This is a genomic window from Flavobacterium sp. FG139 (assembly GCF_057809695.1).
On record NZ_JBMDKL010000002.1, the window covers coordinates 173,015 to 288,357 of the forward strand.

Below are 115,343 nucleotides of genomic sequence, written 5' to 3' on the forward strand. Positions count from 1 at the left end.
CTCTAATAACCCTTCATTATTTGCAAAACATAAAAACTGATCTTTATCTTGAGAAATCATCCAATTCTGATTTCCTGCTCCATAAGTGGTAGAAGTATACTTAACTATTGGCGGCAACTCTTGACCCATACACCAATAGGAAATCATACAGAATAAAAAAGAAAAAAAACAAGTAGAATAACGCTGTTGCATTTTTGGTAAAGAGTTTATAATCTATAGATGGGTATAAAATAAAAAACCACCATTGATTCAAATGGTGGCTTCAAATTTAAGATTTTAATTTATTCAATTATAACTTTTGAGGTTATAGTATGATCTCCATAGTAAATTTTTACAAAATAAACTCCTTTATAGACTGTAGAAGTGTCTATAACACACAACGTACTACCTTGTAAAATTTTATCACTCTTAACCACTTGACCTATTTCATTGATTAATTCAACATTAAAATCACTGTGAGCCATTGTGGTTTGAATAGCAATAAAATCCTGAGCCGGATTGGGTGCTACAACAATATTGAATTTTGTAGTCTCAAAATCAACCGAAGTCAATGCCGGGTTATACGTTGTAGTTCCTGCTGGAACTGTGGTAACAGTTGTTGCTGTTTTATTTCCATAAAATGTTGGTCCCACTACATACGGATAGGCCGAGTTGTGATTGGCATCTACAGTAGCAAAATAACAATAAATTCCATTAGGATATTCTGGTGTTACACAAAAACGACCGTTGTGCTCGTCTAAATAACTCGCATCTGTTGGGTGTGCAACAAACTCGTAATCTTCTCTAAAATACCCTAAAGGATACGTAGTACTCACTGCTGGACCATCTAGAACATCTGTTCCATCTGCCCAAACCGTTCTGGTAGTAATATTGCGGTATTGATATCCCGATTTCATTCTAACAATTCCTCCTGTTCCGTTAGTATTAGCATAGGCATAGGCTCCATAAATTGGAAATCCATCGTAAGCATAACCTAATAATGGAGAATGCTGATTTGGATCAATCGTATACAAACCATCGGATGGATAAGTACTACAAATGGTTGAAATTACATTAATATCGAGATTAAAAGCACTAGGATTTTGATGATGGTGGTAATTTCCCATGGCTGGATGTGCTTTAGAACAATCAAAACCCAATCGTTCGCCTACTACAGCGTCTCTATTCCATTTTCCATCTCCTGTGCAGCCTACAATTGGACCTCCACAAATTTGACTGGTTGAGTTCTTCCAAGAAACCCCATCTCTATAATCAAATAAAGCAACTCCATTTTTAAAAATACCGATATTACCACCTGTTGTAGCCGTTAATGTTCCTGTATTTTGTGTCGGATTTAGAGGAATTTTGAAAATCTTATTCTGTGCCGTAGCCAATGAAGGATTTCCATCTAAAAACGGACCCGTAATGTATGCCGGAATTCCAGTTGCCGATACATAAGCCCAATTGGCATCGTATTGAACCGTTTGAACATTTGCTTGAACTGCATCATTTATGGGTGTTGAATTCCCTGATACATAATGACGTCCTGTAATTCCTGTGGTATTGCGTAGCCAACTTGTAATCGCTGGATTAGTCTGCGCCAGTAATCCCGAAAACGAGAAAACTAAAAATAATTGTAAAACTTTTTTCATCTAAATAGGTTGGTATTGGTTTGTGATTACATTCTTGGCGGCGGTGGCGGACCATCACCAGGCATTGGTCTACCTTCTCTTTCTCTAGGTCTAGGTGCCATCATTCTAGCTGCTTCATTTATAATTTCATCAAATTTTTGCTGCTGCGAAGTATTACAAATGGCTCTTACTTTTTGAAAGTGATAAAACAAAGCCAATTCTTCTTGTTCTTTGATTTTCAAAATTGCTGCTGCTGCTTTCTTTACTGTAGCCGAATCAACTTTTGGATTTTTCAACAACTCAAAATAGGCATCGTGCATTTCTTTATTATCAGCTCGTAAAGCTTCGACTTGACTTCGATGTTGTTGCTTCAAAAGTTCAAATTGTTCTTTTTGTTGGGTTGTAAACTGTAATTCTTTATTAAAAAAATCACCAACAGCATCATTTTTAGGTGGTTTATGCAACCACATAAATGTTAGTGTACTAATATTAATAACTAATAAAAGTAAAATAACAATTTTTAAAAATTTAGAATTGTTCATTGTAGTTTGTTTTAATAATCACTAGAGAAATATTCTTTATAAACAGCGCTTTTACCATCGTTAAAAGTCAATTTCTCGGACTTCTTAGCATATTGATTCATCGAAATCAAATTGATACCCAATAGCACAATCACACTAGCTGCAATCATCCATTTTTGGGCTACACTCAATCTATTTTCTTTTCTTTTGGATGAATTCAATAAAGAATATTTCAAAGACAAAGGCACTTCAACACGCTGGATATCATCCAAGGCATTCAGGGTATCTTCAATCCAATTTTCTTTTGTATTCATAATTCTATAGATGTTATATTTTTTTAAAACTTGCGCTTATTTCTCATTTTCTTCATAATATGTTGCCAAATGCTTCTTTAAGTTTTGTTTGGCCCTGAAAAGTAATGACTCTACAGCTGATAACGATAATTGCATTATTTCAGCTATTTCATTATAACTCACTTGTTCTATTTTGTGTAAAATGTAGGCCGTTCGCTGTTGCTCGGGCAATAAATCAATGGCTTTAAAAAGTATTTTAGCACGCTCTTGGTTTTCCAATTGAATTCCGGGATGACTAAAATCAGAATGGTTTTCAATGGCTTTTTCACCATCCGATGAAAAAATAGATTTGAATATTCCCGAACGTTTCTTTCGGTGTTTCTTTCGGATAAACTCCAAACATTTATTTATTGAAATTCTATAAATCCAAGTAGAAAGCGATGATTCTTCTTTAAATTGTTGAATGTTTATATGAATTGTAATAAAGATTTCTTGTGTGACATCTTGGGCATCTTCAGTATTTTGAAGCATTCCGATACATGAATTGTACACCTTTTTGGAAAACAAATCCACCAAGACTTGGAACGCTTTTTCGTCGTTCTTCTTCAATCGTGAAATCATTTCTTTTTCTTCCAAAAAGCAAATTTTTTATATTTTGATGCCACTTTAACCGTAAACTTGTGTGAATATAGGAATATCTTTTTTAACTACATAAAAATGACATTTGTGATTTGTTCAATACCCATTCTCATTCGAGAAATGATTATCTTTGCGAAAATTCATTTTTTGCTATGATTCCAAAAGATATTACTACGTTAGAGCCAAAGAAAAACATCCTAATAAAAGGTGCTGCCATCCACAATTTAAAAAATTTGGATGTTGCCATTCCTCGAAACAAACTCGTAGTAATTACAGGGCTTTCAGGTTCTGGAAAATCGTCATTAGCTTTCGATACTTTGTATGCGGAAGGACAACGCCGCTATGTAGAAAGTTTATCGTCGTATGCGCGTCAGTTTTTAGGACGATTGGACAAACCCAAAGTAGAATACATCAAAGGAATCGCTCCGGCCATAGCCATTGAACAAAAAGTAAATACAACCAATGCGCGTTCCACCGTTGGAACCTCAACCGAAATATACGATTACTTAAAATTACTCTTCGCTCGAATTGGAAAAACAGTTTCACCAGTATCAGGTAACGAAGTGCGAAAAGATACCGTAACCGATGTCATCAATACAGTAAAAACTTTTGAACTCGACAGCCGTTGGTTGCTCCTTGCTCCTATTCATCTCGAAGAAGGTAGAAAATTAGAAGACAAACTCAAAGTACTCTTGCAACAAGGTTTTGCACGTATTTTAGTCAATAACGAAATGGTGCGTTTGGATGACATTGACCAGCATTCGTTTGATAACAAAGACATCTTACTAATCATCGATAGAATCATTGTTAAAGACGAAGAAGAATTCTTTAACCGATTATCTGATGCGGTACAAACGGCTTTTTTTGAAGGAAAAGGCGTATGTTATTTGCAAAATTTGAAAGACAATTCGCGTTTGGAATTCAGTGCTAATTTTGAGTTGGATGGCATGACGTTTTTGGAACCGAATGTACATTTATTTAGCTTTAACAATCCGTATGGAGCTTGTCCAACTTGCGAAGGTTATGGTAACGTGATTGGCATCGACCATGAATTAGTGATTCCTAATACCGCACTTTCTGTTTTTGAAAATGCCATTTATCCGTGGCGTGGTGAAAGTATGGGTTGGTACCGTGACGAATTGGTAAACAAAGCTTATAAATTTGATTTCCCTATTCACAAACCGTATTTCGAATTATCGCAAGAACAAAAAGATTTAGTTTGGAATGGCAACCAGTACTTTCAAGGATTAAATGACTTCTTTAAAGAACTAGAAGAAAAAAATTATAAAATACAAAACCGTGTGATGTTATCGCGTTATCGTGGCAAAACCAAATGCAACGTTTGTAAAGGGAAACGCCTTCGTGTGGAAGCCAATTACATTCAAGTCGGTGGCAAAACCATTTCTGATTTGGTAGATTTACCAATTCGTCGTTTAATTCCGTTTTTCAAAGAATTACAATTATCCGAATACGACACTACGGTTTCCAAACGATTATTAATTGAAATCAACAGTCGTTTAGCATTTTTAAGCAATGTTGGCTTGGATTATTTAACATTGAATCGAAATTCAGCTACACTTTCAGGCGGCGAATCGCAACGTATTAACTTGGCGACTTCGTTAGGAAGTAGTTTGGTAGGTTCGATGTATATTTTAGACGAACCGAGTATTGGTTTGCATCCTAAAGACACTGAATTATTGATTGAAGTACTGAAAAACCTACGTGATTTAGGCAACACGGTTATCGTAGTAGAACACGACGAAGACATTATGAAACAAGCCGATATGATTATTGATATTGGCCCTGAAGCTGGTACTCATGGTGGCGAATTGGTGGCACAAGGCACGTTTGATGAAATCCTTCAATCGGATTCGTTAACCGCTAAATACTTGAATGGTTCCTTAGAAATTAAAGTCCCACGAACTCGTAGAAAATGGAATACCTACATTGATATTTTGGGAGCACGTGAGAACAATTTGCAAAACCTAGACGTTCGCTTTCCGTTAGAATGTTTAACCGTAATTACAGGGGTTTCAGGTAGTGGTAAAAGTACGTTAGTAAAGAAAATTCTGTTTCCTGCCATACAAAAGAAACTGGAAGGTGTTGGAGAAAAAGCAGGTCAGTTTACCGACATGCAAGGACATTACCACCGCATTCATCATATAGAATATGTCGATCAAAATCCTATCGGAAGAAGCTCGCGTTCCAATCCAGTCACCTACATTAAAGCCTACGATGACATTCGCGATCTGTTTGCCAAATCAAAATTATCCAAAATTCGAGGCTATCAACCCAAACATTTTTCGTTTAATGTAGATGGTGGTCGATGTGAAACTTGTAAAGGAGACGGTTCTATTAATGTAGAAATGGTGTTTATGGCCGACGTCGAATTGCCTTGCGAAACTTGCGGCGGTAAACGTTTCAAAAAAGAAATATTAGAAGTAACCGTTGAAGGCAAAAACATTGATGATATTCTAACGATGACAATAGACGATGCCATTGCGTTTTTTAGTGAACACAAACATACTAAAATCATGCAAAAACTACAACCGTTGCAAGATGTTGGTTTGGGCTATGTGCAATTAGGACAATCGTCTTCTACCCTTTCGGGCGGTGAAGCACAACGTATCAAACTAGCGTCGTTTTTGGTTAAAGGAAATACCAAAGAGAAAGCACTTTTTGTATTTGACGAACCTACTACGGGTTTACATTTTCACGACATTCAAAAACTGTTGACTTCGTTTGATGCCTTGATTGATAAAGGACACTCGATTTTGGTCGTAGAACACAACCTCGACCTGATTAAGTGTGCCGATTGGATTATTGATTTAGGACCCGAAGGTGGTGAAAACGGAGGGCAACTCTTAGCTGAAGGCACTCCAGAAGATGTCGTTAAAAACAAAGAATCAATTACTGGGAAGTATTTGAAGGATAAGTTATAAAAAAAGAAACTTTCGATTATTTATATCTAGTTGAAGTACTACGACAACTTCCCGAAAGCTCCAAGAGACTATTGTAGTTATATAAACTACTTTATCTTTTTATATTCTTTTAAAAAACTGCGATCTTCCAATTGAAGAATAGAATCGTTTAGGGTTACTATAGTCCAAGACACTTGTTCAAAACGAGAAAAAGCACCTACCAAAAAGGTTTTACCTTTGTCAAAATTTATTTTATATACATAGGTTTTGGTATCTTTAAAACACCATACCTTTTTTCCATAAAAAGTAGTATATGCCACACTTTTCATAATCGAATCTTTAAATTCTAAAGTCGATTTTTTCTCGCAATTGCTATATTTTTCAAGATCAACAGCTTCTTTAATGTTATTTTTTTTTACATACAAAGCATTCAATTGCCATTTTCCTTTCAATTTACGACTATCAATTCCTGTGTGAACGCTTATCAATATTACTACACTTAATAAACTGAATAAAAGTTTCTGCATTAAACAAAGTGTTTGATTTAAAAAACGAGATTATTCCAACATTAGTATAACAAAAAAAGCCGAACCAAATAAGTCCGACTTTACTATGTAGAAATACTTTATTAGTATTATTCAATTACAATTTTCTTGGTTATGCGCTTCTCACCTGCTTGCATAACTCCTAGATACAACCCTTTTGCTAGGCCCGAAACAGGAATTGATTCAATTAATTTCGCATTAGAAATTGGCATGTTTAATACCGTTTTGCCATTGATATCAATTAATAAAAAAGTATAATTTGTCTCGGTCAACGAACCCAAACTAACATTTAGGGTATCTTTAGTTGGATTTGGGAAGAAACTCACGTTATAATCAGACACTTCTTGATTGGTTAAACTACTAGTGCTAGCCTGTGCAAAGTGTAAGGTTGCCCCAATAGTTGCTTTAGCTACATTATAATTGTATACAGGATCCATATAAATCAACAAATCGGTATTGGTGTGCTTGTGTGTGGTTTCGTTTTTTTCAAACAAACCTGTAATGATTTCGTTATTACTTTGAAACGACATATAATCTGAAGCATAGGCATACGATAAAAACGTTTGCAACGGCGAATACAACGTCACACAATTCATCAACTGTGTGGTCATTGTAGACGACTGTGCGTTATTGGTTGAAGGTGAATTATTCGTATCGCGTTCACAAGTAATCGTATTGTTAGTCATTCCTGCCACACCACCAACTTCGTCCAAATTCAGTACCAAACGAATGTTCATTTTTGGGGTGGTTCCATTCACAATAGAAGTCACATAATGCTGACTTCCATACAATCCGTCTTCTTCTCCGCTAAAGTTTATAAATTTTATGGAATAATCGGTGGGAATATTTTGTAACAAACGAGCAGTTTCTAAAATACAAGCTACTCCACTACCATTATCGTTAGTTCCTGTTCCTCCAATCGAATCGTAATGACCACAAACAATAACATACGTATTAGGATACAAAGTTCCTATCTTAGTCACTACAAGATTCTTACAAGCAGCTGTAGAACCCGTGTACGTATACGAATCTTCCACTATTTGAGTAGCGGTATACCCATAACTCAAATATTTGTTTTTCAACCAATCCAAGGTGTTTTGAAGTGGAGCAGTTCCTCTGCGCTTCAATCCTAGTGCTTCAAATTCAGTTAAATCATTGGTTACATTGGTTTGCGAACATTGATTGACTACATTGGCATAAGCCTGTATAAAAGTTTGACTGAAAGAAGTACTCACTGTAAATACAGTGAATAGTAAAAATACTAGGTTCTTTTTTGTGAAATTCATAATGTGAATTGTCTTTTGTTTGGATATTGGCACCAAAAATAATAAATTTTCATTCACTTCATAAACTATTTGGCTTAAATATTAATTAATAATCGCATGCTATTCAATAGGTTAAAAATCATTAACAAATCGTTCACAAAAACAGCCATTCGTTTGGCACACATCTTGGAATACTCGAAACATCAGAACGATTTCTGATCGAAGAAGCCGAAAATCGAACGAGTAAGCAACAATTGAAAATTCTATTGATTATGAAAAAAATTACCCTTTTAGTAGCAAGTGTTTTACTGGTAGGAAACGTTGCGAAAGCATCAGAAATAATCAAAATTGCTGATGAGAAAATGATAACCCGATTTAGCTTTGACGAGCCAATCTCATTCACCGAAAGAGGCATTGAGTTTTTCGTCTTTCCAAATGGCGACTTCGATTTTAATACTCGTGCCGATGATTCTCAAGGTGGATACCATTTCAAACAAGCTGGTAAACGAACTTCTGAAGCTGATAGAAATGGTCAAGAACCAGTAAATTATGGAGTCTTAATTGAGCACGATAGTTTTGGTAGAATTCGTAGAGTGGGAAATACATTCATCAACTACGATAGCCGCGATCGAGTGAGCCGAATTGGTACCGTATTTATGAGATACAACAGATTTGCTCTAACACAAATTGGCGGTATGCAAATTATATACAACAGACGTGGTGACATTGTAGACATGATTGGACAAGTAAAAGGTTTCAGAAATACTGGATATACCTACAACTATTACGGAACCAATGGTCATACCAATTACAACGATAACAATTATGACACTAATTATCACGCTACAAACTACAACAGCAATGAGTACTACTATTACAAAGCAGATGGTACTCGTGCCAAAATAGAAGACGATAAAAACGAAGACAAGAAATAAAAAAATTGGTTGGTTAATTTGTGAAAAGTCCTGCAGATTCTGGGAAGATGAAGCAGGATTTTTTTTTTGAAGCTAATCCAGCTATTCGCCTTTATCTTTGTTCGTGCCTCACAAAGGATATCGGCTGCTATCTGGGCTAAAGCAATCGCGCTTTCTTCAAGAACGTCTTAATCACATTGTTAAACTCCTCAGAAATTTCCAATTTATAATTCACAAACAAATAGAACACCGCAATCAAAATCGATTTTAAAGCAATATTAATGATTGTGTAAAAAGGAAAATCCCAAAAATAAAACAAACCAAAACAAGCTACTAAAATACCTAACGAATAAAGTGTTTTTAGGGTAAACGGAAACAAATTCATTTTCTTAACCACATAAATAAACTTAATGGTGTTGTAAATGGCAACGGTTAGTAAAGTAGCAAAAGCAGAACCTTCAATGCCATACAACGGAATAAAAATCATGTTCAAAACAATCATCAATACGACTGTAAAAATTCCAAACAACAGCACCGTTCTGTAGTATTTGGTGTTGACAATTATCGAGTTGTTGTTTCCCAAAAGTACGTCGTAAAACTTAGACAATCCGATCATAAACACCACCCAAATGCCGCCGCTGTAATCTTTAGGAATCAAATGATACAATTCTTTAATATTCAAGAAAATTAACATCATGATAAATCCGCCAATAACTTGCAAATTGATGGCGCTTTTCTTGTACAAATCATTAAGTTCGTCGTGCTTTCCTTCTACCATCAATTTAGCGGTAATAGGCGCCACAATTTGGGTCATCGCCCTACTCGGAACTGCAATAACGGTTGATATAAATATCGCTACGCCATACAAGGCGTTCAAACTTACATCTTTGTATTTCGGAATCATGACCTTATCAAAATCAATCAACATGGTTGCCACACCACCCGAAACTATAATAAACAAAGAATAGTGTAAAATCTCTTTAAAATTATCGGGAATAACCAATCGTAAAACAGGCTTTTTAACCGAAAAAGCATACCATTTCATCCCTATCAATTGGGCTAAATACGATAGGGCAATGCCATAAACACAGGTATCTTTAGTAATCCAATCAAAATGAACGGCTATCAATAAAATCATGATCACAAAGCGGTATAACACTTCGCTAATTAGGTTTCCAACCACCGATTTCATATGCACTTTTACCCAAGCATAAAACACCTCAAAATAAGCCATAAATAATCCAACTATCGGAATTAACCAAAAAAATGGTTTTAATGACGGATTTTCTATTACCCAACCGCTTGAAATGGTCTCATAAAAAAAATAAAAGACAAGACCAATAGGAACAATTAACACCAATGGAAAGAACAGCATAAAAGTTAAAAATTCTTCACGCTTTTGTTCGGTTTTATAATGGGAAAAAAAACGAATCAATGTGTTTTGAGCTCCAAACGCCATTAAAGGCATCATGATATTGGCTCCCGAAAGAATCGTTGTTACAATTCCGTAATGCAATTTACCTAAGAAATTGGTATAAAAAAACAACGCATTAACAGCACCAATCCCAAATCCGAAGAACGTGATGATGGTGTTTTTAATGGATTGTGATTGCACGATTCCCATGAATAAATTATGAGTTATGAGTTATGAGTTTGGCCAATTGTTCGGTTAAACTTTTTCTTGAATACTGTTGCAAGCCCACCGGAAATACTTGCAATTTCTTTTCTAAAAACAAATTGAAATAAGAAAGAATCGTTTTTTTCAAACGCTCTTTTTCATCATACGTAAAGAAAACTCCGGTGTTGGTTGTGGTAATAATTTCGGCAAAATCGGAGTCTTTCGGACCAATAGCCAGAATTGGTCGTTCTGAAACCATATATTCAAATAATTTACCCGGAATGATGCTCTTGGTTTCTTCCGAATCGATTTCAATCAACAACAAAACTTGTGATTTACGTTGGTGTTGAATGGCTTCAGTATGGGAAACATACCCTAAATTATGGCAATGATTATCCAATTGATGTGCGAAAATACTATCTAGAATTTCTTGACTGACTTTGCCCATCAATTTGAGTTCAAATGTATCGGCAAACAAATCGTTTTCTTGAATCAACTCATGCAACACTTCCCACAATGCTTTCGGATTTCTATCGGATAAAAACGAACCAATATGCGCCATCGTAAACTTTTCATCCAAAGGTTGTTTGGCTACATTTTCTACATCATAACCGTTGGTGATCACTTCAATTGGTTTAGAAGTTAGAGCCTGAAATTCTGTCTTTGTAGTTTTACTGGTAACTATAATGGTATCAGCCGAATTAAGCACTTTACGTTCCAATTGCTTGTGTTTTTTTTCAGCATACGATGACAATTTTAAGGCTTTGTGATATCCAATAGTCGTCCAAGGATCACGAAAATCGGCCAACCAAGTTACTCCCAAATCTTCCTTTAATTTCAGTCCGATTAAATGCAACGAATGAGGTGGTCCCGAAGTTACAATAGTATCAATATGGTTCTCTTGAATGTATTTTTTAAGGTATTTAACAGAAGGATTTACCCAATATTTTCGAGCATCAGGAATGAATAAATTTCCACGAACCCATAGCATCATTTTCTCTATAAAAGTTTGCTTTTTGGCAGCTGGGATTATTCCGGAGCTAATTTTTTTAGTTTCTTTTTTAGATAAAAAACCAGCCAATTGATAGGGTTCAAAAATGGTATTTTTAAGAATTATCGCTTTATCGGAAACATCCTTTACTAAGCCTTCGTCCACTATCGGATACGTTGGGTTTTCAGGAACATAAACAATAGGTTGGATTCCGAAATCAGGTAAATATTTCACAAACTTCAACCATCGTTGCACACCCGGACCGCCAGCTGGTGGCCAGTAATACGTTATGATTAAAAGTTTTTTTGCTTCAGTTTTCAAATTATATTTTTGTGATAAATTTACTACTTATCCAACCTCTTAATTTTTGATTTTTGAATTCAAAGTCAACTGGATTACATTTGGAATTAAGATCAGAACCTTCAATTTCTACAAACAACCAAGTTCGGTCATTCTGAATCAATTCGGATAAAACTTTGATTTTAGAATTCAAATTTATTTTTGCAATAATATTAGTTCCTACTTCACAACCATAAGTGAATAATTCTATCTCTCTTTTCTCTAATGTTTCTACTGAAGGCGTAGAACGAATATTATAATCTGTAACTGTGTTTCTAACAAAATAAGGCTCCAACAAACTATACTCAGGTACTATTATCTTATTATTTAGTATATACTTCTCATTAATTTTCACATAATTTTCTTTAAGGATAGCACTTTTCCCATTGAATTCAAATGAGCGAATGGATTCGTATGGACTTTCACCGCAACAATGAAACAAATTCAATTTCAAAGCTAATTTGCCATCAGTAATTTTATACAAATCATAATTTGAACATTGTTCATATAACACTGATTGATATGAACCACTTATATTTAGGAATACATTTACACAAAGAGGTTCGCCACAAGAATATAAATAAATAACATCAGATTGAGTGTCGTTATTCAAATCAACTACATGCTTTTGAAATGTTTGCAAATCACCCAACTCTTTTTTTAAGTTCGATTCAAATGCTTCTAAATTATTCTTTTGAGCATAATTTAAAAAAGGTAAAAATAAGACCAAACAACAGATTGATTTTATCATAAAATTAAGTTATTTGCGTATCAAACCGTTTTTATAGTTTCTTTCTTTCAAAATAAACTCCACCAACCAAAAGCAACAACATTCCAAGTGAACTAATCAAAGTGATTGTACTTCCTGTTTTGACTACTTGTGGTTCAAACTTAAATTCTATGTTGTGATTTCCTGCTGGAATATTGATGCCACGTAAAGCAAAATCGACTCTGATAATGGGCACTTGTTTTCCGTCAACAGTAGCCTTCCAACCGTCTTTATAATACATTTCTGAAAACACTGCGAAACCTGCATTTTTGTTATTCGAAACGTATTTCAAATGATTCGGTTTGTTAAAGGTCAACTTAATAGAAGCTGTTGAATCTTTTTCAAAGGCATATTTGGTTACATAATCAGGAAAATCACTACTGTCAAAAGTAGCCACATTTTTAGTGTCCAATTTATCTAAAGCTTTCATTTCAGCATCATTAGAAGCTACTTTTTTAAGTTCTTTTACAAACCATGCATTTCCGTTGATTCCTGGGTTGACACTTGCCACTTCTTCTCCTCTATCGTTGGTTTGAATGATGTATTTAACATTCAACATATCCAAAATTTCTTTGTTATTTTTAGAAATTTGATAATCAAAAAGCTCTTGCATTCTTCGTGGTCGAACCGCCGAATACCCTCCAATTGATTTGTGGAAATAAGAGGCTTTGGCATTCAGATAGCCTTCTACATCTAGCACACGGTAATTGGTTGTGTCTTGCATAATCTGCATATCGGTAGTACTTGGTTGAAAAGGCATGTCCACTTCTCTGGCTGTTTTAAATTGTTCTGGTGTATTACTAACGTAGTTTTTATCCACAAAGAACAAATCGAAAACCATAACCAATCCAACAAAAATAACAGCTGTGTTTTGAGCAATTTTGTTTTTAGTATACAGCCAAAGTGCACCAGCAGCCAAAACAATAAAGAATCCAGTTCGCAACAAATCGGCTTGATACATTGTTCTTCGATCTTCTTTCAAAGCATCTATGAAACCAACGCCAAACATTTTGTCTTGCGATTGACTTAACATTTGACGAATTTGAGCGTCCATTACACCAACATAATCAAACCATCCTTTGCATAAGAACAATACAACCAATAAACCTAATGAAGTTGCCGCAGCTTTCCACAAACTATCCCATTGTTTTTCTTTGTTAGTGGTAAAAAACGAATGAAATCCGATGATTGACATAACCGGTAAACACAATTCTAAAACTACTTGAATCGATGAAACCGCTCTAAACTTATCGTATAACGGAATGTAATCAATAAAGAAATCGGTTAAAACAGAGAAGTTTTTACCCCAAGACAACACCAATGAAATGATGGCGCCAACAAGAAATACATACTTTATCTTCCGTTTATCATGATACAAACCAAGAACACACAAAAAGAAAACTACAGCGCCAATATAAGCTGGAGCCGCTACAATAGGCTGATCGCCCCAATAGGTTGGCGCATACGATTCGGCAAATTGTAATGCTTGCTCTTCAGAAGCTCCATTTTTCAACATATAATCATATACTGAGGAATCTTTTCCTAATTTTTCGGAATTCCCACCACCAAAAAGTCGTGGCGCAATGAGATTCAAACTTTCTCCCACACCATAACTGTACTCGGTAATATAGCTTCTATCTAAAGTCGAACCGTCAGTTTTTTTAGAACCATCCGGATTAAAAGTCAAATCGCTTTTTCCTCTAATACTGTAATCGGTAAATTCTTTAGTGGCAAGTAAACTGGTAGCATTCGCACCTACCGCAAAAATTAAGGCTACAAAAAAAGTTCCCACTACAAATCCAAGTTCTTTGAATTCTTTGTTTTTAATGAATTTTACAACGTAATAAATTCCCATCACCAACAATAAAAACAACAAATAGTAAGTCATTTGAAAGTGATTGGCATTGATTTCTAAAGCTACTGCGAGCATTGTTAATAATCCTCCAAGAATATATTTTTTTCTAAAAACCAACAACACTCCTGCCACAACCAGTGGCATATATGCAATAGCATGAGCTTTGGCGTTGTGTCCGACCCCTAAAATGACAATCAAATAGGTTGAAAATCCGAAAGCCAAGGCTCCGAAAAATGCCTTGAGTGGATCTATTTTTAACACCAATAGCAAACTATAAAATCCTAAAAAGTATAAAAATAAATAGTCGGCTGGTCTTGGTAAAAACCGTAAGGCGTCATCCAATTTTCCTATATAATCATGCGGATATTGTGCACCCATTTGATACGTTGGCATACCACCAAAAGCAGCATTAGTCCAATATGGTTCGGCATTTTCTGAGACTCTAAAATCGTTTTGCTCTTTAGCCATTGCGGTATACTGTACAATATCCGATTGGTAAATTTTCTTTCGCTGTAGAACTGGATAAAAATAAAGTAAGGCAATAATGATAAAACCAAAAATGGCTGCTAAATGAGGATATAACTTTTGAAGTTGCTTCATGTGGTCTTTTTATATTTTTAATATTAGATTTTAGATGTGGTAAAACCTTTAAACAATTTTATTTTTAATCAATTTCTTCATAATCAATATATTCTCCAACTTTTTTAGTTTCTCGCGGCTTATCGCTTTTGGATGGCTGTGTTGGTTCGGTAGTATTTTGATATTGATTTTGCTGTTGTTGGAATTGCTCACTGGCTTTTTCAACCACTTTTTTTGCCAAAAGTGGTAAAAATAAACGCATTAAGAACTTGATTACATAATATATGATAAAGAAAATAATGATATCTTCAATCAAACCTTGAAAAGATGCCTCTTGCATAACATAAAAAATTTTGTCAAAAATACTAAATTCCTACATTCAAATTGAGGATTACCTCTTAAATAAATAATAAAATATAGTACATTTGGATTTCCAAAATTGAATGTAAAAATCATGAAAGTAAAAAACTATCTCCTACTAATCGTTTTACTCACAAGCAAATATGCCTCGGCACAATATACCGATGTCATCAATTCTAATAGACCTGGGAATTCAATGTCGGCTTTTTCTGTTGGAAAAACAGTCATTCAAGTTGAAAGTGGCCTGAATTACATCAATGAAAAACACAATCTTCTGGATTATAAAATAAAAGGATACACCGGTGATTTAACAGCGCGTTATGGCTTTTTTAAAGAAGAATTAGAAGGAATTATGAGTGTCAATTATCAGAATGACCGGTACTCTTCAGATTACTTTGACGTTCATAGAAAAGCCCTAAAAACTATAACATTGGGGGCAAAATATCTATTTTACGATCCTGAAAAAAATTACGAAAAACCAGTAAACATGTACAGTTGGAAAGCCAATCATAAATACAGTTGGCACCAATTGATTCCGGCAATATCGGGTTTTGCAGGGTTTAATTACAACACAAGCATCAGCTCTTTTTTTAGAGGCGATGAACCTGTAAAAAGACTTACACCAAAGGTAATGTTAATTACTCAAAATCAATTTCCAGGCGCTTGGGTTTTTGTGACCAATATCTATTCTGATCAAATCTTTTCACCGTATCAATCCTATGGTTATGTGGTTACTTTAACCAAAGGATTTAATGATAAAGTATCGGGGTTTTTAGAAAACAGAGGATTCAAAGGTGATTATTACTCTGACGGAATTTTTACCGTTGGAGCAGCTTACTTATTCGGCAGTAACATTCAAGTAGATGCTTCCATAAGTCGAAATTACAAAGATACTCCAAAGCTCTTGTATGCTGGAATAGGATTTTCTTGGAGGTATGACGAAAATTACGATCAAGTATTATTAAGGGCTCCCAAACAAGACAAGAAGAAAGACAAAAGCAAAAAAGAAAAGGCCAAGGATAAAGAAAAAGAAAAAACCAAAAAACGCCTTGACGAAGTTCAGTTAAAACCCTAATTGCCATGATTACAATTAAAGAAGCTACGACTCCTGCCTTATTGAAAGAATATGTAAAATTTCCTTTTTCATTATATAAAAACCATCCGTATTGGGTTCCACCATTGATTCAAGATGAATTGGAAACCTTTGATAAAACCAAAAACCCAGCATTTAAAAGTGCAGAAGCTTATTTTTACCTTGCCTATAAAGACCATAAAATTGTGGGAAGAATTGCGGCTATTATCAATTGGGATGAAGTGAATAAGCAACAAAAAAAGAAAGTTCGTTTTGGTTGGTGGGATGTGATTGATGACCTAGAAGTGACCAAAGCGCTTCTTGAAAAAGTGTATGAATTAGGACGTAAAAATGACCTTGAATTTGTAGAAGGTCCTATGGGATTTTCAAACTTAGACAAAGTGGGTGTGCTAACCGAGGGTTATGACGAATTAGGTTCGATGATTACTTGGTATAATTATCCGTATTATAAAGACCATTTAGAGCAATTAGGTTATGTAAAAGAAAAAGAATATTTAGAAAATAAATTTCCATTCTCTAACGTAAAAACCGATTCTTTTGAAAAAATTGTACCTTTAATTAAAAAGCGTTATCAACTCAAAGAATTGAATTTCACAGACAATAAATCGATTATGCCTTATGTAGATAAAATGTTCGATTTATTCAATGCTTCGTATGCTAATTTATCGTCTTTTGTGGCCATTACAGATGTCCAAAAAGAATATTTCAAAAAGAAATACATCAGTTTTATCAATCCAGAATACATCAAGTTTGTGATGGATAAAGACGACAATATGGTAGCGTTTAGTATTGTAATGCCTAGTTTTTCAAGAGCTTTACAAAAAGCTAATGGTAGATTATTCCCTTTTGGTTTTTATCATTTATTGAAAGCAAAAAAAGAAAGTAAAGAAGTACTGTTTTACTTAATAGGAGTTGATCCCGAATATCAAAGTAAAGGAGTTACAGCAATTATATTTGATGAATACTATAAAACTTTTAAAGAAAAAGGGATTCAAGATTGCATTAGAACGCCCGAATTAGAAGACAACATTGCTATTCACCAATTGTGGAAGCATTTTGACCCAGTAACTTTTAGAAGAAGGAGAACGTATAAAAAAGACTTATAAATAAAAAATCCATTCATTAACCTGAATGGATTTTTTTTACATTTCTTAAAACAAAAACTATTCTACATTTTGCACACTAGCTTCTGCAATTTTAGCATAAGTCCCATTCACTAATTTTTCGCGAATGGCTTCGAATGCGGCTAAAGTTTCATTAATATCTTCAATTGTGTGAGAAGCTGTTGGTATCATACGTAACAAAATAATACCTTTTGGAATCACTGGATACACTACAATCGACAAGAAAATACCATAATTTTCTCTTAAATCATTCACCATAATCATCGCCTCTGGAATAGAACCTTCTAGATATACTGGAGTCACACAAGTGTTGGTATCACCAATATTAAATCCTTTAGCTTTCAATCCACCTTGAAGAGCGTTTACATTTTCCCAAAGTTTGTCTTTCAATTCAGATGATTTGCGCAATAACTCCAAACGTTTTAGAGCTCCAACAGTTTGAATCATTGGTAATGCTTTTGCAAACATTTGTGAACGTAAATTATATTTCAAATAATCAATAATATCTTTATCTGCAGCTAAAAAAGCCCCAATACTTGCCATTGATTTGGCAAATGTTGAAAAATACACATCAATTCCGTCTTGACAGCCTTGCTCTTCTCCAGCTCCAGCTCCAGTAGCACCTAGAGTACCAAAACCATGAGCATCATCAACCAATAAACGGAAATTGTATTTCTTTTTCATTGCTACAATTTCTTTCAACTTACCTTGTTGACCGCGCATTCCGAAAACTCCTTCGGTAATGAATAGAATTCCGCCACCAGTTTCTTCAGCTAATTTAGTCGCGCGTTGCAGGTTTTTCTCCATGCTTTCGATGTCATTATGACGGTAAGTAAATCGTTTTCCCATGTGTAAACGAACACCATCAATAATACATGCATGAGCATCAACATCATACACAATAACATCATTTTTAGTTACTAAAGCATCAATACAAGACATGATTCCTTGGTAACCAAAATTCAATAAATAAGCCGATTCTTTCATAACGAAAGCTGCTAATTCATTTTCTAATTGTTCGTGAGCATTAGTATGACCACTCATCATTCGAGCTCCCATTGGATACGCTGCACCATAGGCAATTGCGGCATCGGCATCGGCTTTACGAACTTCAGGATGATTGGCAAGACCCAAATAGTCATTCAAACTCCAGTTCAAAATATCTTTTCCTTGGAATTTCATTCTCGGACCCAATTCGCCTTCCAATTTTGGAAAAACAAAGTATCCCTCTGCTTGTGAAGCCCATTTTCCTAAAGGTCCTTTATTGTTTTGTATTCTTTCAAATAAATCTTTTACCATGATAAATAAGTTGTTAAAAAACGTTGCAAAAGTAGGAATAAAAAATAGTTTTTCTAAATTATTTTACTCACAAACAAATGACATTCTGTTAAAATCACGAATTAAGCAATAATTAAGTTCCAAACTTGTAAAATAGTAGTAATTTTGTCGGTTGCCTTTTTAAAAAACTAAACATAATGAAACTTTCTATTACTAAAATTGTTCTTACTGTATTCATCTTATCCAATACCTTTGCAAATGCTCAAAACAAGATTCTTTTTGATGCTACCAAAGCCGAAATGGCTGGGAATGCCGATTGGATTATAGATGCCGATGCACATAACATTTATTTTAATAGTACCACTCATTTACCTTACGCAAGTACTGGCACTACTGGTGCTTCTAATGCACAACGATACCCTACTCCGGCACAATCAGGAATCACCGCTTCGACTACAGAAGATTACTGGCAAGGCGCTATTTCCTACTGGGCAGTAGATTGTGCGAAAAAAGGCTACACCGTAGAAACATTGCCTTTCAACGGATTGATAACTTATGGCAATTCAACCAATCCGCAAGATTTAAGTAATTACAAGGCTTTTATAGTAACTGAACCCAACATGTTGTTTTCTGCTACTGAAAAAACTGCTATAATTAATTTTGTTGCCAATGGTGGTGGTTTATTTATGATTGCCGATCACGATATATCAGATAGAAATAATGATGGATATGATTCACCACACATTTGGAATGATTTAATGGGAAACAACTCGGTTGTACAAGACCCATTCGGAATTTCATTTGATTATGTTGATATTTCTGGAACCTACACTAATGTGGCTAATTTGCCAACCGACCCAATTTTACATGGTGTGGCTGGAAATGTAACTAAAGTACAATGGAGCGGCGGTACCACTATGACATTAAATACCACAAGCAATCCCTCTGTAAAGGGAGTTGCCTACAAAACTGGAGCGTCAACAACTGGCTTTTTGAATGTGCTTTGTGCCTATGCCACTTATGGCTCTGGAAAAGTGGCCGCTGTTGGAGATAGCTCTATTGCAGATGATGGTACTGGAGATACTGGCGATACACTATATGATGGCTATATTACAGATGCCGCTGGAAATCATCAAAAGCTTTTAATGAACATTACTATTTGGTTGATGTCATCCAATTTATCGCTACCTGAAATGGAAGCAGACACTACAAATTTTGTAGTGGCACCAAATCCAACCAATTCAAAACAAATTCAGGTTTCTTTCTCATTGGATGATGTTCAAAATACCTCAATCATTTTATATGATTATATCGGAAGAAAAGTAAAAGAAGTAAACTTAGACGAAGTAAACGCTGGCATTAACTACAAAACTATTGATGCTTCCGATTTAGAATCTGGATTGTATATCTGCACACTTTCCAATGCAACAAGCGCTAAAAGTTTGCAAATAATTTTACATTAATTAGCAAGCAATCTCTAAAATTGTGTTGTACAGTTTGCTCTTATCTACTGGTTTAGAAAGGTAATAATCCATACCTATTTCTTTAACACGATCTTTTGTGGTTTCCATAACATCAGCAGTTACAGCAATAATTGGAATGTTTTTGTCGTTAATTCCTGAGTTTCCTTTGCGAATTTCAATTGTAGCTTCATACCCATCCATAACAGGCATTTGAAGATCCATTAATATCACGTCAAACTTGATTGTTTTCATTATTTCTAAAGCTTCTTCACCATTATTAGCGAAATCAACTTCGGTATTGAGCCATTTTTTCATAATCATTTTCAATACCATCTGATTCATGGCATTGTCTTCTACCACCAAAATGCGTTTTCCGTTCAAATCGAATTCGGCAGTTACTTCTTGAACCACTGTCTTAACTTCTGCTTTTTCAACTCTAAGATTGACTTCACAAACAGTACCTTGATTTAAAATACTTTGCAATTCAATACTTCCTTTGTGTAAGTTAACTAAAGCTTTAACAATATATAACCCTAATCCTAGCCCACCATATTTTCGTTTATTGTTGATGGATTGCTGAGAAAATGAGTCGTAAATACTGTTCAATTTTTCCTTTGAAATTCCGACACCTGTATCCGAAATTATAAATTTCAAATCCACAGAATCACCTTTAACTTCTGACTCAATGGTGAATTTAACGAATCCTTTTTCGGTAAATTTCAATGCATTGAGCAATAAATTCATCAAAATTTGACGAATTCTTTCGCCATCGCCTTTCACCATTTCAGGTAAATCATTGGGTTTTGAAAATATGAAATCCAACCCTTGTTCTTTAGCTCTACCAGCAATATTAGCTCGTATATCTTCCAATAGGTTATGGGCGTTAAATTCCGTAAACTCAAGACGAATTTCATCTTTTTCAATTTTAGAGAAATCTAAAATATCATTTACAGAACTCAATAAACTACTCGATGAACCTTTAATTATCTCTGATTTTTCTTTAATCGATTTGCTATCCGTTTCACCTTCTATAGATTCAATAAAATTCATGATAGCATTTAGTGGCGTTCTTAATTCGTGACTAATATTAGATAAGAAATACGACTTCATTTCGTTCATTTCCTCCGACTTTTGGAGTGCTACTTCTTGTAATTTCTCACGATCTTCTTTCAATTTTTTAATAAGATTTGCCATCGAAAGTGATAAGAAAATCACCTCTACTCCAGTTCCTAATTTTGAACTATTCTCCGTAATAAAATTATACGGTAACAAACTGAAATTTTTAAGAATGAACAATACAAAACCAGTTATTAACGAAATAACACCCAAAGTAAAAAATTCATAAACTCGTTTTGTTTTATAGTAAAGAACTACTAAAGAACTAATTATCAATAGCAATAAAAATAAGCCTAAGCCATTCATTGCTGGATAACAATAAGGAAACCAACTCGGAATTAAAATAATTACTGAAAACAAAATCCCGAATAATACATATAAAGTATTATACATTAGGTTTAAATACTTACTAATCAGTCCTACTTGAAGATAATTCTGTGCATACTTCCCTAAAAAAGAACCCGATATCACAGCAAACAATAATACCGATCTATTAGAAAGCCAACCCGATCCTGGCGTGATGAATTGATAAAAATAGCCGTCGAGTGAAAATTGTAATAATCCTATAAAAACTACGTACAAAGAATAATATAAAAATACTCTTTCTTTCATGGCAAAATAAAAGAAGAAATACAGTATCGACGCTATGGCTAATATCCCATAAAAAAAACCGAAGACAATTTGTTCAAATGAAGTTTCGGTAATCAAATCTTCCGAAGTTCGCATGATAACAGGAGCATTAATTACTTCACCATCACTTTTTAAATGAATGTAATAATTTCCTATTTCATTGGGTTTTAACTCAATTTTAAAGATAGTTTTTCGATGCTGAAAACTGCGCTTTTCAAAAGGAATACCGTCACCGCTAACTTGCTTATGTATGGTACCATCTTTGTCAATTTGGTAAAATTCAGCAAAATCTACAATTGGTCGAGAAGTTTCGATATAATATTGCACATCATCCTTCATTTCATTTTTTATTTGAAAATGCAGCCAATAGTTATCCGATGTGAATCCTAAATCGGTATTCTCATTCTTTAATTTTTGAAATTGATTTATTGGAATTGCAATTACTTCATTGATGGACAATTCTTTTTGTTTTGAATTATAAAGAGAAGTATTGTTATGCAATGATTGATGTTTGAAATGCTTATTTCCATCAATGATAAATTGCGAATGGCAGGTTGTGATACAAAACAAAAGCAACACAAAAAGGCAAGCAATGCCTAGTTTACTTATTTTCATTAGATTAAGTTATTAAGTTGGGTAATTCATTTACGACAAAAAAAAACTTTTGGTTTTATGTATGTTAAAATTAAATCTTAAAAATTGATTAATTCTTACAAAAAACCAATAAAATAAGGACTTTCCAAAATAAAAAAAAAAATAAGATTTTTACTAGAAACTGAATAATTGTAACTTAGCACCTTAAACTTTTTTCTAAATATGAAACTTGTATTTGCATCAAACAACCATAATAAAATAAAAGAAATCCAACAATTAGTTCCTTCAACGATCCAAATTGTAAGCTTACAAGATATTGGTTGCACCGAAGATATCCCAGAAACTGCTGATACTATTGAAGGAAATGCCATACTAAAAGCCAATTATATCACCGAAAAATATGGTTGCGATTGTTTTGCTGATGATTCGGGTTTGGAAGTTGATGCTCTAAATGGCGCACCAGGAGTTTACTCTGCTAGATATGCAGGCGAACCAAAAAACGACAACAATAACATGAACAAATTGTTATTAAATCTTAAAGGTAAAACCAACAAAAAAGCCAATTTCAAGACTGTTATTTGTCTTAATTATAAAGGCAAACAGCACCTTTTTACTGGAATTATAAACGGAAAAATCATTGATGAAAAAATTGGAGATAACGGCTTTGGTTATGATCCGATCTTCGTTGCAGATGGCTTTTCGAAAACATTTGCTGAATTAACAATGGTCGAAAAATCAAGTATCAGCCATAGAGGACAAGCAGTTAAACAATTGGTAGATTTTTGCAAAAATTTAGATGACTAATTGTAGTAATCAGAACATTTCAAACCAACAACAATCTACCAAAAACAGACAACTAACTGATTATCAAAAAACAACAAATTAGTTTATATCGTTTTTAAAACTTACCTTTGCACCCAATTTTAAAATACAATATGAATAAATTTGAACAATTAGGTCTGAATGAGTCGTTACTGCTGGCGATCAAAGATCTAGGATTTGAGAATCCGTCAGAAGTGCAAGAAAAAGCCATTCCAGTCTTATTGGAAAAAAACACAGACTTAGTAGCTTTAGCACAAACAGGAACAGGGAAAACAGCAGCATTTGGTTTTCCGCTTATCCAAAAAATTGATGCTGAAGACCGAAGTACACAAGCGTTAATTTTATCCCCAACGCGTGAGCTATGCTTACAAATCACCAACGAGATTAAACAATACTCAAAATATGTAAAAGGATTACATACAGTGGCAGTTTATGGTGGTGCAAGCATTACAGAACAAGCCCGAGAAATTAAACGTGGAGCACAAATTATTGTGGCAACTCCAGGTAGAATGCAAGACATGATCAATCGTGGTCTTGTAAACATCAAAAACATCAATTTTTGTATTCTTGACGAAGCCGATGAGATGTTGAATATGGGTTTTTATGAAGACATTGTATCCATTTTATCGGATACTCCAGATGAGAAAAACACTTGGTTATTCTCTGCAACAATGCCTGCAGAAGTAGCACGAATTGCAAAGAAATTTATGCACGACCCAGCAGAAGTTACTGTGGGTAGCAAAAATTCAGGTTCGGCGACTGTTTCTCACGAATTTTATTGTGTAAACGCTCGTGACCGTTATGAAGCTTTAAAACGTTTAGCAGATGCCAATCCAGATATTTTTTCTGTAGTTTTTTGTAGAACAAAACGCGATACTCAAGCGGTTGCAGAAAAATTAATTGAAGATGGTTACAGTGCTGCTGCATTGCACGGAGATTTATCTCAAGCGCAACGTGATGGCGTAATGAAATCGTTTAGAGGTCGTCAAATTCAAATGTTGGTTGCAACAGACGTTGCGGCACGTGGAATTGACGTTGATAACATTACTCACGTAGTAAACTATCAATTGCCAGACGAAATTGAAACCTATAACCACCGTTCAGGTCGAACTGGTCGTGCTGGTAAATTAGGAACCTCAATCGTAATCATTACTAAAAGTGAGATTCGTAAAATTTCGTCTATCGAAAGAATTATCCAACAAAAATTTCAAGAAAAAACAATTCCATCCGGAATTGAAATCTGCGAAATTCAATTGTTGCACTTAGCAAACAAAATTAAAGATACCGAAGTTGACCACGAAATAGACAACTATTTACCAGCTATCAACGAAGTTCTTGATGGTTTGACTAAAGAAGAATTAATCAAAAAAATGGTTTCGGTTGAATTCAACAGATTCATCAACTACTACAAAAAGAAACGTGATTTATCAGGTGAAAAAGGTAGTGACAGAAGCGAAAGAAGTTCAGAACCAAGAGAAATTAGAGCTGGTGATCCTGTGCGTTATTTCGTAAATATTGGAGCTAGAGACGATTTCGATTGGATGCAACTGAAAGATTTCTTAAAAGAAACACTAGACTTAGGTCGTGACGACGTATTCAAAGTAGATGTAAAAGAAGGTTTCTCTTTCTTTAATACTGATGGTGAACATACTGATAAAGTGATGTCTGTTCTTAACGGATTTGACCTTAACGGTAGAAGAATCAACGTTGAAATTTCTAAAAACGATGGCGGAAGCCGTGAAAGACGTGACCACAACGGAAGAAGTGGCGGCGGATTTGGTGGTGGAAGAAGCTCAGGCGGATTCAGAGGAGATAGAAATTCTGGCGGCGAAAGAAGAAGCTCTGGAAGTTTTGGTCCAAGAAGTGGTGGCGACAGAAGTTCCGCTCCAAGACGTGATGGCGGATTTAGAAGCGAAAGAAGCTCATCAGCTCCAAGAAGAGAGCCCGGTGCTGCTCAAAGAGAAGGCAACGCGCCAAGACGTTCTGAAAGTTCTGACAGACCAGCAAGTCGTTCTTTTGACGATGCTAAAGTTAGAAGACCTAGAAGAAGTTAATTTTACCATAAAATAAATTTTAAGATTCCAAATTCCAATACTATTGGAGTTTGGAATTTCTTTTTTAAGGAAATTTCACCACTTTGTTAATTTTCTGATAATAATTTCAATAAAGCGATACATTATCTTTGAGAGTTTTATACTTTTAAACCTTCAAATAAATATATGAGATATTTTGTAGCCTTTTTATTTCTGCTATTTTCAATTTCAGGGTTTTCACAAGAAACTACCACTGAAAAAAAAGTATACGGAACCATCGTGAATGGCACCACTACATTTCCGCTAGCAAATGTGAACATCATCAACATCAATAAAGTTAAAGGAACAGTTACTAACGCGCGCGGTGCTTTCGAATTGGATGCCGAAGTAAATGATACACTTCACATCTCTATGATTGGTTTTCAATCGCTCAGAGTTAGGGTCACGAACGATTGGCTTAAAAATAAAAACGCTAAAATTGAACTTACCGAAAAAGCCATTGCTCTTGAAGAAGTGGTGATTAGAAAATACAAACTTACAGGCTATCTTGAAGTTGACAGTAAGTTAATTCCAGAAAAAGAAAATTATCGCTACAGTATTTCGGGCTTACCACAAGGTTATGAAGGTGGTGAATATTCTCCCAAAGCATTCTCACGCGTGATGAATTCGATTTTCAATCCAGCCGATATGCTCTACAATTTCTTTGGTAAAAAGCCCAAAGAACTCCGAAAGCTAAAGGAAATGAAAAAAGACAATACCGTAAAATCGCTGCTCGAAACCAAATTTGATCGAGAAATGATAGCCGTTCTTTTGGGTATTGATAAAAAAGATATTGCCGAGATTCTACAACATTGCAACTACTCTGAAGCTTTTATTGAAACGGCAAACGATTTGCAAATTTTAGATGCTATTAGTCAATGTTACGAACAGTATAAAGTATTGAAAAAGTAACCCATTTAGGGCAATACAAAATCCTCAATTATTAAACTAATTGAGGATTTTTTTTATATTTGAAAATCGATACAAATTGAAGCATTCTATGAAAAAGACAATACTATTTTTGATAATTTCATTTACTTTATATGCCCAAAAACCAGCCAGTTCAGAAGTTTTAATACCCTTCCGAGTAAAAAAACTTTGGGGATTATCTGATACACTTGGAAACCTGAAAATAAATCCAATCTATAAAGAAATCAAATCCTTTTTTATAGAAAAACAAAATGATAAATACGTTTCCAGATATGTTGTAAAAACTAATAAATCCTATTTTGTTATTAATGAAGATCGAAAAGTATTTTTGCCCGAAACAAATACCTATGATTCTATTCATATCAGCAAGTATTATCCTAACTGTTTTTGGGTATTTAAAAAAGGGAAAACCGGACTATTTCTCAAGAATAAAGAAATTATTCCTTGCCTTTATGATGATATATTGCCCACACAAAATGGAAGTTTTAGAGTTCAAAAGGGCGATTTAGTAGGATTGATCAATGCTTCAGGAAAACTCATAATTCCGATTGAATATATTTACATATCAACTTACAGAGAAGAAGAAACTGACGAAGTTGAAGAAAAAGACGAAAAAGCAACGGTAGATAAATTTGTTTGGATTGCTGGAACTTCCAAAAGTGAAAAAAAATACTACGACACTAAAGTTCCTGAAAACAATATAGTATATGCTACAATTTATGAAAAAAGACTAGGCAGCGAAACCATTTCAGGCGATTCAAAGGATTACGATTTAATGGCCTCAGAATTAATGAAAACTTATGATAAGGTTCAGATCAATCAATCATTAGAAATTGCCTATGTCACTAAAAACAATCTGAAAGGAGTCATTGATTTAGTGTCAAATACCGAAATTATCAACCTTATTTATGATGAAGTTATCTATGATGGTATAAATAAAGATGTTAAAGTATTCAAAACCAAACGCAACGGAAAATACGGTTTGATCCAATCGGGTAACAAAGCAATCCTAAATTGTGAGTTTGACGATATCAATGAAGACCACATTTTAACCAAAGACAACCGAAAAGGAGTATTTGTTTTCAACACGATTTATCCCTACATCAAACCAAAATATACAGCCATCAAAAGCGTAGAACCCATTTCGATTTCCGATTTTTGGCAATTCGGTCTTTTCGAAGTAACCACCGAAAAAGGCAAAGGCTATGTGGGTGAAAATGGCGTTGAATTTTTTAAAGATTAGTTTGATAATACCGCTCTTCAATGCGCTTAATATCTTTAATCGAATTCTTTGCCCAAAGCAAGCGTTTTTCTAATAGTTCTTCCTCGGTCAACTGCCAATTCACATCCGATTGACGCAATCTGTTGGTCAAATCCTGAATGATAATCGCGGCCGAAACCGATATATTCAAACTCTCCGTAAAACCAACCATAGGAATCTTTAAATAACCGTCTGCTTTTTGCAACACTTCTTCCGATAAGCCTTCCTTTTCCGTTCCAAAAAACAAAGCACTTTTTTGAGTTACATCAAAATCATGCAACAAACACGAATCGTTGTGTGGCGTAGTCGCAATAATCTGATACCCTTTGGTTCGCAAATCATCAATACAATTTCCAATGGTATCAAACTTGTTAATGTCTACCCATTTTTGAGCACCCATCGCAATCTCTTTATCGATATCTTTTCCGAACCTTTGCTCTACAATATTAAGCTCTTGTATCCCAAATACCTCACAACTGCGCATCACAGCACTAGTATTGTGAAACTGAAAAATATCCTCAACGGCTACCGTAAAATGATTGGTTCGGTTGTGCAACACTTCTCTAAATCGCTCTTTCCGTTGCTCCGTTAAAAATCCTTCCAAATAGGCTAAATACTCTAAATCAACCATTTTTTATATTCTGAGCGTTCCTGCCAAAAAAAGGCAGGCGGGCTTTCCGCTGCAATCTTTTATAAGTTTTCATTGCATTACAACTTATAAAAGGATTTTCACTTTAATCCCTAACGCATTATGTCATTGAAATCATTTTTGGCAAAAATAGTAAAATTGTGTAATTTTAATTCCAAATAAAAAATATGAAAAAATTAGTCGTTTTAACAGGTGCTGGCATCTCTGCCGAAAGCGGTATCAAAACCTTTCGCGACAGTGACGGACTCTGGGAAGGTCATAACGTAATGGATGTCGCAACACCTGAAGGTTGGCTAAGAAATCAAGAATTGGTCTTGGATTTTTATAACCAAAGACGCCGACAATTGCACGAAGTACAACCCCATTTAGGACATCAAGTACTTGCCGAACTGGAAAACCATTTTGAGGTACACATCATCACTCAAAACGTAGACAACTTACACGAACAAGCAGGAAGTTCTAAGGTATTACACCTGCATGGCGAACTCTTTAAAGTGCGCAGCACTAAAAACAAAAACTATATCTTAGATTGGAAATCGGATTTAAAAACCGGTGATTCCGATCCAAATGGAAACCAATTGCGGCCACACATTGTTTGGTTTGGCGAAGAAGTTCCTGCCTTGGAAGAAGCTTTAGCCATCACCCAACAAGCCGATTATTTTGCCGTAATCGGAACCTCTTTGCAAGTGTACCCAGCAGCTGGTTTAGTAGAGTTCACACCACCAAACATTCCAATTTATTACATCGACCCAAATCCAGGAACCCTGTATAACGTAAAAAATAAAGTAGAAATTATTGGACTAAAAGCGAGTGAAGGTGTGCCTTTGCTAAAAGAAATTTTACTTAAAATGATTTAAAAAAACAGACTACAGATAACCGATAACTTACAACTTATACCTAAATTTGCACCTTCAAACAACACACACAACACCATGCAACTATCCGAATTAAACGCTATTTCACCTATTGATGGAAGATATAGAAGTAAAACGGCTTCTTTAGCTCCATTCTTTTCAGAAGAAGCTCTTATTAAATACCGAGTGCTAATTGAAGTAGAATATTTCATCGCTTTGTGCGAAGCAGATTTACCACAACTTTCAGACGTAAAAAAATTGGTTTTTGACGATTTACGTAAACTCTATACCAACTTCTCTACAGAAGATGCCATTTGGATAAAAGAAACTGAAAAAACCACCAACCACGATGTTAAAGCCGTGGAATATTTCATTAAAAGTAAATTTGACGCCCTTGGTTTAGAACCGTTTAAAGAATTCATTCACTTCGGATTAACGTCTCAAGACATTAACAATACTGCCATTCCGCTTTCTACCAAAGAAGCCTTTGAAAAAGTATACGTACCAAGTTTAATTTCGTTGATTGCCAAATTAAAAGAATTAAGCGTGGAATGGAAAGACGTTCCAATGTTAGCCAGAACCCACGGACAACCGGCTTCTCCTACCCGATTAGGAAAAGAGATTTTGGTTTTTGTAGAACGTTTGGAAGAACAAATGCGATTGTTATTCAATGTTCCGTTTGCGGCCAAATTTGGTGGTGCCACCGGAAATTACAATGCCCATCACGTAGCGTATCCCAATATCGATTGGAAGAAATTCGGAACTGATTTTGTAGAAGACATTTTAGGATTACATCATTCGTTTCCAACGACACAAATTGAGCATTACGACCATTTTGCAGCCTTTTTCGATGCTTTAAAACGAATCAACAACATTGTTTTAGATTTAGACCGAGACATTTGGACGTACGTTTCCATGGATTATTTCAAACAAAAAATCAAAGCAGGTGAAATTGGATCTTCGGCTATGCCACATAAAGTCAACCCCATTGATTTTGAAAACTCGGAAGGGAATTTAGGAATTGCCAATGCTATTTTCGAACATCTTTCTGCCAAATTACCCGTTTCTAGATTGCAACGTGATTTAACGGATAGTACGGTTTTACGAAATATCGGAGTACCGATGGGACACACGTTAATCGCTTTTGAAGCCACTTTAAAAGGATTAAATAAATTGGTTTTAAACGAAGTTAAATTCGAAGAAGATTTAGAGAAAAACTGGGCCGTAGTGGCCGAAGCGATTCAAACCATTTTACGCCGTGAAGGCTACCCGAATCCTTATGAAGCATTGAAAGATTTAACCAGAACAAACACGGTTATCAATAAAGAAGCGATTCAAAATTTCATCCAAACACTGCACGTTTCCGATGAAATTAAAGTGGAATTAATGCAAATTAGTCCGAGTAACTATTTGGGGATTTAAAAATTTAACCGCAAAGAACGCTAAGATTTTACGCAAGGTTCGCAAAGATTTAATTTGCAAACCTTGCGTTTTTTCTTTGTGCATTTTATTGTCTAGTTTGGAAAATAGATTTATTCAATTAGAATTTCAATATCATTCAAATTTCTATTGTTTCTACTTCTACCTAAAACTTTAGACAATAAAATATTGGGTATGTTAAATGGAAAAGGAAAGAATTCTAAAATAGAATCTTTTACAACTATATCTTTATAATTGTGAACCGATATTTCGAATTTCCCATATTCATCATTCTCAAAAGTAAAAAATTTGACTGCTTTTTTACCTGACTTGAAATCTCTTGATTTTAAACTTTTTTCAGTTATTTCAATCTCTTTATTTTTCTCAATATTTACAATTTTTATATAAAAATCAGGATTTATATCAATATGATATCCTCCTAAAATATAAATTGCATAAGAACCATAATAAATTTCTGATTCAATTGTTTCTGTTAAATTGAATTTAATGCTCATGATTTATTTTAAAAAAGATTCTTTATGAATGACAAACTGTAAACCAAGAACTGTCATCAGAAAACCGACAACAAAAACTTACCTCGAATAATTTGGAGCTTCCTTAGTTATCGTCACATTATGGGGATGGCTTTCTCCAATCCCACTAGCTGTTATTCTCACAAATCGTCCTGTTTCTTGTAATGTTGGTACGTCTTTAGCACCACAATAGCCCATACCTGCTCGTAAACCACCTACAAATTGTTGCATACTTTCGTTCAATTCGCCTTTGTATGGAACACGACCCACAATTCCTTCTGGGACTAATTTTTTAATATCGTCTTCCACATCTTGGAAATAACGATCTTTCGAACCTTCTTGCATGGCTTCTACCGAACCCATTCCGCGATAGGATTTGAACTTTCTTCCTTCAAAAATAATTGTTTCACCCGGAGATTCTTTGGTTCCGGCTAAAAGTGAACCCAACATCACGCAATCTGCTCCAGCGGCAATCGCTTTTGGAATATCGCCAGTATACCGAATGCCGCCATCAGCAATCACCGGAATACCAGTACCTCTTAAAGCGGCAGCGACTTCTAACACTGCCGAAAATTGTGGAAATCCAACTCCAGCCACCACACGTGTCGTACAAATCGAGCCTGGTCCGATACCTACTTTAACCGCATCAGCACCATTTTCTACTAAATATAAAGCGGCTTCTGGAGTAGCAATGTTTCCCACCACTACATCTAAATTTGGGAATTTTTCTTTTACTTGTTTTAAAACGGCCACCACACCTTGTGTATGTCCGTGAGCCGTATCAATAATCACCGCATCAACACCAGCATTTACCAAAGCCGTTGCTCGTTCTAAGGCATCGGCAGTAACTCCCAAAGCAGCAGCCACGCGCAAACGACCAAATTGATCTTTATTGGCAATAGGTTTTTGAGTTAATTTAGTAATATCTCTAAAAGTAATCAATCCAACCAATTTATAATCAGCATCGACTACAGGAAGTTTTTCGATTTTATTTTGTTGCAAAATGCCTTCTGCTTCTTGCAAGGTAGTACCCACAGCAGCAGTTACCAGGTTTTTAGAAGTCATGACTTCCAATATGGAACGCGAATTGATTTTTTCAAAACGCAAATCTCTATTGGTGGCAATTCCTTTTAAAATTCCGTTTTCATCTACCACCGGAATTCCACCAATACCAAATTCTTTCATGGCTTGTTTGGCATCGCCAACGGTTGCTGTTAAAGGTAAGGTAACTGGATCGATAATCATTCCGGCTTCGGCACGTTTCACTTTACGCACTTTGGCAGCTTGCTGTTCGATAGTCATGTTTTTGTGTAACACTCCGATGCCGCCTTCTTGTGCCATCGCAATAGCCATAGCACTTTCGGTAACCGTGTCCATGGCAGCAGAAACTATAGGGACATTCAAACTAATATTTCTCGAAAATTTCGATTGAATACTAACGTCGCGCGGTAAAACTTCGGAATAATTTGGGATGAGCAGTACATCGTCGTAAGTAAGTCCTTCTCCAACGATTTTAGTAGTGTGTGCTTTCATGTTGCAATTTAGTTGTTGTAGTTAAATTGCATGCAAATATAAGGAAAAGTACGAAGTTAGAAGTACGAAGTGGGAAGTTTTTTAGAAGCAGTAATAATATCCTCATAAAATCATTGAAAATTCAATAAAAATGACTACCTTAGAGTAACTTCTCAACTCTTTTTTTATGGCAGATACTTCTAAAATACTGAACGGCCTTTCAGAAAAAGAAGTGGCTTCTTCAAGACAAAAAAACGGCTCCAATTCATTGGAACATCAACAAAAAAATCATTTTCTGATGTCATTATTGGAAATGATAAAAGAGTCCATGTTTTTACTATTAGTTGCTGCCGCAAGTATCTATTATATTTCAGGTGATTTTGGCGACGGAATTTTTATGACAATCGCTATTTTTTTGGTGGCTGCCATTTCATTGTTTCAAGAAGCTCGCAGCAGAAACGCTATTGATGCCCTTAAAAAATTATCGCAACCCAAAAGCAAAGTGATTCGCAACGGCAAGCTAATCAAAATTCTTAGCGAAGAAATTGTTGTTGGTGATTGCATTCAAATTGAAGAAGGCGATTTCATTCCGGCTGATGCAAGTATTCTACAATCGAATGATTTCTCGGTCAATGAAGCTATTTTGACTGGCGAATCATTATCTGTTTTTAAAAACGAAACTACCGAAAACAAACTCGTCTTTCAAGGGACAACTGTGGCTACGGGCTTGGCTATTTGCGAAGTTACTGCTGTTGGAAATCAAACCAATTTGGGAAAAATTGGTAAAAGTTTGAATGAAATTGAAGAAGAAAAAACACCACTGCAAATTCAAATCACCAATTTTGTAAAAAAAATGTCCATTATTGGATTGGTCGTTTTTGGAATTGTTTGGGCCTTTAATTATTATCATTCCAAAATCATTCTAGACAGTTTACTTAAATCATTAACGATTGCGATGAGTGTTATTCCCGAAGAGATTCCGGTTGCTTTTGCCTCCTTTATGGCACTTGGTGCCTGGCGGTTAATGAAAATGGGAATAATCACTAAACAAACTAAAACTGTTGAAACTCTTGGAAGTGCTACGGTTATTTGTACCGATAAAACCGGAACGATTACCGAAAACAAAATGAGTTTGGTGCAGTTGTACCTTTTTCAATCCAATACCATAATTGAAACCAAAGAAAAATTAAATTCTGAAGCGGAAGAAGTGTTAAGTTACGCCATGTGGTCTAGTGAACCTGTACCGTTTGATGCTATGGAACTCGCAATTCATGAGGGATATGGCAAATTAGAGTCGGTAGATGAACGCCCGAATTATACATTAGTCCACGAATATCCATTGGGAGGCAAACCGCCCATGATGACGCATGTTTTTGAAGACTCCAAAGGAAACAGAATCATCGCTGCCAAAGGTGCTCCTGAAGCCATAATTGCCGTTTCAAATCTATCGGAACAAGAAAAAACTCAAATTACAACAGCCCTAAATACTATGGCTAGTAAAGGATATCGTGTTTTAGGTGTTGGCATCGCACCATTTTCTGAAAGCAATTATCCCAAAACACAACAAGAATATCAATTTGATTTTAAAGGATTAGTGGCTTTTTACGATCCACCAAAAGCCAATATTCAACAAGTTTTTGAAACGTTTTACAAAGCCGGAATTCAGGTTAAAATTGTAACTGGTGACAATGCCGAAACCACTTCAACAATTGCCAAACAAGTGGGATTTAAAGATGCTGACAACGTATTGAATGGTGACGAATTGATGGCGATGGACGAAACTACTTTAAAACAAAAGGTGATGGAAACAACCATTTTTACTCGAATGTTTCCTGAAGCCAAATTAAAAATTATTCAAGCACTAAAAGACAACAACCAAATTGTTGCCATGACTGGCGATGGCGTAAATGACGGTCCGGCTCTTAAATCGGCGCACATTGGTATAGCCATGGGTAAAAAAGGAACCGAAATCGCCAAACAAGCTGCTAATTTAATTTTGATAGACGATGATTTTTCTAAAATGATTGACGCCATTGCGATGGGCAGAAAAATTTACCTTAATCTGAAAAAAGCGATACAATACATTATTTCCATTCACATTCCAATCATATTGATTGTGTTTATTCCGTTAGCTTTAGGTTGGGTGTATCCGAATATTTTTACTCCGGTGCACATCATCTTTTTAGAGATTATTATGGGACCAACTTGCTCTATCATCTACGAAAACGAGCCCATGGAACGCAATTTAATGACTCAAAAACCACGACCGTTGACCATCACTTTTTTTAATTTAAAAGAGATTACAATTAGCATTATTCAAGGATTGGTGATTACGTTGGGTTTGTTATTTGTGTACCAATTTTGCCTCCAAAGTAATTGTACTGAAGCCTATACTAGAACTTCTATTTTCCTGACACTGATTGCCTCCAACATCTTTTTAACGTTGGAGAATCGTTCGTTTCATTATTCGATTTTGACTACCATTCGCTATAAAAACAATTTGGTTGGAATGATTATCGTAATTACAATTTTTATTACCACTTTATTACTTTTTGTCCCAGTTTTCTCAAAATTCTTTTTATTTGACAAAGTCGATGTTACGCAAATTGGAAGTAGTATTTTGGTCGCCTTTGTTTCGGTTATGTGGATTGAAATATACAAGATTTTTAAAAGACGACAATAGAAAATAGAAAAAAGATGAAAGATGAAAGACTTCGAAAACTTTAGTTTTTTATTTGAAGCAGACGTGTAGTAGTTCTAATAACGTATAGTCCCGCTTTCCGCTCTACTTCGTGCCGCTGCAATCGGGGCTAGAATACCTATTTTACTTTTCAATAGAAATTTCTAACGTCTTGCCTCTGACATCTTGCTTCTTGTTTCTAAAAACCACTACTGCCCTAGCCCAGATAGCAATGGAAAGCTTTTTGAAAGTGAAAACTTGTTTGGGTTGCGCTAAAAAAGCGACCCACGGAAGCTCTTTTTAACGCGTACCCAAACCGTTTGAACTGAAAAAACTTGGAATGCATAGCTGGATGCGCTTCTAATGAAATTCGCCAAACAATCGAGAAGCGACATTATAAGCGCTTTCAAAGCTCATCGGACTCGTACCGGTATCGGCTTTTTGTTGGGTAAAATAGGACAACATTTTTTCGGTAGGCATGTTACCGGTTAAATCGTCTTTCGCCATCGGGCAACCGCCAAAACCTTGAATGGCGCCATCATAACGACAGCAACCAGCTTTATAAGCTGCATCAATTTTCTCGAACCATTTGTCGGGCGTGGTGTGCAAATGCGCTCCGAATTCGATGTGTGGGTATTTCGGAATTAAATTGGAAAACAGATAATCAATAACATCGGGTGTGGAACTGCCAATGGTATCCGAAAGTGACAGGATTTTGACACCCATATTGGCCAATTTTTCGGTCCACTCGCCTACTACATCCACATTCCACGGATCGCCATACGGATTTCCGAAACCCATTGATATATAGGTTACGACTTCCTTATTGGATTTATCGGCGATTTCCAGAATTTCTTGTAAAGTCACCAAACTTTCGGCAATGGTTTTGTGGGTGTTTCGCATTTGGAAATTCTCCGAAATCGAAAATGGAAAGCCTAAATACTGAATCGGTTGATGCACCGAAGCCAATTCAGCGCCTTGTGTATTGGCAATGATGGCGAGCAGTTTACTGTTGGTTTGCGACAAATCGAGTTGCGCCAACACTTCGGCGGTATCGACCATTTGCGGTATGGCTTTAGGTGATACGAAGCTCCCAAAATCAAGCGTATCAAATCCCACACGAAGCAACGCCTGAAGGTAATCGACTTTACGCTCGGTAGGAATAAACGGTTTGATGCCTTGCATGGCATCGCGCGGACATTCTATGATTTTGATTTTTTCCATTGGAAGCCAAAGATAAAAAAGAAAACGATTTCGTAACTATAAAATTACTGACGTTTTTTCAAAATTAACGTATTAATGTCTTTCACTAATTGTGGCCCTTCGTAGATAAATCCGGTGTACAATTGTACCAAACTGGCACCAGCTTCTAGTTTTTCAATAGCATCTTGAGCAGAATGAATTCCTCCAACACCAATAATTGGAAACGATTTATTGCTTTTTTCAGATAAAAATCGAATGACTTCTGTAGCCCGTTTCGTCAAAGGTTTTCCAGATAATCCGCCCATTTCCACTTTGTTTTCCGATTGCAATCCGTCACGAGAAAGCGTGGTATTGGTGGCAATCACGCCTGCAATTTTAGTTTCGTTAACAATGCCAATGATGTCTAGCAATTGCGAATCGGTTAAATCGGGTGCAATTTTTAAGAGAATTGGTTTTTGCTTTGGTTTGTCTAAATTCTTGTTTTGAAGCGTTTGCAACAATTCGGTTAACGGTTTTTTGTCCTGAAGTTCACGCAAATTTGGTGTATTGGGCGAACTCACATTCACTACAAAATAATCAACGTAATCGAATAAGGCTTCAAAACAGATTTCGTAATCTTGTGTCGCTTTTTCATTGGGTGTGAGTTTATTTTTGCCAATATTTCCACCGATTAAAACGCCTTTATTTTTCTTTAATCGTTCAACAGCTTCTTGCACACCGCCGTTATTGAATCCCATTCGGTTGATGATGGCCGAATCTTCTTTTAATCGGAATAATCTTTTTTTTGGATTTCCTTCTTGACCAACAGGTGTTAGCGTTCCGATTTCAATAAATCCAAATCCGAAATTAGAAAGTTCTTGATACAACTTAGCATCTTTATCGAAACCAGCTGCCAGACCGACTGGATTTGGGAATTTTAATCCGAATACTTCCGTTTCCAATCGCTTGTCGTTCACTAAATAGAGTGATTTGAAAAATGACGAAAAACCTGGGATTTTAGATAAATTTCGAATGAATGAAAAGGTAAAATAATGTACTTTTTCGGGATCAAACCCAAAAAGTATCGGACGAATGAGTAGTTTGTACATGGTGTAGTAGTTGTGTCGCACAAAAATAGAAAATAGTATTTAGTTAACTGCTTTTTAAAGATAAAAACTAGCATGAAAACGTAAATTTAAAAGGTGCTAATTTGTATATTTGCTCATTAAAATTTACAAACTACATACATGCAACATATTATTGATCGCTTTATAAGCTACGCTATTATTGATACCGAATCGGATGCGAATTCTCCAACAACACCCAGTACAGAAAAACAATTGGTATTGGCAAATTTATTAGTAAAAGAACTCCAAACTATAGGTTTAACCGAAGTAACCATTGATGAGAATGGGTATGTAATGGGAACCTTACCAAGCAATGTAGACCACGAAGTACCTACCATCGGATTTGTTTCGCATTACGATACTTCACCCGATTTTACAGGAAAAGACGTAAAACCACAAATCGTACACAACTATGACGGTGGCGATATCGTGTTGAATGCCGAACAAAACATTATACTTTCTCCAAATTATTTTAAAGATTTATTGTTGTACAAAGGACAAACCTTAATTACAACCAACGGATTAACCTTGTTAGGCGCTGACGACAAAGCTGGTTTGACCGAAATTGTTACGGCTATGGAATATTTAGTACAACATCCCGAAATCAAACACGGAAAAATTCGTGTAGGATTCACTCCTGACGAAGAGATTGGTCGTGGTGCTGATATTTTTGATGTAGCAAAATTTGGTGCGCAATGGGCGTACACGATGGACGGCAGTCAGATTGGAGAATTGGAATACGAAAACTTCAATGCAGCTGGTGCCAAAATTATTTTTAAAGGAAAAAGCGTGCATCCGGGCTATGCTAAAGGAAAAATGATTAACTCGATGTTGATTGCCAACGACTTCATCAACGAATTACCTAAAAACGAGATTCCGCAAGAAACAGTGGATTACGAAGGTTTTTACCACGTTACTGGCTTGTCGGGTAGCATCGAAGAAACCAAATTGGAATTAATCATTCGCGATCACGATGCCGATTTGTTTCAAAAACGCAAAGAAAAAGTTTTAGAAATTGTAGCTAAAATCAATGCCAAATTTGCTGCACAATTCGGAGAAGACATTTGCATCGCAGAGATTAAAGACCAATACTACAACATGCGCGAAAAAGTAGAACCGATGATGTTTATCGTTGACTTGGCCGAGAAAGCCATGCGCGATTTGGGCATCGAACCGCTGATTAAACCAATTCGTGGCGGTACCGATGGTTCTCGATTGTCGTATATGGGATTGCCGTGCCCAAATATTTTTGCTGGCGGTCACAACTTCCACGGAAAATACGAATACGTTCCGGTGGAAAGCATGCAAAAAGCAGTAGACGTGATTGTGAAAATCGCTGAATTAACCGCTACCACTGACTTTTCGAAATAAAACAGTATCCTCAAACACTACATTTCCACAGATTTTATCTTAAAGTCTGTGGATTTTTTTATTTTTATGCATTAGAAGCGAATGGCTCGGGCGTTTTGGTTATCCCTGTTCCTGCTTTCGTTTCAATCTTTTAAACCTGTCAGGTTTAAAAGTATTTCCACTGCAATCAGGGCTAATTGGCAATGGTATGGCACAAATTTATTAGTATGAAAGAAGGAAAACACGTTTGGGACAAAGTCAGCCAATGGGAAGACGAATTGGAACTCATCAAGGCTATTATTGCTAAAACCGAGTTGGTAGAAACTACTAAATGGGGTACTTCAATGTATACCCACAAGAACAAAAACATCCTCGGAATTGGAGGTTTTAAATCCTATTTTGGAGTTTGGTTCATCAACGGTGTTTTTCTAAAAGACGAAGCCAAGGTTTTGGTCAATGCGCAAGAAGGCGTTACCAAAGCCCTACGGCAATGGCGCTTTCATTCGAAAGAAGAAATCAATGAAAAACTATTGTTACTTTACATCAAAGAAGCCATTGAAAATGAAGCAAAAGGATTGAGTCACAAACCGATAAAAAAAGAAGTGGTGATTTGCGAATTCTTTGCCAACGAACTTAAAAAAGACGGCACTTTTGCAAAAGCATTTGAAGCCTTTTCACCGTTCAAACAAAAAGAATTCTTGGAATACATCGCTACGGCGAAACAAGAAAAAACCAAAATCACCCGAATGGAAAAAATAAAACCAATGATTTTGCAAAACATTGGATTAAACGATAAATACCGATAAATGAATTTTCTTAAAAAGCATAAAATCAAGACCGTCATGACTTTACTCATAGTAAGTTATCTCATTATGTGTCAGTCGTGTATGACAATGCGAATGAATTCCAAAAAAACCAAACTCTTTTTTGAAACTTCCAAAACCAGTTATATCGACAGTACCATTTCGGTTGATGATTCTAAAATCCATTACGTACAGACAGGGAAAAACGATTTTCCTACACTGTTTTTTATTCATGGTTCACCAGGGAGTTGGGACGCCTATAAAGATTTTTTAAAAGACACTTTACTTCTCAAAAAATACCGAATGATTGCCATTGACCGACCAGGTTTTGGTTACAGTAATTTTGGTTCTTCTGAAAATTTATTTCAACAAGCCCATACCATAGAAAATTTTGTTAAAAAAATTAATAATGGAAAGAATATATACCTAGTTGGCCATTCATTTGGTGGACCCGTTATTGTAAAAATGGCAATAGATCAACCAAAACTATTTAAGCAAATTGTCATTTTAGCTGGAGCCATTGATCCCGATGCAGAAAATCCTGAAAATTGGAGACCTTTTTTTATTTCAAAACCATTGCGTTACCTAGTTCCTGGAGCACTTAGACCAGCCAATGACGAACTTTGGTGGTTAAAAAACGACTTAAAAGTAATGAAACCAACTTTGAAAAATATTGTTACCAATGTGGTTGTTATTCACGGAACCAAAGATCCTTTAGTGCCATATAGTAATGTTGCTTTTATTAAAAAAAAGTTTATTAATGCCGAGTCAATGGAAGTAATTTCTATCAAAGATGCCAATCATTTTATACCGTGGGAACATTATGAAACCATAAGAAATAAGCTTTTAAATTTGATGGAATGAAAAAATCCCAAATTCAAAAAATAATTTGAATTTGGGATTTTTATTTAAGTTAATAAACGTTAAGCTTTCTTATTCAAAGCAGCACTCATTTCTAAAGAAATAGCGGAACGCTCCATTTTCAATTTACCTGACATCGTTTCGATAACTACTGTAGTTTCAGCTAATTCATGAATTTTTCCATGTAAGCCACTTTTAGTAACGATTTTATCGCCTACTTTTAAGTTGCTTTCAAACTCTTTCTCTTTTTTAGCCTTTCTTTGTTGTGGCATGATCATGAAAAAATACATTACCACGAACATTAACAGTATGTATCCAAATGAACCAATTTGTCCCATAATTTTATAATTTAATTGTTGTTATTATTTGGCTTCAGCAGCTTGAACGTCTGCAAAAATTTGAAGCATTTCTTTTCTATTTTTAGTATTTGCTGATATTGTAACCGATTTTTGTTGCTTTCCGTGTTTGCCTTGTGAATTGAATGTTACTTTAATCACACCTTCTTCATTAGGTTTTACTGGTGATGTTGGGTATTCTCCTACGGTACATCCGCATGAGCCTTGCGCATTAGAAATAATTAAATCGGACTTACCCGAATTGGTAAAAGTGAATTTCTTTTCAACTTTTTGCCCTTCTGTAATCGTTCCAAAATCGTGTTCCGTTTCTTTAAAATCCATCGTAGGCAGATTGCTGTCATTTTTTCTACACGAAATCAAAACGGTTACTAAAAAAAGAGTAATGGCTACTTTCTTAATCATATTATATATATTACATTAATCCTCTTCCAACTTTTTTAATTCTGTCGTTGGCTTGGAAATCTTTAATCAAATTATCCAAAATTCCGTTGATGAAAATACTACTTTTTGGAGTAGAATATTCTTTAGCCAATTCTAAATACTCGTTAATCGTAACTTTTAATGGAATAGAGGGAAATTTTAAAAATTCGCAAATAGCCATTTTCATAATAATAGTGTCTAATTCGGCGATACGTTCCATATCCCAATTTGGGGTTTTATCACTAAACTCTTTGGCTAATTCTTTATCGTTCAATACCGTTTTTCGGAATAACGCTGAAGCAAAATCTCGATCTTCAGCATCTTTATAAATAGAAGGTACTTTTATTGAATCTGCCTCGGCTGTCATCTGCTTTAATTGCTTCAAAATTTGGGTATTTACCACTGGGATATCGTCCACCCAAGTCAATTTGAAATCCTCTAAATAGGAATATAATTTTTCATTAGGAGCAATTAATTCGGAAAACATATCAGCCACAAAAAAACGTTCTTCTTCAAAAGTTACCGTCTTTTTAGCCATATATTTTTGATACAATTCACTTTGTTTTACAGCTTGTAACAATAACAAAATGGTATCATCATTAGATTGCCAGTTATTGATTTTTCTAGTTTCAAGAGCAATACTTAACGAATTATTCTCATCTAGAGCTAGTAAAACAGGGTTGTTGATAAAACGTTTGTTGGGATTGCGCTCTTCAGGTGTAGCGAGATGCTTCTTTTGAGCAATATCAAGATATTCTATTTCCTTTTTTCGGATTTCCACTAACGAAGACAACATAATAAGATATAAATCGACTATGTTTTCTAAACTGGCTTGCAAAAACTTTTCTTGTTTTTCAAGATCATCAGTTCCACTTTGCTGCATGGCATAAATGGATTGCATGACTTTAATTCGGATATGTCTTCTGTTTAACACGGATAAGAACTTTTTGATTTGGATAAAAATTAACAAAGCGAAAGATGTTGCTCTTTCGCTTTGCAAAAATAAAACTATTTTTTAAAACACTTAGCTATTTAGCGTTTTCTTTTTTTCTTTGAGCGATTCGGTTATCAGCAATGGCCATAGCCGCTTTTTGAGGCGTTAAGTTATTGGCTTTTGCATAATCGAAAATTTCTAAAGTGGTATTGTAAATATTTTCAGTTCTACGCATAGATTCTGCCTTGTCGTAATGCGCAATTTCTGCATACACATTGATAATTCCTCCAGCATTAATTAAGAAATCTGGTGCATACACAATACCTCTTTCTTGAAGAATTGGTCCGTGTACATTTTCATTTGCCAACTGATTGTTTGCCGCACCAGCAATAACTTTAGCTTGAATTTTATAAACTGTATCGTCGTTGATGGTTGCACCAAGAGCACAAGGCGCATAAATATCAACATCAGCAGTGTATAAGTCGGAACCCTTATAGATAGAAGCACCATACTTAGCACTTACTTCTTTCATTTTATCTTCATTGATATCGGTGATTTGCACCAAGGCGCCTTCTTTAGTTAAATAATCTACTAAAGTTTCACCCACATGCCCTATTCCTTGAACTAGAATTTTTTTACCGTCTAATGTATCCGAACCAAATTGGTATTTTGCTGCCGCTTTCATTCCCATGTACACGCCATAAGCCGTAACTGGCGAAGGATTACCAGAACCACCACGAGATTCAGAAATACCTGTTACATAAGGTGTTACATCACGAACAGTATCCATATCGGCAGTTACCATACCTACATCTTCTGCTGTTATATATCTTCCAGATAATGAATGTACGAATTCGCCAAATTTGCGCATCATTTCTGGTGTTTTTTCTGTTTTAGCATCACCAATAATAACCGCTTTACCACCACCAAGGTCTAAACCTGTGATCGCCGATTTGTATGTCATTCCACGAGAAAGACGTAAAACATCGTTCAACGCTTCCCATTCGTTAGCGTATTTCCACATTCTAGTACCACCTAAAGCTGGGCCTAAAACCGAATTATGAATACCAATTATTGCTTTTAATCCAGTATCTTTGTCGTTGCAAAAAACAATTTGCTCATGATTATCAAATGATAATTGACCAAATACAGGATCCATCTTTTGAAGTTCTTTTGGGGTTGTGATTTCTGTAGTCATAAAAAATTATTTGTGTTGCGACTTTATCAATAAGTCAGAGCAAATTTAACTTTTTATTCAAAATAATTTACTTATTTTAGTTTTAATTAGCATTTTGTTAATAAAATTAATTTTAACTGAAGATTTTTAAAATGTATTATTTCATTTATTTTAACACTTTTAAAAAGAATAATACGCAGAATTAAACAATTAAAATGAAAGAATTACAATATTTAAATAAATATTTTATCAAATATAAATACCGATTTTTATTGGGTATTTTTATAACAATTGTTGCACAAATCTTTTCACTGTTTACTCCAAAATTAATCAGTAAGTCCTTCAAAGCCATTGAAGAATATCACAAAAACGACCTAGGGACTCAGGTAATAAAAAGCCAACTTATTGAAAACATATTACTTATTATTGGAACAACTATTATTGCAGGAATCCTAACGTTCTTGATGCGACAAACTTTAATTGTGATGTCTCGACACGTAGAATTTGATTTGAAAAATGAAGTATTCAAACACTATGAAGTCTTAGATCAAAATTTCTACAAACGCAATCGAACCGGCGATTTGATGAGTAGAATTAGTGAAGATGTTGCTAAAATAAGAATGTACGTTGGACCGGCCGTGATGTATACCATCAACACCATTATTCGATTTACAGTGGTCATTGTTTATATGTATAATGTATCGCCACGACTGACCTTGTACACGCTACTTCCTTTACCGATTTTATCGTATATCATTTTTAGATTGAGTGTTGAAATCAATAAACGTAGTACCATTTTTCAACAATACTTATCCAAAATATCCAGTTATACACAAGAAGTTTTTTCAGGCATACGCGTCATAAAAGCGTATTCATTAGAACGTCAAAACCAAGAACACATTGTGAATTTAGCCAACGAAAGCAAATCCAAAAGCATGAGTTTGGCTCGAGTACAATCACTTTTCGGTCCGTTGATGGCCACTTTAATTGGTGTGAGTAATTTAGTTGTAGTTTTTTTTGGAGGAATGATGTACATTGATGGCACCATTAAAAGCATAGGAACGATTGCCGAATTTATTCTTTATGTAAACATGTTAACTTGGCCTGTTGCCTCCATTGGTTGGGTTTCTTCATTAATTCAAGAAGCTGAAGCCTCTCAAAAACGCATCAATGAATTTTTGAAAATTGAACCTGAAATCAAAAATAACGCCACTGAAAAATCAATTATTAAAGGAGAAATTGAGTTCCATAATATTAGTTTTACTTATGAAGATACCAATATTGAAGCATTAAAAAACATTTCGTTCAAGGTTAATAAAGGTGAAACATTGGCTATTTTAGGAAAAACCGGTTCGGGAAAATCGAGCATCCTTTCGCTGTTAACTCGAATGTATGAAGTTCAGAATGGCGCCATTTTAATGGATGGAAAACCATTGGCACAAGTAAATTTATACGACTTACGCGATAGCATTGGAATTGTACCTCAAGATGCCTTTTTGTTTTCCGATACTATTAAAAATAACATCAAATTTGGGAAAGAAACCGCCACTGACGAAGAGGTAATTAATGCGGCTAAAAAAGCTGTTGTTCATGATAATATTGTACAATTCAATCAGCAATATGAGACTATTCTGGGCGAACGCGGCATCACCCTTTCTGGCGGACAAAAGCAACGTGTATCAATCGCACGAGCGATAATAAAGAACCCAGAAATTCTACTTTTTGACGATTGTTTATCGGCAGTTGACACCGAAACTGAAGAACGAATCTTGAATAATTTACTTGAAATTTCCAGAGACAAGACTACGATTATTGTGAGTCACAGAGTATCATCAGCCAAAAATGCCGATACCATCATTATTTTGGAAGAAGGAAGAATACTACAACAAGGCTCTCATAATCAATTAGTAAACCAAGAAGGCTATTATAAAGAATTATATTATAAACAACTTTCTGAAAAAGAAGTGCAATAATTCTTGTTTGGTAATGTTTTTTTTATCATTTTCGTAAAAGAAAACTACTAATTGATAGAACGAATATGAGAGAAAATGACATGTTAGAAAAAGACGAAATTTTTTCTAAAGTATTAAGAGCAGGAAGAAGAACTTATTTCTTTGATGTAAGAGCTACCAAAGCTGAAGATTACTACATAACCATTACAGAAAGTAAAAAATTTACCGAAGAAGATGGTTCTTTTCATTTCAAAAAGCATAAAATTTATTTGTACAAAGAAGATTTCGCTGCATTTAGAGAAATTTTAGACGAAATGACATCCTTTGTGTTAAACAATAAAGGAGAAGAAGTGATTTCAGAAAGACATCAAAAAGATTTCAAAAAAGAATACCATTCAGACGAAACGGAACACACACCAAAAATTGATAAAAGCTTTACAGATATTGATTTTGATGACATTTAATTAAAATCAATTCTATGAATTTTTTCATTAAATATAAAATCCATTTCAACATCGTTTTCATATTATTTTGGGCTTATGTAATCTATGATGTATTGAGTTCAGAAGGATTTATTATAAAAAAACTCATTGTACCTATTCTCTTTATAATTTTAGGTGTATTTAATATTTTTGAAGCTTTAAAAAACAATAAACCAAAATCCGGAGACTAATTCTTCGGATTTTTTTATGCAATTCTCAAGCCATTTGCTACTTTTAAATCGGAAGATAGCAATACAACATCGTCTTCATTTACCGCTCCTAAAACCAAACATTCGCTCCAAAATTTTCCAATTTGTTTCTTTGGAAAATTTACAACTGCAATAATTTGTTTTCCTATTAAAGCTTCTTTTGAATAGCGCTTTGTAATTTGAGCAGACGATTTTTTAATTCCAATTTCAGTTCCAAAATCGATGGTAAGTTGATAAGCAGGTTTTTTCGCTTCAGGGAAATCATCCACTTGTAAAATGGTTCCAACACGCATTTCTATTTTTTCAAAATCGTTCCAATCGATTGTATCCATATTCTTTAATTTACAACAAAAATACAAATTGCAAAATATTATATCTATCAGAAAATCAATTCAATTATTTTTTTTATTACATTTAAGTTTTTGAAGAAACCCGTAGATTATCACAATGAAAATAGCACTCTTTTCGAATGAATTTCCTCCCAACATTTATGGCGGAGCTGGCGTACACATCGATTTCTTAAGCCAAGAATTGGCTAAATTAGCTCCAGTAGAAGTACGCTGTTTTGGCAACCAAAATGAACAACTCAACCAAATGAATGTCATCGGAATTCAATCTTCTTTAACTAAAATGGAAGATCCTGAAAATCCACACATCAAAATGTTTCATAATCTAAGCCGAAATGTCGAGATGTCGCAACATACTTTAGATGCCGACATTATACATTGCCACACTTGGTATACGCATTTGGCTGGAATATTTTCAAGAGAATTACTCCAAGTGCCGCTGATTCTAACAACACACAGTTTGGAAACGCATCGCCCATGGAAAGTAGAACAACTGGGTAATGGTTATTTTTTGTCGCGCTGGATCGAACAACACGCCTACAACACTGCTGATGGCGTAATAGCCGTTAGCGAACAAATGAAATCGGATGTAGTTGAAGCGTATGGCATAGCGCCAGAGAAAGTCACAGTCATCCATAACGGTATCGATCCAGAATATTACCAACCGACTTTTGACACCAATTTACTTAAGGAATACGGAATCAATCCAGAAGTGCCTTTTGTGCTTTTTGTAGGACGAATTACGCGTCAAAAAGGAATTTCTCAATTGATTTCGGCAGCCCAGTATTTTGATAAAAATTGCCAAGTGGTGCTTTGTGCTGGTGCGCCCGACACGCCTGAAATTGCCGCTGAAACAGAACAACTTATTGCCAAACTAAAATCGGAACGCGATGGAGTTATTCTAATTTCAGAAATGCTTCCAAGAGAAAAAATTAAAGTATTGTACAGTCATGCTCGTGTTTTTGCTTGTCCATCTTTGTATGAACCTTTCGGAATCATCAACTTAGAAGCGATGTCGTGTGAAACCCCAGTAGTAGGAAGTGAAGTTGGTGGTATTCCTGAAATTATTGTAGCAGGTGAAACGGGTTATCTCATTCCGCTTGAAAGCGTTTCCCGAACCGATTTTAATCCTAAAAACCCAGACGCTTTTCAAAAAGATTTTGCCACTAAAATCAATATTTTGTTACGCGATGAAAATTTAGCAACTGCTATGGGAAAAAAAGGCAGAAAACGTGTTTTAGAAAAATTCAGCTGGGAATCAATCGCCAAAACAACCTACAATTATTACAGTGACGTGATTTCAAAATTTGAAAAAGAAAAGGCATAACCAACTAAATCAATCCTGAATTCGACATTATGAAAAAAAGTACATTAGCCATTATCTTAGGTGGCGGACAAGGTTCAAGATTATCGCCCTTAACTGAAAGTCGATCCAAACCAGCAGTTCCTATTGCAGGTAAATACCGATTGGTCGACATTCCGATTTCCAATTGTATCAATTCAGACATTAAAAGAATGTTTGTTTTGACCCAATTCAACTCGGCATCACTGAACCAACACATCAAAAACACCTATCATTTCAGTCATTTTAGCACGGCATTCGTCGATATTTTAGCTGCCGAACAAACGCCCGATAATCCGACTTGGTTTCAAGGAACAGCCGATGCAGTGCGTCAATGTATGAACCATTTTCTAAATCATGAATTTGATTATGCTTTGATTTTATCAGGTGATCAGTTGTATCAAATGAATTTCAATGAAATGATTGAGGCTCATCAAAAAAGTGGTGCTGCCATTTCTATTGCTACTTTGCCTGTAACAGCTAAAGAAGCTCCGGAGTTTGGCATTTTAAAAACCGATTCTGAAAATTACATCACCTCTTTTATTGAAAAACCAAATGCCAGTTTGTTACCCGAATGGACTTCAGAAGTCAGCGAGGAATCAAAAGCAGAAGGAAAACTTTATTTGGCTTCTATGGGAATTTATATTTTCAATAGAAATTTGTTAATCGAATTAATGTCTAATCCAGACACCAAAGATTTTGGAAAAGAAATTATCCCACAAGCCATTGGAAAACAAAAGATATTGAGTTACCAATACGAAGGATATTGGACCGATATTGGAAACATCGATTCGTTTTTTGAAGCCAATTTAGGATTGACTGATGATATCCCGAAATTCAATCTTTTTGATAATTCAAGTAAAATTTATACCCGTGCTAGGGTGTTACCGCCATCCAAAATAACCGGAGCAACAACGATAGATAAATCGGTTGTAGCAGAAGGTTGTATCATTAATGGCGCAAGTATTGAACATTCTGTAGTTGGAATTAGAAGCCGAATTGGGTTTGGTTCCGTAATATCAAATTCCTATTTAATGGGAAATGATTACTATCAGAATTTAGAGGAAATCAGACATAACTCAGAACACAACATCATCAATATCGGTATTGGAGAACGCTGTTCGATAAACAACACTATTGTAGATAAGAACTGTAAAATTGGAAATGATGTGATTCTCAATGGAGGTACACATTTGGAAGATGCCAATACCAACTTATACACTATTAAAGACGGAATTATTGTAGTCAAAAAAGGAGCTACATTACCCGATGGTTTTACTTTATAAACATAAAAAAAGGCTGTACAAAATACAGCCTTTTTTTTATTTGTTCATAACAAGATAATTGTAAATACTGGTTCGTTGCTCGTCAGTAATTTTAGCTTTGGGTTGCATCCATTTCAAAATTCCTGTCCATTTTTCGGCAGTGTAATCGGCAGGATCATATAGTTTGTGGCATTTTGCACAATTATTTTCGTACAATCCTTTTCCTTCAGCTAAAGCTGGAGTAAGTTCTACTTTTTTTACAGTTTCTACTGCTGCAGCTGTTGATTTTGAACCTCCACATGAGTATAGGAAGATTGCCAATAGAGCAACAGAAGTAATCATTTTTGTTTTCATCTTTATTTGGTTTTGGTGTAGTAAAAATAACAAAAAAAGCCATCCGAAGACAGCTTTTAAAGTATTTAACAAAAATTTATATGTTACTTCACATCCATTAATTCAACATCAAAAACCAATGTTGCATTTGGAGGAATAACGCCTCCAGCACCGCTAGAACCGTAACCTAAATAAGACGGAATTACAAAACGAGCTTTATCACCTACTTGCAAAAGCGCAATTCCTTCATCCCAACCTTCAATAACATGCCCTTTTCCTAATGGAAATTCGATTGGTTTTTTTCTTGGATAAGAAGAATCAAATGTTTTTCCATTTTCTAATTGTCCTGTATAATGAACCGAAACTGTTTTTCCAGCTTCTGCTTGTTTCCCATTCCCTTTTTGGATGAATTTATAACGCAAACCGCTTGCTGTTTTTTCAAAACCAGCAGCCAATTTTTCCATAGCTTCTTCAGCTTGCTTTTTAGCCTCTTCAATTCGTTTTAATCGCGAGCCCTCAAAAGTTCTGAAAGCTTCAATAGCATTCCATTTTTGTGCTTCTTCACCTACTCTAACTATTTCGATAGAATCAATAAAATCGCCTTGCGCAACCGCATCAACTATTTCTTGTCCTTCTACAACATGACCAAAAACAGTATGCTTTCCGTCCAACCAAGTAGTTGGCACATGCGTGATAAAAAATTGAGAACCATTACTTCCTGGTCCTGAATTTGCCATGGACAAAACACCTGGTTTATCGTGCTTTAATGAAGGATGAAACTCATCGTCAAAACTATACCCTGGGCCACCCGAACCAATTCCTTGTGGACAACCACCTTGAATCATAAAATCTGGAATAACTCTGTGAAATTTCAATCCGTCATAATACGGTTTTCCCATTGGTTTAGCACTGTTTTCTAATTGACCTTCTGCTAATCCCACAAAATTTCCTACGGTTCCTGGAGTTAAATCGTGTGTTAATTTCACTAAAATCGCGCCTTTAGTGGTGTTGAATTTAGCATATATACCATTTTCCATTTTCTAAATTTTTAAATTGTGGTGCAAATTTAATATAATATTGGTGATAAACCTTAAAATTGTACCTTTGAATAGCATTTTAAACAAAACTTATGAACTCAATTTACGACAAAGCATCTAACGATGTGATGATTGCAAGAATAAACAGCCTTACCGAACAAAGTCAACCTTTATGGGGAAAAATGTCGGCAGCCCAAATGCTTAAACATTGTAAACTGGCTACTGATGTTGCTTTTGGAAAAATGGATTTGAAAATCAATTTTCTAATGAAATTATTGGGAAGATTGTTAAAGAAAAAAGTATTCTATGGTGGTGATATGGGAAAAAATTCGCCTACAGCCAAAGAATTTATCATTACCGAAAATCTTGATTTGGAAACTACTAAAAAAGAATTAATAGCAAATATTAGTCGGTTTTCAAGTGAAGGCAAAGCGTCAATTCAATTAACAGACCATCCATTTTGGGGAAAAATGACCTCTGAAGACTGGGATGCTTTGATGTGGAAACATTTAGACCATCATTTGAGACAGTTTGGTGTTTAAATCCAAAAATATCTTATTTCACTGAAGCCCTAGCCCAGATTGAAACGGCATCCTTTTCTTGTTTTTCTTTAAAACAAGAAAAGATATAGTGGAAAGCTGGAAATGGCTCCTGAAAAATCTTTGTACCTTTGTGCCCTTGATTATAAAATATGCGAATAGACATTATTACCATTTTACCCGAATTGTTGCGAAGTCCGTTTGAGGCATCCATTATGAAACGTGCTATCGATAAAGGTTTGGTTGAAGTACATTTTCACAACCTGCGCGATTATACCACCAACAAGCAAAAAAGTGTAGATGATTACCCTTTTGGTGGTGGCGCCGGAATGGTGATGATGGTGCAACCCATTGATGCTTGTATCACCAAATTAAAAAGTGAACGCGAGTACGACGAAATTATTTATATGACGCCAGATGGAGAAACGTTGAATCAGAAAATGGCGAATACGATGTCGATGTATGAAAACATCATTATTTTGTGTGGCCATTATAAAGGTGTCGATCAACGTGTTCGCGATCATTTTATTACCAAAGAAATTTCGATTGGCGATTACGTTTTATCAGGTGGCGAGTTGGGTGCATTGGTGTTGTCTGACGCCTTGATTCGTTTGATTCCAGGGGTATTAAGTGATGAAACTTCGGCATTAACGGATAGCTTTCAAGATGGGTTGCTTTCAGGCCCCATATATACACGACCTGCCGATTATAACGGATGGAAAGTTCCCGAAATTTTAACCAGTGGTCATTTTGCCAAAATTGATAAATGGCGCGAAGACATGGCGTATGAACACACCAAAAACAGGCGTCCCGATTTATTAGAAGACTAATTATGAAACCCATTGTTACTGCATTATTGGCCTATGGGATGTCGGGGAAAGTGTTTCATGCACCGTTTTTGGCTACCAACAAAGGTTTTGATTTTTATGCCGTTTTAGAACGAAATGAACTCAAAGCACATGTAGATTATCCGAATGTAAAAAGTTTTGCAACACTTGATTCATTACTTTCAGATGATACTATCGAATTAGTAGTGATAAATACGCCCAATAATACCCATTTTGAATTGGCACAGCGCGTTTTAGAATCGGGTAAACACGTTTTAATTGAAAAACCGGCCACTACTACTGTAGAAGAATTTAATAGCCTTTTAGAATTAGCAACGAAAGTAAACCGCAACGTATTTATATACCATAACCGCCGTTGGAGTAGCGACATCATGGCTGCCAAAAACGTGATTGAAAGCGGAAAATTGGGAGAGATTATTGAAATGCATTTGCGATTTGACCGTTACCGACCTACTATTGGGCCAAAAGCCTTTAAAGAAACGCCCTTGCCAAGTAGTGGTATTTGGTACGACTTGGGTTCGCATTTAATTGACCAAGCCATTTCAATTTTTGGGAAACCTGTTGCACATTATGGGTATAAAAACAGGTATCGTGAACATTCGCAAGTAGTTGATTTTGCCTTTATGCACATTCAATTTGCGAATAAAGTAAATGTATTTATTACTACGAGTATGTTGGTTACCGATGCTCAAGCCGGAATTGTAATTCACGGAACCAAAGGCAGTTTTGTTAAAGAATTTTGCGACGAACAAGAAAACCAACTCGTTGCAGGGATGTCGCCTTTGGATGCTACTTTTGGAAAAGAAAAACTCAATAAAGAAGGAAAGCTGACCTATTATAATGACCAAAATGAATGCATTATAGAAAAAATTCCATCTTTAAAAGGAAACTTTAATGGATTATTTGATGAACTGTATGAAGCCATTCGAAATAACAAACCGTTTCCTATTGATAATGAACAGATTAAAGAACAATTGAAATTATTGGTTTAACTCAAAATAATTGAAAATTTATCATTCAAAATTAAAAATAATTTTTACATTTGCACCCACATTTGACCAACCTCTGGCGAGAACCGTGAATGTTGTTCAGATTTTAAACCATAATTAGCATTAAAAATGGCAAATTTAGTAGATTTCGTAAATAACGAATTATCAACAAAAAAAGATTTCCCTGCATTCGGAGCTGGTGATACTATCACAGTTTACTACGAAATTAAAGAGGGTGAAAAAACAAGAACTCAGTTTTTCAAAGGAGTTGTTATTCAAAGAAAAGGTTCTGGAATTACAGAAACTTTTACAATTCGTAAAATGTCTGGATCAGTTGGTGTAGAGCGTATCTTCCCAGTTAACATGCCAGCTTTACAAAAAATTGAATTGAACCAAAGAGGTAAAGTTAGAAGAGCTCGTATCTACTACTTTAGAGAACTTACTGGTAAAAAAGCAAAAATCAAAGAAAGAAGATACAAAAACTAATGCTTCTTTTCAAAGTAATAAAAATCCTTTCCCAAAACGAAAGGATTTTTTTTATGCAAAAAAACACCTCAAAATTACGAATATCATAATTTAAATTCGTTTAAATATGAAATTCATAATTCAATCGATTTCGTTAGAAATCATAATCTATTTTATCGCATTTTCATATATTTGTTGTCCGCGAAATTTAATAATATCATAACACACTATTACAAACGAGACGTATCGTTTGGCATAAAAACAAACAACAAATGTCAAAGTCTAAAATTATTTACACGATTACAGATGAAGCCCCTATGTTGGCTACATTTTCATTATTACCCATAATTAAATCATTTGCAGCGACTGCAGCTATTGATGTAGAAAGCAGAGATATTTCTCTAGCCGGAAGAATCATCGCCAACTTTCCAGAATATTTAAAAGAAGATCAAAAAATTGGAGATGCGTTAACCGAACTTGGTCAATTGGCGAATACTCCAGAAGCCAACATTATAAAATTACCTAACATCTCAGCTTCTGTTCCACAATTGAAAGGCGCCATTAAAGAACTACAAGCTAAAGGGTATGCCCTACCCGACTTTCCTGAAGATGCTCAAACAGACGAAGAGAAAGCCGTTAAAGCTAAATATGCTAAAGTGTTAGGATCAGCCGTGAATCCGGTGCTACGTGAAGGAAACTCCGATCGTAGAGCGCCGAAAGCCGTGAAAAATTACGCCAAAAAACATCCGCATTCTATGGGTGCTTGGTCAGCAGATTCTAAAACTCATGTGGCCAGTATGGACCATGGTGATTTTTACGGAAGTGAAACCTCAGTTACGGTTAAAGAAGCTACCGACGTTAAAATCGAATTCTTTGATAACAATGGAAATGCTACCATTTTAAAAGCAAGTACACCTTTAAAAGCAGGTGAAATTATTGATAGCTCGGCTTTGAGTTTAAATAAATTTAAAGAATTCATTGCTAAAGAAATTGAAGATGCCAAAGCCAAAGGTGTTTTATTTTCAATTCACATGAAAGCAACGATGATGAAAGTTTCGGATCCCATTATTTTTGGTGCTGCCGTTGCTGTTTTCTACAAAGATGTTTTCACAAAATATGCTGACTTATTCAAAGAGTTAGGTGTTGATACGAAAAATGGTTTGGGTGATGTGTATGCAAAAATTGCAGGTCGTCCGGAACAAGCTGAAGTAGAAGCTGCGATTAACAAGGTATATGAAACTAGTCCTGCTTTAGCCATGGTCAATTCTGATAAAGGGATTACCAACTTACACGTCCCATCGGATGTAATTATTGATGCATCTATGCCCGCAATGATTAGAACTTCTGGACAAATGTGGAATGCTGAAGGAAAAGGTCAAGATACCAAAGCTGTAATTCCAGATCGTGCTTATGCAGGTGTCTATGTAGCCACTATAGATTTTTGCAAAAAGCACGGTGCTTTCGACCCTAAAACTATGGGAAGCGTTCCAAATGTTGGTTTGATGGCTCAAAAAGCAGAAGAATACGGTTCTCACGATAAAACATTTCAAATGAGTGCTGCTGGTGTTGTAAAAGTTACCGATACCAACGGAACGGTTTTAATGGAACAGTCGGTTGAAGCTGGAGACATTTTTAGAATGTGCCAAGTCAAAGACGCTCCTATTCAAGACTGGGTTAAATTGGCGGTAAATCGTGCCAGATTATCCAATACTCCAGCTGTTTTTTGGTTGGATGAAAATCGTGCACACGACCGACAATTGATTGAAAAAGTAAACTTATATTTAAAAGATCACGATACTACTGGGTTAGACATCAGAATTCTAAATCCTATCGAAGCCACTAATTTTACTTTAGAAAGAATCATAAAAGGCTTGGACACGATTTCGGTAACTGGAAATGTGCTTCGTGATTATTTAACCGATTTATTTCCAATTTTAGAAGTGGGAACTTCGGCCAAAATGCTTTCGATAGTTCCGTTAATGAATGGCGGTGGATTGTTTGAAACTGGTGCTGGTGGTTCGGCTCCAAAACACATCGAACAATTTATTGAAGAAGGTTATTTACGCTGGGATTCGTTAGGTGAATTTTTAGCGCTTGGTGTTTCATTAGAACATTTAGGCCAAGTATTCAATAATTCTAAAGCCTTAGTATTATCGGAAACTTTGGATGCCGCTACCGAAAAATTCTTAGATACCGACAAATCTCCATCTCGTAAAGTAGGTGAAATTGACAATAGAGGTTCACATTTTTATCTTACCTTATATTGGGCTCAAGCGTTGGCAACACAAACCAAAGATGCCGAATTAAAAGCTAAATTCGAACCTATTGCAAAAGAATTGACTGAGAATGAAGCTAAAATTAATGCCGAATTAATTGGTGCACAAGGAACTCATCAAGAAATTGGCGGTTATTACAAACCCAATCCAGAATTGATGTTTAAAGCCATGCGCCCGAGTGCCACCTTCAATGCCATTTTGAGTGAATTAAAATAGTTTCACTTCTTATAATATCAAAGACGACTTAACCAGTCGTCTTTTTTATTTTGAATTATTGAACTTCGTTCCCAACCTTTTCTTCATTTTGTCCCTCTATATAATTAACACAAAAAATCATCGTTATACTTTGAGAACAAAACTATCATGAGAAAACTACTTTTTATTGCTTGTCTGATTATATTTACCAATATAACGGCTCAAAACATCAAAGAATTTCAAATAAAATTCGAAACTGCTTCTTATTCTATTTCTTCTAACGACACTCAAAAAATTTTAGCTAAAATTGCTTCTTTAAAAAAATCAAAAGACAATTATTATGTACAAATAATCGGTCATACAGACAACATAGGTGATATTAATTACAACTATACTTTATCCAATAATCGCGCTAAAACTGTGTCTGATTTTTTTAAAAATAATGGCTTTTTAGAACAAAATATCTACATCAGTGGTAAATCATTTCTGAATCCAATTGCTGATAACAAAACGGAAAAAGGAAAGGCTCAAAACAGACGTGTTACGGTAATCCTATCACAAAAAAAAGAGGCTACCATTAATTTTGCTGGAGTAAAACTAAAAGAAACTGCTTATACGATTAATACTGACAAATCGGAAACATTAGCCTACCCATCGGGTACTAAAATCAACATTCCAGAAAATGCCTTTGTAGATAAAAATGGAAATGCAGTAACTGGAACCATTGCTCTTAAGTACATTGAATACAGAGAACCTGTAGATTATATTTTATCCAATATTCCGATGGATTTTCACGATGGAACCGAAAATTTTCATTTCAATTCGGCTGGAATGTTCAAAATTAATGCTTCTCAAAATGGTGAAGAAGTATTCTTGAAAAATGGTAAAAATATCACCCTTGATTTCAAGATTACAAACGAACTTCCCAATCTGAATTTCTATCAATTAAACGCAACCAACCAATGGCAAGAATTGTCTAAATTAAGTTCAAACGGATCTAATTTTGGTGGTGATGATGTCATCGATAGTAATAATTTAGAAGATATCAGATACTACAATTTATGCAATAATGTTGCTTGCGATGGATTTGAAGACACAAAAAAGCTAGGAATCAAACTCGCATCAGGCACCAATTCTATGAAAGAATTTTATACTTTTTCTTTTGAAAAGACTAAAAATAAGGATAAAGACTCTTTGCCAATAAAGGAAAAATCGAGATTTTCAAGAAACGATGAAACCATCGAATCCTACAAAAGAGCTATTGCCAATAATGTGGCTCGAATAAATGGATTCAAAACCAGAATTACCAACGAAACACCTTCTTATAGTTTAAAAAAGATTTCGGATAACAACTCCGAGTTAGTCTTCAATATTAATTTTAAAGTTCGTAGTAATGTTCAAAATCTGAACTTCAAAAAAATCAATTGGACCACCAATACCACAACAGCAATATCCGAAAGAGAATGGAACAAAAACTGGAATTCTTGCGTCATTTCACCCAATGATAATGATACTTACACCATTGTTTTAAAAGATTCTACCGGTGAATTTTCCATCAACGATGCTAAAATGATTTCTGATAATTTAAAAATAAACCCTTCTTCAGATCTGTATGCTAAAATGAATAAAGCGTATGAAATTCAACAAAAAAAGATTAAAAAGTTTGATAAATACTGCCAAAAATTCGCCAAAAGAAATTCGGAACTAGAAAAAACCTTGGCAACCTTAACTGGCGGAATCAATACTATTAAAAAAACGGATTCTATAAAAATATTTACCAACCGTGATTATGTAAACTGTTTCTGGGAAAAAAGCAAATCGTATATGTCGTCTGAAGAACAAAATTTAAGTCTGTTAGATTGGATTACCTATTTTGATAGTCATAAAACAGAAATGTATACAAGGTATACCAACCTTCAAAACTCAGCTGACTGTATTGCCTTAATTGAAAAAAGAAAAGAAGCTATAAAAATGGCTAATGAAAACATAAAACAAACCGCAGTAGCCAACACTCAAGCCAATCAATTAACGCGTTCATTATCCATTTCTAATTTAGGAATTTACAATTGCGACCAAATTCAAAGACTTCAAAATCCAGTAGAAATTTTTGCAGCATATAAAAATGAAAACGGAAAAGAGATCAAACCCTTATTCATTTACCTACTTGACAATAAATTCAACGGTATCTTAAAGTATGATGGGTATAACAATTACAGTCCGTATCGATTTGCCTTTAGTCCGAGTTCTAAAAACACACTTTTGGCGTTTGATGGCAATGGCGATTCGTATATTTTTGAATCCGATAAATTCAAATTAATCAATACTTCAGGAACAGTACTACAACATGTATTTGTAATGCGAAAAATAGAAAATTTACAAAACGTTTCGGAGTTGAAAAGTTTATTATAATACCATTAGAAGTTGCTTACATCATTAGGCAACTTCTATTATTTTTCATCGAGTTTCTTTAAAATCTTATCTTCATAGTTAATGGTAATTCTAGCTCGGTAACCAATGCCTAAATTCCAATATTGCACCGTTATAAGTTCTTTATTTTCATCAAAAAAATTAAATTGCCCTGTATTAGGTGATAGTTCGCCATAATTGAGTGCCTCAATCTCAAGTAAGTTATTACCTTTTTTGAGTTGTAAAATAATACTCTTGAAATCAGACTCCAAATAAACTTCGCGTGTCACCAACTCGCCATTAAGCCAGATCCTTACCAAATCGCCATCAATTACACCATAATCACGCGCACCAATGGTAATTTGAGGTGCATAAACCGTAAAATCTCCCAAATTCATGTCGCGATTAAACAACTCCGGGCTAATTCCATCTTCTTTGAGTTGTTCGTTGAACTTTTGAGTAAAATCATCCGAAGGTTTTTTTAAATCGTAGGTTTTAGGCTGGATGTCGCCTACTTTGGGAAGTTCGGGCAATCCTTGCAAAAATTTATCATCGGGATTTTTAAAAAATTTACTTTCAAATTTAATCGCTGGTGGAACCGATGCTTGCGGATTTTGAGGCAGAATTGCTTTTTTCTTTGGTGCTTTATCTGGCCTGGCACTAATATTTACTTTCTTTTTTGAGGATTCAAATTGAGCTTGACCTTCAAAAGAAAAACTAATCAAAAAAATAAGTAAAAAAGCAACTCTCATTTCTATAAAATCAATGCGTAAATGTATTCAAAAAACAAATATAACGCTTTAATTATTAACCATACATTAACATTCGTTATGTAACAATAAACGGTAATATTCGCCAAATTTGCAGTTCAAAATAATACCTTATGCCAATCTCAAAATTTCTGACTTGTTTTCTTTTGTTACTGATAACTACCATCGGATTTTCTCAAGAAAAATATACTATAAGCGGAACCATTTCCGACCAAAAAAATAACGAAACTCTTATTGGTGTTAACGTGGTTGTAAAAGGAACTAAAATTTTCACCATTACCAATGAGTACGGCTTTTATTCACTAACGCTTCCAAAAGGCGATTACGAATTGAGCATCAGCTATGTAAGCTACGAAACGATTGATGAAAAAATTTCATTGACCGAAAATATCAAAAAGAACTATGGTCTTATCGAAACAGGTGAAGTACTTCAAGAAGTGATCATTACTGAAAAAACTAAAACCAACACGAGAAAACCCGAAATGAGTGTCAATAAAATGTCGATTGCTACCATCAAGCAAATGCCTGTCGTGTTGGGCGAAGTCGACATTATTAAGTCGATTTTATTTTTGCCTGGTGTTACCAATGCTGGCGAAGGCCAATCGGGTTTCAACGTTCGTGGTGGCGGTGCCGATCAGAATTTAATTTTATTAGATGAAGCTACCATTTTCAATTCGTCACACCTTTTCGGATTCTTCTCCGTATTCAATCCAGACGCTATTAAGGATTTAAAATTGTACAAAGGCGGCATTCCATCTCGATTTGGTGGTCGTGCCTCTTCGGTTTTAGACATCTATCAAAAAGATGGAAACAGTAAAGATTTTCACATCAATGGTGGTATCGGACTAATTTCCAGCCGATTGTTAGCCGAGGGTCCAATTGTAAAAGACAAAGGTTCGTTTCTTATCGGAGGTCGTGCTTCGTATGCCCATTTGTTTTTGAAATTATCCAACAATAAAAATTCGGCTTATTTTTATGATTTGAATACCAAATTAAACTACAAACTCAACAAAAACAACAACTTATACCTATCGGGATATTTTGGACGTGATGTGTTTGCCATCAATCAAAGTTTTACCAATACCTATGGAAATTCTACTTTAAACCTACGTTGGAATCATTTGTTTTCCGACAAATTATTTTCCAATTTGTCAATGATTTATAGCGATTATTACTACGGATTAAACCTTGATTTTGTAGGCTTTAATTGGAATTCGGGCATTAGAAACTACAATCTTAAATACGATTTCAAATATTATTTATCGGATAAAATCAAGTTGAATTATGGTGCAAATGCTATTTATTACAATTTCAATCCAGGCACTATCGAGCCTAGTCGTGATGATTCTGGAATCAATTACAGACAATTGGAAAAAAAATATGCTTTTGAACCCGCTTTGTATGTCGATGCCGAACAAAAAGTAAGTGATAAAATCAATGTAGAATACGGTTTGCGTTACAGTATGTTTTACCGATTAGGAAATTCAACGGTAAATTTATATGCCAACAACCAACCGGTGACTTTCGATTCTGATTTAAAAATATATGAAAAAGCAACTCCAATAAGCACCGAATATTTTGGCAAAAACAAAACCATTGCAAGTTTTAACAACTTCGAACCACGTTTTTCTGTCGCTTATGAACTGAATGAAAATCGCTCTTTAAAAGCCAGTTACAACCGAATGGTTCAATATCTACAATTGGTTTCCAACACGGCTTCGCCTACTCCGCTAGACGTATGGACTCCAAGTGACAACTATATCAAACCTCAAATTGCCGATCAGTTTGCCGTAGGTTATTTTGCCAATTTTAAAGACGATAAATATTCGTTGGAAGTAGAAAGTTTTTACAAAAAAATCAAAAACCGAATGGATTATATTGATGGTGCCGATTTGATTGCCAATGAAGCCATCGAGCAAGTGATTCTGAATGGCGAAATGCGATCGTATGGTTTGGAAGTAATGTTCCGAAAAAATACGGGAAAATTGAGTGGTTGGATTGCTTACACCCTTTCACGTTCTGAACAAAGAACTCCTGGAAGAACTGCTATTGAAACCGGAATCAACAATGGAAATTGGTACCGATCGGCTTACGATAAAATGCACAATTTAGCCATTACCAGTTCGTATAAATTCAATAAAAAATGGAATTTCGGTGCAAATTTCGTACTTCAAACAGGCCAACCGGTTACGTATCCTAATGGGCAATATACCTATCAAGGAATTACGGTTCCGAGTTATGGATTGCGCAATGAAAACAACTTGCCGTTGTACCATCACTTGGATGTTTCTGCGACCTTAACTCCAAAACAAAAGGCCAACAAAAAATGGAAAGGCGAATGGGTTTTCAGTATTTACAACCTTTACGGACGAAAAAATGCCGCTTCGATAAGCTTTCGTCAAAATCAAGATTCAGGCAACAACGAAGCCATTCGATTGTCTATTTTTGGGATTGTTCCTGCCGTTTCTTATAATTTTAAATTCTAATCAAATGAAAAAAATAATAGCGCTTTTTGCAATAATTCTTTTAATGAGTTGTGAAGATAAAGTCAATGTTGCTTTGGATACGGCCAATCCTAAATTAGTGATTGATGCCAACATTTTATGGCAAAAAGGAACCGATGGAAGCACTCAAAAAATCAAACTTACCACTACAACCGATTATTACAGCAATGTCATTCCGACTGTTTCTGGTGCCGTAGTATATGTTACAAATAGTGCCAACACGGTTTTCACGTTTACCGAAACTCCAAATACTGGCGAATATGTTTGCACCAATTTTGTCCCTGTAATTAATGAAAATTATACGCTAATGGTTCAATATGCAGGACAAACGTATACTGCAACAGAAAAACTATTGGCAACACCTACCATTGACAATATCCAACAAAACACCGTTCAAGGTTTTGGTGGTGATGAAATTCAGGTGAAATTTTTCTATCAAGACAATGGTTTAGAAGACAATAATTATTTGATTGGTGCGAAAAATTCGACCAAAGCCATTCCTGAATTTGGAGTACTTAAAGATGAGTTCTTTCAAGGCAATCAAATGTTCGGGTTTTACACAGACGACAAGCTCAAAGCTGGCGATCAATTACTTTTTAGTTTAGAAGGCATTTCAGTTCGCTATTTCAATTATATGAATAAATTACTAAACATTGCTGGAAGCGCTGGCGGCAGTCCATTTGCTACACCTCCAGCAACCTTAAGAGGAAATATCGTAAACCAAACAAATGAAAGTGAATATCCTTTAGGTTATTTTCATTTATCTGAAATTGATACAAGAAACTACACAGTTCAATAATTAATTAGGAATTAAAAATTACGAATTTTTAAAATAATTTTTTTAGCTACTTTTACATCATTCGTACCTTTAACTTCGTACTTCTAAAATGTCTTCACACCATATCGTTCGCGACGACCAAGAACCTGCACTAATTATTGCTAATGGTGCTTCATGCAGTTTTGAGTTATTAGGCCAGCTGCTCGAATGGTCACCTGTTGTCGTGGTACTTGACAATGCGATTGATCGTGTATTGCAATTGGATATTAAAGTTGATGTACTTTTAGGCGATTTTGACGACAATTTCAACCCTGAAGTTTATAAAGAAAAACAGTTTCCACTTGAAATTGTATACACACCCAACCAAGACAAAACCGATTTAGAAAAAGCTTTCGACTATTTGATTGAAAAAGGGCATCAAGCCGTAAATGTAGTTTGGGCCACCGGAAAACGCGCCGATCATACCATTACTAACATTACCAATATTGTGAGTTACCGTCACAAATTAAAAATTGTAATTCTAGACGATCACTCTAAAATATTTTTGTTGCCTACTAAATTTGAAAAGTGGTATACTAAAGCCACTCCTATTTCGTTAATCCCTATCGGAACTGTTTCCGGAATAACCACTAAAAACCTCAAATATTCATTACAAAACGAAGCACTAACGATGGGTTACCGCACCGGAAGCAGCAATGAAGTGCTAGAAGATGGATTGGTAACCATCCAACATGAAGAAGGCGATTTATTGCTAATGGAATGTTTCGACTAAAAATTGTTTACTATGTCAAATCAAAATATTAAGATTACAAAAACCGAAGTGCTCTCTAACAACTGGTATGTGTTACGTAAAATCACCTACGACTATTTAAAAAAAGATGGCACCTGGGAAACCCAAGCGAGAGAAGCCTACGATAGAGGAAATGGCGCGACTATTTTACTCTACAATAAAGAAAATAAAACGGTAATTTTAACGCAACAATTTAGAATGCCTACTTACTTAAACGGTAACGAAACCGGTATGATGATTGAGGCTTGCGCCGGACTTTTAGACAAAGACAACGCTGAAGAATGCATCAAACGTGAAACTGAAGAAGAAACGGGATATAAGATTTCGAGTGTACAAAAAGTATTTGAAGTATATATGTCACCGGGTTCTGTAACCGAAATTGTTCATTTTTTTGTAGCGGAATATTCTAAAGACATGAAAGTCAACGATGGTGGCGGATTGGCGGATGAGCAAGAAAATATCGAAGTGCTTGAAATTGATTTTCTTAAAGCATTAGAAATGATTAAAAATGGTCGTATTAAGGATGCTAAAACAATCATGCTTTTGCAATACGCACAAATCAATAATCTTCTTAATCTATAAGTTATTTCTAAAGTTATTTCTAAAATTATTTCTTATATTTGATATAGAGAAATGACTACATGAAGAACAAAAAAAATCCCGAAAAAACCACTTTACATCCTAGAAATCCAAATAGATTTAGATACGATTTTGAGAAGTTATCCCTTAGTTTTCCGGAATTAAAATCCTTTGTTTTCAACAACGAACACGAAGTTGAAACCTTAGATTTTGCGAATCCAGAAGCAGTTAAAGCCTTAAATAAAGCCCTTTTAATTTCCGATTATGAGATTCAAAATTGGGATATTCCCCAAGGCTACCTTTGTCCGCCAATTCCGGGAAGAGCCGATTACATTCATTACATAGCCGATTTGTTGGCAAATTCTAACAACGGTATGCTACCTGAAGGCGAACAAATTGTAGGCTTGGATATTGGTATTGGTGCGAACTGCATTTATCTCATTATTGGAAACCACAACTATAAATGGTCGTTTGTTGGTACTGACATTGATGAAAATGCGATTCAAAATTGCAAGAAAATCATCTCTGAAAATCCAAAATTGATTGACGCCATCAGTTTGCAGCTGCAAGTAGAACCGCGGTATATTTTCAAAAATATTATTTTGCCCGAAGATAAATTCGCATTTACTATATGCAATCCACCGTTTCATGCTTCACAAGAGGAAGCGACCAAAGCTAGCATTAGGAAAGTCAATAATCTTGAAAATACCAGAACTAAAAATCCGACCTTAAATTTTGGTGGTCAAAATGCCGAATTATGGTGCGAAGGTGGTGAATTTGCTTTCATCACTCAAATGATTTACGAAAGTGTCAAATATCCATTACAGGTTTTTTGGTTTACTACTTTGGTGTCTAAAAAAGACAATTTAAGAAGCTTATACAAAACCCTAAACAAAGTCGGAGCCGTCGAAATAAAAACCATCGAAATGGCACAAGGTCAAAAAATAAGCCGCTTTATAGCTTGGACTTTTTTAAGTGAAAAACAACAAAAGGATTGGAAGTTTTCGATTTGATACAACCATAACTTTGTAACTTTGTAACTCAGAACTTTTGAAACTTAATTAATGAAATTCCAAGTCATCTCCGATTACAAGCCTACTGGCGATCAGCCGCAAGCGATTGAAAAACTTTCAAACGGTATTCTCAATGGTGATAAATACCAAACGTTATTAGGCGTTACAGGTTCTGGAAAGACTTTTACAGTCGCTAATGTTATTCAAAATGTTGATAAACCAACGCTAGTATTGGCACACAACAAAACCTTAGCGGCACAGTTGTACTCCGAATTCAAGCAGTTTTTCCCTAATAATTCGGTACAATATTTTGTTTCGTATTACGATTATTATCAACCCGAAGCCTTTATACCTGTTACTGGAACGTACATTGAAAAAGATTTATCCATCAACGAAGAATTAGAAAAGTTACGTTTGAGTACCACTTCTGCCCTACTTTCAGGCCGCAGAGACATTATCGTGATTTCTTCGGTCTCGTGTTTGTATGGTATTGGAAACCCTGTGGAATTTCAAAAAAACGTAGTCTCTGTTGAAAAAGACCAAGTCATTTCTCGCACTAAATTATTACATCGTTTAGTACAAAGTTTGTATTCCCGAACCGAAGCAGAATTTACTCCAGGAACCTTCCGAATTAAAGGTGATACGGTTGAAATTTTTCCAAGTTATGCTGACGAACCTTTCAGAATTCACTTTTTTGGTGATGAAATTGAAGAGATTGAAGCTTTTGATGCCCGAAGTGCACAAGTTTTAGAAAAATATGAAAAGCTGAATATTTATCCAGCCAATATGTTTGTGACCTCACCAGATGTATTGCAAGCTGCTATTTGGGATATCCAACAAGATTTAGTAAAACAAGTCGATTATTTTAAAGAAATCGGCAAGCATTTAGAAGCCAAACGATTGGAAGAGCGCACCAATTTCGATTTGGAGATGATTCGTGAATTAGGCTATTGCTCTGGAATTGAGAACTATTCTCGGTATTTAGACAGACGTTTGCCGGGTACGCGTCCCTTCTGTTTGTTGGATTATTTTCCAGATGATTTTTTAATGGTAGTCGATGAAAGTCACGTAACCATTTCGCAAGTGCATGCCATGTATGGCGGTGACCGAAGTCGTAAGGAAAATTTAGTAGAATACGGATTTCGTTTGCCTGCAGCCATGGACAACCGTCCGTTGAAGTTTGAAGAATTTGAAAGCATGCAAAACCAAGTCATCTATGTTTCGGCAACGCCAGCCGATTACGAACTTCAAAAATCAGAAGGTGTTTATGTAGAACAAGTGATTCGCCCTACTGGATTATTAGATCCCATAATTGAAGTACGTCCAAGTTTGAATCAAATTGACGATTTAATTGAAGAAATTCAACAGCGTTGTGAACTCGATGAGCGTGTTTTAGTTACAACATTAACCAAACGAATGGCGGAAGAATTAACCAAATACTTAACCAAAGTTGCCATTCGATGCCGTTACATTCATTCCGATGTAGATACGTTGGAGCGTGTTGAAATCATGCAAGATTTACGAAAAGGGTTGTTTGATGTATTGATTGGCGTTAACTTATTGCGAGAAGGATTGGATTTACCTGAAGTGTCGTTGGTGGCTATTTTGGATGCTGACAAAGAAGGTTTTTTGAGAAGTCATCGATCACTTACGCAAACTGTTGGTCGTGCCGCACGTAACGTGAATGGAAAAGCGATTATGTATGCCGATAAAATTACGGCTTCCATGCAAAAAACCATTGACGAAACCAACTACCGTAGAGGAAAACAAATGACTTACAACACTAAACACGGATTGGAACCTAAAGCTTTAAATAAGAGTTTAGGAAGTGCTCTTGGAAACAACTCGGTTTCGACACAATATTACGAAAATCAGGCCTTAAAGGCAGCCGAGCCGGAGAGTTTGTACTTATCTAAATCGGAGATAGAAAAGAAAATTCGTGAGGCCAAAAAAGCTATGGAAAAAGCGGCAAAAGAATTGGATTTCATGCAAGCTGCTAAATACCGTGATGAAATTAAAGCATTACAGGAAAAATTATAAATAAAAAACGCAACTGAAACAGTTGCGTTTTTGAAATACCTAATGGAAATTAGGCAATTTCGATTAATCGTTTAGGCTTTGGTAAAGCTTCTTCTCGCTTTGGAAGTGAAACTTGTAAAACCCCATTTTCATAAGTAGCATTGATGCTTTCTGTATTCACTGTTTCTGGTAATGTGAACGCTCTTCTGAAAGAAGAATAACTAAATTCTTTACGAGTATATTTTCCTTCTTTTTCTTCTTTCTCCGCTTTTTCTTCTGAAGATATTGTAAGAACATTGTGGTCGATTTCAATATTAAAATCTTCTTTTTTCTTTCCAGGAGCAGCCAATTCTATACCAAAATTAGTATCCGTTTCTTTAATATTTACGGCAGGAATTGTGGCATTAAAACCCTGCATTCCACCCAACCAATCTGGTTTAAATAATTCATCAATAATAGATGGAAAGGGTACTGTGTTTCTTTTCATTAAGTTCATAGTTGTATTTTTTAAATTAAACAATTTTTAGTGTACAACCACTACAAAACAAATTACATACCACCAGAATTTTTGAGTCAATTTGACATTTTTTATAAAAAATTCATGTTATAAAAATGAAAAAATGACCAGTTTAACAATTTGTTAACTGACTAATTTTCAGTTATGTTGCTCTTGAAACACTTCTAATAAATAATCGGGAGAAATCATTCGAGTTGGCGATTGCTCCATGGCTTTCAAAACGCGTTTCATAGCAAACGGATTCAATCCCATATTCACACCTATTTCGTGAATTTTGATCTGCTCACGTTCATGCAACACGCCATCACAATGCATCAACAAAGCCAAGCGGTAAAATTGCTGAATGCGTTCAAATTCCGATTTGATGATTTCACTTCTGTTTTCTTCATGAAACAATTGCTTGAATTCATCTTTTTCAATACCTAATTCTAAAGCAATTAGGGATAAAAATAGGTATTCTCTTTCATGCAATTTGCCATCAACAATTGCAAAAGCAATCATGTCGGATAACAAACTTATTTTTTGCTCTTTAGTGTTCATCAAATTCGTTATTTTTAGCTAAAATATTCTTTTTTTATTATATTTTAAAATATTTTTACGACCATTAAAAATCAAGAAACATGCAACAAGCGGAAAAATTATCACAACTCAAAAATTTTCTAGATAATTTAAAAATCAATGATAAAGATTTTCATTTGAGATTAGGTGCAAATTTCCCAATTATTAGTGATTTGTTTCAACAACTTTATACGAATCATCCACTGCAAGAAGATGCATTTGATTCGTTGATGCATTTGTTGGTTCGAAATTTTGAAAATCGCACCAGTAGCCAGAAACAGCGCGATTTAAATCGGGTTTCCAATCCCAATTGGTATTCAAGTGAAAAAATTGTGGGAATGATGTTGTATGTAGACCTTTTCAACACCAATTTTAAAGGATTGAAAGAAAAGATACCCTACTTCAAAGATTTGGGGATCAATACCATTCACTTGATGCCGTTTCTTGATGTGCCCGAATTTGAAAACGATGGTGGCTACGCGGTACGAAATTACCGTGATGTCAATGCTAAATATGGAACTTTGACCGATTTTGAAGATGTCGTTGCTGAGTTTCAAAAAAATGACATGAATCTGATAATGGATTTTGTATTAAATCATTGTGCCTCCGAACACGAATGGGCTGTAAAAGCCCAACAAGGCGATGAAAAATACAAAGATTTTTTCTACTTTTTCCCAGACCGAACTGTACCGGATGCGTATGAAAAAACAATGACTGAAATTTTTCCTAATACTGCTCCGGGTAACTTTACTTTTTTACCTGAAAGTAACCAATGGGTAATGACTTTATTCTACAATTATCAATGGGATCTGAATTATAAAAATCCGATGGTATTGATTGAAATGATTGATATCATGCTCTATTGGTCTAATAAAGGTATCGATATTTTTCGCTTTGATGCTGTAGCTTTTATGTGGAAAGAAATTGGAAAATTCAACCAAAACTTACCCGAAGTTCACCTACTCTTGCAATTGTTCAAATTGTGCGGTCAAATTGTGGCACCTGGTGTAGCCTATATTGCTGAAGCTATTGTAGAACCTGCTGAAATCATCAAATACTTCGGTCAAGGATTGGCACAAGGCGATGAATGTGATATTGCTTATAATGCTAATTTTATGGCCCTAACTTGGGAATCATTAGCAACAAGAAATACAAGCTTACTAAAGAAATCGATGCTTGCTGTTCCTAAAAAGCCAAGAAATACAACTTGGATTAATTATGCCCGATGCCACGACGATATCGGTTTAGGATTTGATGATGATTTGGTTACCGAATTAGGTTTTGACAGTTTACAACACCGATTGTATATTTTAAAGCATTATTGCGATGGTTTCAATGGAAGTTTTGCCCAAGGACAACGCTTTATGATAGAACCAGAAACTGGAAAAGCCCGTGTGTCGGGCTCAATGGCTGCTTTGTGCGGACTTGAGAGGGCCTTGAAAGAAAACAACACCAAAGAAATTGATTTGGCGGTAAAACGCATCAATTTACAACATGCCATAATTCTGTCTTTAGGTGGTTTACCCATGATCTATAGTGGTGATGAAATTGCACTTCCTAACAATTACAATTATCTTTTAGACGACAGCAAAAAAATGGACAATCGCTGGTTACACCGCTCAAAAATGAATTGGGAGATGGCGAATTCGATTCATGAATCTGCCTCTGCAGAAAGTCAAGTCTATCATAAATTACAACGCTTAATCGCTGTTAGAAAAGAAACTACTGCCTTTGCCGACAATAATGATTTAGAGCATTATGACTATGAAAACACCCATTTGTTAGTGTTTAAAAAAACTGCTGTAGACGGCAGTGAAGTACTTATAATTGCCAACTTTTCTGAATTTGACACCTTTTTTGGCAACAGTGTTTTTAGAGATTCAAAACCATCTCAAGTGCTAAATTTAATTACAAATGAAACCATTTCTATACAAGAAAAAAACTTCATCAGCGCCTACGATGTTTTGTGGCTAAAATTGAAGTAAATTGACTAATTTTATAAAAAAACAAATTGAAAAATTTCCTCCCATTTTTGCTTTTCCTGATTATATCAATCAGTAATGCACAAGAAAACACAGCGAGTAAACAAGTTTCTAGTTTCACTATTGAAGCACCACAACTGAATACTTCGAAAAAAATTTGGGTGTATCTTCCTAAAAACTACGCTACTTCTACCAAGAAATTTCCAGTCATTTACATGCACGATGGTCAAAATCTATTTGATGCTAAAACTTCTTATGTAGGCGAATGGAATGTGGATGAAACATTAGATAGTATTTCGGCCCAAGTCATAGTTATCGGAATTGAACACGGCGGTGAAAAACGTATGGAAGAATTAACGCCTTATAAAAATGCTAAATACGGTGGCGGAAATGCCGATAGCTACCTTGATTTTATTGTGCAAACGCTAAAACCCTATGTAGACAAAACATATCGTACCAAAACCAACGCTTCGAACACCTGTCTTTGGGGAAGCTCTTTAGGCGGATTGGTTTCTTTTTATGGTGCTTTAAAATATCCCAACGTATTCGGAAAAGTAGGATGCTTCTCGCCTTCCTTTTGGTTCAACCGAAAAGAAATGTTTGAGTTGATGGAGCAAACCAAAAATTTCAAAACCAAAGTGTATTTTCTTTGTGGTGATAACGAAGGTGACGACGATATGGTAAAAGATTTGAATGCTATGGAATACCAAGTCAACACCAAACGTTGTGAATGCAAAATGTTGAATAAAAAAATCATCGTGAAAGGCGGACAACACAATGAAAAATTATGGCGTGAAGGTTTCAAAAAAGCGTACCTTTGGCTTTTTTAAATTTCATAATTCAAAATTCCTTGTTGAATATTCAACATGCTATCTTGAAACAAATACTCTAAAACATGAATAACAACGATATATTCAAAAAACTACGAGTTGCTTTAATGCTTCGCGACGACCAAATAGAACAAATTTTAATGTTGGTTGACTTCAGAATGTCGAAAGGTGAAATCGGAAATTTTTTCAGAAATGCCGATCATCCAAAATATGTAGAATGTGGCGATCAAGTGTTGCGCAATTTCTTAAACGGATTGGTAATTCATTTACGAGGTACGAAAGAAAATCCGAAAAATCCTATGGATGTAATTGCCATCCATAAATCGGAAGCCAAACCCAAAGACTATGTGAAATCAGAAAATAGTCCTAAAAAAGACTTCAAACCCAAAACTTCTGAGGCTCCCAAAAAGAAATTTGCTCCTAAAAAAGCAGTCAAAAAAGAACCTATTGTAGAAAAAGTACAATACAAAAATGGTAAAAACAAGAAGTCCTAGTTCGCTAGGATTTTTTGTTTCCAAAAATTAAGAATTCATTAATTTTTACATGTCCCATCTAGTACAATAGTATTTTTTTGTAGGTTTATAAGATTTTTAATTCAAACAAAATGAGTAAACTAAACAAGTTAATTATTTTAGGAATGGCCGCTTTTGCTATTTCATGCAATGATGACAATACTGTTACAGAAACATCATCAAACAATACTACCAATAGAACGACTACCACTGCTATTGTAGCAGCGAATCCAAAGAAATTTTTATTTGATGCAACCAAAGCCGAAACGGCTGGAAATGCGGATTGGGTTTTAGATGCTGATACGTCACCACAACGTTTTCCTACACCAGCACAATCTACAGTGACCGCTACAACTCCAGAAAGTTATTGGCGTGGCGGATTGTCATCGTGGGGAATCGCTTTAGCAAAATTAGGCCATACGGTTGAAACCTTGCCTTCTGGAACCGGAATCACTTATGGTGGAACTGGCGCACAAGATTTAAAAAACTACGATGTTTTTGTCATTGACGAACCGAACATCCGTTTTACTGCTGCCGAAAAAACTGCAATTATCAATTTTGTAAAAAATGGTGGTGGATTATTTATGATTTCCGATCATACGGTTTCTGATAGAAATAACGACGGTTGGGATTCTCCAGCTATTTGGAATGACTTAATGACTACTAATAGCGTTAAAGCCAATCCATTCGGAATCAGCATTACGTTGAACAACATTTCTGAAACTACTTCTAACAGATTAAGCACTACAACCAATCCAATTTTAAATGGATCACAAGGTGTTGTTTCACAATTAAAATATTCAAACGGTGCAACTATGACTATCAATACAACGGCTAACGCAACTGCTCAAGGATTGATTTGGAGAGGCACTTCAGCACAAGGCACTTCTAATATCATGTGTGCTTCCGCAACTTATGGAACAGGACGTGTCGTTGTTATTGGAGATAGTTCTCCTGCCGACGATGGAACTGGAGCTTCTGGAGACACTTTATATCCAGGTTGGACCGAGTTAGCTTCGCATGCACGCTTGCACATGAATGCTTCACTATGGCTAGCTAAATTGTAACGAAACGATCCCAACAAATACTAATATCCTGAGTGAAAACTCGGGATATTTTTTTTATAAAATAATAGAAACGATGAAAAACATCATAAAACTAGAAGAAGTAGGCTTGTTCCTATTGTTTGCAATACTCTATTTCAATTTTTATAACGGCACTTGGGGTCTCTTTTTGGCATTATTCTTTGTCCCAGATGTATCTTTTGCCAGTTATTTAATTCATAAAAAGGCAGGAACTATCGCTTACAATTGCTTTCACCATAAAGGCATTATGGCTGTTATAATGCTAATTGGATGGTACTTCCACAACGACTTTATTTCTAAAATCGGACTCATTTTTATGGCACACAGTTGCTTTGACCGCGCCTTAGGCTATGGCTTAAAATATTCCGATAGTTTTGACCATACGCATTTGGGTTGGATTGGAAAAAGTAAACACTTGAACGCATAAAAAAATCCCGAGCCTAAACTCTGGATTTTATATATTTTGTACTTCGTACTTCGTTTTACGAAAGCGCAACTTTAACTTGATCCGCCGCTTCTTGAAATTGTACCGCAGATAAAATTGGCATACCTGAATTGTCAATCAATTCTTTAGCAATTTCAGCATTAGTTCCTTGTAATCTCACGATGATTGGCACTTTAATAGCATCACCCATATTTTTGTAAGCATCAACCACACCTTGAGCGACACGGTCACAACGAACGATTCCTCCAAAGATGTTAATCAAAATAGCTTTTACGTTAGGATCTTTTAAGATAATTCTAAACGCCAATTCCACACGTTTTGCATCAGCCGTTCCACCTACGTCTAAGAAGTTAGCTGGCTCAAAACCGGCATATTTAATCAAATCCATAGTTGCCATTGCCAAACCAGCACCGTTTACCATACACCCAACCGTTCCGTCAAGGTCCACATAGTTCAATCCTGCTTCTTTAGCTTCTACTTCAATTGGATTTTCTTCTCTAATATCGCGCATTTCAGCATATTTTGGCTGACGGTATAACGCATTATCATCAATATTTACTTTAGCGTCAACCGCTAATATTTTGTTATCGGATGTTTTTAAAACCGGATTGATTTCAAACATTGAAGAATCAGAACCAATGTACGCATTGTACAACGCATCTACAAATTTCACCATTTCTTTGAACGCATTTCCAGAAAGACCTAAGTTGAAAGCCACTCGTCTTGCTTGAAAACCTTGTAATCCTAATTGAGGATCAATTTCTTCTGTGAAAATTAAATGAGGCGTATGTTCTGCCACTTCTTCAATATCCATTCCACCTTCAGTAGAATACATAATCATGTTTCTACCTGTTGCTCTGTTCAATAAAATGGACATATAAAACTCAGACGTTTCACTTTCTCCAGGATAATATACATCTTCTGCAATCAACACCTTGTGCACTTTTTTACCTTCAGGTGGTGTTTGTGGTGTAATCAATTGCATCCCAATAATTTGTTCCGAAATCTCTGTAACTTGATCTAAATTTTTAGCCAATTTCACGCCACCACCTTTACCTCTTCCACCTGCGTGAATTTGAGCTTTAATAACGTACCAGCTAGTGCCAGTTTCAGCAGTCAATTGTTTTGCAGCAGCCACAGCTTCTACAGGATTATTAGCAACGATACCACGTTGTACGCGCACACCATATTTTGCTAAAATTTCTTTTCCTTGATATTCGTGTATGTTCATAATTATGAGTTTGTCTTTAAAAAGTGTCACAAAAGTAATTAAATAGAATGAAACCTAAAAGAAATGTATATCAATTTAGTAACTTTATTTTGAGTTTTTTTGAAGCGATTGGTTTGGGAACTCTTGCCATCTATTTTCCTGCTCTCGTCAGTCGCTTTACCATGTAAAAACATGGCAAGAGCTCCAACAATGACGAAATCAGGGCTAGATTGTTATAGTATTGAAAAAAAATCACGTTAAAAAATAACAAATTCATAGAAATGTTAAAGCCGTTTGCATTCCATTTTTCATAAAGTATCTTTGCAATTTATAAACAGTGTCAACCGTCATCAGACTACCGACAACAAAATACTTAAATCATGCAACCAAAAGAGTTACTAGCACTTGCCCAAGAATTTGGCAATCCGTTGTACGTTTATGACGCTACAACCATCGAGCAACAGTATAACCGTTTGACAGCAGCTTTTTCTAAGGTAGAAAACCTTCGCATCAATTACGCCATGAAAGCCTTGTCAAACCTCACGATTTTGAAGTTGTTAAAGAAGTGTGGCTCGGGTTTAGACACCGTTTCCATTCAAGAAGTACAATTGGGGTTACATGCTGGATTTTCTCCAGATAAAATCATCTTCACTCCTAATGGCGTTTCGTTTGAAGAAATTGAAGAAGTAGCCAAACTGGGTGTACAAATCAACATCGACAATCTTTCGGTTTTAGAACATTTCGGAGCCAAATACCCAAAAGTTCCAGTGTGTATTCGCATCAATCCGCACGTAATGGCTGGTGGAAATCAAAATATATCGGTAGGACATATTGATAGTAAATTCGGAATTTCCATCTATCAAATTCCGCATATTCTGCGCATTGTAGAAAACACTTGCATGCACATCAACGGCATTCACATGCACACAGGTTCGGACATTTTAGACATTGAAGTGTTCTTGTATGCTGCCGAAATCCTTTTTGATGCCGCTAAACAATTTAAAGAACTCGATTTTCTTGACTTCGGTTCGGGATTCAAAGTGCCTTACAAAAAAGGCGATATCGAAACCAACATTGAAGAATTGGGTAAAAAACTCACCAAACGCTTTTTAGCTTTCGAAAAAGAATACGGTCGCACTTTAACCCTTGCTTTTGAGCCTGGTAAATTCTTGGTAAGCGAAGCTGGCTTTTTCTTAGCCAAAGTGAATGTAGTAAAACAAACGACCTCAACCGTATTTGCTGGAATTGACAGTGGTTTCAATCACTTAATTCGTCCGATGTTCTACGGTTCGCAACACACCATCGAAAACATTTCTAACCCAAAAGGAAAAGAACGTTTTTATACCATTGTAGGCTATATTTGTGAAACCGACACCTTTGCCAACAACCGACGCATTGCCGAAATCAACGAAGGCGACATCTTGTGTTTTAAAAATGCAGGCGCCTATTGCTATTCGATGTCCTCCAACTACAACTCGCGCTTTAAACCCGCAGAAGTACTATGGAAAGACGGCAAAGGACACTTGATTAGCAAACGAGAAACCTTTGACGATTTAATTCGAAACCAAATTGTGGTGGAAGTATAAAATCTATACATTATATAAATTAAAAAAGACCGTCAATGATTGACGGTCTTTTTTTGGTACTCATCTAACCTGTGAAACAAAACTCTGACTTAGTTAGGCAGGTGTCAAATCATTAATCATAGATTTAACTTTGTCATGATCGGCTACCAATAAGACGTGCTGCTCTCTAATCATGGATTGTTGCTCTTCGTTTAAGTATTCTGAATCATTTTCCAAGGCTTTTTTATAGGTGTCTTTGGCAACGTCTTCGCCATATTCGCAAGAATCCAAAATAACTTTGCGGTCTTTTCCACTGAGCGCTGCTTTTACGTCCATCCACACACGAAAAAATTTTCCAGAAACTAATGTTCCTTCAGCAACCGTTCCACGAAGTCTGTTGACTTCACTTACTAAATCGTTTTTGCATTTTTGACTTGTAGCAGAAAAGTGTGCAAACAAGGTTTTCAACTCTTGCTCTTCTGTTTCTTTACTTGCCGTTTCGTATCCTTCTATTCTATCGTTGTTGATGGTGATGAGTGTATTTAGCACTTCAATTGTTTTTGAACTTTGCATTTTTTTTATTTATTAAGATTACTTGATTTCTTTTAGCGAATCAATAAACTGCTTAAGTTTTGATACACTTTTAAGTAATCCAAAATTGACATTATTAGTGGTTACAATTCTTATACATTTAAAATAAATAGTTACATCATTCACACAATCAAAGTTTTAAAAAGCATAATAAAACTCCTTTACCCGAAAACTGTAACTTAAAGCAGAAAATCTATAACAATTGATTCCACTACTTTTCTAATATTTGTAAAGCTTCTATTGATTTTTAAAGTAGCAATTTGATAGATTAGCCTAATGGCATTTAAAACATAGAAGTTTTCTAATCTTCCGTCTATGACCAACGAAAAGGTACACGAGTTGAATACCCATTAGTTGTTACTGCTAAAATCAGTTGGAGTATAAAACAAAACCTCACTTGGTATAGCGAGGTTTTTTGTTGTGCTTTTTTTTTAGGATTATTAGTACCTCAAAATGACAATATATATATTAGAACTTATTTGTCCAAAACCTCCAACAAAACCTTTGCTTCGGTTCCGTTTGGAAACGTAATCTTTAGTTTTTGTGCCAAGGTTGGCGCTATTTGAGTAATTTCTTTTCGGTCGTGGGTTTCGCCTTTTTTGATGTTCCAACCATAAAATAATAACGGAACATGGGTATCATAGGTATAGGTAGTTCCGTGGGAAGTTCCTGTAGAGCCGTATTCAATATAACCCGGTTTGTCGAGTACCACCAAATCGCCATTTTGAATCGGGTCATAACCTTTGGTAATAAAATTCAAGTAAAAATCGTTGCCGGTCGAACCTAAAATTTCTTCTTCAGTATACACTCGTTTGACTTGATCTTGAGTCATTAAAAACTCTTTGAACGCTTGTTTCACTTTTTGCAAGTCAAACCCTTTGGTCTTGATGATTTCTCTGTTGAAAAATAAATTGAAATTGGAATAATTCAACAATAAATCTTCGCCATAGGTGTCGGTAGAAAATTTCTTCAAAGCCGTTTTAATGCTTTTAGGCTCTACATTGGTCACATTGTATTTGTTGTCGTTTAAAAACTTAGCATTTTCTGCACCAGCGTGATCGGCGGTTAGAAAAATAAGGTAATTGCCCTTACCTACCGTTTTATCTAAATAGTTTAAAAAATCGGCTATGGTTAAATCCAAACGCAAATAGGTGTCTTGCAACTCCACAGAACGTGGTCCTAAAATGTGCCCAACATAATCGGTAGACGAAAAACTCACGGTTAAAAAATCGGTAATATCATCTTTTCCTAGATCTTCTTTTTCAATCGCTTTTTTGGCAAACTCTTCTAATAAATCATTTCCAAAAGGCGTCGAACGGATGATTCCTGCGTCATTCTTCTCAAACATTTCCTTTAAGTTGTACGGAAAAACCGCTTTAGAACCATTCAATTTGCCTTCATATACATTATCGTCTGCCAAACTTTCGTTGTAGGTTGCCGCTGGATATAATAAATCCCAACCTTTATTGATGTAGGGCATGTAGTGTTTTTCGTTATTGAATTCGGTTACCCAAGTAGGTAAAGCAGCTCCATAGAAAGTACTCGAAATGAAAGCTCCAGTTTTGCTGTACCAAAATGCCCAATTGGCAAAATGACCCGCTGGTAAAATGGCACCTCTATCTTTCAAACTCATGCCTATCACTTTTCCTTTGAAATTGGTTGATAGACGCAATTCGTCTGTAATAGTAGTTGATAACAAATTTTTAGGTGACATTTCTCCTTCTTCTTTAGTTCCGTCACCCAAAGTTTTTACGGTAGCATCGTCGGTGCAATAGGTATCCTTACCTGTTTTTCTACTGAACCATTCGTTACCTACGATACCGTGTGTAGCTGGAGTAGTTCCGGTGTAAATAGAAGCATGACCTGGTGCTGTATAGGTTGGCATGTAATTGTAGTGCATGTTTTGAAAAACATAACCGTTGTTGATCAATCGCTTGAAACCGTTCTCTGAAAAATCATTTGAAAAACGGTACAAATACTCCATTTTCATTTGATCAACCACAATTCCGACAACCAATTTCGGACGCTCTTGTGCGTGTAAAAAAGATACCAACATCAAAGCAATTCCAACTATTATTTTTTTCATAATGTAACTAATTTGCACAAAAATACAGATTTGACCCTAAAAAGATGTGAAGTAAATCTTAAGATTCTATCAACTAAAAAGAGACGCTGTAAAATAGCATCTCTGTTAGTGTTTTATAGTTCCATTGCTTCTTTTTTGGCGGTTTCAAATTCGGATAACACGTCTTTAAAAATGGCTTCAACTGGTTTGATGTCATGAATTAATCCCGCAATCTGTCCAATTTCCAGTTCTCCTTCAACCAAATCACCCTCAAACATACCACGTTTGGCTCGGCGTTTTCCTAAAAGGTTTTCCAAATCTTCTTTAGAAGGGCATTGAGTGTACAACTCTTGTACGTCATTGAAGAATTTATTTTTAATCAAACGTACTGGTGCCAATTCTTTCAATGTCAATTGGGTTTCGCCTTCGCCAGTTTCGAGTACCGTTTTCTTAAAATTATCGTGTGCCGAGCTTTCGGTTGAGGCTACAAATCGGCTTCCCATTTGAACTCCATCAGCACCTAAAATCATGGCAGCCAACATGCCACGACCGGTTGCAATTCCGCCAGCAGCAATCAGTGGAATAGCAATATTTTCTCTCACCATCGGAATCAACGTTAATGTAGTCGTTTCTTCTCTACCGTTGTGTCCGCCGGCTTCAAAACCTTCGGCTACAACAGCATCTACACCAGCTTCTTGAGCTTTGAGTGCAAATTTAGAACTGCTCACTACATGCACTACTGTAATCCCTTTTTCTTTTAAAAAAGACGTCCATGTTTTGGGATTTCCAGCAGAAGTAAAAACAATCTTTACCCCTTCTTCTATAATAATGTTGATGATTTTCTCTACATTAGGATACAACATCGGAATGTTTACCCCAAAAGGTTTATCGGTTGCTTTTTTACATTTTTGAATGTGCTCACGCAGTACATCGGGATACATCGACCCTGCTCCTATCAAGCCTAATCCTCCGGCATTGCTCACCGCACTGGCTAATTTGTAACCACTATTCCAAATCATTCCGCCTTGAACGATTGGATATTGAATGTTAAAAAGTTGTGTAATTCTATTCATTTATGCTGCATTAATATCCAATTAATTTTTGATTATTTTACCCGATTGTGATAACGAATTGCTTTCAATTTTGTAATAATACACTCCCGAATTCAGAGCGCTTAATGAAATTGTAGCATGCGATGTGGTTACTTTTTGTTCCAAAACTAGTTGCCCTAACGTGTTGTAGAAAGAAATCGAAGCTTGATCAAATTCGTTGGGAAACGATAGAGAAACCGAATCATAAACCGGATTTGGTGCCACAACAAAATACGCTTTTGTATTTTCATCAACCGATAATAGAGCATTGGTTAACGCCAATTGAAAATCGGGAATTCCATAACCGTATTGAACATCGGGATTAGAAAATCGATCGGCTGATTGTTTCACAAAATCAACTACTTGTTGGTTGGTCATGTTCGGAACGGCTTGCCAAAAACTAGCGATCATTCCTGCCATCACCGGACATGAAAAGGAGGTTCCACTAGCGGTTACTATAATGCCACTTGTATTAGAAAGTGTTGTTCCTTGACCTTTTGCCATAACATCGGGTTTGATTCTTCCATCAAAACTGGGCCCTACAGAACTGAACGCGGCATAATTTTCGGTAGCATCAACGGCTCCAACGGCCAAAACATGAGTAGCTTCAGCTGGAACGCCTACATGTGGCTCAGTCGAACCACCACTGTTTCCAGCACTTGCCACTACAATCATTCCTTTACTAAAAGCAATATTGGCGCCTTGCGAGGCAAAAGCACTATTTCCTGTCATATCAGAATAGGTGTGACTATAGTTGGGATTGTCGTATTCAAAATACCCCAAAGATGTAGAAATAATATCGACACCCAATCGGTCGGCTTCTTCTGCCGCTTGTACCCAAAAACTTTCTTCCACTGGATTTTCACCAGCAACATCTTCGGTAATAAACAGATAATATCCTGCGTCTGGTGCTGTGCCTACCAACTGTCCGTCAACATAACCTACCATACACGACAGCGTCATGGTTCCGTGATTGTGTGTAGAAAAAACATCAGTACTACCTGCTACAAAATTATAACCTCCAAGATACAATCCGTTACTGAACATTCTGTTGAACGGAATTATCGTATTCACACCTGTAAATCCAGAATCTAAAACTGCTATGATTTTACCAGTACCCGTATAATTAGCTTGATGTAATAGATGGCCGTTGAGCATTTGTATTTGATTGGCTGAAGTTCCATAGGCAAATGACGTTTGCACATTCATTTGTTTATTGACCGGATTAAGAACTTTGGGAATAGCCGTTTTTAAATTGAGCGCATTATCCGCAAAATGAATGCGATTGACAAAAGATAAACTAGATAATGCCTGAATATCTGCTACACTACCACGAATGTGTAAACAATTGAGCCATTTGGATTGGGCTTTAACGGTAATTCCAGTAGCGGATGCAATTTGATTGATATACGATTGTTCTATGGGCGCATCGTTGATACTCAAGGTTATTCCCTGAGTAGTACGTCGGTCTAAAGCACGTTGGGATAATTCACTTAATGGATTGTCAAAAAAAGCTTGAGCGTTGGGTTTGTCGTTAAAATAAACCAAAGCATCTTCTTGAGAAAATCCGCAAAAAGAGATTAATACTAATGAGATTACCAGAAACTTTCGCATACCATTCGATTTAGGAATGTGCTAATTTAAGAAATTACTCCCGAACCAACTAATTCGTGTCCCACATTCCACGCTACAAATTGTCCTTCGGTTATAGCCGATTGGGGTTGTTCAAATTGTACATACAAGCCACTTTCAAATTGGTATAAAGTTGCTTTTTGTAATTCTTGGCGGTAGCGAATGCGTGCCATAACTTCCATGGTTTCTCCATTTTGAAGTCTTAAATCCTCACGAATCCAATGCGTTTCTGATGGTTGTACTCGAAGAGTTCTACGAGATAATCCAGGATGGTGATGCCCTTGACCCGTATAAATAGTATTGGTAGCAACATTGGTAGCAATGATAAACAAGGCTTCTTTGGTGCCACCAACGTTCAACCCTTTTCGTTGTCCGATAGTGAAATAATGTGCACCTTGATGCTTACCCACTACTTTACCAGCTTCTGGAGTATACTGTATTGGAGTTGACTCAAAACGAAGTTCGTCTTCTTTCGATTCAAAATTTGGTTGTTCTTGCTGATAAATTGCATTATCGGCAGCCACTTCAAAAATCAAACCTTCTTTGGGTTGTAATTGTTGTTGCAAGAATTCAGGTAAGCGCACTTTACCAATGAAGCACAATCCTTGTGAATCTTTTTTCTCAGCCGTTACCAATTCCATTTTAGTAGCGATTTCGCGCACTTGTGGTTTGGTTAATTCACCTATTGGAAACAAGGATTTGGCCAATTGTTCTTGCGATAATTGGCATAGAAAATACGATTGATCTTTGTTGCCATCTACGCCAGCTAACAATTGATAAACTGGATTTCCATCAACATCAATTTCACCTTTTCTGCAATAATGACCTGTAGCTACAAAATCGGCGCCTAAACTCAATGCAATTTTCATGAAGACGTCAAATTTTATTTCACGATTGCACAATACATCCGGATTTGGCGTACGTCCTTTTTCGTATTCGTTGAACATATAATCAACGATTTTCTCTTTGTATTGTTCGCTTAAATCGACGGTTTGAAACGGTATTCCGAGTTTTTCTGCCACTAAAAGCGCATCGTTGCTGTCTTCTAGCCACGGACATTCGTTAGAAATTGTCACCGAGTCATCGTGCCAATTCTTCATAAAAAGTCCAATTACTTCGTAACCTTGTTCTTTTAAAAGATAAGCCGCAACACTCGAATCAACACCACCAGAAAGTCCTACTACAACACGTTTCATTTCTTATTTATTTTGAACTGCAAATTTACATTAAATAATAAAAAAAAGTATATGCTTTAATTGGTAAAACATATACTTTAGTAACTAATATCTATATTGAACTATCGTTCTTCTTCTCGGGTCATTGGTTTCTTCACAAATTTTCTAACTTTTTGTTTGGACATATTGGTAGATACCATTTTGCCTTTATCATTTAGCATTTCCCAAACGCCTTCTTTTTTTCCTTTAACAAACATTCCTTTGGCCACAATAACATTTTTAGGATTTCTAAAAATAGCCAAACCGTCAAATTCACCATTTTTGTATTGTGTTTCTTCCAATACGATTCCTTTTTCATCATACTTTTTATAGGAACCGTCTTTTTTACCGTCTTTGTAATTGGCTTCTTCAGCAATAGCGCCACTTGGATAATACACTTTTCGGATGCCATTTAACTTACCGTTTACGTAATTTTCGGTAGTCATTATCACTTTAGAATCTTCGTGATAGTACTTCCATTCGCCTTCATAGAGCTTATTCACAAGTTTGCCTTCACTGACTTTATTGCCTTTTTGATTGTACACAATAGAATAACACGAATTGTCTTTAGGATTGAATTCACGAGTAGCTATAACAGTTCCCACAGCCGTATCATCAAAAAACTTGAACGTTCCTATTTCTTTACCATGTTCAAAAGTTCCTTCATATCGTGGTCGTTTTGATTCTTCATAAATACCTTTCCACAAGCCGTGTTTTTTTCCGTTGGCATCCAATTTATTAATGTCTTGGGCAAAAATTGAACTTGAAAATAGTATCAGAACAATTAAATATCTCATTGTATTTTTTTATAAGTATAACTATTAATTACCGTTTTTATTGCTACAAAAATAATTCCCAAAAAGATAAAAGCCATCATTTCTGACAGCTTTTATTGTTTTTATTTTTTATTTTTTTGAGCTTCGGCTTGCTCCATAGCTTCACGAAGTTTTCTCTGGAACTTACCTTCTTTTACAGGCTTGGTTTTATTTTCCTGAATTTGAGCGTGAATTTTGTCACTATCAATAAAGTATTTCTTGATTACTAACATGATTCCGATAGTGATTAAGTTCGACATAAAGTTGTACAAACTCAAACCAGAACCGTAGTTATTGAAGAAAATCAACATCATTAATGGCGAAACATAAATCATGATTTTCATCATTTTGGTCATGTCTGGCATACCTTCTTGTTGTGGTTGTGCCATTTGATTGTCACCAGAAGTCATTTTCATGTAGAAGAAAATTGCAATCGCCGCCAATATAGGGAACAAACTCACGTGGTCACCATACATTGGAATGTTGAACGGCAACTTGAATACTTGGTCAAATGACGATAAGTCATCTGCCCACAAAAACGGTTGTTGTCTCAATTCGAATGCCGATGGGAAGAATCGGAACGACGCCATCAAAAACGGCATTTGAATCAACGCTGGAATACATCCAGCCATTGGGTTTACACCCGCTTTGTTGTACAACTTCATGGTTTCTTGTTGCTTCTTCACTGGATCTTTGAACTTGTCACCTAATTCAGCTATCTCTGGTCGCAACACTTTCATCTTTGCCTGCGACAAGAACGATTTGAACGTAATAGGCGACATCGCAATTTTGATTAAAATGGTAAAAATTATGATTGCCAAACCATACGACATGAATCCGCCTAAAAACCCAAATAAAGGAATGAAAATTAAACGATTAATCCATCCAAAAATTCCCCAACCTAACGGAATGATTTTGTCAAGGTGTTTCCCATCATATTTTCCTAATGTTTTGTAATCTGTTGGACCGTAATACCAATTCATTTTATAATCCAGTTCACCATTTCTGAATGCCAATGGCATGGTAGATTTGAATTGTTTTGTGAAAACAGTATCTTTTTTCACATCGTCTACTAAAGAAGCCGAATGAATTTTAGTCGTTTCAAATGGCGTACTGGTCATCAAAATTGACGAAAAGAAATGCTGCTTGTAAGCAATAAACGTTGTCTTTTTTGGGTTTTCTTCTTTATCTTTTCCTTGGCCTACATAATCTATTTTGCCGTCTTCGTATTCAAAATATACTTCCGCATTTTGGTTTTCGTAAACCACACTTTTTTCATTGCGATAGGTTTTTAAATTCCATTCAAATCCAGCAGGTTTCGACGTATTTAACACCTTATTTAACCCTTGAGAACGTACGTCAAAATCCAACATATAATCGTTAGGTTTCAACACATATTTGTATTCTAAATACTCATTAGCTCCGGCTTTCAATTTCATCGACAACACTTGGTTTTCACCCACTTTGGTTAGTGTTGGCTCAAAAAACAAGTCTTTAGTATTTAGAACGCGATTGTCGTTTGTTTGCAATGCAATATTCAAATCGGCATTGTTGTTTTTAATCAACTCTACCAATTGTCCAGAGCCTTTTTTAAATTTTTCGTATTTCTTTAAAATAGCTTCTGAAATATAACCTCCTTTATTAGCAATAGTTAATTTGACTAAGTCATTTTCAAGTACCGAATAGCCTTCTTTGGCTGTTGGTAAGGTCGCCGAATAAGCAAAACTTCCTAAGGCGCCTTGCAACTTTTGAAGTTTAACCGTATCACTAACTGTAGAATCTACCGTTACTGAAGCTACTTCTTTTGTTTTTAATTCTGTAGCCTTTTTAGCTTTATCAATTTTTTCTTGTTTCGCTTTTAACTGCTTTTCTTTTTCGGCCTCTTTTTGACTGTTAATTGTCATCCAAACGAAAATCAAAACAATCAATGTTATTCCGATAATTGAATTCTTGTCAAATTTCTTATGTTCCATTACTATTTATAATTTATACATCAGTCGTATTTAAGACTGTTTTGTTTCTTAGTTTCAGATTATTCTGAAAACTTACTTTTTATTTTTTACCATTGCGGCCACAAAGCTAACAAAAATTGGCTGTGGATTGGCAACTGTACTTTTATATTCTGGATGGTATTGTACTCCGATAAAAAATGGGTGATTTTTTATTTCTACAATTTCAACCAAACCCGTATCAGGATTGATTCCTGAACTGATTAATCCGGCTTGTTCTAAAGCTGCTGAATACGTATTATTGTATTCATATCGATGACGATGGCGCTCTGAAATTTGTGATTTACCATAAATTTGCTGTGCCAACGAACCTTCTTTTAAATCACATTTCCACGAACCCAAACGCATGGTTCCGCCTTTATCGGTAATGGTTTTCTGATCTTCCATTAAATCGATGACAGGATTGGTCGTATTCGGATTCATTTCGGTTGAATTAGCATCTGCTAATCCCAAAATAGTTCTTGAATATTCAATCACCGCCATTTGCATCCCTAAACAAATTCCGAAAAACGGAATGTTATGTTCACGAGCATAACGAACTGTTTCTATTTTTCCCTCTATGCCGCGTTCGCCAAATCCAGGAGCAACTAGTATGCCATCTAAATTCTTCAATTGCTTTTCTGCCGTTTTGGCATCAATGGATTCTGAGTGAATACTGATTACATTCACTTTAGTTTCATTGGCGGCACCGGCATGAATAAACGCTTCCAGTATTGATTTATACGAATCTTGCAATTCAACATATTTTCCTACCAAACCGATATTTACCGTATGTTTTGGATTTTTTAGTCTATGAAGAAAATCATTCCATTGTGATAAATCGGGTGACGCTTTTTCGGGTAATGCCAACTTTTTCAAAGCTACTACATCCAAGCCCTCTTCCAACATTAAATTCGGAACCTCATAAATGGTTTTAGCATCAATAGATTGAATTACCGCTTCGCGCTTGACATTACAAAATAAAGCTAACTTCTGACGCAATTCATCTGACAATTCATGTTCGGTTCGACAGACTAGAATATCGGCTTTGATTCCGCTTTCCATCAAGGTTTTCACCGAGTGTTGTGTAGGTTTTGTTTTCAATTCGCCAGCCGCAGCCAAATAAGGAACCAACGTTAAATGAATTACAATTCCGTTGTTATCTCCTAATTCCCATACCAATTGACGCACCGATTCGATGTAAGGAAGTGACTCAATGTCTCCAACTGTTCCACCAATTTCAGTAATAACAATATCAAAATCACCCGATTTCCCGAGCAATTGCATGCGTTCTTTAATTTCGTTAGTGATATGAGGAACCACTTGAACCGTTTTTCCTAGAAATTCGCCACGACGTTCTTTTTCAATAACCGAAAGATAGACTCTTCCAGTAGTCACGTTATTAGCTTGTGAAGTGGGTACGTTTAAAAAACGCTCGTAATGACCTAGATCCAAATCGGTTTCTGCTCCATCGTCAGTGACAAAACATTCTCCGTGTTCATACGGATTTAACGTTCCGGGATCAACATTAATGTAAGGATCAAATTTCTGAATAGTAGTTCGGTAACCTCGAGCTTGTAATAATTTTGCTAAAGATGCTGCTATAATCCCTTTTCCTAAGGAAGAAGTCACACCGCCAGTAACAAAAATGTATTTCGTTTGATTCATTGTAATGGTTTGTTGTTGTGTTGTTGTTTGTTGTTCTGTTTTCTTGTAAAAAACGATGCAAAAGTACAATTATTAATTGATAACTGACAATGGATAATTGACAATTATGAGAAATAATTAATGGAAAATTATGGTTTTGGATATTGCCTTTTGATGTTGCGAATAAGTTCTTCCAACCCATTTAATTTGAGTTCATACACCAATTTGAGTTGTTCGCCAAGCTGCCCATTAGGCAAGCGATTGTTATGAATCCAAACCAAATAATACTCGGGTAAATCAATAAGGTATTTGCCTTCGTATTTCCCGAAAGGCATTTTGGTGTGAGCTAGTTTGATAAGTGATTTCTGTTGATCATCCATTTTTTAAAGAGAATAGAAAAAAGAGAAAAGATAATAGACTCTTTCCGGTATCTATGTTCTTTATTCTATTTTCTTTATTCTGATCTATTTCCAATTAAAAACAATTTCTTTTTTTATATCTGGATGCAAACTATAATGCACCGGACAAGTCATACCCGTTCGTTCTAAAATGATTTTGGTTTTATCATCGGCAACCAAATTCATGTGAAAAGTAATGTGAATTTCGGAAATTCGTCTAGGCTCGGCAGCCATCACTTTGGTAACTTCGGCTGTAGAACCTGAAAAATCAACACCCAAATCGCGTGCTTTGATTCCCATAACAGTTAACATGCAAGTCGCGAGAGAATTGGCCACCATATCGGTTGGCGAAAAGGCTTCACCTTTGCCGTTATTATCAATTGGTGCGTCGGAAATTATTTCGCTACCCGATTGCAAATGAATGGATGACGTTCGTAATTCTCCTAAATAAGTTACTTTGGAAGTTGCCATTATTCTGCTTGTTTTATAGTTAAATCTTCGTCGTAATACAAAATGTAAATACCGTTATTGGCATATCCGCCAGACAGTTTTTTAGCATAATCAAATTTACTTTCTACTTGCTCTGAAGCCTCATTATCTAACGATTCAGATAATGATTTTTCTTGAGACAAACGCAACAAGGTATCAAAAGTCACATCAAACCCACGAACGGCATATTGATTCGGGAAAATTCTGTTTTTCTTTTTGTAAGCCATTTCAAATTGTTGTGCTTCTGCCGTATCGTTATCTTTTGTTGCCGATGGATAAAGCATTTTCAATTTGGTTAACCGTTTCAAATCGATTTCTTCAAAGTCGAGCGTTTCGTTATTTTCCAAAATTACCAATTGCACTTGATAGTCTTTCATAGCCGCTTGCATTGCATTGGTAACTGTAAAAATGGTTCCTGTCTTTTCAGATTCCAATACGACATAATTTAGCTTGTCTTTTACAAAATATTTTTTAATACTGTCGGCCACAAATCCACCTTTATCAGAAACACCTACAATTTTTACATCTTTTTGAAAATCCTGAATGTATTGTTTTACCGCTAATTTCTTAGGGTCAATCACGCCAATAATGTTGCCGTTTTTAGCATGCATATAATCAAACATCGCTTTTCTTATGTCTTCATTTTGTGGCATCGATTGGTATAAATTCTTGTAGGACCTACCATCATCTTTAGATAATGGAGAAATCACAGGAATGTTTTTATCTTCTAAAGCAGCTGCTACTCGTTCAACATTTACTTGATAAAAAGGTCCGATAACCGCATCGGTATTGGTAAAATTTTCGTTAGAAATTACCGATAAAGCTGTAGTTGCATTTTTAGTTTCTTCCGAATCAAAGATCTTAATATCAACATTCATTCCTAATGCTTTGGCCGAATCAATCGCCATTAAAGCACCTGAATAAAAATCGAGTGTCAGGTTTAAAAATTTGTCTTTTTTCAACCTTTCTGAAACCGAAGTAAGCGAGTCGCTTTGAATTTTCGAAGCATTGAATGGTAAAAACAACACCAATTGTTTTTTCTTTTGAGCCGAAATGGTTTTTGTCAAATCTTTTAGACTATTCTTAGTTTCTTTAGCAAACGATAAGTTGGCTGGGACTTTTAATACCATTCCTTCTTTAACGCCTTCTTTTAAACTCGGATTCAAACCTATTAAAGATGCTTCTGATAAATTAAAAAGATGTGTTAAACTGTATAAGGTTTCACCCGATTTTACAGTATATTCTAATAAATCGATTGGTTTAGCATGTGATTTTACTTCTTCTACAGCAGTAGTATTTGAGTTAGATTTGCTAATTTTCAATTGAAATCCCAAAGGAAGACCTTCTTTAATTTCAGGATTTTGTTTGTCTAAATCTTCAATTGAAACTCCATATTTTTTGGCAATACTGTACTTGGTGTCGCCAGCAACCACTTCGTGAGTAATAACAGAAGCATTAGTAACTTTAGGCTTGTTAGCTACCACTGGTGCTGTTGGTTTTGGTGCATTTGCATTGAGTCGTACTTTAAAACCTAAAGGCAAACTGACTTTTATTTCTGGATTCCATTTCTCTAAATCTTCTACAGATATACCGTATTTTTTAGAGATGCTGTATTTGGTGTCACCAGCAACCACTTCGTGAAGTTTCTCTTTTGTCGCAGCAACATTACTTGGTTTTGGCGCTACAGCAACCATTTTAGGAATCAATAAAACGGAATTGGGTTGAATGCCATTTTTAGAATCTGGATTTAACTTATATATATCATACGGAGTTACCTTGTATTTCTGTGCAATCGACTGAATAGTTTCACCTTTCACAACCGTATGCTTGGTATAACTCTGTGCAAAAACAGAAGTTGTAAAAACGAATACAATAAGATAAATAACTCTTTTAAACATATCTTTTTAAATTAAATTTTAACTTCAAAAATCAATTTCAAAAACCGATCTTTTTAAATTTTGACATTGCTATTGATAACTATTCCCACTCAATAGTTGCTGGTGGCTTGGAACTGATGTCATATACTACTCGATTAACACCTTTCACTTTATTGATAATCTCGTTAGAAATTTTCATTAAAAACTCATACGGTAAATGTACCCAATCGGCAGTCATTCCGTCGGTAGATTCAACCGCTCGAAGTGCCACTACTTTTTCGTACGTACGTTCATCACCCATCACACCTACACTATTTACGGGTAGCAAAATCGCTCCAGCTTGCCATACTTTATCGTACAATCCGTGTTCTTTTAATCCGTTAATGAAAATGGCATCAACTTCTTGCAAGATACGCACTTTTTCTGGTGTTATATCACCTAATATTCGAATCGACAATCCCGGACCAGGAAACGGATGGCGCCCTAATAATTCGGGATCAATTCCTAAAGTAGCGCCTACTCTTCGCACTTCATCTTTAAACAACATGCGAAGTGGTTCTACAATTTTCAATTTCATAAAATCGGGTAAACCGCCCACATTGTGATGCGATTTGATGGTTGCACTTGGTCCTTTTACCGAAACCGATTCGATTACATCGGGATAAATGGTTCCTTGAGCCAACCAAGTCACATCTTCAATAATTTTAGACTCATCATCAAAAACTTCTATAAAAACCCTTCCGATAATTTTACGTTTGGTTTCTGGATCATCAACACCAGCCAGCTCCGACAAAAAACGTGCCGAAGCATCGACGCCTTTTACGTTCAAGCCCATGTCTTTATATTGGTGGAGCACGTTTTCAAATTCATTTTTACGCAATAATCCGTTGTTTACAAAGATGCAGTATAAGTTTTTACCAATAGCTTTGTGTAATAAAACTGCCGCTACGGTAGAATCAACACCACCAGAAAGTCCGAGTACCACTTTGTCATCACCTACTTTTTCTTGCAACTCTTTCACGCAATCGTCTACAAAAGCATTCGGAGTAAAGTTTTGTGGCACTTCAGCAATTTTAACTAAAAAGTTCTCTAACATTTGCTTTCCGTCCGTAGAATGATACACTTCGGGATGGAACTGTATGGCATACGTAATTTCGCCTTCAATTTTGTAAGCGGCATTTTCAACGTCATTGGTACTTGCCAGTTTGACACCGTTAGTAGGCAAATGTTTGATGGTATCACTATGACTCATCCACACTTGTGAATTGAGGTTGACATTTTCAAAGAAAACTTCGTCTTCTTTAATGTAGGACAAATTCGCTCTTCCGTATTCTCTGATGTTGGAAGCAGCTACCTCACCGCCCGAAAAATGAGCCAAATATTGCGCACCGTAACATACAGCAAGCAATGGCAATTTGCCTCTAATTTCCGATAAATCGATTTGCAAAGCATCTTCAGCGCGCACCGAGTAAGGGCTTCCGCCAAGAATCACCGCTTTGTAAGACGATAAATCAGTGGGATAATGATTGTAAGGAAAAATTTCGCAGAATATGTTTAATTCGCGAACGCGGCGAGCAATTAGTTGTGTGTATTGCGAGCCGAAATCTAAAATAAGTACGTTGTGTTGCATGTGCAAAAGTACTATTCTTGAGGGAAAATAAAAAAGAGAATTCGTAAATTATTTTATTTTTTTTGAAGCGAATGGCTTGGGCTTTCTACCAACCTTATTCCCGCTTTTCGCACCGCACGGCGGATTGCTGCAATCGGGGCTATTTAGATTTTGTCTTACATTAAATTCATTCAAAAAAAACAACAATTATATATTCGTCTAAAATTACTATTTTTGAAATCTTCCAAAAAATAAACTATGAAATGGTATTTACACGCTTTACGGAATTTTAACAACTTTGATGGCCGTTCGAGTCGAACAGAATATTGGATGTTTGGTTTGTTCAACACCATGTTTGCTATACTGTTCTTCTGCATTGATGTATCCTTTAAAATTAATTTTGAAGGACATTTATTTGGCCCTTTTTACATTGTATATGGATTGTTTTGTTTTTTACCAGGTCTTGCTTTGGCGGTGAGACGTTTGCATGACGTTGGAAAAAGCGGTAGCTACTTATTTTTAGCCCTAATTCCTTTGGTTGGACTATACCTACTAGTCTTGTTTTGTACTGAAAGTGAAGATGATGAAAACGTTTATGGTGAAAAACCTGTAAATACTGACATTGCTGATTTTATTCTAGATGACAAAACATCAACAACTATTATTGTATCCTATTTATTATGGATATTTTTAAGTAAAATTATTTGGACATTCATTGTAAATTCTTCAGAAAAATTTTATGAAAATCCTATTTATAAATATTTTAATATGTTCAGTAATTGTATTTGGATGTTTTTGCCCATAATTGTTTCCTTAACTGTCAAAAATTACAAATGGAAAATTATACTGCTCATCTGTTCAGTTCTTTACATGGTTTATGGTTTTTACGAATTCATTAAAGCCTTCCTTTTAACTTCAGATAGATTTCAATTTTAATGCTAAAAACAATATTATATATAGCCATCGGTGGCGCTATTGGAAGCGTACTGCGTTATCTAACTTCGGTTTTGGTAAATAAATATTGGAGTAACCAATTTCCATTAGCTACTTTTATCACAAATGTTGTGGGTTGCTTTATTATTGGTCTTTTCATTGGAATTTTAGAAAAAAACAATCTAGCCAGTAGCAATTTAAAGTGGTTTTTAGTCACTGGTTTCTGTGGTGGATATACTACTTTTTCAACCTTTGGATTTGAAAATTATACCCTTTTTCAATCCAACCATTCCTTACTCGCTTTTGGCTACATTGCTTTGAGTGTTGTACTCGGAATTTTTGCTGTTTGGCTCGGTCTTTTTGTTTCTAAATAACGTTTTTTTAACACAAAAAAATGTAATTTCGCACCCATGAACGAAAAAGACATTCAGGCCATTATAGAATTATTGGCAACACCAAAAAAAATTGCCATCATTCCACATCGCAGTCCCGATGGTGACGCTATGGGATCAACACTTGGATTGTATCATTTTTTATTAAAAATGAATCATCAACCAGTCGTAATTGCTCCTAATGATTTTCCTGAATTCTTGGCATGGTTGCCTGCTTCTGAAACTGTTTTAGTTTATGAAAATGATCGTGCACACTGCACCAAAGTATTACAAGAAGTGGCATTGGTTTTTACCTTAGACTTTAATGCGCTACACCGCACTGGAGAAATGGAACACGTGTTGGGCAAACTTTCGGTTCCTATGATTATGATTGATCACCACCAATTGCCTGATACGTATGCAACTTATACCTATTCGGATACAGCATTTGGTTCAACTTGTGAAATGATTTACAATTTTATAGGATTTCTAAATCAAAAATCACTTATCGATAAAACCATTGCTACCTGTTTATATACCGGAATTCTAACAGATTCTGGTGGATTTCGTTTTCCAAAAACAACAGGAACCACACATCGAATTGCTGCTGAATTTATAGATTTAGGTGTTGAAAATTCAGAAATTCCAAACCTACTTTTCGACAATAATTCCTATGAAAGGCTTCAACTTTTGGGAAGAGCTTTGCAAAATATGAAAGTGCTTTTTGATAAAAAAACTTCTTATATTACGCTTTCGCAAAAAGAGCTAGACGAGTTTCACTATGTCAAAGGCGACACCGAAGGCATTGTGAACTATGGTTTAACCATTAAAGGCATTGTTTTTGCGGCTATTTTCATCGAACATCGAGAAGAAAATATCATCAAAATATCCTTCCGTTCCCAAGGTGATTTTGATGTCAATCAATTTGCACGTGAACACTTCAATGGTGGTGGTCACATCAATGCGGCTGGTGGAAAATCGAATGATTCTTTGGAAAATACTATTAAAAAATTTGAACAAATTGTTTCAAACCTCAATATCTAAATATGAAAAACTTAAAAAGCTACTTTTTGTTAACTATTGCCATTTTAGCACTCGTAAGCTGTAAACAGCAACAAGCTAGAATGCCGGTTTCACGTTCTTCTGGCGAGTTTTTAAATGCTTCCGTTGAACGCAATAAAAAACTCATTAAAGGTGAAGAAGGTAAAATAGATTCGATTATAAAAAGTAATCCGAATGTAAAATACCTAACTTCTCAAAAAGGATATTGGTATTATTATGAAACCAAAAATGAAACGGACACCTTGCGTCCGAAAAAAGGTGATGTCGCTAATTTCGACTATGAAATAAAAGATTTGGATGGCAATGTTATTTATTCACAATTGGAATTGAAGCCACAAACCTATGTGGTTGACAAACAAAACATCATGATGGGATTGCGTCATGGGATTAAATTAATGCACAAAAATGAAACGGTAACGTTCTTATTTCCTTCCCACATGGCTTTTGGATATCATGGTGACAACAGACGAATTGGAACTAATGAACCACTTATTTGTACTGTAACTTTAAACGATTTTAAACCACAAAATAAAATAACTCAAGAATAATAATTAAACCATGAAAAGAATTTTAAGTATAGCCTTAATAATAGCTGCGGTAGTATTTGTTGGTTGTAAAGGCAATGATTATTCAAATTTAGCAGACGGATTATATGCCGAGATTGCAACGTCTAAAGGATCTATTTTAGTTCAGTTAGAATATGTAAAAACTCCTGTAACCGTTGCCAATTTTGTTACATTAGCTGAAGGAAAAAATCCGTTTGTAGCTGAAGGATATAAAAACAAACCCTTGTATGACGGCTTAGTTTTTCACCGAGTAATTTCAAAAAATAACGGTGACCCTGAAGATTTTATGATTCAAGGAGGCGACCCACTTGGAAATGGTACTGGAGATGCAGGCTATAAATTTAAAGATGAAATTACGGATTTAAAATTTGATAAAGGAGGCTATTTAGCCATGGCAAATTCAGGCCCAGGTACTAATGGAAGTCAGTTTTTTATCACCATTAAAGATACACCTTGGTTGAATGGCATGCATACTATTTTTGGTCATGTTGTTGATAAAGGTATGGATGTAGCCAATACAATTGTGCAAGGTGATGCTATCAATTCGATAAAAATAATTCGAAAAGGCGAAGCGGCCAAAAAGTTTGATGCTGTAAAAGTTTTTACAGATTACTACAAAATAGAAGCAGAAAACATTAAGAAACAAGCGGCTATCGATGCGGCTGCTTTGAAACAAACAATCAATTCAAAAGTGGCTTATTTTGCAAAACTTAAAAAATCAGCGACCAAACTACCTTCTGGTTTATCTTATGCAATCAATCAAAAAGGAAGCACCAAAAAGCCTGTTAAAGGTGTTTTTGCTTATGTAGCTTATGCTGGTTATTTAGAAAATGGAACGCTTTTTGACACGAGTGACCCTGAATTGGCTAAATCCTTAGGGCAATTAAATCAACAAAAAGCAGCTCAAAATGGCTACAAGAAACTACCATTTGATATCGGTGCAAAAGGTGCAATGATAAAGGGGTTTGAAGAAGGATTATCTAAATTAAATTATGGTGATAAAGCCGTTCTTTTCATTCCTTCTAACTTAGCCTTTGGTGAAAATGGAGCTGGAGACATGATTCCACCTAATGCTAATCTGATATTTGAAGTTCAACTATTAGAAAACAATTAATTTAAAAATCTATAAAAAACAGTATACCATGAAAATGAATTTAAAACTTATAGTAGTATTCCTTTTAGGATTATCATTGGCTAATGCACAAACAAAGACAAAAAGTACTGCTAAAAAAACCACAACTACTACAGCACCAAAAACGCAGTATACCACTACAGTTACAGCCACACCAGCGCTAGATACTAAAGAAGGTATTTTTGCCGAAATAGAAACTTCTAAAGGTAAAATTTTCTTAAAATTAGAATACCAAAAAACGCCTATTACTGTTGCGAATTTTGTTTCATTAGCAGAAGGAACAAATACTCAAGTAAATGAAAAATTTAAAGGAAAACATTATTTTGATGGATTGAAATTCCACAGAGTAATTGCTAACTTCATGATTCAAGGTGGTGATCCCGATGGTAATGGTTCTGGCGGACCGGGTTATGCCTTTAAAGACGAATTCACGGATGCTAAATTTGACCGACCTGGAATTTTAGCTATGGCAAATGCTGGCCCTAAAACCAATGGTTCTCAATTTTTTATTACACATGTTCCTACACAGCACCTAAATGGTAAACATACTATTTTTGGTTATGTCATTACAGGTCAAGATGTGGTTAATGCCATTGCTCAAAATGATGTTATTACCAAAATAACGATTACTAGAAAAGGTGCAGCGGCAAAGAAATTTGATGCCGCTAAAGTATTTGCTACCTATTTTGCCAATAAAGATGCTGAAGAAAAAATACAAGCTGAAAAAGAAGCTAAAGAACGTGCTATTGCTAACGAAGCCGCTTTGAAAGAATTTGCTAACGGTAAAACAACTGCAAGCGGATTAAAATACATCGTTTTACAAGAAGGAACTGGCGCCACTCCAACTGCTACTAGCAACGTAAAAGTACATTACACAGGAACTTTTATTGACGGAAAAGTATTTGACAGTAGTGTACAACGTGGTCAACCAATTGATTTTGGATTGAACCAAGTTATCAAAGGTTGGACAGAAGGATTACAATTGATGAAAGAAGGCTCTAAATACAAATTCTTTATTCCATACAATTTAGCCTATGGAGAACAAGGATATCCTGGTGCAATTCCTCCAAAAAGTGATTTGATTTTTGAAGTTGAATTAATCAAAATAAATAATTAGAAAATAAAAAACCCTCAATAACTTGAGGGTTTTTTATTGCATTCTATTTTTTAAACTTCCAATCGAATTCGTCGTTATCGTTAATGATGGCACCAAGTTCTATTCGAATTACTTCACCATATTCTGATTGTAAGGTAAGCCAATTGCTTTCGTTAAAATGATTTTCGGTGGAATCAAAATCTTCTTGCTCCCACGACTTAAAAGGCAATTCCCTTTTTATATTTTCGACGTTACATCCTAGTATTTTTTTATCCAACAAAGTAGCTTCTGCATTGGACGTAATAATATATCCCAATCGAAAATCTTCATCTTCATAAAACGTCAAACGCAGTTTCTGTTGATTGTACAAAAAAATCATATTGCTGTCGTCGTCTTCAAATTGTTTGTCTGGCGTTCCATAAAGTGCAATTACATCCTTCTGTTTCATTCCGAAAAGCAGTTGATCGATGCCGTTTTTGGGATTTAATTTCATAAATTTTATTTTTTTTCAAATTTCGGAAAGATTTAAAACAAAGCAACCTATTTTTCTATATTTTTATACTTAAAATAAGTAACTATGAAAAAAATTACCTTCCTATTCTTTTTAACCATTGGTATACATTCCATAAGTACTGCCCAAAGCAAGACTACCAATCAAATCACTATTGATGAAAATACAGTTTGCAATAAATGGGTGTTTTCAGATGTTATCAATCCAAAATTTTCTAAAAAAGAATTAGAAGAAACAAAATCACTTCTCGAAGGTATTTATATCGAAATTCGAAAAGACAAAACATGCATGACCAGTTTTGTTCTTGATTTAGAAGGCACTTGGACTCTGGATTTGGAAGAAAAAAATATTGTCATCAAAGACGAAAGAGGCATTGTAAAATGGAAAATCCACTCGTTGACCAAAAATGAAATTCAGCTTTCCAGAAATGACGCCAAACAAATTATTGTTTTTAAAGCATCTAATTAAAGAGCTAATTCCATAATATAATCTTCCATTAAATAGCCATTTCCAATCTCAATATCAATCGTTTCAATATTTTTAAAACCAAGTTTTTCATAAAACGACAAGGCTTTATTAAACCGATTGACATTTAAGAAAACAGCTTCGTTTTGGTGTTGTTTTGCAATATTTTTAATAAATTCAACTAATTGTTTTCCTAACCCTTTTCCTTGGGTTTCTGGCAAAACGTATAGTTTATGAATCTTAGTTTTGTTAGTTGCATCACAATTCAACTCATACGAAGCAAATCCGTAAGGAGTTCCGTTTTCCTCAGCCAATAAAAACACCTGTCCATTATCAATCTGACTTTCTAAATAAGAAGTTTCATAGAATTTATGCAACATATACTCCAATTGCTCTTTAGAGAGAATTTCTCCATAAGCAATGGGCCAAATTTGATACGTCAATCCTTGAATAATGGGCAATTGGCTTTTAGTAGCAACCGAAATCGTCATGTTATTTTTTCATTCTTTTTTGTTCTCGTGCCAAAAGCGTATTTTTTAGCAACATGGCAATCGTCATAGGGCCTACTCCACCTGGAACTGGCGTAATAAAAGAAGCTTTTTTAGAAACATTTTCAAAATCAACATCACCCACAATTTTATAGCCTTTTTCAGAAGTTTCATCGGCTACACGAGTAATACCCACATCAATAACCACTACATCGTCTTTTACCATCTCGGCTTTCAAATAATTAGGAACGCCAAGAGCTGTAATAATAATATCGGCTTGTGTCGTTATTTGGTTGATGTTTTTAGTATGACTGTGGGTTAAGGTAACTGTGGAATTTCCTGGAAAATGATTTCTTCCCATCAAGATACTCATCGGACGTCCAACAATGTGGCTTCTTCCAATAACAACCGTATGCTTTCCATTGGTTTGTACGTTATAACGTTCTAATAATTCTAAAATTCCGAAGGGTGTAGCCGGAATAAACGTGCTCATGTCCAAGGCCATTTTACCAAAATTCTCGGGATGGAAACCGTCTACATCCTTACTTGGATCGATGGCATTAATGATTTGTTGGGTATCGATTTGTTTGGGTAACGGAAGTTGTACAATAAAACCATCGATGTCATCATTCTCGTTCAACTCTTTTATTTTCTTAAGTAGTTCGGTTTCCGAGGTAGTGCTAGGCATTTTGACCAAAGTCGATTCAAAACCTACTCTTTCGCAGGCTTTTACTTTGCTACCTACGTAGGTCAAACTAGCACCATCGTTACCCACAATTACTGCGGCAAGATGAGGCACTTTTTCGCCGTTATCTTTCATTTTTTGGACTTCGGCTGCGATTTCATTTTTAATATCTTCCGATACTTTTTTTCCGTCTAAAATTTGCATAGTGTAGTTATTTTGTGTGTTGTGTGTTGTCTTGCAAAACTATAAAATCAAAATTGATAGTATAAAAAAAGACGCGATTAATCGCGCCTTTACGGTCTTATTTCATGCCTTTCATTCCGCCCATCATGCGCATCATGTTCTTGCCTCCTGGGCCTTGCATCATCTTCATCATTTTGCTCATTTGGTCGAACTGTTTCATCAGCTGATTTACTTCTTCTATCTTTCTACCCGAACCTTTGGCGATTCTGGTTTTACGTTTCATATCAATTAACGATGGTTTGCTTCGTTCTTTCGGTGTCATCGAATAAATAATCGCTTCAATGTGTTTGAAAGCATCGTCTTCAATTTCAACATCTTTCATGGCTTTTCCAGCACCTGGGATCATTCCGACTAAGTCTTTCATGCTACCCATCTTTTTAATTTGCTGAATTTGCGCTAAGAAATCGTCAAAACCAAACTCGTTTTTAGCAATTTTCTTTTGTAGTTTACGTGCTTCTTCTTCGTCATATTGTTCTTGAGCACGTTCTACCAGGGAAACTACGTCACCCATACCCAATATTCTATCGGCCATACGAGAAGGATAGAATACATCAATAGCATCCATTTTTTCACCAGTACCTACAAATTTAATTGGCTTGTTTACTACCGATTTAATGGTGATGGCAGCTCCTCCACGAGTATCACCATCTAATTTAGTTAAAATAACTCCATCAAAATTCAATCGGTCGTTGAAGGCTTTTGCCGTATTTACAGCATCTTGACCTGTCATCGCATCCACAACGAATAAGGTTTCTTGCGGTTTAATGGCTTGATGCACATTAGCAATTTCGGTCATCATTTCTTCATCAACAGCCAAACGACCAGCGGTATCGACAATAACTACATTAAAACCGTTAGCTTTTGCATAAGCGATTGCTTTTAATGAAATATCAACTGGGTTTTTATTTTCTGGTTCGGAGTATACCTCAACACCAATTTGATCACCTACCACATGCAACTGATTAATCGCTGCAGGACGGTAAATATCACAGGCAACCAAAAGAGGTTTTTTATTCTTTTTAGTTTTAAGATAATTGGCTAATTTACCCGAGAAAGTAGTTTTACCCGAACCTTGTAAACCCGACATTAAAATCACAGTTGGGTTACCCGAAAGATTAATACCTGTAGCATCACCACCCATCAATTCGGTCAACTCGTCTTTCACCAATTTCACCATTAATTGTCCTGGTTCTAAAGTGGTTAAAACGTTTTGCCCCATTGCTTTTTCTTTTACAGAAGTTGTAAAATCTTTAGCAATTTTAAAGTTCACATCGGCATCAAGTAAGGCGCGACGCACTTCTTTTAGCGTTTCTGCAACGTTAACTTCGGTGATTTTTCCGTGTCCTTTTAGGATATGAAAGGCTTTATCTAGTTTTTCGCTTAAATTATTAAACATAATTATTGAAGTTTTCTAAAAATGAAGTGCAAATTTAAGCATTTGAAATTGAAGTATGAAAGTATTATAAACAAAAAAACCATTCCTTTTACGAATGGTTTTGTGTTATAAATGCAATTGAATTTAATTTTTTTCAAAAGTAAGGTAATCAGTACCTCCATTTCCTCCACTTACATCATTCAGTTGAATTTTGGTATCCGTTCTTGATACAATATGCCAATCATTTGTCAAGTCAGCAAAATTAGTTGGCAAATTAAATAATACATTAAAATGTAAATCGTCAAGGGTATCGTCATTACTATTGGAATCTGTAACAGACCATGTGCCAGTGTAAGTATTGCTTCCGTTAGTTGATGTAAGAAGATTATTAGAACCAAAGGCAAAATTATACCCAGTAAAATTAGACGTCTTAATAGTACCTGAATCATCATACAATGTAACTCTCCATGTTCCAGAAGAGGCTGTACTTACCACTTGTGTTTGCGCTACATTGGTAGTCGGATTATCGTCTTTGCTGCACATTGATGCCACATTTAGCATAAAAATGCAACATAAAATCGGTATTAATTTTAATGTTTTCATCATTTCAAAGTTTACTTGGTTTTGATAAATTTAACAACAAAAAACATTTTTTAGTATAACCGTTAAGACAATCTTAAGTTTACATTCGTTCAGGAACTTCAATTCCTAGAAGTTGAAAGGCCGATTTGATGGTATCGGCTACTTTTTTAGACAACTGTACTCTAAAGGTTTTAATCTCAGAATTTTCTTCGCCCAAGATGGATACATTTTGATAAAACGAATTGAATTCTTTTACCAAATCATAGGTGTAATTAGCAATCAAAGCCGGGCTGTGGTTTTTAGCCGCATCCTGAATGACTTCGGGATACAATTCGATTTGTTTGATTAATTCTTTTTCCTTGGCATGAAGCACATTAACTTTACTAGACGCTGAATAATCAAAATCGGCTTTGCGCAAAATCGACTGAATACGCGCATAGGTATATTGAATGAAAGGTCCTGTATTTCCTGCAAAATCAACCGATTCTTCTGGATTGAACATCATCGCTTTTTTAGGATCGACTTTCAACATATAATATTTTAAAGCTCCTAAGCCGATGGTGGTATACAATTTGGATTTTTCTTCATCCGAATAACCGTCTAATTTTCCTAATTCTTCCGAAATAGCTTTTGCCGTTGTTGTCATTTCTGCCATTAAATCATCGGCATCCACTACGGTTCCTTCACGCGATTTCATTTTTCCTGAAGGCAATTCGACCATTCCGTAAGATAAATGATATAGATTTTCGGCCCATTCGAACCCTAATTTCTTTAAAATTAAAAACAATACTTTAAAATGATAATCTTGCTCGTTACCAACAGTATAGACCATTCCGCCAACATCAGGAAAATCCTTCACACGTTGAATGGCCGTTCCGATATCTTGCGTCATGTAAACCGCAGTTCCGTCTGAGCGAAGTACGATTTTTCGATCCAATCCGTCTGGGGTCAAATCAATCCAAACCGAACCATCAGGATCTTTCTCAAAAATCCCTTTTTCTAATCCAAATTGTACGACTTCTTTCCCTAACAAATAGGTATTCGACTCATAATAATAGGAATCAAAATCGACTCCTAAACTTGTATAGGTTTGTGCAAAACCGTCATACACCCATTGGTTCATGGTTTTCCAAAGTGCAATAACTTCGGGTTTTCCGGCTTCCCAATCGAGCAGCATTTGTTGGGCTTCTAAAATAATCGGAGCTTGTTTTTTGGCTTCCTCTTCGGATTTGCCTTGAGCCATTAAATCGGTAATTTGAGATTTGTATTCTTTATCAAAAGCGACATAAAAATTCCCAACCAATTTATCCCCTTTCAACCCTGAGTTTTCTGGTGTAGCACCATTACCATATTTTTTCCAAGCCAACATCGATTTACAAATGTGAATTCCGCGATCGTTGATGATTTGGGTTTTGTATACTTTTTTACCCGATGCTTTGATGATTTCGGCCACCGAATAGCCTAATAAATTGTTTCGAACGTGACCTAAATGCAACGGTTTGTTGGTGTTTGGAGACGAATATTCTACCATAACGGCCTTTTCATTGGCAGCAACGGTTACAAATCCAAAACTTTCATTAGCTTTAATTTGATTGAAAAAAGTAAGGTAATATTCATCCGAAATCACAATATTCAAAAAACCCGCAACGACATTGAATTTAGCAACTTGTGAAAGGTTTTCTACTAAATGAGTTCCAATTTTGGTTCCAATTTCCACTGGATTACCTTTGATTACTTTCAATAATGGAAAAATAACCACAGTAATATCACCTTCAAAATCTTTCCTTGTAGCCTGAAATTCAATTTTATCGATAGTTACATCGTATTGATTTTGAATAGCTTCAATTATGGCTGGAGTTAAGATTTGTTGTAATGTCATTTTTTTATTGATTTTTTGAGATTGCAAAGATATAGTATAATTGGAAATTAAGGAATCAAAAAAAGGCCAACACGGCTAATTAATAGTAAAATTAATTTTTGCTTAATTATTTTTGTAAGAAATTTATTGTATTATAAATAAATTAAATGTATTTCATCGATTTTATTTGTATTTAAACGATTTTATTTACAATATTTGTGTTGTCAAAATCAAATGCCCTATGAAAAAATCATTACTCCTACTATTTGCACTTATCACAGCAAATGTTTTTTCGCAATCTATAACTGTAGATTCGAATACGTATACAGTTCCTCAGTTAGTTAACAATGTACTGATTAATTCGCCTTGTATCAATGCAACCAATATTACATGGAGAACCGGTACAAACTTTGGTTCAACCAATGGAATTGGATATTTTCAGAATACAAATCCGAATTTCCCGATGCAAAGTGGCGTTATACTGAGTACTGGTAATATTGCCAATGCAGTAGGACCAAATGCTACAATGCAATCATCGGGTTCAAATGCTTGGACTGGAGATGCCTCATTAGAAGCGACTTTAGCTAGTTACGGAGTTACAATGACTTCAGCTAATGCAACGGTTTTGGAATTTGACTTTGTACCAATGTCACCAAATTTTAGTTTTAATTTCTTATTTGCTTCAGAAGAATATGGTAATTTTCAATGTCAGTTTTCTGATGCTTTTGCATTTTTACTTACTAATATGACGACTGGTGTAACGACTAATTTAGCCGTTGTACCAGGAACTAATACTCCTATTTCGGTTGTAACCATCAGAGATTTTTTATACAACTCGACTTGTCCTTCTGTGAATCCTCAATATTTTGGTTCTTTTAATGGAGGAACAAATACCGCTTCCTCAGCAACGAATTTCAATGGTCAAACCAAAGTGATGAATGCAGCTGCTACATTAACACCGAATACACCTTACAGAATCAAATTAGTAATTGCTGATAGAGGTGATTATCAATCCGATTCAGCTATATTTATTTCATCAAATAGTTTTAATATTGGTCAAGACGTTTTAGGAAGTGATTATTTATTATCTGACAATACAGCCATTTGTAATGGTCAAAATCATTTAATTGATTCTGGATTAAACCCTGCTGTTTACTCATTTGTATGGAAAAAAGATGGCGTAGTAATGTCGGGTGAAACAGGGCCATCTATTACGGTCAATCAACCAGGAACTTATCAATTGACATATACCAATATTGCGTTTCCTTGTCAAACGGTGACAAATGATGTCGTTATTGAATATTTTTCAGCCTTTACTACACCTAATCCTGTTGATTTACACAAATGTAATACCGGTGCTGCAAATTATACATATGATTTTTCATTGAATACTTCTAAAGTTACATTTGGATTAGGACCTAATTATACTGTTAATTATTTTGCGTCTTTATCAGATGCAAACAACAATACCAATATATTACCTACCATTTATACAAGTTCAGGAAACCAAACTATTTATGTAAAAATAAATAATACCGCTTCGGGTTGTTACATAATAAAATCATTTCAATTATTGGTATCACCTCCTCCAGTTGCTAATCATCCTGCCGATATAATAAATTGTAAACCAATAACGGGTTCAACATCGTTCAATTTGAGTTCTGTAATTCCTTCTATTTTAGGAAGCCAATCTTCATTTGTTTACAAAGCTATATTTTTCAATACATTAGCAGATGCTAACAACGGAACTAATCCTTTAGGCAATACATTTACTACAAATACCTCAACAACACTTTATGTAAGAGTTCAATTAATTACAGATTCTGGATGTTATGCAACAACTACTGTAAATTTAGTAGTTATGCCATTACCATTAGTGGATACCATGAACGATGTAGTTACTTGCTCTGATTATATTTTGCCTCCGTTAACAAATGGGAATTACTTTACAGCATCAGGTGGTGGTGGAACACCTTTATTTGCTGGTGACGTTATCACACAATCGCGAACTATTTACATCTATAACGCTACTTCTACAACGCCAAGTTGTCCAAATGAAACTAATTTTAAAGTGACCATTATAAAACCAGATAGTTTAGCAATTTCATCTAATACTTATTGTGGGAGTTATACTTTACCTCCATTAACAGATGGTTCGTATCACACAGCACCAAATGGCGGTGGTATGAATTTACCTGGCGGAACAGTTTTAACTACCTCACAAACAATATACTTTAATTATGTTTCTCAAACACCACCAATTTGTACTATTGATGCGCCATTCAACATCGATATTATAGCAGCGCAAACAGTTCAAACATTACCAAATGCATTTGATTGTACTTCTTATGTACTTCAACCCTTATCTTTTGGAAACTATTATGATGGCCCAAATGGAACTGGAAATCAGATTCCTGCTGGAACCGCAATTAACACTTCGCAAACCATTTACATTCATGGAGAAAATGGAACTTGTAAAAGTGATTCTAGTTTTGAAGTCGTAATTGGACTTAATTTCCCAACATCGGTAACCGAATGTGCTGGGTATACATTGCCACAGTTAGTGGTAGGTAATTACTACACTGGTCCTGTTGGTACAGGAACACTAATTCCTGCAGGCACACTAATTAATACCACACAAACAATCTATGTGTACGCAGTATCGCAATCGCTACCAAATTGCACCGACAATTATAATTTTACAGTGACAATTACTTTACCTGTAATTTCAGCACCAGCCGTTACTGTTGGATGTGATAATTTCACATTACCGGCATTGACTATTGGAGATTACTACACCGGTACTGGTGCCTCTGGAACCTTGCTTCATGCTGGAGATGTGCTGACTACTTCGCAAACTTTATTTGTGTATTTAAATGATGGTATGGGCTGTCAAAATGAAATTAGTTTTGATGTTACCATAAATCAAACGCCTGTTATTGACTCGCGTGCTACTATAGATGCTTGCCAATCGTATACCTTAACAAATCTTGCTCAAGGAAACTATTACACTGGTCCAAACGGAACAGGAACCATGTTAACAGGTGGTACAACATTAACCGATTCTCAATTGGTTTATATCTATGCAAATAACAATGGGTGTTCTGCAGAAACAAGTTTTCAAATTAACATCTTTCAAATAAGTGCTTATCAAACTCCAAATGTAACTGCATGTGATACATATGTATTACCAGCCTTACCAGGAAATAACAAATATTACACGCAAACTGGAGGTCAATACGGCACAGGAGTTGAACTTCCAGCTGGAACTGTACTTACAACTTCTCAAACAGTCTATATTTTTGTAGAATCAGGAGGTAGAATAAATTGTACAAACGAAAGTAGTTTTACAGTAACTTTAATTCCTACTCCGGTTATTGCGCCAATAGCAAATGTTACAACTTGTAATTCGTATACACTTCCTGTTTTGACTGTTGGAAATTATTACACTCAACCAAACAAAGGAGGAACCCTATTGCATGCTGGTGATGTAATTACTACTAATCAAACCTTGTATGTATATGCTGAAACAGGTGGCACAACAAACTGTTTCGCTGAAAGAAGTTTTACAATTTCAATTTTCAATGTGGATACTTTACAAAATGTAACAATGTGTAGTGGTTATACTTTACCATTATTGGCTGTAGGTAATTATTACAATGGTCCGAATGGAACTGGTGGACTTATTCCTGTTGGAACAACAATTACTACTACGAAAACACTATACATTTTCGGGAATTCTGGATATTCACCTAACTGTACAGATGAAAGTGTATTTACTGTGACTATCGTTCCTACGCCAACCGCTAATCCAATACCTCTTGCAATGAGAACAACTTGTGATAGTGACGGAACAAATGATGGAATTTATAATTTCGATTTAACAACGTTCACTTCAACGGTATTGGGTACGCAAACTGGGCCTGAATATTCTGCAGTTTATTATACTAGTTTAGCTGATGCTACTACAAATACAAATCCGGTTACAAACTCAACACTTACAACAGTTTATGTTAGAGTAAACAATGCCCTAGCACCTAATTGTTTTGACGTTAAACCAATTGCATTAGTAGTAAATAAAATCCCAGAACCAAATCCACAAGACGGTGTCATTTGTTATGTAACGGCTACGGGCCATTTAATAAATCCGTACACATTTCATAGTGGATTGTCTTCTGCCACACATACTTTTAAATGGTATAATGCACAAGGACAATTGGTAGGAACTGGTTCCAATTATACTGCAACAGTACCTGGAACCTACAGCGTTGTGGCAACCTCAATTGCAACTGGATGTTCTTCAGCTCCAGCATTTGCAACTGCAAATTCGTCTGAACCGGCTGTAGTTAGCTATGCTGTAAACGAAGATTTTGCCGATAGTCAAACCGTTACTATAGCTACGGAAGGCACAGGTGATTACGAATACCAATTAGACAATGGTGTTTTCCAAGATAGTCCAGTTTTTGAAAATGTAATGTCGGGTTTCCACACGATAACGGTTAGAGACAAAAATGGTTGTGGATTAACAACAACAGATGCTATTGTGGTTAATTATCCGCATTATTTCACTCCGAATGGTGATGGAATTCACGACACTTGGAACATCAAAGATTTAAGTGACGATACCGTCTCTATGATTTACATATTCGATCGATATGGAAAATTAGTTAAAAAAGTTAAACCGTCTGGACAAGGTTGGGACGGAACCTATAACAATACTTTAATGCCTGCTGATGATTATTGGTTTACTATTAGTTATCAAAAAGACGGAGAAGAAAAAGAATTCAAAGCCCACTTTGCTTTAAAAAGATAAGCGCCTTTTTTGCCCCAATAAAAAACAAGCTTTAGATTACAGATTAAAATCCATTTGAACTAAAAACCCCGAAGTGCAATTCGGGGTTTTATTTTAATACTTTTCAAATCACAAATAATTGTTATTTTTTATAATGTCTTGTAACAAATATTGTCTTCAATAGTCTATTGTCGTATTCAAATAGAATCTCAATAAAATTATGAAATTAAAATTACTATGTACACTGTTTCTATACAGTTTTTTATCGTTAGCTCAGAACCCCTCAGACAACGGAACCCTCTCAGGAAAAGTTGTCGACAGTCAAACTAAAAAACCTATTCCATACACCAACATTACATTAAAAAAGGAAGGCAAAACTATCACTGGTGGTATCACTCAGGAAAATGGAAATTTTGTTATAAAAAACATCCCATTAGACACTTATACTGTTGAAATTCGTTTTATCGGTTATACCGGTCAAAACAAAAATGTTACGTTTTCAGCTACAGAAAAAAATATCAACCTCAACACCCTATCATTAGTAGAAGAAGCTACCATGATGCAAGAAGTTGAAATTGTCAAAGAAAAATCAACTTACGAACAAAAAATCGACCGAAAAGTTGTGAATGTAGGTAAAGATTTAATTTCTGCTGGTGCCACTGCTGGTGAAATCATGAATAATATTCCGTCGGTAAGTGTCGATCCGCAAACCAATGCTATCAGTTTACGAGGTAATGAAAACGTTCGTGTGTTAATTGACGGCAAACCCTCCAACATCGATACCGCTCAATTGTTAAAACAAATTCCATCGTCGTCCATCAAACAAGTAGAATTAATCACTAATCCTTCTGCAAAATACAATCCAGAAGGAATGAGCGGAATCATCAACATCGTTTTACATAAAAATGCCAATAATGGTTTTAATGGAAGCGTTAACAGTGGAGTTACTTTTGGTAAAACACCCAAAGTAAATTCGTCTTTAGATTTGAACTACAGAGTTGGAAAAATAAATGTATACGGTAGTTATGGCTTCAATCATGGATTTCAGACCAACTACGGAAACATCAACAGTTACCAACCTAATGCTGAAAAAGTAGTTAGTTTTGATTTCAGAAATAAAAACACCTCGCATTTGTACAAAATTGGTGCCGATTACTACATCAATGATTTTAATACCGTATCGATTTACACCAATCAAAACCGCTTTATAGCATCTGGAAACAGCATCACCACAGTTAATTATTTTTCTAATGCTATTGATGATATTACCCAGTTTAATTCGAGTAAAAACAACAATCCGTCCGAAACCTATAACTTAGATTACAAACACAAGTTTAAAAAAGAAGGCGAAAACATTGAGTTTGAATACAACTACAACAAGAATAAAGGAAACGAAAATTCATTTTTCAACACGGTTACCAATTCTTTTAATTTAGGTGAAAAAAACGATATTACTACCGACAATAACAACACCAAAATCAATTTAGATTATACCAATCCGTTGGCTAAAAATGCTAGATTAGAACTTGGATTGGAAACACGAATTGAAAACACCAACAATAATTTTGACAAAAATGTAGCGTTCTATTCGGATTTTAATTACGAAAGAAAAATCAATTCTGCTTATGCTACCTATGGTAAACAATGGGACAAATGGGGATTTCAAGTGGGAGCTCGGTTTGAAAACTATACAGCCAATGCCCTTTTTCATGCGTTAGATTCAAATGATGAAAACGGAAACGGAAATACGACAGAAACCCTAACCAAAACATTTAACGACCAAATTAATACATTATATCCAAGTGGGTATGTTTCGTATAAATTATCGGATAAAAACTCATTCAATTTTAATTACTCACGTCGTGTTGACCGACCAAGCATCGGACAAGTAAATCCAATTAGAGAATGGAGTACACCTACGGTTATTTCGGTTGGAAATCCGTACTTAAAACCACAATTCACAAATTCATTCGAACTAAATTACACGCGTAAAACAAAAATTGGTTCGATTACAACGGTAGTTTTTTACCGTATGATTCAAGACGAAATTACCCGTTTTGTACAAATCAATCCAGCCAACGACGCCCAAAACATTATGTCGTACACCAATTTTAAAAACAACAATTCATTTGGTGCTGAGATTTCAGGAAATTTAGATTTCACAAAATGGTGGAGTGCCAATATTGGCACCGATATTTATTTTAAAACCATTAGAGGAACCGTTTCATCAGAATTTGTAGAACGTAAAGCAAACATCTTTAACGCTCGTATCAACAACACTTTCAAGGCAAATAAAAACTTACGTTTCCAACTTTTCGGAATGTTCCGTGGTCAAGAACAAAGTTTGCAGTTTTTGAGAAAAAACATGTTTAGAACAGATATTGGTTCGAGTTACAATATTTTAAAAGGAAAAGGAACGGTAAGTGCTCGCGTTAGTGATATTTTTAAAACGATGTATTTTAGTTTTGATGGCGATTTACCTTATGCCCAACAAGGTTCTTTTCACTGGGAAAGCAGAACCGTTTATTTAGGATTTAGCTACCGATTTGGTGGTGGTAAAAATGCCGCATTGCAACGCAAACAACGTGATAAAAACGAAACCCAAGGCAGTGGCGGAATGATGTAAAAAACAAAAGCCGAAGTAAAAATACTTCGGCTTTTTTATAGTTATAAATTTTAAAATTACCATTTTAGTATAGCGCTTGCCCATGTAAATCCACTACCAAAAGCCGCTAAAACAACCGTGTCACCTTCTTTAATTTGACCTAATTCCCATGCCTCAGTTAACGCAATTGGAATAGAAGCGGCTGTAGTATTGCCGTATTTTTGAATGTTATTAAACACTTGATCGTCTGCTAGTTTAAACTTTTGTTGAATAAATTGTGAGATTCTCAAATTGGCTTGATGCGGAATCAACATATCAATATCGGACACTTCTAAATTATTAGCTTTTAACCCTTCATTAATCACTTCGCTAAAACGAACTACTGCATTTTTAAACACAAATTGTCCGTTCATGTGTGGAAAATAACTCTCATCTTCAGGGTTATTATCTGCCAAGATATCCGTAATCCATCTTCCTCCCATTCCGGGTGCTAAAACGGCCAATTCTTTCGCATGCTCGCCTTCCGAATGCAAGTGTGTAGATAAAATTCCTTTGGTAGAATCGGTTTCTCTGCTTAGCATAGCTGCTCCTGCTCCATCGCCAAAAATCACCGAAACACCACGACCACGATTGGTCATGTCCAATCCCAACGATTGCACTTCAGAAGCTACAACCAAAATGTTTTTGTACATTCCAGTTTTAATGAATTGATCGGCAACCGATAAAGCATAAATGAATCCTGAACATTGATTTCTAATATCTAGAGCACCTACCGTTCGCAAACCTAATTCTTGTTGTAAGGCTACGCCTGGTCCAGGAAAATAATAATCGGGAGAAATCGTGGCAAACACAATAAAATCAATGTCTTCATTAGCAACACCCGAACGTTCAATGGCAATTTTAGCTGCTTTCACACCCATAGAAGTAGTGGTATCTTGGCCACGAATGATGTGACGTCTTTCTTTAATACCCGTACGCTCCTGAATCCACTCGTCTGAAGTGTCCATGATTTTAGACAAATCATCATTGGTAACCACATTTTCAGGAACATAATAACCTAAACCACTTATTTTCGAATTGTACATATTTTATACTTTTAACAAAATTGATTGCACAAATTTAACAATCTTTTAAAAACAGCTAACAGCATTTGTCTTAATTTTTGGAATTATCAAAACAAATGGGATGCCAACAAAAAAACCAGTCCGAAAACTGGTTGCATTTTATTTATTGATAGAGAAATTTATTTGGTAATCTTAACCGATTGTCTTCCAGTATTGGTGTGCAAATTAAGGAAGTAAACACCATTTGGATACGGAAAATCAAAGGTGTACCTTTTGGTGGAAGCAGCTTCAATTTCATCCAATTTTAATTGCTTGATGAATTGACCCGTAGCAGAATACAAACCCAACATTAAATGGTCATTACCCCTAAAATCGATTTCTAAATTTAATTTATCTTTAATAGGATTGGGAGCTACTCTAACCGTTAAAGGAATTCTTGCTTGCTCCTGAAACTGATTGACCGCTAAATTATTAGTCATTTTATAGATTGTAGTACCACAAGCATAGGCTACATCATTGTTTACAAAGAAAATTCGGTTTAAATTACTGCCCACAGCAGTGTTGGTCCACGTATCTCCAGCATCTGTTGTTTCATAAAAACCTGTCGCATGACCTCCCATCCAACCGTGATTTTCATCTACAAACCCGACCGCTTGAATTTCAGATTCGGGTGCATCTTTTGAAACCCAATTCTGCCCACCATCTGTTGATTTTAATAACTTACCTGGATTAGGAGCTACGGCTTCGATTGATCCAAACATCACATTAGGATTACTCGCTAAAATTTGCAGTTTCCAAACGTATTCTCCAGCAATTGTGCCGTTATAAATGGTGGACCAAGTTGTTCCACCATCAGTTGTTTTTAAAATTACAGCACCGGTAGCATTATTACCTGAAGCATATCCTACGTTTTCATCGGTAAATAAAACCTCAACCAAAGCATTGGCATAAGCACTCATATTGATGTATTGCCAAGTCACACCACTATCGGTAGATTTGATGATGTAGGCTGGTGAAAAATAAGCACCACAGCCATAAATTGTTGAAGTCCCAACACAATCCAAGCCACAAATAGCAGCTGGATTGGGTGAAATTGAGACCAAACTCCAATTGGTTCCACCGTCTATAGTTTTATAAAACTTGCCATTTAAAGTTCCTAAAAAACCAATGTTTTCGTCTAAAAATTCAATATTTCTAAAGTAATGATTACTTCCTAATGTATTATTATTGCTTTGCAAAGTCCAATTTGCACCGCCATCTGTAGTTTTGTATACCGCTGCATAATATCCATTGGCTGCCCAACCTAAATTTTCATTCAAAAAAAACACATCATCAAAACGTTGTCCATTCAAATTGGAGGCAATATTAGGTAATGGAGACCAAGTTAATTGCGCCGATGCAAAAGTGGATACTAAGAGTAAAAAGTATAATTTTTTCATTATTTTTAATTTGTTATAAAATTATAAAAAAGCAGCTAACTAACGACTAATCATGAGAAAAAGTTCGGTTGCAATGGGAAATTCTTGTTGGCTATCAAAAAACAAAATTCCTTGATCATATTGGGCTTCTATTAGGTAAAGATTTCCTCTGAAATAGGAATTCAAAACCGTCACTTTTAAATCGGATTCGGCTACTATTTTTAATTGATGTGGAAAAACCAATTGCATTTTACCCTCTATTTCAAGTTCATTAACATCTCCAAATAATGAAGCAATATAGTTGTTTTTAGGGTGATGATATACCTCTTTTGGAGAACCTTGCTCGATAACCCTACCTTGTTGCATCACAATTACGTCATCTGCAAAAGAAAGCACATCGGTGCTGTCATGAGTAGCTACTATACAAGTAATTTTTTTTTCTTTGAGGTAAGCAAACAGTTTTCGTCGCAAACTATTTTTTCTAAAATTATCAATATGACTGAACGGTTCATCAAGTAATAAAACTTCGGGTTCTAACGCTAAAACACGAGCAATAGCAACACGTTGCATCTGACCACCACTCAAATTTTTAGCTTTAACATTAGCGAAATCGGACATTTCAACAATTTCTAATAATTCTGAAACGCGTTCCCATTTTTTTTCAGGAAACATGTTTGAAAGATATTTACCTACATTTTCGGCCACGGTGATGTATGGCATCAAGTCAAAATCTTGAGCGAGATATTTCATGAAATCCATTCCTGGAATCAAATTATATTTTGGACCTAAAACTTCTGTTTCGTTCCAAAAAATCTGACCCTCATTTAAATCGTATAGACCATAAATAAGTTTGAGTAACGTACTTTTACCACAACCACTTTCCCCAATTATTGCTACATTAGTTCCTTTTTCAACAGAAAAATTGGTCTTTTGAATTGTAACTTCCTTATGGTATGAAAATTCGATGTCTTTAACTCTAAGCATTCAACAAAAATAACAACTTATTTGGCAATTTTTGTTAGAAAAATCAACACATCGCTTTAATCTTTTGATAATTAAGCAAATAATTTCTTTTTATTTCAAAATTTGAAATAATTTAGTGAAATTTGCAAGTCGAAACCTAAACTAAAATAAGGTTTTTAAAATTGGAAATGAAAAAGATAGTTGTGTTGTACTTTCTATTGCTCAGCTTTTATTCGGAAGCCCAAGTTGGTATTGGTACCACAGCACCTAATGCTCAATTAGACATTACATCAAGCAATCAAGCAACTCCTGTTAATACTGATGGCGTTTTAATTCCGAAAATAGATGCATTTCCTGCCACAAACCCAACTGCTCTACAACAAGGAATGTTGGTGTATTTAACTACAACTACCACTTTTGCCAGTATTTCTAAATCGCCTGGCTTTTATTATTGGGATAATCCTACTAGCAATTGGATTGGTCTTCAAACCAACCCAACTTCCAATTGGAATTTAGTAGGAAATGCAGGCACCAACCCAGCGACAAATTTTTTAGGTTCTACAGACAATCAAGACATTGTTTTTAAAAGAAATAACATCAGAGCAGGTTATATCGGTGATCCGATTATTTCTGCGGGTAAATACCTTAATTCCAACACCGTTTTTGGTGCTAATTCATTAGTAAATCCCTCTATAAATGTGCCATCACAATTTGGTATACGCAACACAGCTTTTGGTTCTAATATAATGCCCACTGTTACTAGCGGAAATAACAATACCGCCATAGGTGACCGTGCCTTATTTACAGATTCTTCGGGATCAAATAATACTGCGATTGGTACTGGAGCATTGTTTACCAATGGTATTGGCGGATTTAATACTGCGGTCGGAAGAAATGCTTTAGTATCCAATTCGAGTGGTTCTAACAATACTAGTTTAGGGTATCAATCGGGTTTTTCGGCAACTGGAAGTGGTAATGTTTTTTTAGGATACAACGCCGGTTTTAATGAAACAGGGAGCAATAAATTGTACATCGACAATTCTAATGCCGATGCTAATAATGCCTTACTTTATGGAGATTTTGGTACTTCTCCTAAAATAATCAGAGCCAACGGACAAATTCAGATAGGAAATCCGGCAGTTGCTGGTTATGCCTTGCCAACCACTAGAGGAACTGCAGGTCAATTGCTTCAAACGGATGGTGCTGGTGGAACTTCGTGGGTGGATACTCAAAATAACATTTCAATTGTGCGAACTAATTTATCGGCCAATCAATCTTTAGGGACTAGTGGTTGGCAAAAATTAAGTTTTAATACTATTGTATTTGATACAAAAAGTGAATTCAACACCACTAACAATCGATTTGTTGCTTTAAAAGCTGGGTATTATGAAATCAATGCTGGTTATCATACCTTCAACCAAAGTGACACTAATTATTATGGCATTGCTGTATATAAAAATGGCGTTGAATATCAAGAAACTTCGGCTCATCATTATGGCATCAATCTAATTTCGAGAACCATCAACTGTGTGGTATTTCTCAATGCAACCGATTATATTGAAATTTATGCTCATAATGTAAATAGTGGTACTACAATAGACGCTTTTACCGGAAAGACTTACTTTGAAATAAAGCAAATCAGATAAAAAAATAAGAGTAACAACCTATAACGATTATTACTCTTACTACTAACCAAAAACCAAACAATTATATAAAGCTTTCAAAAGCTTTGGTGTGCACTCGAGCTTTTAAATCATGTAATAAATTATACAAACCAAAAAAGGTTCTATTGATATACAAAAAGTGCTTTGAGCCTCTATTTCCATTCATTTTTCGCAGTTGGGTGTCTTTGGCAAATTCTTCTCCCATGGTAGCAATTTGACCAAAGAAATCATCGTCTGAGAAGTCAAAAAAATCACCATGAAATGGTTTCGTGAACAAACTCAATAAATCGTGAAATAATTTGGTGAAATAAATTATTTCTTCTTTAGAATCATCTAATCTTAAAATCTCTAATTCATATAGTTTTTCATTGAACAACTTAGCATTTCCTATCACTTTTGGATCAGCCAATTCAAAATAAGGCGTGTAAAATTCTAACGGAACGTGTTTGATACACCCAAAATCAATGGCAATTAAGTTACTCTCTTTATCTATTAAAAAATTCCCAGGATGCGGATCGGCATGCACTTGCTTCAAATGATGCATTTGATACATATAAAAATCCCATAATGCTTGTCCAATTTTATCGCCTTTAGATCGATCTTGGTTGTGAGAAGCAAATTCTGATAAATGTTCACCATCAATCCATTCCATGGTCAAAATTTTCTCCGAAGACAATTCAGGATAGTATTTTGGGAAACGCAAATTCGTAATGTGTTTACACCAATTGGAAACTTCAATGCTTTGCTTTAGCT

General features: G+C 35.4%; 99 protein-coding genes (2 of these 99 running past the window's edge). 47 read left to right on the forward strand and 52 right to left on the reverse strand.

Features of this window, described 5'->3' with window-relative positions; translation table 11 throughout:
* The 5 genes from ACODSI_RS02230 to ACODSI_RS02250 form a co-directional block, all read right to left on the reverse strand.
* A protein-coding gene (locus tag ACODSI_RS02230) for a triple tyrosine motif-containing protein (protein WP_488915218.1) crosses the window boundary here: on the reverse strand, positions 1-192 show its 5' end (the start). The gene continues 2,628 nt to the left of window position 1, outside the view; only the first 192 of its 2,820 coding nucleotides appear in the window; the start codon lies at positions 190-192; the stop codon falls past the left edge of the window.
* An 89-nt stretch (positions 193-281) separates the two neighbouring features.
* The gene (locus ACODSI_RS02235; protein ID WP_488915219.1) at positions 282-1,631 is read right to left on the reverse strand and encodes a YHYH protein; all 1,350 of its coding nucleotides are present in this window, start codon (positions 1,629-1,631) and stop codon (positions 282-284) included.
* Between the two features lie 26 nt (positions 1,632-1,657).
* On the reverse strand, positions 1,658-2,152 hold the full coding sequence (locus tag ACODSI_RS02240; RefSeq protein ID WP_488915220.1) for a Spy/CpxP family protein refolding chaperone: 495 nt from the start codon (positions 2,150-2,152) through the stop codon (positions 1,658-1,660).
* 11 nt (positions 2,153-2,163) lie between these two features.
* Positions 2,164-2,445: a hypothetical protein gene (locus tag ACODSI_RS02245; RefSeq protein WP_488915221.1), complete on the reverse strand. Its 282-nt coding sequence runs from the start codon at positions 2,443-2,445 to the stop codon at positions 2,164-2,166.
* Between the two features lie 36 nt (positions 2,446-2,481).
* Complete coding sequence (locus ACODSI_RS02250; protein WP_488915222.1) at positions 2,482-3,060, reverse strand: RNA polymerase sigma factor; 579 nt, start codon at positions 3,058-3,060, stop codon at positions 2,482-2,484.
* Between the two features lie 155 nt (positions 3,061-3,215).
* On the opposite strand from ACODSI_RS02250, the gene uvrA reads away from it, so the two are divergent.
* Entirely contained in the window at positions 3,216-6,005 is a 2,790-nt protein-coding gene (gene uvrA, locus ACODSI_RS02255) for an excinuclease ABC subunit UvrA (RefSeq protein ID WP_488915223.1), read from the forward strand.
* Between the two features lie 86 nt (positions 6,006-6,091).
* On the opposite strand, the gene ACODSI_RS02260 is transcribed toward uvrA, so the two are convergent.
* The gene (locus ACODSI_RS02260; protein ID WP_488915224.1) at positions 6,092-6,511 is read right to left on the reverse strand and encodes a lipocalin-like domain-containing protein; all 420 of its coding nucleotides are present in this window, start codon (positions 6,509-6,511) and stop codon (positions 6,092-6,094) included.
* A 107-nt stretch (positions 6,512-6,618) separates the two neighbouring features.
* Positions 6,619-7,815, reverse strand: a complete 1,197-nt coding sequence (locus tag ACODSI_RS02265; protein ID WP_488915225.1) for a M28 family peptidase — start codon at positions 7,813-7,815, stop codon at positions 6,619-6,621.
* A gap of 251 nt (positions 7,816-8,066) precedes the next feature.
* On the opposite strand from ACODSI_RS02265, the gene ACODSI_RS02270 reads away from it, so the two are divergent.
* Positions 8,067-8,729, forward strand: a complete 663-nt coding sequence (locus tag ACODSI_RS02270; RefSeq protein WP_488915226.1) for a hypothetical protein — start codon at positions 8,067-8,069, stop codon at positions 8,727-8,729.
* A gap of 136 nt (positions 8,730-8,865) precedes the next feature.
* Here the strand turns inward: ACODSI_RS02270 and ACODSI_RS02275 are convergent, their stop codons facing one another.
* The 5 genes from ACODSI_RS02275 to ACODSI_RS02295 all read right to left on the reverse strand — a co-directional run bounded on the left by ACODSI_RS02275 (position 8,866) and on the right by ACODSI_RS02295 (position 15,199).
* Entirely contained in the window at positions 8,866-10,332 is a 1,467-nt protein-coding gene (locus tag ACODSI_RS02275) for a lipopolysaccharide biosynthesis protein (protein ID WP_488915227.1), read from the reverse strand.
* Between the two features lie 7 nt (positions 10,333-10,339).
* Positions 10,340-11,638: a glycosyltransferase family 4 protein gene (locus ACODSI_RS02280; protein ID WP_488915228.1), complete on the reverse strand. Its 1,299-nt coding sequence runs from the start codon at positions 11,636-11,638 to the stop codon at positions 10,340-10,342.
* A gap of 1 nt (position 11,639) precedes the next feature.
* Positions 11,640-12,407: a hypothetical protein gene (locus ACODSI_RS02285; RefSeq protein ID WP_488915229.1), complete on the reverse strand. Its 768-nt coding sequence runs from the start codon at positions 12,405-12,407 to the stop codon at positions 11,640-11,642.
* Between the two features lie 31 nt (positions 12,408-12,438).
* Positions 12,439-14,880, reverse strand: coding sequence for a YfhO family protein (locus ACODSI_RS02290; RefSeq protein WP_488915230.1), 2,442 nt, complete (start codon positions 14,878-14,880; stop codon positions 12,439-12,441).
* A 64-nt stretch (positions 14,881-14,944) separates the two neighbouring features.
* Positions 14,945-15,199 carry a DUF4834 domain-containing protein gene (locus ACODSI_RS02295; RefSeq protein ID WP_488915231.1) on the reverse strand — a complete coding sequence of 85 codons (255 nt, stop codon included), beginning with the start codon at positions 15,197-15,199 and terminating at the stop codon, positions 14,945-14,947.
* Between the two features lie 114 nt (positions 15,200-15,313).
* Here ACODSI_RS02295 and ACODSI_RS02300 point away from each other — a divergent pair, with 114 nt between their 5' ends.
* Together ACODSI_RS02300 and ACODSI_RS02305 are read left to right on the forward strand one after the other, a co-directional pair.
* Positions 15,314-16,294, forward strand: a complete 981-nt coding sequence (locus ACODSI_RS02300) for a transporter (protein ID WP_488915232.1) — start codon at positions 15,314-15,316, stop codon at positions 16,292-16,294.
* Positions 16,295-16,299: 5 nt separating this feature from the next.
* Positions 16,300-17,418: a GTP cyclohydrolase gene (locus tag ACODSI_RS02305; protein ID WP_488915233.1), complete on the forward strand. Its 1,119-nt coding sequence runs from the start codon at positions 16,300-16,302 to the stop codon at positions 17,416-17,418.
* A 57-nt stretch (positions 17,419-17,475) separates the two neighbouring features.
* Here ACODSI_RS02305 and capB read toward each other — a convergent pair whose 3' ends face one another.
* The gene (capB, locus tag ACODSI_RS02310; protein ID WP_488915234.1) at positions 17,476-18,735 is read right to left on the reverse strand and encodes a cysteate-C-fatty acyltransferase; all 1,260 of its coding nucleotides are present in this window, start codon (positions 18,733-18,735) and stop codon (positions 17,476-17,478) included.
* Between the two features lie 176 nt (positions 18,736-18,911).
* Here capB and ACODSI_RS02315 point away from each other — a divergent pair, with 176 nt between their 5' ends.
* A complete protein-coding gene (locus tag ACODSI_RS02315; protein WP_488915235.1) occupies positions 18,912-20,177 on the forward strand; it encodes a T9SS type A sorting domain-containing protein in 1,266 nt (421 codons plus the stop codon).
* Here ACODSI_RS02315 and ACODSI_RS02320 read toward each other — a convergent pair whose 3' ends face one another.
* Positions 20,178-22,538, reverse strand: coding sequence for a hybrid sensor histidine kinase/response regulator (locus tag ACODSI_RS02320; RefSeq protein ID WP_488915236.1), 2,361 nt, complete (start codon positions 22,536-22,538; stop codon positions 20,178-20,180). It abuts the gene before it with no gap.
* Positions 22,539-22,739: 201 nt separating this feature from the next.
* Between ACODSI_RS02320 and ACODSI_RS02325 the strand changes: the two genes are divergently transcribed.
* The 4 genes from ACODSI_RS02325 to ACODSI_RS02340 all read left to right on the forward strand — a co-directional run bounded on the left by ACODSI_RS02325 (position 22,740) and on the right by ACODSI_RS02340 (position 27,584).
* Positions 22,740-23,321, forward strand: coding sequence for a non-canonical purine NTP diphosphatase (locus ACODSI_RS02325; RefSeq protein ID WP_488915237.1), 582 nt, complete (start codon positions 22,740-22,742; stop codon positions 23,319-23,321).
* A 131-nt stretch (positions 23,322-23,452) separates the two neighbouring features.
* Complete coding sequence (locus ACODSI_RS02330) at positions 23,453-25,393, forward strand: DEAD/DEAH box helicase (RefSeq protein WP_488915238.1); 1,941 nt, start codon at positions 23,453-23,455, stop codon at positions 25,391-25,393.
* Between the two features lie 165 nt (positions 25,394-25,558).
* Entirely contained in the window at positions 25,559-26,323 is a 765-nt protein-coding gene (locus ACODSI_RS02335; protein WP_488915239.1) for a carboxypeptidase-like regulatory domain-containing protein, read from the forward strand.
* An 88-nt stretch (positions 26,324-26,411) separates the two neighbouring features.
* Positions 26,412-27,584 carry a WG repeat-containing protein gene (locus ACODSI_RS02340; protein WP_488915240.1) on the forward strand — a complete coding sequence of 391 codons (1,173 nt, stop codon included), beginning with the start codon at positions 26,412-26,414 and terminating at the stop codon, positions 27,582-27,584.
* Here the strand turns inward: ACODSI_RS02340 and ACODSI_RS02345 are convergent.
* A complete protein-coding gene (locus ACODSI_RS02345) occupies positions 27,574-28,233 on the reverse strand; it encodes a TrmH family RNA methyltransferase (RefSeq protein WP_488915241.1) in 660 nt (219 codons plus the stop codon). The genes ACODSI_RS02340 and ACODSI_RS02345 overlap by 11 nt on opposite strands.
* A gap of 185 nt (positions 28,234-28,418) precedes the next feature.
* Between ACODSI_RS02345 and ACODSI_RS02350 the strand changes: the two genes are divergently transcribed.
* Complete coding sequence (locus ACODSI_RS02350; RefSeq protein ID WP_488915242.1) at positions 28,419-29,108, forward strand: SIR2 family NAD-dependent protein deacylase; 690 nt, start codon at positions 28,419-28,421, stop codon at positions 29,106-29,108.
* 75 nt (positions 29,109-29,183) lie between these two features.
* Positions 29,184-30,527: an adenylosuccinate lyase gene (gene purB, locus ACODSI_RS02355; RefSeq protein ID WP_488915243.1), complete on the forward strand. Its 1,344-nt coding sequence runs from the start codon at positions 29,184-29,186 to the stop codon at positions 30,525-30,527.
* 110 nt (positions 30,528-30,637) lie between these two features.
* Here the strand turns inward: purB and ACODSI_RS02360 are convergent, their stop codons facing one another.
* Together ACODSI_RS02360 and guaB are read right to left on the reverse strand one after the other, a co-directional pair.
* Positions 30,638-31,039: a hypothetical protein gene (locus tag ACODSI_RS02360; protein WP_488915244.1), complete on the reverse strand. Its 402-nt coding sequence runs from the start codon at positions 31,037-31,039 to the stop codon at positions 30,638-30,640.
* A 78-nt stretch (positions 31,040-31,117) separates the two neighbouring features.
* Positions 31,118-32,590, reverse strand: a complete 1,473-nt coding sequence (guaB, locus tag ACODSI_RS02365) for an IMP dehydrogenase (protein WP_488915245.1) — start codon at positions 32,588-32,590, stop codon at positions 31,118-31,120.
* A gap of 166 nt (positions 32,591-32,756) precedes the next feature.
* On the opposite strand from guaB, the gene ACODSI_RS02370 reads away from it, so the two are divergent.
* Entirely contained in the window at positions 32,757-35,252 is a 2,496-nt protein-coding gene (locus ACODSI_RS02370) for a cation-translocating P-type ATPase (RefSeq protein ID WP_488915246.1), read from the forward strand.
* 357 nt (positions 35,253-35,609) lie between these two features.
* Here the strand turns inward: ACODSI_RS02370 and ACODSI_RS02375 are convergent, their stop codons facing one another.
* Complete coding sequence (locus tag ACODSI_RS02375) at positions 35,610-36,473, reverse strand: hydroxymethylglutaryl-CoA lyase (protein ID WP_488915247.1); 864 nt, start codon at positions 36,471-36,473, stop codon at positions 35,610-35,612.
* A 44-nt stretch (positions 36,474-36,517) separates the two neighbouring features.
* A complete protein-coding gene (locus ACODSI_RS02380) occupies positions 36,518-37,540 on the reverse strand; it encodes a quinone-dependent dihydroorotate dehydrogenase (RefSeq protein ID WP_488915248.1) in 1,023 nt (340 codons plus the stop codon).
* Between the two features lie 138 nt (positions 37,541-37,678).
* Between ACODSI_RS02380 and pepT the strand changes: the two genes are divergently transcribed.
* The 3 genes from pepT (at position 37,679) to ACODSI_RS02395 (ending at position 40,575) form a co-directional block, all read left to right on the forward strand.
* Positions 37,679-38,929 carry a peptidase T gene (gene pepT / locus ACODSI_RS02385; RefSeq protein WP_488915249.1) on the forward strand — a complete coding sequence of 417 codons (1,251 nt, stop codon included), beginning with the start codon at positions 37,679-37,681 and terminating at the stop codon, positions 38,927-38,929.
* Positions 38,930-39,135: 206 nt separating this feature from the next.
* Complete coding sequence (locus ACODSI_RS02390) at positions 39,136-39,714, forward strand: YdeI/OmpD-associated family protein (protein WP_488915250.1); 579 nt, start codon at positions 39,136-39,138, stop codon at positions 39,712-39,714.
* Between the two features lie 36 nt (positions 39,715-39,750).
* Entirely contained in the window at positions 39,751-40,575 is an 825-nt protein-coding gene (locus ACODSI_RS02395) for an alpha/beta fold hydrolase (RefSeq protein ID WP_488915251.1), read from the forward strand.
* A 59-nt stretch (positions 40,576-40,634) separates the two neighbouring features.
* Here ACODSI_RS02395 and yajC read toward each other — a convergent pair whose 3' ends face one another.
* The 4 genes from yajC to ACODSI_RS02415 form a co-directional block, all read right to left on the reverse strand.
* On the reverse strand, positions 40,635-40,910 hold the full coding sequence (gene yajC / locus ACODSI_RS02400) for a preprotein translocase subunit YajC (RefSeq protein ID WP_488915252.1): 276 nt from the start codon (positions 40,908-40,910) through the stop codon (positions 40,635-40,637).
* 24 nt (positions 40,911-40,934) lie between these two features.
* Positions 40,935-41,330 carry a DUF1573 domain-containing protein gene (locus tag ACODSI_RS02405; RefSeq protein WP_488915253.1) on the reverse strand — a complete coding sequence of 132 codons (396 nt, stop codon included), beginning with the start codon at positions 41,328-41,330 and terminating at the stop codon, positions 40,935-40,937.
* Between the two features lie 10 nt (positions 41,331-41,340).
* Positions 41,341-42,249, reverse strand: a complete 909-nt coding sequence (gene nusB / locus ACODSI_RS02410) for a transcription antitermination factor NusB (RefSeq protein ID WP_488915360.1) — start codon at positions 42,247-42,249, stop codon at positions 41,341-41,343.
* A 127-nt stretch (positions 42,250-42,376) separates the two neighbouring features.
* Entirely contained in the window at positions 42,377-43,480 is a 1,104-nt protein-coding gene (locus ACODSI_RS02415) for a Glu/Leu/Phe/Val family dehydrogenase (protein ID WP_488915254.1), read from the reverse strand.
* 194 nt (positions 43,481-43,674) lie between these two features.
* On the opposite strand from ACODSI_RS02415, the gene ACODSI_RS02420 reads away from it, so the two are divergent.
* Both ACODSI_RS02420 and ACODSI_RS02425 read left to right on the forward strand, forming a co-directional pair.
* A complete protein-coding gene (locus ACODSI_RS02420) occupies positions 43,675-45,432 on the forward strand; it encodes an ABC transporter ATP-binding protein (RefSeq protein ID WP_488915255.1) in 1,758 nt (585 codons plus the stop codon).
* A gap of 65 nt (positions 45,433-45,497) precedes the next feature.
* A complete protein-coding gene (locus ACODSI_RS02425) occupies positions 45,498-45,875 on the forward strand; it encodes a PUR family DNA/RNA-binding protein (protein WP_488915256.1) in 378 nt (125 codons plus the stop codon).
* 223 nt (positions 45,876-46,098) lie between these two features.
* Here ACODSI_RS02425 and ACODSI_RS02430 read toward each other — a convergent pair whose 3' ends face one another.
* Positions 46,099-46,434 (reverse strand): tRNA-binding protein, encoded by a 336-nt coding sequence (locus ACODSI_RS02430; RefSeq protein ID WP_488915257.1) that lies wholly within the window; start codon positions 46,432-46,434, stop codon positions 46,099-46,101.
* A gap of 115 nt (positions 46,435-46,549) precedes the next feature.
* On the opposite strand from ACODSI_RS02430, the gene glgA reads away from it, so the two are divergent.
* Complete coding sequence (gene glgA / locus ACODSI_RS02435; protein ID WP_488915258.1) at positions 46,550-47,776, forward strand: glycogen synthase; 1,227 nt, start codon at positions 46,550-46,552, stop codon at positions 47,774-47,776.
* A 29-nt stretch (positions 47,777-47,805) separates the two neighbouring features.
* Positions 47,806-49,077, forward strand: a complete 1,272-nt coding sequence (locus ACODSI_RS02440) for a glucose-1-phosphate adenylyltransferase (RefSeq protein ID WP_488915259.1) — start codon at positions 47,806-47,808, stop codon at positions 49,075-49,077.
* A gap of 36 nt (positions 49,078-49,113) precedes the next feature.
* Here ACODSI_RS02440 and ACODSI_RS02445 read toward each other — a convergent pair whose 3' ends face one another.
* Complete coding sequence (locus ACODSI_RS02445; RefSeq protein WP_488915260.1) at positions 49,114-49,410, reverse strand: c-type cytochrome; 297 nt, start codon at positions 49,408-49,410, stop codon at positions 49,114-49,116.
* A gap of 83 nt (positions 49,411-49,493) precedes the next feature.
* On the reverse strand, positions 49,494-50,426 hold the full coding sequence (locus ACODSI_RS02450; protein WP_488915261.1) for a peptidylprolyl isomerase: 933 nt from the start codon (positions 50,424-50,426) through the stop codon (positions 49,494-49,496).
* Between the two features lie 92 nt (positions 50,427-50,518).
* Here ACODSI_RS02450 and ACODSI_RS02455 point away from each other — a divergent pair, with 92 nt between their 5' ends.
* The 6 genes from ACODSI_RS02455 (at position 50,519) to ACODSI_RS02480 (ending at position 58,147) form a co-directional block, all read left to right on the forward strand.
* A complete protein-coding gene (locus ACODSI_RS02455) occupies positions 50,519-50,968 on the forward strand; it encodes a DUF1569 domain-containing protein (protein WP_488915262.1) in 450 nt (149 codons plus the stop codon).
* A gap of 149 nt (positions 50,969-51,117) precedes the next feature.
* Positions 51,118-51,795, forward strand: a complete 678-nt coding sequence (gene trmD, locus ACODSI_RS02460) for a tRNA (guanosine(37)-N1)-methyltransferase TrmD (RefSeq protein WP_488915263.1) — start codon at positions 51,118-51,120, stop codon at positions 51,793-51,795.
* Between the two features lie 2 nt (positions 51,796-51,797).
* A complete protein-coding gene (locus tag ACODSI_RS02465; RefSeq protein ID WP_488915264.1) occupies positions 51,798-52,805 on the forward strand; it encodes a Gfo/Idh/MocA family protein in 1,008 nt (335 codons plus the stop codon).
* A 126-nt stretch (positions 52,806-52,931) separates the two neighbouring features.
* Positions 52,932-53,288, forward strand: a complete 357-nt coding sequence (gene rplS / locus ACODSI_RS02470) for a 50S ribosomal protein L19 (RefSeq protein ID WP_488915265.1) — start codon at positions 52,932-52,934, stop codon at positions 53,286-53,288.
* A gap of 251 nt (positions 53,289-53,539) precedes the next feature.
* Positions 53,540-55,759, forward strand: coding sequence for an NADP-dependent isocitrate dehydrogenase (locus tag ACODSI_RS02475; protein ID WP_488915266.1), 2,220 nt, complete (start codon positions 53,540-53,542; stop codon positions 55,757-55,759).
* 147 nt (positions 55,760-55,906) lie between these two features.
* Entirely contained in the window at positions 55,907-58,147 is a 2,241-nt protein-coding gene (locus ACODSI_RS02480; RefSeq protein WP_488915267.1) for an OmpA family protein, read from the forward strand.
* Between the two features lie 38 nt (positions 58,148-58,185).
* Here ACODSI_RS02480 and ACODSI_RS02485 read toward each other — a convergent pair whose 3' ends face one another.
* Positions 58,186-58,896 carry a hypothetical protein gene (locus ACODSI_RS02485; protein ID WP_488915268.1) on the reverse strand — a complete coding sequence of 237 codons (711 nt, stop codon included), beginning with the start codon at positions 58,894-58,896 and terminating at the stop codon, positions 58,186-58,188.
* A gap of 131 nt (positions 58,897-59,027) precedes the next feature.
* Between ACODSI_RS02485 and ACODSI_RS02490 the strand changes: the two genes are divergently transcribed.
* The 6 genes from ACODSI_RS02490 to uvrB all read left to right on the forward strand — a co-directional run bounded on the left by ACODSI_RS02490 (position 59,028) and on the right by uvrB (position 66,618).
* Positions 59,028-61,400, forward strand: a complete 2,373-nt coding sequence (locus ACODSI_RS02490) for a TonB-dependent receptor (protein WP_488915269.1) — start codon at positions 59,028-59,030, stop codon at positions 61,398-61,400.
* A gap of 4 nt (positions 61,401-61,404) precedes the next feature.
* Positions 61,405-62,217: a DUF4249 domain-containing protein gene (locus ACODSI_RS02495; RefSeq protein WP_488915270.1), complete on the forward strand. Its 813-nt coding sequence runs from the start codon at positions 61,405-61,407 to the stop codon at positions 62,215-62,217.
* 88 nt (positions 62,218-62,305) lie between these two features.
* A complete protein-coding gene (locus tag ACODSI_RS02500) occupies positions 62,306-62,968 on the forward strand; it encodes a thiamine diphosphokinase (protein ID WP_488915271.1) in 663 nt (220 codons plus the stop codon).
* A gap of 12 nt (positions 62,969-62,980) precedes the next feature.
* A complete protein-coding gene (nudK, locus tag ACODSI_RS02505) occupies positions 62,981-63,568 on the forward strand; it encodes a GDP-mannose pyrophosphatase NudK (RefSeq protein ID WP_488915272.1) in 588 nt (195 codons plus the stop codon).
* Positions 63,569-63,627: 59 nt separating this feature from the next.
* Positions 63,628-64,578, forward strand: a complete 951-nt coding sequence (gene rlmF, locus ACODSI_RS02510; RefSeq protein ID WP_488915273.1) for a 23S rRNA (adenine(1618)-N(6))-methyltransferase RlmF — start codon at positions 63,628-63,630, stop codon at positions 64,576-64,578.
* A 51-nt stretch (positions 64,579-64,629) separates the two neighbouring features.
* Complete coding sequence (gene uvrB / locus ACODSI_RS02515; RefSeq protein WP_488915274.1) at positions 64,630-66,618, forward strand: excinuclease ABC subunit UvrB; 1,989 nt, start codon at positions 64,630-64,632, stop codon at positions 66,616-66,618.
* Between the two features lie 49 nt (positions 66,619-66,667).
* Here the strand turns inward: uvrB and ACODSI_RS02520 are convergent, their stop codons facing one another.
* Entirely contained in the window at positions 66,668-67,093 is a 426-nt protein-coding gene (locus ACODSI_RS02520; RefSeq protein ID WP_488915275.1) for an Hsp20/alpha crystallin family protein, read from the reverse strand.
* Between the two features lie 159 nt (positions 67,094-67,252).
* The gene (locus ACODSI_RS02525) at positions 67,253-67,654 is read right to left on the reverse strand and encodes a tellurite resistance TerB family protein (RefSeq protein ID WP_488915276.1); all 402 of its coding nucleotides are present in this window, start codon (positions 67,652-67,654) and stop codon (positions 67,253-67,255) included.
* An 80-nt stretch (positions 67,655-67,734) separates the two neighbouring features.
* Here ACODSI_RS02525 and ACODSI_RS02530 point away from each other — a divergent pair, with 80 nt between their 5' ends.
* From ACODSI_RS02530 to ACODSI_RS02550, 5 genes are all read left to right on the forward strand, one after another.
* Positions 67,735-69,657: an alpha-amylase family protein gene (locus ACODSI_RS02530; protein ID WP_488915277.1), complete on the forward strand. Its 1,923-nt coding sequence runs from the start codon at positions 67,735-67,737 to the stop codon at positions 69,655-69,657.
* A 26-nt stretch (positions 69,658-69,683) separates the two neighbouring features.
* Positions 69,684-70,484: an alpha/beta hydrolase gene (locus ACODSI_RS02535; RefSeq protein WP_488915278.1), complete on the forward strand. Its 801-nt coding sequence runs from the start codon at positions 69,684-69,686 to the stop codon at positions 70,482-70,484.
* A gap of 65 nt (positions 70,485-70,549) precedes the next feature.
* On the forward strand, positions 70,550-70,978 hold the full coding sequence (locus ACODSI_RS02540) for a DUF1456 family protein (protein ID WP_488915279.1): 429 nt from the start codon (positions 70,550-70,552) through the stop codon (positions 70,976-70,978).
* 110 nt (positions 70,979-71,088) lie between these two features.
* Positions 71,089-72,063, forward strand: a complete 975-nt coding sequence (locus ACODSI_RS02545) for a hypothetical protein (RefSeq protein WP_488915280.1) — start codon at positions 71,089-71,091, stop codon at positions 72,061-72,063.
* 73 nt (positions 72,064-72,136) lie between these two features.
* On the forward strand, positions 72,137-72,508 hold the full coding sequence (locus tag ACODSI_RS02550) for a DUF4260 domain-containing protein (protein ID WP_488915281.1): 372 nt from the start codon (positions 72,137-72,139) through the stop codon (positions 72,506-72,508).
* Positions 72,509-72,563: 55 nt separating this feature from the next.
* On the opposite strand, the gene sucC is transcribed toward ACODSI_RS02550, so the two are convergent.
* Positions 72,564-73,757 (reverse strand): ADP-forming succinate--CoA ligase subunit beta, encoded by a 1,194-nt coding sequence (sucC, locus tag ACODSI_RS02555; RefSeq protein WP_488915282.1) that lies wholly within the window; start codon positions 73,755-73,757, stop codon positions 72,564-72,566.
* A 359-nt stretch (positions 73,758-74,116) separates the two neighbouring features.
* On the opposite strand from sucC, the gene lysA reads away from it, so the two are divergent.
* Positions 74,117-75,322: a diaminopimelate decarboxylase gene (gene lysA / locus ACODSI_RS02560; protein WP_488915283.1), complete on the forward strand. Its 1,206-nt coding sequence runs from the start codon at positions 74,117-74,119 to the stop codon at positions 75,320-75,322.
* 93 nt (positions 75,323-75,415) lie between these two features.
* Here lysA and ACODSI_RS02565 read toward each other — a convergent pair whose 3' ends face one another.
* The 12 genes from ACODSI_RS02565 to guaA form a co-directional block, all read right to left on the reverse strand.
* Positions 75,416-75,874: a ferritin-like domain-containing protein gene (locus ACODSI_RS02565; RefSeq protein ID WP_488915284.1), complete on the reverse strand. Its 459-nt coding sequence runs from the start codon at positions 75,872-75,874 to the stop codon at positions 75,416-75,418.
* A 493-nt stretch (positions 75,875-76,367) separates the two neighbouring features.
* On the reverse strand, positions 76,368-77,978 hold the full coding sequence (gene pafA, locus ACODSI_RS02570) for an alkaline phosphatase PafA (RefSeq protein WP_488915285.1): 1,611 nt from the start codon (positions 77,976-77,978) through the stop codon (positions 76,368-76,370).
* A gap of 113 nt (positions 77,979-78,091) precedes the next feature.
* Positions 78,092-79,030, reverse strand: a complete 939-nt coding sequence (locus ACODSI_RS02575; RefSeq protein WP_488915286.1) for an NAD(P)H-dependent flavin oxidoreductase — start codon at positions 79,028-79,030, stop codon at positions 78,092-78,094.
* Positions 79,031-79,051: 21 nt separating this feature from the next.
* A complete protein-coding gene (locus tag ACODSI_RS02580; RefSeq protein ID WP_488915287.1) occupies positions 79,052-80,662 on the reverse strand; it encodes a S8 family serine peptidase in 1,611 nt (536 codons plus the stop codon).
* Positions 80,663-80,688: 26 nt separating this feature from the next.
* The gene (mnmA, locus tag ACODSI_RS02585; RefSeq protein ID WP_488915288.1) at positions 80,689-81,876 is read right to left on the reverse strand and encodes a tRNA 2-thiouridine(34) synthase MnmA; all 1,188 of its coding nucleotides are present in this window, start codon (positions 81,874-81,876) and stop codon (positions 80,689-80,691) included.
* Positions 81,877-81,977: 101 nt separating this feature from the next.
* The gene (locus ACODSI_RS02590) at positions 81,978-82,691 is read right to left on the reverse strand and encodes a toxin-antitoxin system YwqK family antitoxin (protein WP_488915289.1); all 714 of its coding nucleotides are present in this window, start codon (positions 82,689-82,691) and stop codon (positions 81,978-81,980) included.
* A 101-nt stretch (positions 82,692-82,792) separates the two neighbouring features.
* Positions 82,793-84,682 carry a membrane protein insertase YidC gene (gene yidC, locus ACODSI_RS02595; protein WP_488915290.1) on the reverse strand — a complete coding sequence of 630 codons (1,890 nt, stop codon included), beginning with the start codon at positions 84,680-84,682 and terminating at the stop codon, positions 82,793-82,795.
* A gap of 72 nt (positions 84,683-84,754) precedes the next feature.
* Positions 84,755-86,365 carry a CTP synthase gene (gene pyrG, locus ACODSI_RS02600; protein WP_488915291.1) on the reverse strand — a complete coding sequence of 537 codons (1,611 nt, stop codon included), beginning with the start codon at positions 86,363-86,365 and terminating at the stop codon, positions 84,755-84,757.
* Positions 86,366-86,493: 128 nt separating this feature from the next.
* Positions 86,494-86,724 (reverse strand): DUF3820 family protein, encoded by a 231-nt coding sequence (locus tag ACODSI_RS02605; RefSeq protein ID WP_274782837.1) that lies wholly within the window; start codon positions 86,722-86,724, stop codon positions 86,494-86,496.
* Positions 86,725-86,808: 84 nt separating this feature from the next.
* Complete coding sequence (locus tag ACODSI_RS02610) at positions 86,809-87,213, reverse strand: OsmC family protein (protein WP_488915292.1); 405 nt, start codon at positions 87,211-87,213, stop codon at positions 86,809-86,811.
* Positions 87,213-89,129, reverse strand: coding sequence for an amino acid ABC transporter substrate-binding protein (locus ACODSI_RS02615; RefSeq protein WP_488915293.1), 1,917 nt, complete (start codon positions 89,127-89,129; stop codon positions 87,213-87,215). Before ACODSI_RS02615 ends, ACODSI_RS02610 begins: the two co-directional genes overlap by 1 nt.
* 79 nt (positions 89,130-89,208) lie before the next feature.
* A complete protein-coding gene (gene guaA / locus ACODSI_RS02620; RefSeq protein ID WP_488915294.1) occupies positions 89,209-90,738 on the reverse strand; it encodes a glutamine-hydrolyzing GMP synthase in 1,530 nt (509 codons plus the stop codon).
* A gap of 237 nt (positions 90,739-90,975) precedes the next feature.
* Between guaA and ACODSI_RS02625 the strand changes: the two genes are divergently transcribed.
* The 6 genes from ACODSI_RS02625 to bamJ are packed head-to-tail and all read left to right on the forward strand — an operon-like array spanning position 90,976 to position 95,898.
* On the forward strand, positions 90,976-91,653 hold the full coding sequence (locus ACODSI_RS02625; RefSeq protein WP_488915295.1) for a DUF805 domain-containing protein: 678 nt from the start codon (positions 90,976-90,978) through the stop codon (positions 91,651-91,653).
* Positions 91,653-92,024: a fluoride efflux transporter CrcB gene (gene crcB, locus ACODSI_RS02630; protein ID WP_488915296.1), complete on the forward strand. Its 372-nt coding sequence runs from the start codon at positions 91,653-91,655 to the stop codon at positions 92,022-92,024. The genes ACODSI_RS02625 and crcB overlap by 1 nt, the downstream gene beginning before the upstream one ends.
* A gap of 36 nt (positions 92,025-92,060) precedes the next feature.
* Positions 92,061-93,065, forward strand: coding sequence for a DHH family phosphoesterase (locus tag ACODSI_RS02635; protein ID WP_488915297.1), 1,005 nt, complete (start codon positions 92,061-92,063; stop codon positions 93,063-93,065).
* Positions 93,066-93,067: 2 nt separating this feature from the next.
* The gene (gene gldI / locus ACODSI_RS02640) at positions 93,068-93,631 is read left to right on the forward strand and encodes a gliding motility-associated peptidyl-prolyl isomerase GldI (RefSeq protein ID WP_488915298.1); all 564 of its coding nucleotides are present in this window, start codon (positions 93,068-93,070) and stop codon (positions 93,629-93,631) included.
* A 10-nt stretch (positions 93,632-93,641) separates the two neighbouring features.
* Entirely contained in the window at positions 93,642-94,763 is a 1,122-nt protein-coding gene (locus tag ACODSI_RS02645; protein ID WP_488915299.1) for a peptidylprolyl isomerase, read from the forward strand.
* Between the two features lie 28 nt (positions 94,764-94,791).
* Positions 94,792-95,898 (forward strand): BamJ family beta-barrel-assembly machinery protein, encoded by a 1,107-nt coding sequence (bamJ, locus tag ACODSI_RS02650; protein WP_488915300.1) that lies wholly within the window; start codon positions 94,792-94,794, stop codon positions 95,896-95,898.
* Positions 95,899-95,941: 43 nt separating this feature from the next.
* Here the strand turns inward: bamJ and ACODSI_RS02655 are convergent, their stop codons facing one another.
* Positions 95,942-96,370: a hypothetical protein gene (locus ACODSI_RS02655; RefSeq protein WP_488915301.1), complete on the reverse strand. Its 429-nt coding sequence runs from the start codon at positions 96,368-96,370 to the stop codon at positions 95,942-95,944.
* An 84-nt stretch (positions 96,371-96,454) separates the two neighbouring features.
* On the opposite strand from ACODSI_RS02655, the gene ACODSI_RS02660 reads away from it, so the two are divergent.
* The gene (locus ACODSI_RS02660) at positions 96,455-96,856 is read left to right on the forward strand and encodes a hypothetical protein (RefSeq protein WP_488915302.1); all 402 of its coding nucleotides are present in this window, start codon (positions 96,455-96,457) and stop codon (positions 96,854-96,856) included.
* Here the strand turns inward: ACODSI_RS02660 and ACODSI_RS02665 are convergent.
* From ACODSI_RS02665 to argS, 5 genes are all read right to left on the reverse strand, one after another.
* On the reverse strand, positions 96,853-97,344 hold the full coding sequence (locus ACODSI_RS02665; RefSeq protein ID WP_488915303.1) for a GNAT family N-acetyltransferase: 492 nt from the start codon (positions 97,342-97,344) through the stop codon (positions 96,853-96,855). The genes ACODSI_RS02660 and ACODSI_RS02665 overlap by 4 nt on opposite strands.
* A gap of 1 nt (position 97,345) precedes the next feature.
* Positions 97,346-98,230: a bifunctional 5,10-methylenetetrahydrofolate dehydrogenase/5,10-methenyltetrahydrofolate cyclohydrolase gene (locus ACODSI_RS02670; protein ID WP_488915304.1), complete on the reverse strand. Its 885-nt coding sequence runs from the start codon at positions 98,228-98,230 to the stop codon at positions 97,346-97,348.
* A gap of 97 nt (positions 98,231-98,327) precedes the next feature.
* On the reverse strand, positions 98,328-99,665 hold the full coding sequence (ffh, locus tag ACODSI_RS02675; protein ID WP_488915305.1) for a signal recognition particle protein: 1,338 nt from the start codon (positions 99,663-99,665) through the stop codon (positions 98,328-98,330).
* Positions 99,666-99,788: 123 nt separating this feature from the next.
* Entirely contained in the window at positions 99,789-100,187 is a 399-nt protein-coding gene (locus tag ACODSI_RS02680; RefSeq protein ID WP_488915306.1) for a hypothetical protein, read from the reverse strand.
* Between the two features lie 139 nt (positions 100,188-100,326).
* Complete coding sequence (gene argS, locus ACODSI_RS02685; protein WP_488915307.1) at positions 100,327-102,105, reverse strand: arginine--tRNA ligase; 1,779 nt, start codon at positions 102,103-102,105, stop codon at positions 100,327-100,329.
* A 220-nt stretch (positions 102,106-102,325) separates the two neighbouring features.
* Between argS and ACODSI_RS02690 the strand changes: the two genes are divergently transcribed.
* The gene (locus tag ACODSI_RS02690; RefSeq protein ID WP_488915308.1) at positions 102,326-106,897 is read left to right on the forward strand and encodes a T9SS type B sorting domain-containing protein; all 4,572 of its coding nucleotides are present in this window, start codon (positions 102,326-102,328) and stop codon (positions 106,895-106,897) included.
* A 199-nt stretch (positions 106,898-107,096) separates the two neighbouring features.
* The gene (locus tag ACODSI_RS02695) at positions 107,097-109,502 is read left to right on the forward strand and encodes a TonB-dependent receptor (protein ID WP_488915309.1); all 2,406 of its coding nucleotides are present in this window, start codon (positions 107,097-107,099) and stop codon (positions 109,500-109,502) included.
* 56 nt (positions 109,503-109,558) lie between these two features.
* On the opposite strand, the gene ACODSI_RS02700 is transcribed toward ACODSI_RS02695, so the two are convergent.
* From ACODSI_RS02700 to ACODSI_RS02710, 3 genes are all read right to left on the reverse strand, one after another.
* Positions 109,559-110,566 (reverse strand): 3-oxoacyl-ACP synthase III family protein, encoded by a 1,008-nt coding sequence (locus tag ACODSI_RS02700; protein WP_488915310.1) that lies wholly within the window; start codon positions 110,564-110,566, stop codon positions 109,559-109,561.
* 158 nt (positions 110,567-110,724) lie between these two features.
* Positions 110,725-111,984, reverse strand: coding sequence for a YCF48-related protein (locus tag ACODSI_RS02705; RefSeq protein ID WP_488915311.1), 1,260 nt, complete (start codon positions 111,982-111,984; stop codon positions 110,725-110,727).
* 39 nt (positions 111,985-112,023) lie between these two features.
* Complete coding sequence (locus ACODSI_RS02710; protein WP_488915312.1) at positions 112,024-112,947, reverse strand: ABC transporter ATP-binding protein; 924 nt, start codon at positions 112,945-112,947, stop codon at positions 112,024-112,026.
* Positions 112,948-113,114: 167 nt separating this feature from the next.
* On the opposite strand from ACODSI_RS02710, the gene ACODSI_RS02715 reads away from it, so the two are divergent.
* Positions 113,115-114,572 carry a hypothetical protein gene (locus ACODSI_RS02715; RefSeq protein ID WP_488915313.1) on the forward strand — a complete coding sequence of 486 codons (1,458 nt, stop codon included), beginning with the start codon at positions 113,115-113,117 and terminating at the stop codon, positions 114,570-114,572.
* Positions 114,573-114,633: 61 nt separating this feature from the next.
* On the opposite strand, the gene ACODSI_RS02720 is transcribed toward ACODSI_RS02715, so the two are convergent.
* Positions 114,634-115,343, reverse strand: partial view of an ABC1 kinase family protein gene (locus ACODSI_RS02720; protein WP_488915314.1) — the 3' portion only. Its footprint extends 598 nt past the window's final position; only the last 710 of its 1,308 coding nucleotides appear in the window; its start codon lies beyond the right edge, outside the window — the gene reads right to left on this strand; its stop codon occupies positions 114,634-114,636.

Excerpts from the sequence above, each read along its gene's own strand:
- ACODSI_RS02415 (WP_488915254.1), bottom strand. The coding sequence starts at position 43,480 with ATGACTACAGAAATCACAACCCCAAAAGAACTTCAAAAGATGGATCCT.
- crcB (WP_488915296.1), top strand. The coding sequence starts at position 91,653 with ATGCTAAAAACAATATTATATATAGCCATCGGTGGCGCTATTGGAAGC.
- ACODSI_RS02475 (WP_488915266.1), top strand. The coding sequence starts at position 53,540 with ATGTCAAAGTCTAAAATTATTTACACGATTACAGATGAAGCCCCTATG.
- ACODSI_RS02495 (WP_488915270.1), top strand. The coding sequence starts at position 61,405 with ATGAAAAAAATAATAGCGCTTTTTGCAATAATTCTTTTAATGAGTTGT.
- uvrB (WP_488915274.1), top strand. The coding sequence starts at position 64,630 with ATGAAATTCCAAGTCATCTCCGATTACAAGCCTACTGGCGATCAGCCG.
- ACODSI_RS02360 (WP_488915244.1), bottom strand. The coding sequence starts at position 31,039 with ATGAGCATTAAATTCAATTTAACAGAAACAATTGAATCAGAAATTTAT.
- ACODSI_RS02440 (WP_488915259.1), top strand. The coding sequence starts at position 47,806 with ATGAAAAAAAGTACATTAGCCATTATCTTAGGTGGCGGACAAGGTTCA.
- ACODSI_RS02480 (WP_488915267.1), top strand. The coding sequence starts at position 55,907 with ATGAGAAAACTACTTTTTATTGCTTGTCTGATTATATTTACCAATATA.
- capB (WP_488915234.1), bottom strand. The coding sequence starts at position 18,735 with ATGGTAAAAGATTTATTTGAAAGAATACAAAACAATAAAGGACCTTTA.
- ACODSI_RS02660 (WP_488915302.1), top strand. The coding sequence starts at position 96,455 with ATGAAAAAAATTACCTTCCTATTCTTTTTAACCATTGGTATACATTCC.
- ACODSI_RS02645 (WP_488915299.1), top strand. The coding sequence starts at position 93,642 with ATGAAAAGAATTTTAAGTATAGCCTTAATAATAGCTGCGGTAGTATTT.
- ACODSI_RS02330 (WP_488915238.1), top strand. The coding sequence starts at position 23,453 with ATGAATAAATTTGAACAATTAGGTCTGAATGAGTCGTTACTGCTGGCG.
- ACODSI_RS02265 (WP_488915225.1), bottom strand. The coding sequence starts at position 7,815 with ATGAATTTCACAAAAAAGAACCTAGTATTTTTACTATTCACTGTATTT.
- ACODSI_RS02450 (WP_488915261.1), bottom strand. The coding sequence starts at position 50,426 with ATGGAAAATGGTATATATGCTAAATTCAACACCACTAAAGGCGCGATT.
- ACODSI_RS02580 (WP_488915287.1), bottom strand. The coding sequence starts at position 80,662 with ATGCGAAAGTTTCTGGTAATCTCATTAGTATTAATCTCTTTTTGCGGA.
- mnmA (WP_488915288.1), bottom strand. The coding sequence starts at position 81,876 with ATGAAACGTGTTGTAGTAGGACTTTCTGGTGGTGTTGATTCGAGTGTT.
- rplS (WP_488915265.1), top strand. The coding sequence starts at position 52,932 with ATGGCAAATTTAGTAGATTTCGTAAATAACGAATTATCAACAAAAAAA.
- ACODSI_RS02275 (WP_488915227.1), bottom strand. The coding sequence starts at position 10,332 with ATGGGAATCGTGCAATCACAATCCATTAAAAACACCATCATCACGTTC.
- ACODSI_RS02295 (WP_488915231.1), bottom strand. The coding sequence starts at position 15,199 with ATGCAAGAGGCATCTTTTCAAGGTTTGATTGAAGATATCATTATTTTC.
- ACODSI_RS02710 (WP_488915312.1), bottom strand. The coding sequence starts at position 112,947 with ATGCTTAGAGTTAAAGACATCGAATTTTCATACCATAAGGAAGTTACA.
- ACODSI_RS02490 (WP_488915269.1), top strand. The coding sequence starts at position 59,028 with ATGCCAATCTCAAAATTTCTGACTTGTTTTCTTTTGTTACTGATAACT.
- yidC (WP_488915290.1), bottom strand. The coding sequence starts at position 84,682 with ATGGAACATAAGAAATTTGACAAGAATTCAATTATCGGAATAACATTG.
- ACODSI_RS02695 (WP_488915309.1), top strand. The coding sequence starts at position 107,097 with ATGAAATTAAAATTACTATGTACACTGTTTCTATACAGTTTTTTATCG.
- ACODSI_RS02320 (WP_488915236.1), bottom strand. The coding sequence starts at position 22,538 with ATGAAAATAAGTAAACTAGGCATTGCTTGCCTTTTTGTGTTGCTTTTG.
- sucC (WP_488915282.1), bottom strand. The coding sequence starts at position 73,757 with ATGAACATACACGAATATCAAGGAAAAGAAATTTTAGCAAAATATGGT.
- ACODSI_RS02420 (WP_488915255.1), top strand. The coding sequence starts at position 43,675 with ATGAAAGAATTACAATATTTAAATAAATATTTTATCAAATATAAATAC.
- rlmF (WP_488915273.1), top strand. The coding sequence starts at position 63,628 with ATGAAGAACAAAAAAAATCCCGAAAAAACCACTTTACATCCTAGAAAT.
- ACODSI_RS02465 (WP_488915264.1), top strand. The coding sequence starts at position 51,798 with ATGAAACCCATTGTTACTGCATTATTGGCCTATGGGATGTCGGGGAAA.
- ACODSI_RS02680 (WP_488915306.1), bottom strand. The coding sequence starts at position 100,187 with ATGTGCAGCAAAGACGATAATCCGACTACCAATGTAGCGCAAACACAA.
- ACODSI_RS02445 (WP_488915260.1), bottom strand. The coding sequence starts at position 49,410 with ATGAAAACAAAAATGATTACTTCTGTTGCTCTATTGGCAATCTTCCTA.
- ACODSI_RS02655 (WP_488915301.1), bottom strand. The coding sequence starts at position 96,370 with ATGAAATTAAATCCCAAAAACGGCATCGATCAACTGCTTTTCGGAATG.
- guaA (WP_488915294.1), bottom strand. The coding sequence starts at position 90,738 with ATGCAACACAACGTACTTATTTTAGATTTCGGCTCGCAATACACACAA.
- ACODSI_RS02375 (WP_488915247.1), bottom strand. The coding sequence starts at position 36,473 with ATGGAAAAAATCAAAATCATAGAATGTCCGCGCGATGCCATGCAAGGC.
- pepT (WP_488915249.1), top strand. The coding sequence starts at position 37,679 with ATGCAACATATTATTGATCGCTTTATAAGCTACGCTATTATTGATACC.
- ACODSI_RS02300 (WP_488915232.1), top strand. The coding sequence starts at position 15,314 with ATGAAAGTAAAAAACTATCTCCTACTAATCGTTTTACTCACAAGCAAA.
- ACODSI_RS02395 (WP_488915251.1), top strand. The coding sequence starts at position 39,751 with ATGACTTTACTCATAGTAAGTTATCTCATTATGTGTCAGTCGTGTATG.
- ffh (WP_488915305.1), bottom strand. The coding sequence starts at position 99,665 with ATGTTTAATAATTTAAGCGAAAAACTAGATAAAGCCTTTCATATCCTA.
- ACODSI_RS02525 (WP_488915276.1), bottom strand. The coding sequence starts at position 67,654 with ATGAACACTAAAGAGCAAAAAATAAGTTTGTTATCCGACATGATTGCT.
- ACODSI_RS02625 (WP_488915295.1), top strand. The coding sequence starts at position 90,976 with ATGAAATGGTATTTACACGCTTTACGGAATTTTAACAACTTTGATGGC.
- ACODSI_RS02545 (WP_488915280.1), top strand. The coding sequence starts at position 71,089 with ATGAGTAAACTAAACAAGTTAATTATTTTAGGAATGGCCGCTTTTGCT.
- ACODSI_RS02370 (WP_488915246.1), top strand. The coding sequence starts at position 32,757 with ATGGCAGATACTTCTAAAATACTGAACGGCCTTTCAGAAAAAGAAGTG.
- ACODSI_RS02670 (WP_488915304.1), bottom strand. The coding sequence starts at position 98,230 with ATGCAAATTTTAGACGGAAAAAAAGTATCGGAAGATATTAAAAATGAA.
- lysA (WP_488915283.1), top strand. The coding sequence starts at position 74,117 with ATGCAACCAAAAGAGTTACTAGCACTTGCCCAAGAATTTGGCAATCCG.
- ACODSI_RS02700 (WP_488915310.1), bottom strand. The coding sequence starts at position 110,566 with ATGTACAATTCGAAAATAAGTGGTTTAGGTTATTATGTTCCTGAAAAT.
- ACODSI_RS02520 (WP_488915275.1), bottom strand. The coding sequence starts at position 67,093 with ATGAACTTAATGAAAAGAAACACAGTACCCTTTCCATCTATTATTGAT.
- ACODSI_RS02245 (WP_488915221.1), bottom strand. The coding sequence starts at position 2,445 with ATGAATACAAAAGAAAATTGGATTGAAGATACCCTGAATGCCTTGGAT.
- ACODSI_RS02500 (WP_488915271.1), top strand. The coding sequence starts at position 62,306 with ATGTCTTCACACCATATCGTTCGCGACGACCAAGAACCTGCACTAATT.
- yajC (WP_488915252.1), bottom strand. The coding sequence starts at position 40,910 with ATGGGACAAATTGGTTCATTTGGATACATACTGTTAATGTTCGTGGTA.
- trmD (WP_488915263.1), top strand. The coding sequence starts at position 51,118 with ATGCGAATAGACATTATTACCATTTTACCCGAATTGTTGCGAAGTCCG.
- ACODSI_RS02270 (WP_488915226.1), top strand. The coding sequence starts at position 8,067 with ATGAAAAAAATTACCCTTTTAGTAGCAAGTGTTTTACTGGTAGGAAAC.
- guaB (WP_488915245.1), bottom strand. The coding sequence starts at position 32,590 with ATGAAAGCACACACTACTAAAATCGTTGGAGAAGGACTTACTTACGAC.
- ACODSI_RS02485 (WP_488915268.1), bottom strand. The coding sequence starts at position 58,896 with ATGAGAGTTGCTTTTTTACTTATTTTTTTGATTAGTTTTTCTTTTGAA.
- ACODSI_RS02455 (WP_488915262.1), top strand. The coding sequence starts at position 50,519 with ATGAACTCAATTTACGACAAAGCATCTAACGATGTGATGATTGCAAGA.
- ACODSI_RS02575 (WP_488915286.1), bottom strand. The coding sequence starts at position 79,030 with ATGAATAGAATTACACAACTTTTTAACATTCAATATCCAATCGTTCAA.
- ACODSI_RS02290 (WP_488915230.1), bottom strand. The coding sequence starts at position 14,880 with ATGAAGCAACTTCAAAAGTTATATCCTCATTTAGCAGCCATTTTTGGT.
- ACODSI_RS02260 (WP_488915224.1), bottom strand. The coding sequence starts at position 6,511 with ATGCAGAAACTTTTATTCAGTTTATTAAGTGTAGTAATATTGATAAGC.
- nusB (WP_488915360.1), bottom strand. The coding sequence starts at position 42,249 with ATGCAATCCATTTATGCCATGCAGCAAAGTGGAACTGATGATCTTGAA.
- ACODSI_RS02345 (WP_488915241.1), bottom strand. The coding sequence starts at position 28,233 with ATGGTTGATTTAGAGTATTTAGCCTATTTGGAAGGATTTTTAACGGAG.
- nudK (WP_488915272.1), top strand. The coding sequence starts at position 62,981 with ATGTCAAATCAAAATATTAAGATTACAAAAACCGAAGTGCTCTCTAAC.
- ACODSI_RS02635 (WP_488915297.1), top strand. The coding sequence starts at position 92,061 with ATGAACGAAAAAGACATTCAGGCCATTATAGAATTATTGGCAACACCA.
- ACODSI_RS02605 (WP_274782837.1), bottom strand. The coding sequence starts at position 86,724 with ATGGATGATCAACAGAAATCACTTATCAAACTAGCTCACACCAAAATG.
- ACODSI_RS02610 (WP_488915292.1), bottom strand. The coding sequence starts at position 87,213 with ATGGCAACTTCCAAAGTAACTTATTTAGGAGAATTACGAACGTCATCC.
- ACODSI_RS02590 (WP_488915289.1), bottom strand. The coding sequence starts at position 82,691 with ATGAGATATTTAATTGTTCTGATACTATTTTCAAGTTCAATTTTTGCC.
- ACODSI_RS02530 (WP_488915277.1), top strand. The coding sequence starts at position 67,735 with ATGCAACAAGCGGAAAAATTATCACAACTCAAAAATTTTCTAGATAAT.
- ACODSI_RS02350 (WP_488915242.1), top strand. The coding sequence starts at position 28,419 with ATGAAAAAATTAGTCGTTTTAACAGGTGCTGGCATCTCTGCCGAAAGC.
- purB (WP_488915243.1), top strand. The coding sequence starts at position 29,184 with ATGCAACTATCCGAATTAAACGCTATTTCACCTATTGATGGAAGATAT.
- ACODSI_RS02305 (WP_488915233.1), top strand. The coding sequence starts at position 16,300 with ATGATTACAATTAAAGAAGCTACGACTCCTGCCTTATTGAAAGAATAT.
- ACODSI_RS02425 (WP_488915256.1), top strand. The coding sequence starts at position 45,498 with ATGAGAGAAAATGACATGTTAGAAAAAGACGAAATTTTTTCTAAAGTA.
- ACODSI_RS02705 (WP_488915311.1), bottom strand. The coding sequence starts at position 111,984 with ATGAAAAAATTATACTTTTTACTCTTAGTATCCACTTTTGCATCGGCG.
- ACODSI_RS02315 (WP_488915235.1), top strand. The coding sequence starts at position 18,912 with ATGAAACTTTCTATTACTAAAATTGTTCTTACTGTATTCATCTTATCC.
- gldI (WP_488915298.1), top strand. The coding sequence starts at position 93,068 with ATGAAAAACTTAAAAAGCTACTTTTTGTTAACTATTGCCATTTTAGCA.
- argS (WP_488915307.1), bottom strand. The coding sequence starts at position 102,105 with ATGACATTACAACAAATCTTAACTCCAGCCATAATTGAAGCTATTCAA.
- ACODSI_RS02380 (WP_488915248.1), bottom strand. The coding sequence starts at position 37,540 with ATGTACAAACTACTCATTCGTCCGATACTTTTTGGGTTTGATCCCGAA.
- ACODSI_RS02390 (WP_488915250.1), top strand. The coding sequence starts at position 39,136 with ATGAAAGAAGGAAAACACGTTTGGGACAAAGTCAGCCAATGGGAAGAC.
- pafA (WP_488915285.1), bottom strand. The coding sequence starts at position 77,978 with ATGAAAAAAATAATAGTTGGAATTGCTTTGATGTTGGTATCTTTTTTA.
- ACODSI_RS02430 (WP_488915257.1), bottom strand. The coding sequence starts at position 46,434 with ATGGATACAATCGATTGGAACGATTTTGAAAAAATAGAAATGCGTGTT.
- ACODSI_RS02325 (WP_488915237.1), top strand. The coding sequence starts at position 22,740 with ATGAAACTTGTATTTGCATCAAACAACCATAATAAAATAAAAGAAATC.
- ACODSI_RS02565 (WP_488915284.1), bottom strand. The coding sequence starts at position 75,874 with ATGCAAAGTTCAAAAACAATTGAAGTGCTAAATACACTCATCACCATC.
- ACODSI_RS02615 (WP_488915293.1), bottom strand. The coding sequence starts at position 89,129 with ATGTTTAAAAGAGTTATTTATCTTATTGTATTCGTTTTTACAACTTCT.
- ACODSI_RS02235 (WP_488915219.1), bottom strand. The coding sequence starts at position 1,631 with ATGAAAAAAGTTTTACAATTATTTTTAGTTTTCTCGTTTTCGGGATTA.
- bamJ (WP_488915300.1), top strand. The coding sequence starts at position 94,792 with ATGAAAATGAATTTAAAACTTATAGTAGTATTCCTTTTAGGATTATCA.
- ACODSI_RS02335 (WP_488915239.1), top strand. The coding sequence starts at position 25,559 with ATGAGATATTTTGTAGCCTTTTTATTTCTGCTATTTTCAATTTCAGGG.
- ACODSI_RS02665 (WP_488915303.1), bottom strand. The coding sequence starts at position 97,344 with ATGACGATTTCGGTTGCTACTAAAAGCCAATTGCCCATTATTCAAGGA.
- ACODSI_RS02240 (WP_488915220.1), bottom strand. The coding sequence starts at position 2,152 with ATGAACAATTCTAAATTTTTAAAAATTGTTATTTTACTTTTATTAGTT.
- ACODSI_RS02690 (WP_488915308.1), top strand. The coding sequence starts at position 102,326 with ATGAAAAAATCATTACTCCTACTATTTGCACTTATCACAGCAAATGTT.
- glgA (WP_488915258.1), top strand. The coding sequence starts at position 46,550 with ATGAAAATAGCACTCTTTTCGAATGAATTTCCTCCCAACATTTATGGC.
- ACODSI_RS02340 (WP_488915240.1), top strand. The coding sequence starts at position 26,412 with ATGAAAAAGACAATACTATTTTTGATAATTTCATTTACTTTATATGCC.
- ACODSI_RS02405 (WP_488915253.1), bottom strand. The coding sequence starts at position 41,330 with ATGATTAAGAAAGTAGCCATTACTCTTTTTTTAGTAACCGTTTTGATT.
- ACODSI_RS02285 (WP_488915229.1), bottom strand. The coding sequence starts at position 12,407 with ATGATAAAATCAATCTGTTGTTTGGTCTTATTTTTACCTTTTTTAAAT.
- pyrG (WP_488915291.1), bottom strand. The coding sequence starts at position 86,365 with ATGAATCAAACGAAATACATTTTTGTTACTGGCGGTGTGACTTCTTCC.
- uvrA (WP_488915223.1), top strand. The coding sequence starts at position 3,216 with ATGATTCCAAAAGATATTACTACGTTAGAGCCAAAGAAAAACATCCTA.
- ACODSI_RS02550 (WP_488915281.1), top strand. The coding sequence starts at position 72,137 with ATGAAAAACATCATAAAACTAGAAGAAGTAGGCTTGTTCCTATTGTTT.
- ACODSI_RS02715 (WP_488915313.1), top strand. The coding sequence starts at position 113,115 with ATGAAAAAGATAGTTGTGTTGTACTTTCTATTGCTCAGCTTTTATTCG.
- ACODSI_RS02540 (WP_488915279.1), top strand. The coding sequence starts at position 70,550 with ATGAATAACAACGATATATTCAAAAAACTACGAGTTGCTTTAATGCTT.